Raw genomic sequence first — 105,563 nt, forward strand, 5'->3', positions numbered from 1 at the left:
CCGCAGCGGCGCGGGCGGGCAGGGCTTCGCGATCCCGATCAACCGGGCCGTCGACATCGCGCACCAGATCGTCGCCGGCACGGCGTCGGACAAGGTCCACATCGGCAAGACGGCGTTCATCGGCGTCTCGGTGACGGACGCCCAGGGCCAGGGCGGCGCCCAGGTCCGCGACGTGGTCGCGCGCGGCCCGGCGCAGCAGGCCGGCCTGGCGGCCGGCGACGTGATCACGGCCATCGACGGCAAGGCGATCGACTCCGCGACGACGCTGACCACGGTCATGGACACCCACCACCCGGGCGACCAGCTGACGCTCACGGTGTCGGACGCGTCGGGAGCGCAGCAGCAGATTCAGGTCAAGGCGATCGAAGGCCCGGTCGGCTGACGGACGGGCGCCGGTCGTGAGCGGGAAGACCGCCCACGACCGGCGCCGGGCTCAGTCGGCGAGGGCCAGCAGGTCGCCCTCCGGGACCGGCTCCGCGACGGTCCGCTTCCGCGCGACCAGGCCGCTGATCGCGATCAGCAGGCCCAGCACCGCGATGCCGGTCACGACGCTCAGCGCCGGGGTCAAGCCGGTGAGCAGCGCGGCGGGCGAGGCTTCACGGCCACCGTTGGCGGTCAGGACCGCCGTCACCACCGCGAGCCCGATCGCGCCGCCGACCTGCAGCGACGTGTTCAGCAAACCACCCGCGAGGCCCTGCTCGTTGTCCGAGATCCCGGCCGTGGCCTGGATGTTGAGCGACGAGAACGCCAGCATGAAGCCGATGCCGAGCAGGATCATGCTGGGCAGCACGTACCCCGCGTAGCCCGAGTGCTCGTCGATCCGCAGGAACAGCGCGTAGCCGATGACGTGCGCGACGACGCCCGCGAAGATCGTGCGCGGTGTGCCGACGCGGTCGATCAGCGGCTCGATGCGCGGCGAACCGAACGCCACGATCAGCGCCGCCGGCAGGAAGCCGAGCGCGGTCTGCAGCGCCGACCAGCCGAGCACCCGCTGCAGGTAGAGCATCACGACGAACTGGAACCCGATGTACGCGCCGAAGAACAGCGCGCCGCCGAGGTTCGCCCGGGCGAGCGGGCCCGACCGCAGGATGCCCAGCCGCAGCAACGGGTGGCTGCTGCGCTTCTCGATGACCACGAACGTCACCAGCAGGGCGAGCGCGACGACGAACGTGATCAGCGTGCGCGGCGCGGCCCAGCCGACCTCCGGCGCCTCGACGACGCCGAAGACCAGCAGCAGCGAGCCGGCGGCGCCGGTGACGGCTCCCGGGAAGTCGTAGCCGCGGCCCTCTTCCCGCGCGTACGACGGGATCAGCTTCCACGCGGCGACCAGGGCGACGAGCGCGATCGGCGCGGGCAGCAGGAACGTCCAGCGCCAGCCGACCTCGGTCAGCAGGCCGGAGAACACGAGCCCGGCGGAGTAGCCGCTCGCGCCGAACACGGCGAAGATGCTGATCGCCTTGTTGCGGGCCGGGCCCTCCTGGAACGTCGTGGTGATGATGGACAGCGCGGCCGGCGCGGTGAAGGCGGCGGCCAGGCCCTTGACGAAGCGGCTCGCGATGAGCAGCGCGCCGTCGTCGACGAGGCCGCCGAGCAGGGAGGCCAGCGCGAACACGGCGACGGCGACGAGGAACACGCGCCGCCGCCCGAGCAGGTCGGCGGTGCGCCCGCCGAGCAGCAGCAGCCCGCCGTAGCCGAGGACGTAGCCGCTGACGACCCATTGCAGTGCGCTGGTGGACAGGCCGAGGTCGGCCTGGATCGCGGGGAGCGCGACCCCGACCATCGACACGTCGAGCGCGTCGAGGCCGATGACGATCGAGACGGTGAGCAGGACACCCCAGAGACGTGCGTCCCACCGGGTCGTGGTGGTGGACAAGGACACGGAAGAGCTCATGCCGGCGACAGTACATGCACACGCATCTAATGTCGACGCATTTAATGTGTTTGCATCAGATGCGTGCGCATGCTAAGTTGGTCGCCGTGAGCGACGTCGCTGAGCAAGGTCTGGTGCAGGAGTGGCACGAGCTGCTGGCGCGCTATTCGGCCGTGTTCAGCACGCTCGAGTGCCGCCTCCAGGAACGCCACGGCATCGGCGCGAACGAGTTCGAGGCCCTGGAGCGGGTCGCGACGGGCGATGCGAAGTGCCGGTCGGCCGACCTCACGGAGGCCATCCACCTCAGCCAGAGCGCCACGTCACGCCTGGTCGCCCGCCTCGAGAAGGAAGGCCTGGTCGAGCGCGCGCTCTGCGAAGTCGACCGGCGCGGCATCTTCGTGACCCTCACCGACGCCGGCCGCGAGCGTTATCTCGCGGCGAAGCAGACCCACCGCGAAGTGCTGAACGAGACGCTTCGCTGACCTCGGCCCACGCCTCACCGCTCGTCCGTGCCCGGCACCTTGGCCGTGGTGATCGCGATGCGGTTCCACGTGTTGGTGGTGCAGATCAGCGCGAGCAGCTGGGCGAGTTCCTCGTCGCCGAACTCGCCGGCGGCGCGGGCGTAGACGTCGTCGGGGACGCCGCCCTCGGAAACCAGCGTGACGGCCTCGGTCAGGGCCAGCGCTGCCTGCTCCTTCTCGGTGAAGAAGTGCGTGGCCTCGTGCCACACCTGCACCATGTGCAGGCGCTCTTCGCTCTCGCCGGCCTTGCGGGCGTCCGAGGTGTGCATGTGCAGGCAGTAGGCGCAGCGGTTGAGCTGCGACGCGCGGATCCGGACGAGCTCGACCAGCGCGGGGTCCAGCCCGGCGCGGGCGGCGGCGTCGAAGCCGATCAGGGCCTTGAAGGCCTTCGGGGCGGTCTTGGCGAAGTTCACCCGGGTTGTCATGACCAGAAATCTAGGGCTCGGTTGACCCCTGTGTAGGGTGCATTTCCGTGCCGGAATCGTGGGTCAATTCGGGAGTCGACCTCCACCTGGAGCTGACGGCCACCGGGGGCAAGCGGGCCGCGCTGAGCACGGCGCTGCGCGACGCCGTCCGGGACGGCCGGCTCGCCCCGGGCACGCGGCTGCCGCCGTACCGGGCTTTGGCCGCCGACCTCGGGGTGGCGCGCAACACGGTCGCCGAGGCCTACGCCGAGCTCGTCGCCGAGGGCTGGCTGAGCGCCCAGCAGGGATCGGGCACCCGCGTCGCCGCCCGGGCAGAACCCCTCCCGGCGGCCCGGACGCCGAAGAAGGCGCCGGTTTCCGCGCCGCGGCACAACTTGCGGCAAGGTCAGCCGGACGCGACGTCGTTCCCGCGTCCCGAATGGCTGGCCGCCGCGCGGCGCGCGCTGAACACCGCCCCGCACGACGCGTTCGGCCCCGGCGATCCGCGCGGACGTCGCGAGTTGCGGGAGGCGTTGACCCAGTACCTCGCGCGGGCGCGCGGCGTGCGGACGTCGCCGGACCGGATCGTGGTGTGCTCGGGGTTCGCGCACGCGGTGCGGCTGCTGTTCCCGGCGGTGCTGGGCGGGCCGCTCGCCGTCGAGGCGTACGGCCTGGCGTTCCACCGCGGCCTTCTCGAGGCCGCCGGTGTCGAGACGATTCCCCTTGCCCTGGACGAAAAAGGCGCCCGCATCGACGAGCTGGCCGGGCCGGCGGTGCTGCTGACGCCGGCGCACCAGTTCCCGACCGGCGGCCCGCTGCACCACGAGCGCCGCACGGCGGTGATCGACCACGTCCGCGCGACCGGCGGCCTGCTGGTCGAAGACGACTACGACGGCGAGTTCCGCTACGACCGCAAGCCGGTCGGCGCGGTCCAGGGCCTCGACCCCGAGCACGTCGTGTACGTCGGCTCGGTCAGCAAGAGCCTGTCACCCGCGCTGCGGCTCGGTTGGCTGGTGCTGCCGGAGGCACTGGTCGACGCGGTGCTGGCGGTGAAGGGCGAGCGCGAAGCGTGGGCGAGCGTGCTCGACCAGCTGACCCTGGCCGAGTTCCTGACGTCCGGCGGGTACGACAAGCACATCCGGCGCATGCGCCGGCGTTACCGCCGTCGCCGGGACGTGCTGGTCGCGGCATTGGCGGCCCGCGCACCCCACGTCGAGCCGACGGGCATCGCGGCGGGCCTGCACGCGGTGCTGCGCCTGCCGCCGGGCACGGAACCGTCGGCGCTCGAGGCCGCGGCGGGGCAGGGGCTCGCCCTGGACGGCCTGTCCGCCTTCCGCCACCCGGCCAGCCGGATGTCCACAATGGACGGCTTGGTGGTCGGCTACGCAACCCCGCCGGACCACGCCTACCCGGCGGCGATCGACGCCCTGTGCCGCGCCTTGCCGCCCGCCTGACGGGGCCACGGCTTCCCGCTCGGCGGGCCGATGTGGCGCCGGGGTGGCACCGAACGCCGCGTGGGGGCGCTCGCGCCGAGGCCTACCCGACGATGTCGATCTCGAAGGGTTCCGAAGCGCTGTAGTTGATGTCCGCCCACACCGCGCCCGGAAGGTCGTAGCGGCGGTGGGATGTCAGTTTGTTGTCGTAGCCGGGTGTCTGCGTCGGGTTGTGGCCGATGCCCTGGTGGTCGCTGCCCCAGGCGTAGATATCGCCGACCCACATCGGGTTCGCGAAGCCCTCGCCGTCGAGGCGGGGGCGGACGATGACCGCCGCGCCCGGGCTGCCCGACAGGAAGACCCGTACCGCGTTCTGGTCGCCGTTCGGCGGGGTCACCGTGATGCGTTCCATGATCTCCACTCCGGTCGAGGCGGATCCGTTGCCGTTGCCGTTGCCGTCCACGCCGGGCCAGAAGTCGGCGACGGACGAGATGTCGTAGCCCGGCGCGACGTTCCCGCGGTACTGCTTGGCGATCGCGCCGTCGGGGATGGTGGGATCGCCGTTGTAGTGGGCGATCCAGTAGTGCGGCTCGGCGACACCGGCCGAGGAGAACGCCGAGCGAACCGAGGGCCACGTCGAGAGGCTGCAGTAGACCGTCGGGTCCGCGCCGGCCGCGCGCCGCATCCGGACCCAGCCCGGTGCCTGGCCCGCGGTGGCGTCGCCGGGCTCGACGTCGAGGACGTGACCGTCGTTGGTGGACGCCTTCTTGACGATCGTCACCTTGACCGCGTTCGGGAACCGTGCCCAGTCGGCGGACGACCAGGGTTCGAGCTTGATCCTGTCGATGTACCCCGCGACCATCTGGGCGCCGGCGGGGATGTTCGCTGCTGTGACCGCGTCGTACATCGTGCGCACGGGTTCCGTCTCCGTTCGGTGCCGTTCGCCGGTTCGGGGACGGCGAAATCGTCTCCGCGATCCGCCATCGTGCTGTTACCCCTGTGGGACGAGCGTCAAGCGGAAACGTTACGCGGTTCCGGAAGATCACCGAAACGGCCGCACCCGGCCATTCCTTCACCGCTTTCGCACGCGCCGGTGGTGACTTTCCGCTATCGGGACTGGCTTCCCGCTGCCCCGGCTGGCAAGCTGCCAGGACTTCGACGACGGAAGGTCACGTGCATGGCGGCACACCCGGTGCGGGCCCGGCGCATCGACGCGCGGGTGGTCGTCCTGAGCGTGCTGCTCGTGGTGGCCCTGCTCGCCTGGTTCGGTGTCGACTACCTCCGCGACCGCCTCGCCGCCGGCGGCTGCGACACCACGACGCCGGTGCGCATCACCGCGGCGCCGGACGTCGCGCCGGTGCTCACCGCGCTCGCGCGGACCGTGCCCGGAGGCGACTGCTACACCGTCGAGGTCACGGCGGCCGCGTCGACGGCCACCGCGGCGGCGCTCGAGGCCAACGGCGCGAACGGCCCGGACGTCTGGGTGCCGGAGTCGAGCACCTGGCTGCTGCAGGCCCGCGACGGCGGCGCGTGGAACCTGCCCGAGACCGGCCAGTCGGTGGCGAGTTCGCCCGTCGTGCTGGCCTTGACCGACGACGTGGCGAAGAAGGCGGGCTGGCCCGCGAAGTCCCCGTCCTGGGCGGACGTCCTCGGGGAGAGCCCGGTCGGATTGCCCGACCCGAGCCGCGACCCGGCCGGCATCGCCGCGCTGATCGGCCTGCAGCAGCTGACCAAGGACGCGCCCGACCCGGCCGCCGAGTTCACCCAGGAGATCCGCGCGGTCTCGGCGGTGAAGGAGCCGTTCACCGCGTCGCCGGCGTCCGAGCAGTCCGTGCTGGCCCGCAAGCTCGTCGCGGCGTACCCGGCGGCGGGAGTGCCGAGCTTCGACTACCCGTACGTCGTGCTGCCGCGCGCGTCGGAGGCGTCCCGGTCGGCCGCCGAGCGGTTCCTGCGGCTGCTGCTGGACCAGACCGCGACGAAAGCCTTCGCCGACGCCGGGTTCCGGACGCCGGGCGGGCAGCTGCTCGGCGACCGGCCGGCGGACACCCGCACGAACGCCGCTCCGCGCCCGGCCGGGCCGCCCGCGCCCGACGCGATGTACGGCGTCCTGCAGGCCTGGGCCGGGGCGAACCTCAGCGCCCGCGTCCAGGTGCTGCTCGACGTCTCCGGCTCGATGGCCGCCATCGTCCCCGGCACCGGCCGCAGCCGGATGGCACTCACGCTGGAAGCCGCGACGCAGGGGCTCGGCCTGTTCAAGCCGACGACCGAGATCGGCCTCTGGCTGTTCTCGACGCGGTTGGACGGCGACAAGGACTACAAGGAACTGCTGCCGATGCGGCCCATCTCCCAGCAGCTCGCCGCGGGCGGCGTGGCGACGCTGCAGGCCGTCAAACCCAAGCCCGGCGGCGCGACCGGGCTGTACGACTCGATCCTGGCCGCCTACCAGAACGCCCGCCAGAACTGGCAGCTCGGCCGGATCAACGTCGTGGTCGTGCTCACCGACGGCCGCAACGAGGACAGCGACTCGGTCGGCCTGCCCGGCCTGCTGAGCGAGCTGGGCCGGCTGCAGGACCCGCGGAAACCGTTGCCGGTGATCGGGATCGGCATCGGCCCGGACATCGACGCGAGCGAGCTGAAGCAGGTTTCGGCCGCCACCGGCGGCGAGTCCTTCACGACGCCCGACCCGCGCAAGATCTCCGACGTCTTCTACCAGGCGCTGAGCAAGCTCATGTGCCAGCCACCGGCCTGCAAGAATTGAGGACGCCCCTGTGTTGGTGGAAACCGAAAGACCCGCGACGCGAGTGATCTGGCGGCCATCGGCGGTGGTGCTCGCGGCGTTCGTCGCCGGGGTGGTGCCGTTCGCGTTCCACGCCTGGGCGGCCCTGCACGGGAGTTTCGCCCAAGACGACTTCGTGGTCACCTACCGGGCGGCCGCCGCCGGGCCGTTCGACCTCGGCTACCTCTTCCAGGGCTACCACGGGCACCTGCAGCCCGGAGGGTTCTTCCTCGCCGCGGTCGCGACGTGGTGGGCACCGCTGAACTTCCCCTTGCTGATGGCGCCGCTGCTGCTGATGCGGGCGGTCGCGACGGTGGTGTTCTGGTGCGTGCTCGTGCGCTGTTTCGGCCGCCGGTGGGCGATCCTGGTGCCGTTCACGGTCTTCACGGCCTCGACGCTCCTGCTGGTCCCGACGCTGTGGTGGTCGTTCGGCGTCCAGCTCGTCCCGGTGGTGCTGGCGGCCGTCGGCGCGCTGCACGCGCACGTGCGCTACCTGGCCGCCGGCGGCCGGTGGTGGCTCGGCGTCTTCGCCTGGACGCTCTTCGGGCTCGCGTTCTACGAGAAGGCCGCGGTGATCCCGGTGCTGCTGGCCGGGGTGACCGTCCTGCTCGGACGGTCCTTCCGGGAGCACGTCCGCTACTGGGCGGGGCTCGTCCTGCTGCTGGTGGCGTTCGTGGCCGTCTTCTTCGCGCTGACGTCGAGCCAGGTCGGGTCAGGCGAGCAGCCGGTGTCCGCCGGCACCGTCGCCGACCTGACCGGCCGGATGCTCGGCGACACCCTGTTGCCGGGTCTGGCCGGCGGCCCGTGGTCCGGCGCCGGCGCGGGAGCGACCTGGACGCCGTCGCCGTTCGCGGTCGTCGTCGTCCTGGTGGCGCTCGCGCTCGCCGTGGTGGTCGCCGGGATCCGCGCCGGCGGGCGACGCGCTGGGGGTGCCTGGCTGCTGTTCGCCGCCCTGTTCGCGGTGGACGTCGCGTTGCTCGCGCTGACCCGGCTGCGCGAGGTCGGGCCGTCGGCCGGGGACGACCCCCGGTACGTCGCCGATCTCGCGGTGGCGGCCGCCCTCTGCGGCGCGTTCGCGTTTTTGCCGCCCGGGGGAATTGCGCCGTCCGGTGGAAAGCGGGAACGGCCGATCACGCTAACCGTGTGCGTGCTTTTGCTCGCCGGTTCCGCGGTGGGTTTTTCGGGACTCGCGCCCGCGTTGCGGTTCGGGCATTCGGCGGAGTACCTCGGCAATGTGCGCGACGCCGTCGCGGAAGACCCGGACCTCGTTTTCTACGACACCTTCGTGCCCTCCGATGTGGTCCACGAATGGTTCGGGGCCGACTCGCAGGCGTCCCGGGTGGTCGGGCTGCTGCCCGGCACCCACTTCGACCAGCCGACGAACCGGATGCACCTGCTCGACGCCGCGGGCGAGCCGCACCTGATCACCGGCGTGGCGCCGGTTTCGCGCGGGAAGCCGGGCCCGGTGGCCAACTGCGGGTACGCGATCGGCGAGTCCGAGGTGGACATCCCGCTGGACACGCCCGTGCTCGGCCGGAACCTGGTCAAGCTCGACTACTACACCTCGGACGGCGGCGAAGGCCTGGTGGGCCGGACGCCCGTGTGGTTCCAGGCCGGGCTGCACTCGCTGTACCTGCCGGTGGACGGCCTCTTCGACCACCTCGGCGTGCGGCTGTCCAGCCCGGGCGCGCCGGTGTGCGTCGCGAAGGCCGAGGTCGGGAAACCGGTTGCTCAGTAGGGGTCGTACGGGCTGTCGTGCCCCAGCAGCCGGGCCACCGGCCGCAGCCGCAGGCGCAGCAGCACCTTGATCCCGACGTTGCGGACGAACCACGGCAGCTGCGCCAGCACCCGCACGCGGTCCGCCGTGGACGGTGGCCGGAGCTTGAACCGCGCCAGCGACGTCGCCCGGTCCACGTAGGTGTACCGGCGTCCGAAGAGGACCTTCACGATCGTGCCGAGCGTGACGCCGATCGAGGAAAAGCAGTCGTGGACCAGGATTTCCGCGTCCGGCGGCAAGTGCGCCGACCACCGCAGGTCGTCGGTGTAGGTCCAGTAGTCGTGCTTGCCGTCGATGTAAAGCAGCTGTAAGGGCCGGTCCCAGTCAGGGCGCAGTGCCGTGCTGTAACCGGCGACGAGCTCGACGACGTCGTCCAGCCCGGCCTGGCGGATGTTGCGCTCGAACAGCTGCCGCGTCGGCGATCCGCCGAACAGCCTGCCGTCGACGAACGGGTCGACCGCGATCACCGTGGCGCCGACCGTCCGGGCGGCCGCGCCCAGGACGATCGTGGATCTGCCCTGGTGGCTGCCGATTTCCAGGACGACGTCGCCCTTCTCCAGCCGGCGCGCGGCGTTCCACAGCGCTTCACCCTGCGCGCGCGTCATCCAGCCCTTGACCGGCTCGGCGAGAGCCCAGGCGTCTTCGAAGGAGATGGCGCACCTGCCAGGAGTTCGGGGGACTCAGCAAAATCGTCGGCACATGGTAGCCAGGTTTCCGCCTAGTATCTACCGGATGGTAACCGCCACCCGCGAACGGTCCCGGGACGACGCCCCGCCCTCGAGCGGCGTCCGGAAGTTCTCGGTGGGCGCGCTCTTCCGCCGGCCGAGCACGTGGATCGTGCTGGTGCTGACCACGGTGTCGTTCCTGCAGATGCCGGGGAAGACGACGTTCGACACGAAGCTCGACCTGGCCGTCGACCCGCTCGCGTTCCTGGGCCGCGCGCTGCACCTCTGGAACCCCCAGGCCACCGCCGGGGAGCTGCAGAACCAGGCGTACGGCTACCTCTTCCCGATGGGCCCGTTCTTCGCAGTGTGCCAAGCGGCCGGGATGCCCGCGTGGATCGCGCAGCGGCTGTGGGGCGCGATCCTGCTTTCGGCCGCGTTCGGCGGCGCGCTGCTGCTGGCGCGGGCGATGAAGCTCGGCACCGAGCGCACGCGGCTGATCGGCGCGCTCGGCTACGCGCTGGCGCCGCGCATGCTGACCGAAATCGGCGGTCTGTCCGCGGAAATGCTGCCCGCGGTGCTGCTGCCGTGGGTCCTGGTGCCGCTGGTCCGGGCGGGGACGATCGGCTCGCCGCGCCGCGCGGCCGGGCTGTCCGCGGTGGCCGTGCTGTGCATGGGCGGGGTCAACGGCGCGATGGTCGTGATGGCGCTCGTCCTGCCGGGACTGTGGCTGCTGACGCGCAAGTGGACGCGCCGGCACGTCGAACTGGTGCTGTGGTGGTTCGTCTTCGTCGTCGGCGCGACGCTGTGGTGGATCCTCCCCCTGCTGCTGCTCGGCGAATACAGCCTGCCGTTCCTGGACTACATCGAGTCCGCGACGAACACCACCGCGCCGATGTCGCTGTTCGAGGTGCTGCGCGGGACGAACCAGTGGGTCGCCTACGTCGTGCAGGGCACGCCGTGGTGGCCCGGCGGGTGGTCGCTGATCGACAACCCCGTGCTCATGCTGGCCACCGGGCTCGTCGCCGCGGTCGGGCTGCTCGGGCTCACCCGGCGCGGCCTGCCGGAGCGGCGGTTCCTGGTGCTGGGCGTGGTCACCGGCCTGACGCTGCTGACCATCGGTTACGTCGGCACGCTCGACAGCCCGGTGGCCGAGCAGGTCCGGCACCTGCTCGACGGGCCGCTGGCCCCGCTGCGCAACGTCCACAAGTTCGAGCCGGTGCTGCGGCTGCCGCTGATGCTCGCGTTCGTGCACGGCATCTCCGGCCCGGTCCGGCTGCAGTCCGCGCGCCGGTTCCTGCGCCCGGCGCTGGGGCTCCTGCTGGTCGTGGTGATGGCCGCGCCCGCGTGGCTGCTGAACCTGCGGTCCGGACCGGGCTGGGACGAGGTGCCCGGCTACTGGCACGACGCGATGGGCTACGTCGCCAAGGCCGACCCGAACGCGCGGACGCTGCTGCTGCCCGCCACCGGGTTCGGCGAGTACGACTGGGGCCGCACGGTCGACGAACCCGCGCAGGCGATCGCGAAGAGCCCGTGGGCGGTGCGCAACCAGGTCCCGCTCGGGTCCGAAGGCAACACCCGGCTGATGGACTCGGTCGACGCGGCCCTCGCGGACGGCCGGGGCGACCCCGGGCTGGCGTCGCTGCTGGCGCGGTCCGGGTACCGGTTCCTGCTGCTGCGCAACGACATCGACCGCGAACGAACCAACGCGCCGCCGATCGCGACGCTGCGTGCCGGGCTGGCCGGGTCACCCGGGATCGGCAAGGCGGCGGAGTTCGGGCCGCTGGAGATCTACGAGGTGAAGCAGGCGGTCCCGCTCGCCACGGCGACGTCCACAAAGGACGTCCCGACGGTCAGCGGCGGGCCGGAGAACCTGCTCCCGCTGATCGACTCCGGCCAGCTCGACCCGTCGACGCCGACGGTGCTGACCGGCGACGGCGGTTCGGCCGGCGGGCCGCGGCTGGTCACCGACGGGCTGCGCCGCGCCGAACGGAACGTCGGCGGCGTGCGGGACAACCTCAGCCAGACCCTCACCGCCGGCGAGGCGTTCAGGCAGCAGCGCGCCGCCGGCGACGTGCTGCCGTTCCCGGGCGAGGAACACCAGACCGTCGCCGCCTACCGGGGGATCCGCGCGGTGACGGCGTCGACGGCCGCGTCCTTCGCCGACGCCTTCGGCGGGTCGGACCCCGGGCACCAGCCGTTCGCCGCGATCGACGGCGACCCGCGCACGGCGTGGCAGTCGTCGTCGTTCACCGGCCCGGTCGGGCAGTGGCTCGAGGTGGAGCTCGACACGCCGCGGCTGGTGAACTCGGTGGACCTGCAGCTGGTGGACGACATCCGGGTCGGCTGGCCGGCGACGCGGATCCGGATCACCACCGACAACGGCTCGGTCGACCAGCAGGTGATCCGCGGCGCCGGGGCGCACAGCTACGCCGTGGCCGGCGGGGTCACGCGCAAGGTGCGGATCACGTTGCTGTCGCTGGTGGTCGGGCGGCAGGACGGGAACGTCGGCATCGCGGAGCTGACCATCCCCGGGACGCAGCCGCAGCGCGCCCTGGAAGTGCCCGCGGACCTGCCCGCCGGGCCCGCGCCGGGGTTCGCGTTCACGCGCGGGGCCCAGCCGCGCTTCGCGTGTCTCCCGGCCGGGGGCGCGGTGCGGTGTAACGCGTCCGCGGCCCGGGACGGCGAAGAACCCGACGGCATCCGGCGGTTGTTCAGCACCCCGGCCGAGCAGACGTTCCTCGTCGGCGGCTCGGTGCTGCCCGCGGGCGGCGGCAGGAACCCGGTGACGCTGCCGGGGGTGACGGTGGCGGCGACGTCCGAGCTGGGCGGCGACCCGGCGGCCGGCGGGTTCGCGGCGGTGGACGGCGACCCGGGCACGACGTGGCGCCCCGACGTCACCGACCTGCGGCCGGCGCTCACCCTGAACTGGACCGGGACGAAACGGATTTCGGGGCTGCACATCGGGGTTTCGCCGTCGAGCGGTGCTCGGGCGCCGCGGCAGGTGCAGCTGGTCGGCCGCACCGCGACGCGCACGGTGGAGCTGGACGCGGGCGGGTCGGCGTCGTTCGAGCCGATGGACACCGACCAGCTGCAGATCGTGCTCCCGGGGGACGACGACGATCCCGCGGCCCGCGCGGTCGTCGGCATCGGCAGCCTGGAGCTGGCCGGGACCGACGGCCTGCTGCCCGGGCCGGACCCGGCGTTCACGGTGCCGTGCGGCTCGGGCCCGAACGTCCACCTCGACGGGCTCGACTACCGGACGTCGGTGCAGGGGACGCTGGCCGACATCACCGCGCACCGGCCGCTGGCGCTGCGGATGTGCCGGGACTCCGAAGGCGGCGTCTCGCTGCCGGCGGGCGGCCACGAGCTGCGGACGGACCGGTCGGACTCGTTCGTCGTCCAGGACCTGTGGCTGCGCCCCGCCGTGGACTCCACGCCGGTCGTCCACCGCGCCGTGCAGGTCGGTGACTGGGACGCGGCTTCGCGGTCGGTGACGGTGGCCCCGGGCCCGGAGGCGGTCCTGGCGGTGCCGGAGAACGCGAACGCGGGCTGGGTGGCCACTTTGGACGGCCGCGAGCTGACCCGCACCCGGGTGGACGGCTGGCAGCAGGCATGGATCGTCCCGGCGGGCGCGGGCGGCGTGGTGTCGCTTTCGTTCACCCCCGACCACGCTTACCGGACTTCGCTGCTGATCGGCGCGTTCGCGGTGGTGCTGACGCTGGTGGGCGTTTTCTGGCCGGCGCGAAGGCGGTCGTACGCGGTGGTTTCCGGTGGTTCGCTGGTACCGGTGGTCCTGATCGGGCTGCTGGTCGCGCTGGGCGGGATGCTGCCGGTGGTGCTGCTGATCGCGTGCCTGCTGGCCCGCCAGTTCTGGGAGCGGGCACCGCGGTACCTGGCCTTCGGCGGGATGGTGCTGGCGGCCGGGGTGTCGGTGACGGGCCGGGTGCTGGGCCACGGCCAGGAGTGGGCGTACGGCCCGGTGACGCAGGCGGCGCTGCTGCTGGCGGCGGCCGCGATGGTGGCGACGTGCGTGGACTGGTTCAGCCGTGAAGATGCCGTGCGCGGCAATTAGGGTTCTAACCCGAACTGCCACTCACGACATCCCGGTGACCACGTCGAGCGCGCAGCTCGAGCACCGCTCCGGCCACGGCCAGCCCGCCCGCGCAGCCGGCCGCGACGGTCACCACCTGGGTCGCCGACGCGTGCAGCCACGCCGTGATCAGCAGGGCCTCCACGGCCACCGCCGTCCACATCAGCACGGTGACGCGGCGGTCGCCGTCGGCCAGGCGGGCGTACAGCAGGATCTGCACCAGCGCCAGCATCGACCCGGCGAGCGCGAACGGCCACACCGGCATGGTGCTTCCGGCGTAACGCGATCCGCCGATCAGCGCCAGCAACGACGGCCCCAGCACCAGGGAAACCAGCAGCACGAACGCGTCCAGGAACGCGCACACCGCCAGCGCCACCGGCAACGCCCGGCGGCGGCCCGACGAAGCCGCGAAGCGGGGGAGGACCAGGACGCCCACCGCCTGCGGCAGCCAGTACGCGATCTTCGTGACGATCGCCCCCAGCGCGTACTCGCCCGCGGCGTCGGACGGCAGGGTGTGCCGCGCCAGCACCAGGTCCAGGTTCACCAGCAGCACCAGCGCCAGCATCGCCTGCGCCGTGTGGAGCACCTCGCCGCCGTGGCGATCGGCCCAGCGGGGACGCGGGCGGCCGCACACCTGCCAGCCCGCCACGACCACGGCCAGCGATCCGATCGCGGTGCCGGCCAGCGCGCCCGTGGGGGAGCCCGAAACCAGCAGGCCCGCCAGGGACCCGCCGACCTTGCCCAGGCCCTCCAGGGCGATCAGCCCGGCCAGCGTCGCGAACCGGTGGCCGCCCTGCAGCATTCCGTGGAACACCCCCAGCAGCGTCAACGGCCCGAGTGCGGCCGTCACCAGCAGCGCCGGCGCCAGCGAACCCAGGTGCAGCAGGAGGACCAGCAACGGGCTGAGCGTCAACGCCGCCGTCGCGACGATCCCGCTCGTCAGCAACCCCAGTGCGAACAACGAACCCCGGGAGGTCGACGGCGACCGCGCGACCCGCAGCGCCACCACCGTCTGCAGGCCCATCGCCGGGACGACGCCGACCACGAGCACGGCCAGCAGGGAGCTCAGCTCCCCGAACGCGCCGGGCGCGAGGATCCGCGCGGCGGCGAGGCTCAGCACGTAGCTGCCCGCGTTGTTGCCCGCGAGCGCGAGCGAGACGAGGATCGCCGCGACCCGGTTGCCCGTCCGGGCCGGCACTTCGGTGTCTACGCTCAACGGCGGGCTCCCATTACCGGCGGGTAATGACCAGGGACCCTAACCGCGCGGACAACGGAAAGGAAGGGCCGTGGACGCACCGAGCAGGCGCTTCGCCCTTCCCGTGGGGGCCGCGGTGCTGGCGTTCGCCGTCTGCGCGCCCTTGCTCGGCCGCGGTTTCGTGCTGAGCTACGACATGGTGTTCGCGCCGCGCCAGTACTTCGTGCCGGACGCCTTCGGGATCGGCAGCACGCTGCCCCGCTCGGTCCCGGCCGACGCCGCCGTGGCGCTGGCGACGACCGTCCTGCCCGGGGACATCGTCCAGAAAATCATCCTGCTGCCGGTCATCTTCTTCGCGGCGCTCGGCGCGGGACGGCTCGTCCCGACCGAACGCACCGGCACCCGGCTCGTCGCCGCGACCGCCTACGCGTGGACGCCCTATGTCGCGGAACGGCTCTTCATCGGACACTGGCCGTTGCTCCTGACGTACGCGGCCCTGCCGTGGATCGTCAGCGCCGGGCTCGCCGCGCGGAAGCACGAGCCGAACGCCCTACCGAAGTTGGTGATCGCGTGCGCGCCGGCCGTCCTGACGCCACCCGGCGGCGTAATCGCCGCCGCGGTCGTGGTCGCGGCCGCGGGTTCACGCCGCCTCTGGCAGACGGTCCCCCTCGTGATCGTGCTCAACCTGCCCTGGCTGGTCCCGACGTTCCTCAACGCCGACGGCACGTTCTCCGACCCGGCGGGCGTCACGGCGTTCAGCGCCCGCGCCGAAAGCTGGGGTCCGGCGCTGCTCAGCGTGCTCGGCCTCGGCGGCATCTGGAACGCCGAAACCGTGCCCGGCAGCCGGGCCATGCCGCTCATCCCCGTGCTGACGCTGATCGTCGTCGCCATCGCGGTCGCCGGGCTCGTGCCGCTGGCGAAGCGGTGGGGGAAGGCGCCGGCCCGGTCGTTGTCCGGCCTCGGCGTCGCGGGTGTGCTGCTCGCGTCGCTGGCCACGTTGCCGGGTGGCGCAACGCTCCTCACAGCCGCGATCCGGCACGTGCCCGGCGCGGGACTCCTGCGGGACGCCCAGAAGTGGGTGGCCTGGTGGGCGTTGCCGCTCGCGCTGGGGTTCGCCCTCGCCGTCGAAGTTGCCGCGACGAAGCTGAAAACCGAACGCGGCCGCGTCGCGCTCGTCGCCGCGGCCGCCGTCTTCCCCTTGGTCAGCATGCCGGACCTGGCCTGGGGCGGCTGGGGACGGCTCGGCACCGCGCAGTACCCCGACGACTGGCGCGCGGTGTCCGAAGTGCTCGGTGACCGGCCCGGCGACGTCCTGGCGCTGCCGCTCTCGGCGTTCCGCGGGTTCGCCTGGAACGACGACCGCACCCAGCTCGACCCGGCTCCGCGTGCGCTGCCGAAACCCGTGCTGACGGACGACACCCTGCAGGTGGGCGCGGACCGCATCGCCGGGGAGGACCCGCGCATCGGCGACGTCCGCGCCGCGACGTCCGCGCGTGAGCTCACGGAAGCGGGCATCGGCTGGATCCTGGTCGAACACGGGACGCCCGGTGACGTCGACCCGCGGTTGCTCGCCGACGCGACGAAGGTGTGGTCCGGTGAGTGGCTGACGCTCTACCGGACGCCCGGTGTGCCGGCGGTGAAAGCGATCTCGTGGGCGCCTGCCCTGGTGGCGAACGGAGTAGCGCTCGCGTCGCTGTGCGTCGCACTGTTGTGCCGCATGTTACCGATGCGTACATTGGGGCGCGGCAGGAACTTCCCGCCGCGGAAGGAGTGACACGTGGGCACGGTCATCGGCGTGGTCGCCGCCGTCATCCTCGGGGGCGGCGTGGCGACCGGAGCGGGTTTCGCCCTCATCCAGGGCGCGGACCCCGACAGCTCCGCCCAGGTGCAGGAAAAGCTCAACGCGCAGGTGAAGTACAACCCCGCCGACCACCCGAACAAGATCTACGGGGACCGTTGACGAGGTGACCCGGCTCGCCTCCGACCACGCCCACCGCGTCGTCGGGCTCTACGGCGACCCCACCGTTTCCTGGAGCATCCTCCTCGAAGCGGAACTCGGCGTGGCCGCACCGGAACCGGAAAAGCTCCGGGCCCGGCTGGCGGCCGCCGTCCAGCAGTACCCGCGCCTCGGTGCGGTGCCCGAGATCGAGCGGGCCACGGACCTGGCCGCGGTCCGCGACCGGTTCGCCTCGGCACCTTACGAGCGCTTCGCACCGCTTCTGCGGGTCGCGGCCGGCGAATCGACCCTGCTCGTCGCGGCGCACCACGGCGCTCTTGACGGCCTCGGCCTGCTCTCGCTGCTCGGCATCCTCCTCGACGTCCCGGTTTCCTCGGCGGCGACGGGGATCGGCGAACGCGCCGGCGGCAAACCCTTTGCCCTTTCGGCGCTCCAGCGGCTCGCTGAGGCGCTTTTCGCGCCACCGGGCCGGATCACGCCGGACCGGCGTGGTGAAGCCGCGGGAGACGTCTTCGCGGCCCGGCACGAGGCACGGCTCCGGCTGGGGGCCGCGGGGTTCGTCGCGGCGGCCGCCCGCGCCACCGAACGCTGGAACCACGCGCACGGCACCCGCGCGGCCCGGGTGGTGGCCGCGCTGGGCGCTTCGTGGCGCTCGGGGGCCGCGCCGGAACCGGTGCACGACAGCGCGTTCTTCCGGCTGCGGCTGCGTCCCGGCGCGGACGTCGCCGCGATCCTGGCCGCGCAGGAGCCGGAACCCGACTTCCCCGCGCGCAGCAGCCGGCTCGCCCGGTTGGGCACGCGGCTCCTGGCGAGCCGCCTCGGATCGACGTTCCTGGTGTCGAACCTCGGGCTGGTGTCCACCGGGGACACCGTGCGCTCCCTGGCGTTCTACCCGGCCGCCAGCGGACGCTCAGGCGTGGCGTTCGGCGCGGCGACCACCGGCGAAACCACGACGGTGACCGTCCGGGCGCGCCGCCGGGACTTCGACGCGGCGGCCGCCGGGCGGCTGCTGGACGAGTTCCGCGACGCGGTTCACGACGCCAGCGCTTCGCCGCGCGTCACTTGAGTCAGCACCCGCGGTCGCGGCGCCGGCTTCCCGGCGACGTCCCGCACCAGCGCTTCGAACCGGCCGGCGCTCGTGTCCCAGCTGTACGTCCCGGCCCGCTCGGCGCCGGCCAGGCCCATCTCCGTGCGCCGCAGGCCGTCGGCGAGCAGGCCGTCGACCTGGGCGGTGAAGTGCTCGAAGTCGTCGGCGAGCAGGCCGGTGCGGCCCTCCACAATGGATTCGGCGACGCCGCCCGCGGCGCGGTAGGCGACCGACGGCACGCCGTGCGCGGCGGCCTCCATGATGACGATGCCCCAGCCCTCCTTGACCGACGGGCACAGGTGCAGCCACGAGCGCGCCAGGATCTCGTGCTTGGCCTGTTCGTCGACCCAGCCGTGCAGGACCACGCGGTCGGCGACCCCGCGCGAGGCCGCGTGCGCGCGCAGGACCTCGTCCCACGGCCCCTGCCCGACGACCTCGAGCTTCAGCGCCGGCCAGCGGGGCGCCAACCGCGCGACGACGTCGATGGCGTGCTCGATCCGCTTGTGCGGCACCAGCCTGCTCACCGCGACCAGCGTCGGCGTGGTGTCCCGTCCGGACGCGCACGGCGGCGGCGCGTCGAGGCCGTTCGGGACCACCGCGACGCGCTCGCGCCCGATGCCCAGCCCGGCCAGCTCCGCCTTGGTGACCTCGGAAACCGTGACGTACCGGCACTTGCGGAACAGCCACGGCGCCAGCCGCGACTCGATCCACCAGCCGACCCGGCCGAGCCCTTCGCCGAGCGCGCTGATCCACTGTTCCTTGTGGACGTGGTGCACGAGCACCAGCACCGGACCGCCGGCGACTGCCCTGGCGAAGAACGGCATCCCGTTCTGCACGTCGACCACCAGGTCGGCGCGGGCGCGGCGGATCGCGCGCAGGGCGTGGACGTACACGCCGAACTTGTTGCCACGGCGCCGGTAGCGCACGCCGTCCCGCCATTCGCCCGCGGTCGCGCCCGGGTAGGCGGCGCACTGGATCTCGACCCGGTACCCGGCTCTCGCGAGCCCTTCGGCCATCCGCTCGACGTACCGCTCCGACCCGCCGCCTTCGGGGTGGCCGGTGTCGCGCCAGTTGACGAGGAGCACACGAGGACGTTCCATCGGGATATCCCAACTGTAGCGACGATGCTAGGTTACCGGTGCGTACACAGTAGAGGAACGTATTCGGGAAAGCGACGGTTCAATGGTAGGTAATCCGGTTCTCGACCGACCTCATCGGGCCACGCTGGGCCGTTCCGTGACGCTGTTCCGGACATTCCTCACCGAGCAGACGGACCCGGACGGCTTCTATTCAACGCTCGCCGCGGATTCGGTGCGGCAATTGGCGGCGCACGCTCCGCTGTCCGGGCGCACGGTGCTCGACGTCGGCGGCGGGCCGGGGTACTTCTCCGACGCCTTCCGCGCGGCCGGCGCGGTCTACCTCGGCCTCGACCCGGACGTCGGCGAGCTGTCCGCGCGCGGCGAGCCGGGGGAGAACATGATCCGCGCCAGCGGCACGGAACTGCCCGTGCGCAGCGGTTCCGTCGACGTCTGCTACTCGTCGAACGTGCTCGAGCACGTCTCCGAGCCGTGGGTGATGCTCGACGAGATGTGCCGGGTGACCAAGCCGGGCGGCACGGTCTTCGCGTCGTTCACGCCGTGGTTCTCCCCGTGGGGCGGCCACGAGACGGCGCCGTGGCATTTCCTCGGTGGCCACTACGCGGCGCGGCGGTATTCCCGGAAGCTCGGCAAGCCGCCGAAGAACAAATTCGGGGAAAGCCTGTTCCCGGTTTCGGTCGGCGCCGCCCTTCGCTGGGCGAAGACGACGCCGCTCGCCGATCTGGTGGCCGGGTACCCGCGTTACCACCCGAGCTGGGCGATGTGGATCGTGCGGATTCCCGGCCTCCGGGAAATAGCCTCGTGGAATCTGGTTCTCGTGCTGCGCAGGCGCTAGCGCCCGGCGCCGACCGGCATCCGCTGCCGGTGCTGCGGCGGGGCCGGCGGCTCGGGCTGGCGGCGGCGCAGGAGCAGGACGATCGCGACGACGATCAGCACGCCGCCGCCGATGCCGAGCCACAGCGGCCCGGTGCTCGACAGGAACTCCAGCTTGCCCTTGTTCGCGTTCACCTGGTCCACCATCTGCGAGATGGTCTTGCCGTTGTAGGCGAGCGTGCCGTCGAACACGACCGTCGAGCTGCCGCTGGTGCCGACGCGCAGCTCCTGGTGCTGCTGTTGCTGCTGCTTGACCTCGATCCCGGTGACCGGTTCCACCCACATGGTGGTGACCCCCCGGTAGTAGAGGTCGGCGTCCACGGTGGACTGGTCGGAGCCGACCAGCGAACCGGGGACCTTCTTCGAGTCGAGCTTGGTGTCGGGAATGTCCTGGACGAACTTGTAGGTCTCGATCCCGTTCACCGTCTCGGTGCCGGTGTAGCGGGCGGTGACCGCCGCGCCGGTGTTGTCGTCGTAGACCTTGTAGTCCTTCTGCTCGGTGCCGAAGGGGAACTTGAAGTTCAGGCCGGGCTGCGACTTCTCGATGTTCGTCTCGGGCGGCTTCTGCCCGTCCTTGTCGGCCTTGTCCTTGAGCTCGGTGACGTAGCTGCTCTTGGCGTCGCACTGCGGGTCGGTCGCGCCGCGCGGGTCGTAGCCCTCGCCGGTGCGCCGGTCGAAGCAGACCTGCCGCTTGCTCGCGCTGAGCACGGTGCCGTCGGCGTCGTCGGTGACCTGCACCGCGAGCAGCCAGACCGCGTAGTCGGTGTCCTGGTGCATCTCCGGCGCGGCGAAGTTCGCCTGCACCCGCGCCGTCGCGGTGAGCTTGGCGTTCTCCCGGATGGCCGACACCGGGCCGGATCCGTTGTCGGTCACCGCGAGGACCTTGCTCGCGGTGCCTTCGAGTACCGACGTCGAGTCCTGGTCCAGCGGCACTTTCGCGAGCTTCGGATAGACGTAGGCAGGGAGGAGCACCGCTCCGGCGACCGCGAAAACGCCCAGTGCCAGCAAGATCAGGCCGAAAGCACGTCGCAACGGTCCTCCTGGGTCGTCTTCGTCGACACGCAAATTACCCGGCGGTAATCAGTGGGACGGATAGTGGCCCGCGCCACGCCGCGCGTCAAAGTGTGACGAGCGGTCACACCCGCCCCGTGCGACCGGAAGGTCGCATGTGCGCGGCCGTTCGGACCAAGCGACCAAACATGTTTGTTCCCGGGCACAACGGGCATGGGCCCACCATCGGACGATCCTCACTCCGCCGCGCCGTACCGCAAAGGAGAATTCCCCTTTTGCTCCAGGACCCATCGCTGGTCGCCATCGCGGCCACCGCGAGCTGGCGGGCCCGGATCGTGGCGGCGGCCGCGAGCGCGGGGATCACGCTCACCGACCCGCTGGCGGGCGTGCCCGGCATCCGGCTGCTCGCCTGCACCCCGGGCGACCTCGGCCGGATCGTCCCCCGGCTCGGCGGCGAGCCGTCGCGCGCGGCCATCGGCGCCCATTCGGACTCGATCGCGGACCGCGAACTGCGCGACGCCGTCGCCGACGTCGCGGCGCTGCTTTCGTTGCACGGCAACGTGGTGCTCGACCTCGACGCCGGCGGCCGCCGGCGCCCCACGACCCGGCCGGACGTCGTCGTCTCGGCCGGTGTGGACCGTCCCCAGTGGACGGAGCCGGCGGTGACGCTCCCGGTGGGCACGGACCGGCGCGGGGGTCCGCTCACGGTGGCGCTCACCGCCGGTCCCGGCTTCGAAGGCACGCTGCTGGAACTGGCGAGACTGGTGGAGGCGGACGCGGCCTAGCGGGTCTCCTGGGAGACGAAGCGGGTGAGCAGCTCGTGCAGCCGGTGCTGCTCGGCGCCGTCGAACACCTCCAGCAGGCCGGCCATCGCCTTGCCGAACAGCTCGTCGGCTTCATTCAAGCGACGCTCGCCCTCTTCGGTGATCACGATCTCGTAGGCCCGGCGGTCGCTCGCGGAACGGCGGCGCCGCACCAGGTTCCGGTGCTCGAGGTCGTCCACGATCCGGACCAGGGTGGACTTGTCGACGCCGAGTGCGGCACCAAGTTCGCGCTGGCTGCGGACCCCGCCGCCGCGGACCGTCGCGAGCACGCCGGCGTGCTGCAGCTCGATGCCGGTCGGGCGGGCCGCCTCGTTGGCCTTCGCGCGGGCCAGCCGGTGGGCGCGGTAGAGCAGCATCCCCAGGGCGGTCGGATCGACCGGTTGAGCCTTCATGGCGGGAATGCTAGCATCCGAGACAGTCTCATATGAGACGATCTCACCACGGGGGTAGTTGTGCGAGTACTCGTCAGTGGCGCGGGCCTGGCCGGCCCGTGCCTGGCCCACGGGCTGCGCCGGCACGGCTTCGACGTCCTGCTCTTCGAGCGGGACGCGGCGATCGACGCCCGCGCGCAGGGCTACCGGATCCACATCAACGGCGACGGCGACGCGGCCCTGCGCGAGTGGTTGCCCGCCGAGGCCTACGAACAGGCCACCGCCACGTCGTGCCGGCACGGGCGCGGCGTCAGCGTCGCCGGGCCCGGCCTGGGGACGTTCACCGAGATCCCGCTGCCGCCGGGCGTCGCCGGGCTCACCGTCGACCGGCTCACCCTGCGCCGGATCATGCTGCGCGACCTGGCCGGCTGCACCCGCTTCGGCGCCGGCTTCGCGAGCTACGAACTGCGGGACGACGGCACCGTGCGGGTCCGGTTCACCGACGGCTCGACCGAAGACGGCGACCTGCTCGTCGCGGCCGACGGCGTCGGCTCGGGCATCCGGCGCCAGTTGCTGCCGGACTTCCCGATCACCGTCGACGACGCCCGGCTGATCTACGGCCGCACTCCGCTGACCGACGAGGCGCGGAAGCTGACCCCGGAGGCGGCGCTCGAAGGCTTCCTCGGCGTCGGCGGTCCGGACGGCAGAAGGCTCGCGCTGGCCGCACAGCGCTTCCGGCGCGACCCGGCCGAGTTCGGCTTCCCGCCGGGCGAGGACTACGTCATGTGGGGCGCGACCGCGCCGTCGGAACGATACGGAGACGACTTCTTCCGGCTCGGACCGGCGGACCTGATCGAACTCGCGGCGGAGACGTACGCCGACTGGCACCCGTCGGTGAGCGCGCTGATGCGCCTCGGCGACCCCGCCTACACCGTGCCCGCGAGCATCTACACGTCCGAGCGGCCCGAACCGTGGTCGCCGGTCCCGGTGACGCTCGTCGGCGACGCGGCGCACCCGATGCCGCCGGCGGGGGTCAGCGCGGGCGTGGCGTTGTTCGACGCGGGCCTGCTCGCCGGCCGGCTGACCTCGGGCGCGCCGCTGCTCGAGGCCGTCGAGGCGTACGAGAAGGAGATGCTCGACAACGGGTTCGCCGCGGCCGCCGTCGCGGCCCGGAACCACCGGGGCGAGCATTAGTCGTCGACCCACTCCAGGAGGTCGCCGGGCTGGCAGCCGAGCACGCGGCACATCGCTTCGAGGGTGCTGAAGCGCACCGCCTTGGCGCGGCCGTTCTTCAGCACCGCGACGTTGGCCGGCGTCAGCCCGACCTTCTCGGCGAACTCCCCGACGCTCATCTTGCGCTTGGCCAGTTCGACGTCGATGCGCACGACGATCGACATCAGATGACCGCTTCCATGTCGGACCGCAGCGCGGTCGCCTGGCGCAGCAGCGCGCGCATGACGACCATGAGCAGCCAGATCACCGTGATCCCGACGGTCACCAGGAACAGCACCATCGGCATCCCCGGGTCGTCCGCGTTGACGCCGACGAACACCAGCATGCCGGCGAAGACCAGCCACGCGGCACCGACGGCCCAGACGATCAGGTCGACCCACTTCAGGGAGGCGCCGGTGAAGATCCGGTCCTTCTTGACCAGCGTCAGCAGCTTCCAGGTCGCGACGAGCACCACCTGGACGCACAGCACCAGGAACACCGCGATGATCGTCAGCGGCCAGCGCAGGTTCGCGTCGTGCGGGTTCTGGCTCGTCGTGTACGCGATCCCGCCCGGCAGCGAGAGCGTCTGGAACACCAGGAGGACGGCGAACAGCACGACGAGGAACACCCGGAGTGCGGCGACGGCGCGTCTTTCGGACAACATGCGCTGACTATCGCTGGAAATCTATCGAAAGTCAATCGATCGCGGCATGTGGGTGCACATCCGAGACCTGTCCGAGGTGGGGCAGCGCCGGACGCACGCGGGGGTCACCCGCCGGGTTCGGGATCCAGGCGCACCGATTCGAGGGCGACGTACAGCTCGCCGATGTCGACGGGGTCGGTCAGGTCGCGCTTGGTCAGGTCCTGCACGCGGCGCAGCCGGTAGCGGACGGTGTTGGGGTGCACGAACAACCGGTCCGCGGCCTCCTTCGCCGAGCCGTGGCCGGCGAACCAGGCGAGCAGCGTGTCGAGCAGGACCTTCCGCTCCGCGCCGGGCAGGGCGAGCACGCCGGTCAGCGCGGACCGCACGACGTCGCGGGCCATCCCCGGCGCGGCGGCGACCAGCGTCGTCACCGGCGAGTCGCCGAACACGACGACGCCCGCGGTCGCCGACGGCAGCGAGCGGCGGGCGATCCGGGCGCGGTGCAGCGCGTCCGGGACGTCGGGGAAGCCCGAGAACGGCTTGCTCATCCCGGCCGCGACCGGCAGGGAACCCAGCACCTCGCGCAGCCGCCGGACGTCCTCGACGCGGTCGATCGCGACCAGGCCCGCCTCGCCGCCCGGCCGCCATGCCGAGCGCCAGCGGCGCGCGCGCAGCAGCGCTTCGACCGAGTCGTGCTCGTCCGGCTCGACGCGCTCGGTGACCACGGCGACGAACATGCCGGCGGTCGGCAGGCCCAGCTCCCGGGCGGCGGCCTCCATGTCGGCCTGCGTCGCCAGCCGGCCGCGGAGCAGGTCGTCCAACAGTCGCACGTTGGCATGCGAGGGTTCGGCCGCGACCTCTTCGTACGCCGTGGTCAGGGCGTCGGAGTAGAGGTCGATCGCCTTCCAGACGTAGGAGTTGATCTCGATCGTCCGGGTGGGGTTCAGGAAGTCCGGGCCGGCGAGCTCGAGGAGGGCTTCGTAGACGAAGGTGCCGCCGATCCGGAACGCGCGCAGCACCGCGGGCAGCGGGATGCCCTGCCGCGCCTGCACGAGCCCGGTCTTGCGGGCGGCGTCGAGCGCGAGGCCCCGGCCTTCGGCCAGCGCGGTCAGCGCGCGTTCGAGGTTGGCGTGGCAGACCTGGCGCAACTCGTCGGGCGCGACGTCGTCGACCTGCCGGTAGAACTCGTCTTCGGTGCTGAGCAGGTGGGCCAGGCGGTCGGCGAACTCCGGCAGTCTGGCCAGCATCTCGCGCACGAGCTCACGGTGCTCGCGAGGTACCGGCCTGGCCAGAGCTTCGATGCCCATTCCTCACTTTAGCTCGGCTCCCCGGCGCGGAACACGCATGAACTTGAGCAAAATTCATGTCCACCGGGTGATCGTCGCCGTGAGGGGTTGACGCCACGATCGACTCACGAAGGCCTGCGCGCGGTGAGGTAGACGTGCGGCTCCGCCCCGGCCCCGGGGTGGTCGGGCACGAACACCGCCTGCTCCTCGCGGACGATCTCCAAGCCGGCCGCGCGCAGTTTCCCGCTCAGCACCTCGGCGGTGAAGCTGCTGGCGCGGACCGCGTGTCCCATGAAGACGATGTCGACACCGTCCACATCGGCCGGCCCGGTCGCGAAGACGAGCAGGCCGCCCGGCTTCAGCCAGGCCGCCGGGCGGCGAGCACTTGGACCCGCGAGCACCATCGCCGCCGACGGGAGCCGTTCGGCCAGGCGTCGGAAAGCGCGCTCGTCGGGTTGCGCAACTTCCGAACTGATCCGTGCAATTTCGGAGTAAGTTCGAGCAAAACCTTGTGGTACGGCCAGTCCGCGACCTAGTCTTCCGCGGCACTCCACTCGAGAATCGAGGTCCGCGATGGCCCGCCGCACCCTCGTCACCGTGCTCGTCGCGGTCGCCGCCCTGTTCCCGGTGGCCGTACCCGCGTCGGCCGCCGGCCGGCCCGTCGTGACGCGGGCCGCGCTCGACCCGGCGCTCGTCGCCGGGCGCGGCGCGAACGTCGGCTTCCTCGAACAAGAAGCGGAGAACGCCCGCACGGACGGCACCGTGATCGGCCCGGACCGCACGGCCTACACGCTGCCCGCCGAGGCGTCCGGGCGCAAAGCCGTCCGGCTGACGTCCGGCCAGTACGTCGAGTTCACGCTGCCGGCCGCGGCCAACGCGATCACCGTCCGGTACAGCATCCCGGACGCGCCGGGCGGCGGCGGGATCACCGCGCCGCTCGACGTGACCGTGAACAGCGCGCACCGGCAGCGGATGACCCTGACGTCGCAGTACTCCTGGCTGTACAACCAGTACCCGTTCACCAACGACCCCCAGGCCGATCTGCTGCACCCGGACTGGTGGATCACCGAGTGCTCGTGCGTGCCCGCGGCGACCACGCCGGCGCCGGTGATCGCGAAACCGTTCCGCCCCAGCCACTTCTACGACGAGCAGCGGCTCCTGCTCGGCGCGTCCTACCCGGCGGGCGCCAAGATCCGGCTCACCGCCTCGGCGGGCGCGGCCTGGACGGTCGTCGACCTGCTCGACTCCGAACTCGTCGCGCCGCCGCGCGTGGTTCCCTTCGCGGCCAACGCGCTCCTCTTCGGCGCCGACCCGACCGGCCGCCGCGACTCGGCCGACGCCCTCGACCGCGCCATCGCCTTCGCCCGGCGAGCGCACTTGAAGGTCTTCCTGCCGCCCGGGACCTACCGGGTCGACCGGCACGTCATCGTCGACGACGTCACGATCGACGGCGCCGGCAGCTGGTACACGATCGTCAAGGGTCACGGCGTCGGCATCTACGGCAAGGAAGCCGCCGACGGGGGCAGCCACGACGTCCACCTGTCCGGCTTCGCGGTCGAAGGCGACGTCCGGGAGCGCGTCGACACCGACCAGGTCAACGCGATCGGCGGCGCGCTCAGCGACTCCACTGTGGACTCGCTGTACCTGCACCACACCAAGGTCGGCCTGTGGTTCGACGGGCCGATGTCCCGCACGCGGATCACGGGCAACGTCATCGCCGACCAGATCGCCGACGGCTTGAACTTCCACACGGGAGTGACGGACTCGGTGGTGTCGGACAACTTCGTGCGCAACACCGGCGACGACGGCTTGGCCATGTGGTCGGAGAAGACGCAGGACGCGCGGAACACGTTCGACCACAACACGATCCAGACGCCGGTGCTGGCCAACGGGATCGCGCTCTACGGCGGCGTCGGCAACGTCGTCTCGGCGAACCTGGTCGCCGACCCGATCCGCGAGGGCAGCGCCATCCAGGTGGGCTCGCGGTTCGGCGCGGAGCCGTTCGGCGGGACGCTGCGGATCACCGGCAACACGACCGTCCGCGCCGGGACCTTCGAGCTGAACTGGAAGATCGGGCTCGGCGCGATCTGGTTCTACGCGCTGGAGAAGGACATCGCCGCGGACATCTCGGTGACCGGCGACCACTTCCTCGACAACACCTACAACGCGATCATGCTCGTCACCGACTTCCCGGTGAAGGACAAGTACTCGATCACCGGGCTGCGGTTCGCGGACCTGCGCGTCGACGGCGCCGGGACGTCCGTGCTGAGCGCCCGCTCGGCGGGGTCGGCGTCGTTCCGGAACGTCGACGCGCGCAACGTCGGCGCGGTCGGCGTCAACAACTGCGGCTCGTTCACCTTCCCGCCGACGGGCTCGGAGTTCTCGCTGACCGACCTCGGCGGCAACGACGGCGGCTGGCTCGCCCCCTGGCTCCTCCCGAACACGATCACCTGCGACGACCGCCCGCCGGTCGTGCCACCCCCGGCCCCATCCCGCTGGTGACGAGCCGCGCCGGTCGTCAGCCGCTAGGGTTCCCGCGTGGCTGGTTTACGGGGTGTCTTCGCGGGGTTCGGCAAGAGCAGGGCGTTCGCGGTGCTCGGGCGGGCGCTCGTGCCCGCCGACCGGGTGCTGCTGCGGGTCAGCGGCGGCCGGGTCGGCGTCGGCGCGGCCGTCGGGCTGCGGACGCTGCTGCTCACGACCCTCGGCCGCAAAAGCGGTGAGCCCCGGCAGGTGCCGCTGCTGTACGTCGAACGCGGCGGCGGGTACGTCGTGATCGGCTCGAACTGGGGTGGCGAGGCGCACCCGGCGTGGTCGGCGAACCTCCTGGCCCAGCCGAAGGCGACGGCCGCGATCGGCGGCCGGGCCGTCGAAGTCACCGGGCGGCTGCTCACCGGCGACGAACGTCAGGAGATGTGGGACGCCGTCGCGTCCTACTGGCCGGCCTACGACCGCTACGCCGTGCGGGCGGGCGACCGCGAGATCCGCGTCTTCCTGCTGGAGCCGGTCAGCCGATGAGGTCGGTGTGCCGGATCCGGTACACCTGCAGCCGCAGGTTGTAGTACTTCTCCGTCTCGCCGACCCACTGCATGCCCAGGCGCTTGGCGACGGCGATCGCGCGGGTGTTGTTCGGCCTTGCGACGGCGAACAGCTCGTCGGTGTCCTGAGTGAACGCCCACTCGATGAGCGCGGTCGCCGCCTCCGACGCGTACCCCTGGCCCCAGACGCCGGGGGCGAGCTGCCAGCTCAGCTCCAGGTCCTCTTCGAACGGCGGCAGCAGCCGGATGCCGAGGCCGCCGATCACCACGCCGTCTTCCTTGCGCTCGACCGCCCACCGCCCGCGCGGCGGCACCAGGTTCGGCTGCACCTCCTGCCACGCCTGCAGTACCGAGCGCATCGCGGCGAGGTCGCCGACGCGGTCCATGGCCGGGGTCAGCCAGTGCGTCACGTCCTCCGCGCCGTAGATCTCGAACGCGGCTTCGGCGTCGTCCACCGTCCAGTCCCGGATCACGAGCCGGTCGGTGCTCAGCGGGGTCTCCATACCAGGACGCTACGCCGGGCGGCCCGCGATTGTTCCCGCTCCGGCGGATGTCACCCCGGCTTAGAGTCGGCACGTGGACGAACTGCGTGACCTCCTGGCCCGGGCCGCCGAACTGGCCGCCGGCCACCGGGAAAGCCTGCCCGCCCGGCCCGTCGCCGGGGACGTCGACCCGGCCGCCCTGCGTGCGGCCTTCGGGCACCTCCCGAAGGACCCGACGCCGCCGTCCGCGGTGCTGGAAGAGCTCGCCCGCGCGGCCGGGCCCGGTCTGGTCGCCACGGCCGGGCCGCGGTTCTTCGGTTTCGTCGTCGGCGGGGCGCTGCCCGCCGCGACGGCCGCCGACGTGCTCGCCACCGGCTGGGACCAGAACGCGTTCAACGCCGTCCTGTCGCCGGCCGCGGCCGCCGCCGAAGACGTCGCCGGGACCTGGCTGAAGGAGCTGCTCGGCATCCCGGCCGGCGCGTCCGCCGGCTTCGTCACCGGCGGGCAGGCGGCGAACACCGTCGGGCTGGCCGCCGCCCGGCACCACGTCCTCGCCGAAGCCGGCTGGGACGTCGAGCGCGACGGGCTCGGCGGCGCCCCGCGCGTCCGTGTCGTCGCGAGCGAGGAGCGGCACGCCACGGTCGACCGCGCGCTGCGGCTGCTGGGCTTCGGCACCCGGGCCGTCGAGCCGGTGCGCGCCCGGCCGGACGGCGCGATCGACGTCGGCGACCTCGGCCGCGTGCTCGCCGCGGGGAGCGGGCCGGCGATCGTCTGCCTCCAGGCGGGGAACGTGAACACCGGCGCGTGCGACGACCTCCGCGCCGCTCGCGAGATCGCCGGCCGCGCCTGGCTCCACGTCGACGGCGCCTTCGGCCTCTGGGCCGCGGCCAGCCCCAGGACCGCCGCGTTGCTGGACGGCGTCGAGCTGGCCGACTCGTGGGCGTGCGACGGCCACAAGTGGCTGAACGTCCCCTACGACTCCGGGTTCGTGTTCTGCGCGCGTCCCGAGGTCCACGCCGAAGCGATCGCCTACCGCGCGGCCTACCTGACCGGCGCCGGCGAGGTGTCCGGAATGGGCGACCTCACGCTCGAGTCGTCACGCCGCGCCCGCGGCTTCGCGGTCTGGGCGGCGCTGCGGGAGCTGGGCCGCGACGGCGTCGCCGAACTCGTCGACCGCTGCTGCCGGCTGGCGCGCCGCTTCGCGCGGACCCTCGCCGAAGGCGGCGCGGAAATCGCCAACGACGTCGTGCTGAACCAGGTGCTCGTGTCCTTCGGGGACGACGACCGGACGGACTCGATCGTCGGGGCGGTCCAGCGCGACGGCACGTGCTGGCTCGGCGGGACCACCTGGCGAGGTCGCCGCTATCTGCGGATTTCGGTGTCGAACTGGACGACCACGGAGGAAGACGTCGACCGCTCGGCCGCGGCGATCCTCCGGCTGGCCGCTCAGTAGCCTTCGCGCACCGAAAGGACGTCCGTCCGCCAGGCGATCCGCTTCTCCTTGCCCGTCGGCCAGCTCGACGAGAGCCGCCGCCGGACGCTGCCGAGCGCGCCCAGCTTCACGAGGTCCACCCGGGATCCCTGCGCCGCCAACGAGGTCACCTCGGCGGCCGTCAGCGGGACGAACTCGAAGTACTGCGCGTCCTCGCCACCGGTTCCGTCGACGAACTCCGTGAAGATGGCGGCGAACGCCTGCCCGCATTCCGGACAGTTCCGCAGCGTGATGCGGAAATGCGACTTTTCGACGAGGCGGTGGGTTTCGCGCAGGCGGGTCGTGCAGAACGCCATCGCGGTCAGGGCGTCCGATCCGGAGCAGCGCCGGCAGCCGAACTCGGTCATCCGCGGATCATCCCACGAGGTGAATCCGCACCCGGCTGCGGGGGTACCGGGAAACCCTTTGACCGCAACGATTCACTCTGGTCCGCAGTGGTCTGGACCTGTTAGCCTCAGCGCGTCCGACCGGCCGCTCGCCGAAGGAGAAGGCTTTGCTCCGCATGAGAAAACGCATCGTCAGCGCTTTTTCGATCGGCGCGCTCGCGCTGGCCGGCGCCGCCGTCGCCGCGCCGGCCGCGGACGCCGGGCAGCACGACCAGGGCAAGGTGATGGCCTACTTCGCCGACTGGGACGTCTACGCCCGCAACTACCACGTCAAGGACATCGAGACGTCCGGTTCGGCCGCGAAGCTGACCCACATCAACTACGCGTTCGGCAACGTGACGGGCGGCGGCTGCGCCGTCGGCGACCCGTGGGCCGACCACGACATGCCCTACGACGCCACCACGAGCGTCAGCGGCCAGGCCGACACCGGCACCCTGCACGGCAGCTTCAACCAGCTCCTCGAGCTGAAGAAGCTGCACCCGAAGCTGAAGGTGCTGTGGTCGTTCGGCGGCTGGACCTGGTCGGCCGGCTTCCCCGAAGCGGCCAAGAACCCCGAGGCGTTCGCGCAGTCCTGCTACGACCTGGTCAACGACCCGCGCTGGGCGGGCGTCTTCGACGGCATCGACATCGACTGGGAGTACCCGAACGCCTGCGGCAACACCTGCGACACCAGCGGGCCCAAGGCGTTCACGGGGCTGGTCAAGGCGCTGCGCGCGAAGTTCGGGCACCAGCTCGTCACCGCCGCGATCACCGCCGACGGCGCGAAGAACGGCAAGATCGACGCCACCGACTACGCCGGGGCGAGCCGCTACCTCGACTGGTACAACGTGATGACGTACGACTACTTCGTCGCGGGCGGCCAGCCGACCGGGCCCACCGCGCCGCACTCGCCGCTGCGGTTCTACCCGGGCATCCCGACCGCCGGGTACTACGCCGACGCGGCGATCCAGAAGCTGCGCCACCAGGGCGTGCCGTCGTCGAAGATGCTGCTGGGCCTCGGGTTCTACGGCCGCGGCTGGGACGGCGTGACGCAGAAGCAGCCCGGCGGCACCGCCACCGGGCCGGCGCCGGGTACCTACGAAGCGGGCGTCGAGGACTACAAGGTCCTCAAGACGACCTGCCCCGCCAACGGCAAGGTAGCCGGTACGGCGTACGCGAAGTGCGGTTCGCAGTGGTGGAGCTACGACACCCCCGAGACGGCGTCGGCCAAGGCCGGCTACGCGAAGTCGCAGGGGCTGGGCGGCGTGTTCGCCTGGGAGCTGTCGGGCGACACCACGAACGCGGAGCTGCTGCGCGCCATCGCCGGCCGCTGCTGACTCTGCTCTTCCCCAGAAGCTGGAGGGCCCGGGCGCGAACCCGTCCGGGCCCTTCGTCCACTCAGGATGCCCGGGGGAACCCGTGCCGCCGCGCGCCGAGCACCACGGCGAGCACCGGCAGCAGGAGCGCCAGGAGCGTCCAGGGGAAGGACTCCGGGCCGGCGGCGTCGAGCAGGACGCCGCCGGCCACCCCGCCCGCGGCCATCGCCGCGTTCCAGAGCGTCACGAGCATGGCCTGCGCGTTGTCCGCCGCCTCTCCGCCCGCGTTGCCGGCCGCGGTCTGCAGCAGCGTCGGGACGCCGCCCCAGCCGAGTCCCCACAGCGCCACGGCGGTGTAGACCAGCACCGGGCTGGTCGCCGCGGTGGCCAAGAGCGTCGCGGCGACGGCGACCAGGACCGTGCTGAGGACGGTCAGCGTGCGCAGCGCCCGGTCGATGCGGGCGCCGACGGCCCAGATCCCGGCCATCGACGCGACGCCGAACACCAGCAGCACGACGTCCACCGCGTCGCCCATCCCGGCGTGCGCCAGGAACGCGGCGACGTAGGTGTAGAGGACCGTGTGCGCCAGGACGAACACGAGCGTCACAGCCAGGACGGGCAGCACACCCGGCACAGCGAGCGTCTTGAGGACCGGCGTGCGGCCGCCCGGCCGCCCCGGGTGGTCGGGGACCTTCGCGGTGATCCAGGCCAGCAGCACGACGGCGATCGCGGACATGACGCCGAACGTCGAACGCCAGCCGAGCAGGCCGCCGAGGAACGTCCCGGCCGGGATGCCGAGCGACAGCGCGAGCGGGATGCCCGCCATCACGACCGCGATGGCCCGGCCCTGGCTTTCCGGCGGCGCGAGGCGCCGCGCGTACCCGGCCAGCAGCGCCCAGACGACGCCCGCGGCCACGCCGGCGACGAACCGGGCCACCATGGTGAGCGCGTAGTCCGCGGACAGCGCCGTCACGGTGTTGGCGACGGCGAACCCGGCCACCCCGGTGAGCAGCAAGCGCTTGCGGCGCCAGGCCGCGGTCGCCGTCGAGAGGGGGATCGCGGTGAGGGCCGTGCCGAGCGCGTAGACCGTCACGGCCTGGCCCGCGGCGGGTTCGCCGACGCCGAGGCCGGCGCTCATGCCGGGCAGCACGCCGGCGGGCAGCGCCTCGGTGAGCACGGTGACGAACGCGGCGGTGGTGAGCGCGAGCAGGGCGGGGGTCGCCGTCCGGGTACTGGAGATCGTCATGGCACTATGCTGAAACCCTCACATACGTGTGAAGGTCTACGTGAGGTGGCGCACATGCGCATCGGGGAGCTCGCGGAGCGCACCGGAACGTCCCGCCGGCTGCTGCGCTACTACGAGGAACAGGGGCTGATCATCGCCGCGCGCGGGGCGAACGGCTACCGCGCGTACGACGAGCCGACGGTCGACCGCGTCCTCCAGGTCCGCGGGCTGCTCGACGCCGGGCTGCCCACGCGGATCATCAAACAGATCCTGCCGTGCCTCGACAAGCCCCGCACGATCCACTTCCCGGACGCGACCCCGGAGATGATCGCGACCCTGGAGGACCAGCGCGACCGCATGACCCGCCGGGCGGAATGCCTGCTGCGCAACCGCGACGCGATTTCCGAGTACCTCGATGCGGTGCGCCGCGGCTAGTCGTGGTGTCCGGGAGGCGGACGTTCAGGCGGGCCGGGCGCGGTCGAGCGCGTGGGGGTCAGGGCGGGACAACCTCACCGCGGTCCGCCGCGGCTGGTCGTCGCCGTCGTCGTCGCGCCGGACCCAGTGGAGCGTGTCGGCCTCGGGCCACCACCCGGCCGGTTCGGGGCGGGGACGGGCGCCCTCCTCGCCCCACCAGCGCGGGGGCACCTCGTCTCCCATGACCCGACGCTAGGGGCGTCCGGGCGGTGGCACACCGGTCGAGGGCGGCCAACGTCCGGTTCCGGCCGGGCGGACGGTGGCCGGAACCGGACAGTGGCCGAACCCGCCCCTGCCGCCGTCCGCGCGGCGGCCCTAGCTTGGGCGGGGAAGATCTTCGGGAGGGGACGAACATGATCAAGCGTGCGCTGGCCGCCCTGCTCGCCGCGGCGGCGATCGTCGCGACCGCGGCCGCCCCGGCGGCGGCCGCCACCGAGCCGACCGGCAAGCCCAAGACGGACTGCGTGTGGATCTGGACCGCGAAGGGGCCGGTCTGCCACTGGCAGTAGCGCGGGGTGCGTGCGCTCACCCCAGCCAGCCGAGCCGCGTGGCCGCGAAGACCGCGGCCACGCGGTTGTCCGCCTGCAACGCCTCCAGCAACCCCTGCACGTGCCGCCGCACGGTGCGTTCGCTCACGTCCAGGTGCCGGGCGATCGCGCCGTCCGTCATGCCCGTCGCCAGCAGGTCCAGGACCTTCGCCTGGGTCGGCGTCAGACCGTGCCGGGGCGTGGCCCCCGCCACCGCCACCGCCTGGCTCCAGACCAGCTCGAACAGCATCCGCAGCGCCGCGACGATCGTCGGGCTGCGGACGAACAGCGCGCCCTCCATGCCGCTCGGGTCCAGCGGGACCAGTGCCGAATGGCGGTCCGCGATCACCATCTTCATCGGCAGTTCCGGCGCCACCCGCATCGTCCACCCCGCCGCCACGCTCGCGTCGACGACCTCCTTCGCGCCGTCGAACTCCAGCGCCGCGCGCTCGTAGACGTTGCGCAGGACGACACCGCGCTCGGTGACCGCGTCGGGCAGCTTCATCACCGTGCCCGCGTCCGGCTTGCGCTTGAAGTGCCGCGTGGTGAACGTGAGGAACTCCTCGCGCGCGGACAGGCACAGCTCCAGCGACAGCGAGCCGATGCGCCGCGGATCGGTCAGCACCTCGACGGCCGAGTCGCCGCCCGAGCCGTTCGCCGCGCGGTACACCGCCTGCAGCGTGTCGAGCTGCTGGCGCGCGGCGACGATCTGCCGCTGCTGCTCCAGCAGCCGTTGCTGCGCGCCCAGGATCGCGTGGTCGACCGCGCGGACCGGCTCCATCGGCGCGAAGACCGGGTCGTCGCGGTAGTCGCGGCGCACGAACCCGCGGTCGAGCAGTTCCCGCATCTCGGCGCTCTCGGCCCGCGGGTCGTCCAGCGGCAGCGGCCCGGTGCGCACCATGGCGTCGTAGAGCGCGCCCGCGCCGGGTGTCAGCAGCCCTTCCAGCATCGGTGTCCCCTTCCGGTAGCGCGGGCGGCCCGGCCGGATCCGGACATGACCGCTCTGCCGCCTACCCCACGCACCGGACGGGCGAAAGGATTAGGCCGGTCGCCGAATCGGGGGCCGGACCCGGCGAGGGGGCGGGTCCGGCCGCCGGGCACCTACCAGCGGCGCGACGGGTCGATCACGTGGACGGCCGCTTCCTCCGCCGAAGCCGCGCCGCCGTCGACACCCGCGTCGGACGCGTACAGCTCTTCGTCGCTGTCTTCGCCGAAGCCTTCGTCGGTGGCCACCAAGCGGCCCGCGCGGACGTCGCCGACCTCGTCGTCGATCAGCTCGCCGTCGGTGTCCTCGCTGTCGCCGAGGCCGTCACCCTCTTCGGACGCCAGGTCCGGGACCTCGCGGGCCAGCCGGCGCTCCCAGCTTTCGCCCTCGGCGGCCTCGCGCGCGGTCGTGCCCCAGTCTTCCGTGCCCCGCGGGCGTTCCGGCGGTGAATAACCCTCCGCCAGCTCGTCGCGGTCGTCCAAAGTGTCCTCGGGGTCGAGGATCCCTTCGTCGGCGTGGTCTTCGATGTCGTCGTCCATGCGCCCATCCTCGCGCAACTCCTTGGCCCCGCGCGGCTCGGGTGATATCACCGTGCAGGCACACCGCACGGGCGGTGTTCCGGTGAAAGGTGATCCCATGCCGATGAGACGCAGGGTGCTGGCCGCGGGGCTGGCGGGGGTGTTCGGCGCCGCGCTGTCCGGGCGGACCGCACAGGCCGCCACGACGGTGCCGCCGGTGCGGCTCGACCAGCTGAACCTGGTCAGCCTCTCGCACGTCAACGACCCCGCCACGACGAACGTGTTCCCCGGTGACCCGGCCTTCTCGCTGGAAACCATCGCCACGATCCCGAACGACGGGTACTACCTGCAGTTCGTCCGCGAAGGCGAGCACACCGGGACGCACTGGGGCGCGCCCGGCCACTTCAACACCGGGCAGCCGCTCGCCGACGAAATGGACCCGGAGGACCTGTTCCGGCCCGCCGTGAAGATCGACGTGCGGGCGAAGGCCGGGAACAACCCGGACTACGGCGTGACGGTCGACGACCTCAAGGCCTGGGAACGCCGCAACGGCCGCATCCCCGACGACGCCGTCGTGGTGCTCTGGACCGGCTGGGACGCCAAGTGGGGCACCCCGGCCTACCCGAACACCGACGCCGACGGCGTGCTGCACCAGCCCGGGTTCTCGATCCCGGCGGTCCAGTGGCTGATCGACACCGGGCGGATCGGCCGCCGCGGCGGGACGGGCACCGACACGTTCAGCCCGGACGTCGGCACGGACGAGACGTACACGGTGTCGAAGCTGGTGTACCAGCGGCACCGGATCAGCCTGGAGATCCTGGCGAACCTCAAGGCCCTCCCGACGACGGGCGCGTGGGTGCTGGCGGGCGGCCCGATCAACCGCAGGGGCGCGGGCTCGACGGCGACGGTCTTCGGCGTCCTCCCACCCGGCGTGCACGCGGACTGACGATGTCGTGAGTGAGAAACGGGGTGCCAGCCCGGTTTCTCACTCACGACAGCTGCGGCAGACCCGTGAGCCGCAACGCCGGGAGCGCGGCCGGGCGGCCGTACAGATAGCCCTGCGCCGTCGTGCACCCCGCCGCGGTGACCAGCGACGCCTGCTCCGGCGTCTCGATCCCTTCGGCGACGACGTCCAGGTCCAGGTCCGCGCACAACCCGACCAGCGACCGGCACAACGCGGCGTCGCGCTCCGGCTGCACCCCGGTCGTCAACGCGCGGTCCAGCTTGATCAAGTCGACCGGCAGGGCGTGCAGCACGGTCAGGGAGCTGTACCCGGCGCCGAAGTCGTCCAATGCGACGCGCACCCCCAGCGCCTGCAGCCGCCGGATCGCCGCGGCGCCCGCGGCCAGGTCCGGCACCGGCACCGTCTCGGTGATTTCGACGACCAGCCGTGCCGCGGGCAGCCGGTAGCGGCCCAGCGCGGCTTCGACGCTCTGCTCCAGGGCCGCGGCCCCGAGCCGGCTCGCGCAGACGTTGACGTGCACGGTCAGGTCCACCCCGGCCGCGGTGATCTCCCGGCAGGCCAGGTCGAGCACGAGCGCGTCCAGCTCGGCGCCGAGCCCCGCGCCTTCGGCCGCGCGGACGAACGTCTCGGGCGACACCGACGTCCCGTCGCGCATGGTCCAGCGGGCCAGGGCCTCGACGGCCACCGGCGTCTCGTCGGCCAGCCGGACGATCGGCTGGAACACCAGCCCGAAGCCCTCCGGAATGCCACCCGAAGCCCGGCGCAGCGCGGACGGGAAGTCGGGCGGGCCGTCCTGGGACGGCCGGTAGACGACCGTCGTGTCCTTGCCGAGCCGCTTGCCCGCGTACATCGACGTGTCCGCGCGGCCCAGCAGCACGTCCGACGTCACCAGCGGCTCGGCCGGGTCCGGCACGACCAGGCCCATGCTCGCGCGCACCGGCACCAGCGTTCCGTGCACGGCGAACGGCCGCCGCAGCACGCCCTGGATGCGGTCGGCGACGGCCTGCGGCGCGTCCAGCTCGCCCTCCAGGAGGATCGCGAACTCGTCACCGCCCAGGCGCGCGACCGTGTCACCCGCGCGCACGCAACTCAGCAGCCGCTGGGCGACCGCGTGCAGCAGGACGTCCCCGCCCGCGTGCCCGAACCGGTCGTTGACCTCCTTGAAGTCGTCGAGGTCGACGAAGATCAGGACGAGCGGGTGGCCGGTGGACTCGACGGCCCGGTCGAGCCGGTCGGCGAACAGCGCGCGGTTGGCCAGCCCGGTGAGCGGGTCGTGGTAGGCCTGGTGCGTCAGCTGCTGCTGTCCTTCGTAGACCCGCCGCAGCAGCAACCTGTTGTCCAGCAAGGAAAGCAGCTGCCGCGCGAGCACGAGGAACACCACGAGCACGCCGACGAACACCTCGACGCCGTCCGGGCCGGCGCCGGCCACCAGCTGCACGGTGATCAGCAGTGCGACGGCGGTGACCGGGACGTACGGCAGCGCGAGCTGCCACCAGTCGACCCCGGCGGCCGAACCGGCGTCGTCGCGGCGCCGCGAGCCGGGCGTCACCAGCAGCGCGAACGCGATGAACATCGGGCCGAGCACGAACCCGCCGTCCGACCACGGCTTCATGCTCTCCGCGCCGATGCTGACGAGGTAGGCGAACACGCTGTCGGAGCAGGCCAGCGCGACGATCCCGACCGCGGCCAGCAGCAGGTTCGCCCGGTACGGCCGGTCCACCCGGTCGAACACGACCAGCAGCACCGCGACGACCACGATCACCAGGTCCGACAGCGGGTAGGAGATGGCGACGGCCCAGGTCAGCTTGTCCGGCGCGGTGGCCCGGACCAGCTGCCCGAGCGCCGCGGTCCAGGTGAGGATGAACAGCGAGCCGGTGACGATCAGTCCGTCGAGGACGACCGCGACACCGAAGTGGGCGGTCCACTGCGCGGGCTGCCAGCGTTCGCGGTCCGGCCGGATCCGCGCCCGGGCCAGCACGAACAGCGCCGCGAGCGCGAACACCGGGAAACTCAGGTAGCCGACGTCGGCCAGCGACGGCGAGGGCAGCCCGCGCCCGTCGATCAGCTGGTACCAGGACCACACGCACTGGCCGAGCGACCAGCCGGCCATCCCGATCGCGACGAGCACGCGCCACCAGCGCTGGTGCCCGCGGACGCGGCGGGCGGAGAGGACGCCGCAGACGACCGCGCCGACCCCCGCGCCGAGCTGCATGGCGTCGTCGATCCAGAGGGCGAAGGTGTCACCCCACCACGCGAAGCCGTTCACCACGACCAGGGCCGCCGTGACGACGACGAGGAGGGCCGCGACTGGGTACCGCCGCACTGTCATGGCACCTCACGTGGGTCACCCGCCGGTCGGACCGGGAAACACTACACCGGACGGACGCCGTGGCCGGCTCACCGCACCGGTGGCCGGCACCCCGCGTCAGGCGATGTCACGGCGGTGCGGCCGAGCACGCCGAACCCGTCCGGGTAAGCGGCCGTCGGCCCGTGTACGGCTCTTGCGTCTACGCCGGTGTGTGTACGCCGCCGTCGACCGGCAGGCCGGCGCCCGTGACGAAGCGGGCCGCGTCGGAAGCCAGGAACACGACGGCGTCGGCCACGCCGGCGACCGGCCCGTCGGCCGTTCCCGCCGGTACCGGATCGGGGTAGACGCAGTTGACGCGCACGCCGTAGCCGAGCTTCTCGGCCTCCGTCGCGGCGACGCGCGTCAGCCGGTCGACCGCCGACTTCGTCGCGGAGTAGGCGGCGATTCCCGGCACCGCGGCAACCGACGCGACGGTGACGACCGCGCCGCCCCGGCCGGCCGGGCCGCCCGGGCGCATCGCGCGGAACGCGTGCTTGAGGCCGAGCGCGGTGCCGAGGACGTTGACGTCGAGCATCCGGCGCACCTCGGCCGGGTCGAGGTCGGCGATCGGGCCGGAGATCTCCACCCCGGCGTTCGTGACCAGGATGTCCAGGCCGCCGAGCTCGCCGATCGTGGCGGAAACGGCCCGCTCCCAGCTCGCGTCGTCGGTGACGTCGAGGTGGACGAACGCGGCGGCGGCACCGGTCTGCTTGAGCGCGTCGGCCGTCTCGCGGCCCAGGGCGTCCTCGATGTCCGCGATCACCACGGCCGCACCGGCTTCGGCCAGCGCCGCCGCCATCCCGGCTCCCTGACCCCGCGCGCCCCCGGCGACCAGGGCCGCGCGCCCGGTCAGGTCGTAACGGGCCATCGGACAGCTCCTCCTCGAGACGGCAGGCGCCCAGCATCGGCCAGTGCTGGACAGGCGTCAAGCGATTCTTGGACACTTGTCCAGTAAAAGCTGGTCAGGTGATCGATAGACTGGGCACGACCCACTGGAGAACCGACGGACGGTGCAGGTGACTGAGGCGAAGGAGCGGACCCGGGACCGCATTTCCCGCCGCCAGGTCGACAAGTTCGACCAGCGGCGGGCGCAGCTGGCGGAGTCCGCGCTGCAGACGCTCGCCGAGCTCGGCTACGCGCGCACCAGCCTGCGGGAGATCGCGCAGAACTCGGACTTCTCCCACGGCGTCCTGCACTACTACTTCGCCGACAAGGTCGACCTGCTGACCCACTGCGTCCGGCAGTTCGAGGAAGTCTGCGTCACCCGCTACGACGAGCTCGTCGCCCGCGCGCAGACGGCCGAGGAGCTCGAGAAGGACTTCGCGTCGGCCATGGCCGCGACGCTGCGCGCGGACGCCAAGATGCACCGGCTCTGGTACGACCTGCGCAACCAGAGCCTGTTCGAAGAGTCCTTCCGCGCCGACGTGCTCGAAATCGACCGGCGGCGCGAAGAGATGATCCACCACGTCGTCGCGCGCTACGCGGACCTGGCCGGCGGCGCGGAGGACGTCCCGCAGCCGGTCGCGTACGCCCTGCTCGACGGCCTTTTCCAGCAGGCACTGCTGCGGCACCTGGCCGGGCAGGAGGACGCCGCGGCCGAGCTCGAACGGGACGTCCCGTCCGTGCTGGCGCGGATCGTCGCGCGCTAGGGGCCCAGGCGCTGGTGCGGCGTCTGCGGCGCCGGCACGACGAACGCGATCGCCGTCGCGGCCAGTCCGGCGAACAAGGACAGGTGGGCCGCGGCCGGCACGGCACTGAGCAGGAACAGCCGCAGCGTCCCCGAGATCAGCAGGCGCCACATCTTCGGGTTCATGATCGACAAGTACCCCCGCCCCGCGCGCGGGGAACCATGATCACCCGCCGGGGTGGCGCACCGGTGCCTGGTGCGCCACGACCACCGGCGTGCTCGCGGGGGCCGGTGCGGTGTCCTCGTGCCCGCCCAGCGCGACGCCGGCCACGAGGGCCACCGCCACCAGCCAGAAAGCCGAGCGCAGGAGCAGCGAAAACGAACAGATGACCTTCATTCCGACTCCTTCGACATGAGCGCGCGAGGGCGGCGCGCGGCCACCCGGGAACACCCCGTGATCTTGTGGATTATCGCCGCGTAATCGATGCGGCCCACCAAGAATGCGGCCGCCGGGAAGAGACCGGCAAGGGGTTTCCCGTTTCCCGTCGCGACGGGAGAGGAAACCGCGGGATAACGATCCGATGGGTGCCGCATGATCGACTGGACATCGGCGTCGGCGCTGACGAACATTGACCCCCGGCGTGGACGGGTGAGGGAGGAACGGTGGACTTCACTGCGGCGGACGTGGTCGGTGAGCTGAAGCTCCTGCGCAAAGGGAGGGGAATTTTCACCACGCCGCTCGCGGACCGCGTCGGACCCGCATTGCGCGCCACATGTGGCATTTTGGAAGATGACGACACCGTGGAGACGAGGCGTAAACTCACGGCCCGATTGCGGCCCCTCGTCGAGTCGCTGCCGGACGATCTGAAGATCGCGCTGCTGGCCGCGTTCGCGCTGGACGAGCGGGCGCGAAAGCCGTTCTACCAGGAACGGGTGCACTGGGCGGCGATCACGCTCGACCGGGACGACCGGACGGTGCGGCGCCGGATCGACGAAGGGATCGAGCACGTCGCGGCAATGGCCGTCGCGGCCGGCGAGCCGGATCTCGGACCGCGCTATCCGAGCCGCAGTTGGCACACCGAAGAACTGCGCGTGTCGCTGGCTCTCGACCAGCCGGTGGCCGAGGCGTTCGAATTCCGCCGGGTCGTCGCCGACGCCGACGAAATCGCCGAGCTGGACCTGGCGCTGACGCTCACCGTGCGCGGCGAATCCGGTGATTCGGTTCGCGAGTCCGATCTCGAGGTCGACGTGTTCCACGGCGGTGTGCTCGCCGGGCGCGCGATGGAGTCGAGTGACCGGATCGGCTTGGCCCTGCGGTTGCCGGGGCCGTTGCGGCGCGGAGAGCGCCACGACGTCGGTCTGCGATTCCGCGCGAACATGCGGGAACCGCATTACATCTGCGTGCCACGGCACCCGTGCGATCTGTTCGACCTGCACGTCCGGTTCGGCGACCGGGTGCCGGACCGGATCGTGCGGCTGGAAAAGGCGTTCCAGAACGACACGCGTTCGCCGCGCGGCGCGGAACTGGCGACCGACGGCGCCGGCGAGGTGCACGTCCGGTTCCGCAACCTCGCGCCGGGCTTCGCGTACGGGATCAGGTGGCAGCCCTCCGGCGCCGGTTGAGGGTCACCGTCCGGGCCAGACCAGCCGTTCGAGCGTGTGGAGCGCCGACACGAACGGCAGGGGCAGCCGCACCACCTGCTGCGCGGCGCGTGCCTTGGCCGCAAGCAGGGGACCGGCGCCGACGGCTTCGCGGGCCGCGTCGTCGACGAGTCTCGTCGCCTCCTCACGCGGGCCGCGGCCGCTGAGGGCGAGCGCGAGCCCGAGGTCGAGGCGGGTTTCGAGGGTCTCCGGGTGCGTCCGGCCCAGCAGCCGGATCTGGGGTCCGAGGAGGGGCTCGAGCAGGTCGGCCTGCCGGTCGAACTCGCGCAGCCGCGCGTGGGCGAGGCCCAGCGCGTGCCGGACCCGGAAGTGCAGCCGGTGGTCGTCGCCGAGCACCCGCCGCACGGTTTCGCCGGCCTTGGTGAGCGCTTCGAGCGCGAGCTGGGGTTGGCCGGCGGCCAGCAAGGCCCGCCCGGCGTGGACGGAGGCGGTCAGGGTGAGCGGGTGCTCGGCACCGTAGTGCTCGGCGTACGTCGTCTGGAGGGCGGCGGGTTCTTCGTCGGCCAGGGCCAGGGTGGCGTCCGCGCGGATCAGTTCGGCTTCGGGTTCTTCGCCGGTGACGACCTGCCGCGCCCGGGCCGGTTGCCCGGTCTGGAGGAGGTTTCGCGCGTATTCGAGGTTCAGCCGGTCGCGGAGGACGTCGGGCAGGTCGGCGAAGGCGGGTTCGAGCAGGGCGATGGCCTGGTCGGGCCGCCCGCGAAGCCGTTGGGCGACGGCCGCGTGGAGGCGTTCTTCGGGGGAGGCGGGAAGGTGACCGAGCCAGAAGGTCCGATCGGCTTCGGCGTAGTCCCCGAGAGCATCGAGAGCCTGGGCGGCGACCAGAGCGGCGGCGCGGTGCCCGCCTTCATCGGCGGCGAGGGCCAGAGCTTCCCGCGCATGCCCGACGGCTTCGGAGTCCAGCCCACAGTCGAGTTCACCACGAGCGGCGGCGACGAGGTCCGCGGAGGTGGCCTGGCCGGTGGCCAGGATCGCGGCATGGATTTCCCCGGCGGTGCCGGAATCCCCGAGGCATTCGTGAGCGGCGGCAAGCGGCCGCAAGAGAGCGACCCGGTGCGCCGGTACCCGATCGGCGAGGGCGCGGGCGTGCTGGAGCAGCAGGTAGACGCGGTTGGCTGTCGGTTCGGCCGAGACCTCGCCCGGGCCGGGCACGTCTCCGCCGGTCCCGCCGGGCCCTGGTTCGTTGGCCGGGCCGGGGGCGGCGCCGCCTGGGCTGGGCATGTCTCCGCCGGTCCCGCCGGGTGCTGGTTCGTTGGCCGGGCCAGGGGCAGCCCCGCCTTGGCCAGGCCCATCCCCGCCGGGTGCTGCCTCGTCAGCCGGTCCGGCGGAAACCTCGCCCGAGCCGCCCGCCGAAGCCGTACCGAAAAGCACACCCCCGAGCACCTCCCGGTCCGGCAAGGCGTCGAGCACCGCCTCCGCCGCCCGATCGGGGCACAACTCACCGAACTCACCAGCCGCCACCTCGACCGCAAGCCCCTGGAGGCGCACTCCGCCGTCCGCAAGGGCAGCGAACCCGTGCGTCACCAGCTCCGCCACCGCTGCCTCGAACTCCGCCGGGGCCGGCGCCCCCAACGCCGCCCGCGCCACCTCCGGCGGGATCGCCGCCGGGGCCAGCGCCGCGCCCAGCCGCAGCAAGTCGCGCGCGAGCCGGCCCGACGAACGCAACACCTCCCGGATCGCCTCCGGGGCCGTGTCCGGCACGGAACCACGCCGGAGGAACGCCGCCGCCCGCAGTGTCATCGGGTGGTCGTCGCAGCGGGCCGCGAACGACGCCGGGAGTGCCGGCCGCGCCGCCTCCGCCGGCGTCAGGCCGGGGACGTCGACCGTGGCCGCGTTCCACCTGGGCTGGGCGAACCGGCTGGTCACGAGCGTGCGGACGGATCCGGCCGGGAGGAGGATCCGGTCGAGGACGCTCGGGGGCAGCCCGGCGGGGACGTCGTCCACCAGCAGCAGCACCTTCGAGCCCGCCGCCTCGATCCGGGCCGCCAGCCGCCTGCGCAACCGCTCGAAGCCCGGCGCCCGCACGCGGGCCACCGTCGCCAGGGCGAGGTGGAACTGGGGCAGGAAGTCGTCCGGGTCGAGGCCGCCGAACGGGCCGGTCCGCAGCACCTGGCCGCCGAACCGGCCGAACAGGTCCGCGTACCGCTCCGCCAGTGTCGTCTTGCCGGTGCCCGGCAGCCCGCGCAGCAGGACCACCCGACGCGCGGTCAGTGCACTGTGGACAGTCCCCAGCACCGACGGCCCGAACGGGCCCGCCGTCTCGGCGACCCTCTCGCGGACCCGGCGCACCAACGCTTCGAGCGGCTCGCCCGGAACGGTCGTCAGCACGCGGTCCGTCCCGCCCGCACAATCGGCCAGCAGGACGCGCGACACCGCGATCATGTCGAAATCGTCGAACGGATTGCCCGGGAAAACGCGCAGGCCGTCGGCGCGCAACGCTTTTTCGATGCGGTCGTCCGGCCCGGGACACAGGAACACGTCGAACCGGTCGGCGGCCGTCATGGGGGCTCCGGTGGTGTTCAATGGGTGATCATGGGTTCGGTTCCCGCAGGTCGAGGTCGGTCACGCGCCAAGGATCGGCGGCCGCGGTGAATTCGCTACCGGAATCGGTGCGGTGGCAGGATCTGTCCAGTATTTGACCCGCCCGGCGGGGATGACCGCCGGGTAACCCCGAATGGCCGTTTCTGGTTAACGGACAATATCTGGACAAGAACCTCGGCTCTGCAACGTTGCTGGTCAGCGCCTCGATTACTCCGGATGTCGGACAGGGAAATCGTGGCCAACCGTCCCAGGACCATTGTGGTCCGCCGCGGACGACGGGACCCGTCCGGTGGACGATGCGAGGAGGGAAAACCCGTGGAAACCATGATGGCGGAGACGGCGGTCGAGGGCTACGTCGTGCTCGACGAGCTGCCGCGGCCCGAGGGCAAGCTGACGAAGGAGCAGCTCGACCCGGTCGTCGCGGCGGCGCGCACCGGTGACCAGAACGCCGTGCAGGCCCTGCTGCGGCTCATCAAGCCGACGGTCGTGCGCTACTGCCGAGCCCGGATCGGCGGCCGCGACCTGTCCTACCTGTCGGCCGACGACGTCGCGCAGGAGGTGTGCCTGGCCGTGCTGAAGGTGCTGCCCGGCTACCAGGACCGCGGCGGCTCGTTCCTGTATCTCGTGCGCGCGATCGCCGCGAACAAGGTCGCCGACGCCTTCCGCTCGGTGGCGCGCGACCGGTCGAAGCCGGTGCCGGAGCTGCCGGACCGGCCGCTGGGCGGCAACGAGCCGGAGAGCCACGTGCTCGGCCTGGACCTCGGCGCCCGGCTCGGCCGGCTGATGGCGTCGCTGCCGCCGCTGCACCAGGAGATCCTGTCGCTGCGGATCGTCGTCGGCCTGTCGGCGAACGAGACGGCGGAGGCGCTGGGCATCTCCGCCGGCAACGTCCGCATCACGCAGTACCGGGCGCTGACGAAGCTGCGCGGCATGATCCCCGCCGGCGGCTTCTGAGCGTCAATCCAGCCACTCGGTGACGAAGTGGTCGTTCTCGTGGATGTGCACGGCCTCGTAGACGCCGGGGCCGAGCACGGCGAACTTGTGCGGGACCCCGGCGGGGACCACCAGCACGTCCCCGGCTGCACCGTCGCGTTCCTCGCCGTCGACGGTGAACCGGGCCCGCCCCCGGATGATGACGAACGTTTCCGCGTAGGGGTGCCGGTGCAGCCGCGGCCCGGACCCGACGACGTCGGTGCTTTCGCGGATGACGGAGATCCCGGACCCGACGTCGCGCCCTTCGAAGTTCTCGCTGTCGCTCACCCGGCCAGGGTAACGCCGGATCAGCCGCCGACGGCCTTGCGCAGCTGGCCGAGGGCCCGGTGCTGGGCGACGCGCACCGCGCCCGGCGTCGACCCGACCACCTCGGCGGTTTCGTCCGCCGAAAGCCCGACGACCACGCGCAGGACCACGATTTCCCGCTGCTTCTCCGGCAGCACCTGCAGCAGCTTGCCCATGCGCTCGCCCAGTTCGCGCTGCAGTGCGTGGTGCTCGGGGTCCATCGAAGGGTCGGCCTCTTCGGGGACCTCGGCGACCGGCTCGTCCCACTGCCGCGCCGCGGCCTTGCGGGCGAGGCCGACGTGCTGCCGCGCGATGCCGCACACGAACGCGGGGAACGATCGCTCCGGTGGTCGCCGCGGCAGCGCCCGCAGCACCGCGATGCACACTTCCTGCGCGACGTCGTCGGCCGATTCGGGATCGAGACGGGCGCGGCAGTAGCGCACGACGAGCGGCCGCGCCGCGGCGAGCAACAGTTCCGGAGCTTCCACTGCGGTGGTCATGAGTCCCCTCCGTGCCGTCCGGCACGGGAACTACCCACTCTGCCGAGCGCTAGACAGGGTCACCGGAATTCCCCGCTATTTCCGGGAATCCGCCGTGGGGATCATCGATCCGTCGATCAGCGCGCGAGATGACCTCCGAAGCGTGGCACCCCGGCTCGTGGCCGTGGCACGCTGGGGTCATGACTTTCGGCCTGCACCACGTCCAGCTGGCCATCGCGCCGGGCAGTGAAGACCGCTGCCGCGAGTTCTACGCCGGGGTGCTCGGCCTGACCGAGGTGCCGAAGCCGGCACCGCTCGCCGGGCGCGGCGGGCTGTGGCTGCGGGGTGGCTCGCTCGAACTGCACCTCGGCGTCGAAGCGGACTTCCGGCCCGCCCGCAAGGCGCACCCGGGCATCCTCGCCGACGACCTCGACGCGCTGGCGGCGCGCCTGGAAGCGCACGGCGCCGCCGTCGAATGGGACGACGGTTTCCCGGGTCACCGCCGGTTTTACACCCACGACTGCCTCGGCAACCGGCTGGAATTCCTGGGCCCGGCGTGAGACGACCGACTCATTTCGCGGTGAATGAGTCGGTCGCGACAAATCAGAAGTCGCGCTGCCGGAACTCGTCGAGCACGCGACGCTCCTTTTTGGTCGGCCGGCCCGCGCCGCGGTCGCGGCGGGCGACCGGGATCGCGCTTTCCGGTGGCGGCTTCGGCGTCCGGTCCAGGTAGCACGTCACGGCGTCCGGTGCGCCCACGCGTTTCTGGATCACCCGTACCACGTCGAGGATCCTGGTCGTCCCGCCGACGCGCAGCCGGACTTCGTCGCCCGGTACCACGGTCGTCGCGGGCTTCGCCGGCTTGTCGTTGACGCGCACGTGTCCGCCCCGGCACGCGGCTGCGGCGTCCGGGCGTGTTTTCGTCAGCCGGACCGCCCAGAGCCAGCGGTCCACTCGGGTCGACTCCACAGTCGTCCATCATGGCCCATTCAGCGGAATCCGTGCGCAACCCCAGGAGGTTACTGGCGGGTATATGTCGACTTGTCTGCACCGCTGAGTTATAACCTGTTCTAATATACCTCAACGGTGAGGATCATCACATGAGTGACGAACCCGTGTGGACAACAACTTCTGGGACTCTTTCCCGTCGGCTATTCATCGCTGGAACTGGTTCTATCCTGGCGGCCGCCGCGGTGGCCGGCCGTGCCGCCGCCGCAACGCCGCGGACCACCGTCATCGCCGACGCCGCCCGCGTGCCCGCCCTGGTGGTCGGCTCGGGCTACGGCGGTTCGGTCGCCGCCCTGCGGCTGGCCCAGGCCGGCATCGACGTGCAGCTCGTCGAAATGGGCATGGCCTGGGACACGCCCGGCTCCGACGGCAAGATCTTCGCCAACACGACCAGCCCGGACCAGCGCTCGTTCTGGTTGCGCACCAGGACGAAGCAGCCGCTGTCCAACTTCCTCGGGTTCCCCATCGACAAGGACATCCCGAAGTACACTGGCATCCTCGACGCGGAGGAGTTCGGCGGGATCATCGTGTATCAGGGCCGCGGCGTCGGCGGCGGCTCGCTCGTCAACGGCGGCATGGCCGTCACGCCGAAGCGGGAGAACTTCGGCGCGATCCTCCCGACCGTCGACGCCGACGAGATGTACGGCACCTACTACCCGCGCGCGAACGCCGGCCTCGGCGTCGGGCTCGTCGACCCGGCGTGGTTCGACTCGGCCGAGTGCTACCAGTACGCGCGGGTCGGCCGGAAACAGGCGCAGCGGTCCGGGTTCCCGTTCGTGTTCGTCCCGGACGTCTACGACTGGAACTACATGCAGCAGGAGCAGGCCAACACCGTGCCGCGCTCGGCGCTGGCCGGGGAAATCCTGTACGGCAACAACTACGGCAAGAAATCGCTGCAGAAGACCTACCTGCCGCAGATCAGGGCGACCGGCCGCGTCACCATTTCGCCGCTGCACCGGGTGTCTTCGGTGACGCCGGCGTCCGGCGGCGGGTACGCGGTGACGCTGGAGCAGCTGGACACCACGGGCACGGTGATCGCCACGAAGAGCGTCACCGCGGACAAGGTGTTCTTCGCCGCGGGCAGCGTCGGCACGAGCAAGCTGCTGGTGAAGCTGAAGGCGACCGGCGCGCTGCCGAACCTGAACGGCGAGGTCGGCCGGAACTGGGGCGACAACGGCAACGTGATGGTCGGGCGCGCCAACCAGATCTGGGACCCGACGGGCAGCCTCCAGTCGTCGATTCCCTGCGGTGGCATCGACAACTGGGCCGCCGGCGGCGCGTTCGCCGAAGTGGCGCCGCTGCCGACCGGGATCGAGACGTGGGCGTCGTTCTACCTGTCCATCACGAAGAACCCGAACCGCGCGCAGTTCTCGTGGAACCCCGCGACGCAGAAGGTCGACCTGAACTGGCAGACGGCCTGGAAGCAGCCGGGGATCGACATGGCCAAGACCATCTTCGACAAGATCAACGCCAAGGAAGGGACGATCTACCGCACCGACCTCTTCGGCGTGTACAAGATCTGGGGCGACCACCTGACGTACCACCCGCTCGGCGGCGCGGTGCTCGGCAAGGCGACCGACAACTACGGCCGGCTGGCCGGGTACCAGGGCCTGTACGCGATCGACGGTTCCCTGATCCCGGGCAACACCAGCGTCAACCCGTTCGTGACGATCACGGCTCTGGCCGAGCGCAACATCGAGAAGATCATCGCCACGGACTTCTGACCCGCGGTCCGTGAGGGGCGGCTCCCGCCCCTCACGGCCGGTGGGACGGCAGCACGCAGACGGTGTCCAGGCCCAGGACGTGGTTCAACCGTCCGAAAGCGAGCCACGAACCCAAGCTCATGCTCAGCTCGACGATCTCCTTTTGGCTGTACTGCGAAGACATCCGCTTCCAGAACTCGTCGTCCAGGTTGTGGTGGTCGGTCGCGTACCGCTCGGCGTACTCCGCCGCGAGCCGCGTGCGCTCGTCGAAGAGGTCCGTCGTGCGCCACTCGGAAACCGCGTCCGCGAACTCCTCTTCGACCTTGACGCCGTCGCGCTCGGTGCGCCAGTCCAGGCAGAAGACGCACCCGTTGATCTGCGCGATCCGCAGCCGCGCGGCCTCGAACTCCCGCAGCCCCAACGTGGTGTGCGAGTACACGGCCAGCGAGAACTGCGACGCGGCGATGCCGATGCCGGGCACCATCTCGCCCCAGACGTACCCGATCGGGTCCTTGCCCTCGGGGATGTCGATGTTCACGGACGCCTCCTTCCGAGCTTGCCGGCTGCCGGGCGCAGCGGGACGTCGAGTGCGTCGTACAGACCGGGCTCCGCGGCGGCCAGCCAGTCGATTGCGCCGACGAGCCGGCCGACCGCGGTCGCATTGCCGCCCGCGGACCGGTTTTCGCCTTCGTCGGAAGCTTCGACGCTGACCTCGATGCGCGGCCGGCCTTCGATGATCACGCGGTGCGCGCCGTCGCCGCTGGGCGGTGTCGGCCAGTCCGGCGCGCACGACGGGTGGATGCGCGTGACGTGCTCGATGACGATCCGCGGCTCGCCGTCGACGATGCCCTGCACCTCGAACCGCACCGCGCCCTGCGTGCCCTTCTGGAACTCACCCATCGTCCGCGTGGTCACGGTCTCCTCGAGCGGACGCCGGTGCAGCGTCTCGCGCAGTTCGCCGACTTCGACGCCGAGGCCGCGCGCGATCAGCCGGACCTGCCCGCCCCAGACCATCGACGGCACGCCGGTCATCAGCATCGGCGGTGCGTAGTCCATCGGCTGGCCCATGCCGACCAGGTACCGCACGGAGTCGGGCTGCTCGTAGGTCGAGTAGTCGAAGATCTCCTGGCAGCGGATGACGTCGACGTCGGTGCCGAGCCCGCTGATCAGCAGCGGCAGCACGTCGTTGCCCCAGCCCGGGTCGACGCCGGAGACGAACAGCGAGCCGCCGCCGTCCGCGATCGCCTTCAGCACCGGCTCGCGCAGCTCAGGCGGCGCGTTGCGCTGGTCGTAGAGCGGGTAGAGCGCCGGCGTCACGACGATCGCGCCCGCGCCGATCGCCCGCACGATGTCGGCGAGGGCGTCGTCGAACCGGACGTCGCCGGAGGCGGCGTAGACGACGGCCTGCGGGCTCGCGGCCAGCACGGTGCCGACGTCGTCGGTGGCGGCGACGCCCAGCGGGCCGACTCCGGCCAGTTCGCCGGCGTCCTTGCCGACCTTCGCCGGGTCGTGGACGAGCACCGCGGTCAGCTTCAGCGCCGGATGCGCGTCGACGGCCCGGATCGCCGCCCGGCCGACGTTGCCCGTGCCCCACACCACTGTGGCGATCATCTACCCGAGTTTTCGCGGTCCGCGCAGGCCCCGAAAGGGAATCGTTCCGGCCAGCGGACCGCGCGGACGCGGGTAGCATGCAGTGCGTCCGAACGTCGTACCGGAGGGCCCCGCGATGACGATCGATCCGAAACCCCGCAGCCGCACGGTGACCGACGGGATCGAGGCCGCGCCCGCCCGCGGCATGCTGCGTGCCGTCGGGATGGGGGACGGCGACTGGCGCAAGCCGATCATCGGCGTCGCCAGTTCGTGGAACGAGATCACCCCGTGCAACCTGTCGCTCGACAGGCTGGCCCAGGCGGCCAAGGAAGGCGTGCACGCGGCCGGCGGCTACCCGCTGCAGTTCGGCACCATCTCGGTGTCCGACGGCATCTCCATGGGCCACGACGGCATGCACTTCTCGCTGGTGTCCCGCGAGGTCATCGCGGACTCGGTCGAGACGGTGATGCAGGCCGAGCGGCTCGACGGCTCGATCCTGCTGGCGGGCTGCGACAAGTCCCTGCCGGGCATGCTGATGGCCGCCGCCCGCCTCGACCTGGCGTCGGTGTTCCTCTACGCGGGCACGATCGCCCCCGGCTGGGTGAAACTGACCGACGGCACCGAGAAGGACGTCACGCTGATCGACGCCTTCGAGGCGGTCGGCGCGTGCCGGGCGGGTCGTCTCGGCGAGGCCGACCTCGACCGCATCGAACGCGCCATCTGCCCGGGTGAAGGCGCCTGCGGCGGCATGTACACCGCGAACACGATGGCGTCGGCGGCCGAAGCGATGGGCATGAGCATGCCGGGGTCGGCCGCGCCGCCGTCCGCGGACCGCCGCCGCGACCACTACGCCCACCTTTCGGGGGAAGCGGTCGTCGGACTGCTCGAAAAGGGCATCACCGCGCGGGACATCCTGACGCGCGAAGCGTTCGAGAACGCGATCACCGTCATCATGGCGCTCGGCGGCTCGACGAACGCCGTGCTGCACCTGCTGGCCATCGCGCACGAAGCCAAGGTCGAGCTGACCCTGGACGACTTCAACCGCGTCGGCGACCGCGTCCCGCACCTGGGCGACCTCAAGCCGTTCGGCAAGTACGTCATGAACGACATCGACCGCCACGGCGGGATCCCAGTGCTGATGAAGGCGCTGCTCGACGAAGGCCTGATCCACGGCGACGCGCTGACCGTCACCGGTCGGACCGTCGCGGAGAACCTGGCCGAGCTGGACCCCGACCCGATCGACGGCGAAGTCCTGCGCACGTTCGCCAACCCGCTGCACCCGACCGGCGGTATCACCATCCTGCGCGGCTCGTTCGCCCCGGAGGGCGCCGTCGTGAAGTCCGCGGGCTTCGACACGGCCAACTTCGAAGGCCCGGCGCGCGTGTTCGAGCGCGAGCAGGAAGCGATGACGGCCCTCAACGAAGGCCGCATCGAAGCCGGAGACGTCGTCGTCATCCGCTACGAAGGCCCCAAGGGCGGCCCGGGCATGCGCGAGATGCTGGCGATCACCGCCGCGATCAAGGGCGCCGGGCTGGGCAAGGACGTCCTGCTGATCACCGACGGCCGGTTCTCGGGCGGCACCACCGGTCTGTGCATCGGCCACGTCGCGCCGGAGGCGGTCGACGGCGGGCCGATCGCGTTCGTCCGCACCGGCGACCGGATCGCCGTCGACATCAAGGCCCGCAGCATCGACCTGCTGGTGGACGCGGCCGAGCTGGCGTCGCGCCGGCAGGGCTGGGAGCCGCTGCCGAACAAGTTCCCGGAGGGCGTGCTCGGGAAGTACGCGAAGCTGGTGCGGTCGTCGTCCTACGGCGCCGTCACGAGCTGAGCGCGCGGCGCCACTGCTCCGCGACCTCCCGCGCGAGGCGCTCGGTGTCGATCGCGGCCGGGGTGAGCATGCCCTGCAGGCCGATGCCCCGCAGCTGGCCCAGCACCGACACCGCCACCTGCGCGGGGTCGGCGTCGCCCCGGATCGTGCCGTCGCCGATCCCGGCGGCGACGTCCTCGCGAAGGTCCGCCCGGAACGCCTCGTCGCGCTCGCGGAAGAGCGCGGCGAGGTGGGGATCGGTGACCGATTCCGCCCACAGCACCAGGAAAGAGCGCGCGGGCACGTCTTCGCGGCCCAGCTCGCGGACGTACCCCGCGACGAGCCGCAGCAGCCGGTCGAGGCCGGGCGGCACGTCCGTGAGGCCGGGCACGAACCCGCTCTGGCTGGCTTTCGCCAGCGATTCGAGGAGCGCCTGCCGGGAGCCGAAGTGGTGGGTCACGATGCCGCGGCTGTAGCCGGCGCGCTCGCCGACGAGGGCGAGCGTCACCGCGCGCACGCCCGCTTCGACCACCAGATCCGCGGCCGCGACGAGCAGAGCGGAGCGGGCGGTGGCGCGGCGTTGTTCCTGAGTGGGCATGGCGACAGCCTAACAAACTTGCGTGTTGCCCAACAAGTATGTGAGAGTGGCGGCATGCCTGTCGTCCTCGTGAACGGAAACCCCGAGACCGCCGCGGTCTGGGACCCGCTGTGCGACGAACTGGACCGCGCCGACGTGCTGCGCCTGTCGCCGCCGGGGTTCGGCGCACCGGTGCCGCCCGGCTTCGCCTGCACGGTGACCGGCTACCGCGACTGGCTCGTCGCGGAGCTGGCCGCGCTCGGCGAGCCGGTCGACCTGGTCGGCCACGACATCGGCGGCAGCACCGTCGTCTCGGTCGCGATGACCCGGCCGGACCTGCTGCGCACCTGGGTCAGCGACTCCCTCGGCGTCTTCGACCCGGACTACGTCTGGCACGACCTCGCCCGGCGGTGGCAGACGCCCGGGGACGGCGAGCGGTCGGTCGCGGAGCTGCTCGGCGGCACGGTCGCCACGCGCACGGCACGCATGGCCGGCCGCGGCATCGCCGAACCGGTCGCGGCCCGGCTGGCCGCCGCCCAAGGACCCGAGATGGGCCGGGCGATCCTCACCTTCTACCGCTCGGCCGTCCAGCCGGTGATGGCCGAACTGGGGCGTGACCTGCCCGCCGCCGCGGCTCGTCCCGGCCTCGCGGTCCTCGGTGCCGACGACCACCTCGTCGGCTCCGAGGCCCTGCGTCGCCGGTCGGCCGAGCGGGCCGGGGCGCGGGTACTGGCGCTGCCCGGCGTCGGGCACTGGTGGATGGTGCAGGACCCCCGCGGCGCCGCGCGGGCGCTCACGGAGTTCTGGTCGTCATGAGGGCGCGCTTGTCGACCTTGCCGACGTCGGTGAGCGGCAGGGCGTCGACGAAGTCGACGCTCGCCGGGACGTAGTGCTCCTGGCCGAACACGGCCCTGGCGTGCGCCTTCAGGTCGTCTTCGGTGACGTCTCCGGCCACGACGACGGCGTGCAGCAGCTGCCCGTCGACGCCCGGGACGCCGAAGACGGCCGCGCTCTCGACGGCCGGGTGCGCGGCGAGCGCGTGTTCGACGACGGTCGTGGGGACCTTCGTGCCGTGCTCGCCGACCACGACGACGTCGTCCGCGCGGTCGAGCAGGTAGAGGTAGCCGTCGTCGTCGAACCGGCCGAGGTCGCCGGTGCGCAGCCAGCCGTCGCCGATCGGCCCGGCGCCGAGATAACCGTCCATCATGGACAGTCCGCGGACCAGGACCTCGCCGTCTTCGATGCGGGCCTCCATGCCGGGGACGATCCGCCCGACCGAAGTGCGCAGCTCGGGACGCGCGATCAGCTCGGCGGCGGAGATGCTCGCGATCATCGGGGCTTCGGTGAGGCCGTAGCCCTGGCCGACGACCGGGCCGAAGACGTCGAGGGCCTGGGCGAGCCGGTGCGGCGGCAGCGGTGCGGCGCCGAGGGAGAGGGAGCGGACGCTGCTGAGGTCGGTCGTCGCTCTCGCCGGGTGGTCGAGCACGGCGGCGAGCCGCGGCGGCGTCAGGGAGAGCGTGTCGATGCGGTGCTCTTGAATCGCGCCAAGCACAGCGCCCGCGTCGAAACCGTCGTGGAGGACGACGGTGTCGCGCCGCAGGAGCGCGCCGAGCACGGTGGCGTTGCCGGTCATGTGCGTCATCGGTGCGACGAGCAGCGTCCGGCCCGGGCCGTCGGGGTTCGGCGCGAAGATGTGGGCCATGCCGTCGTAGATGCCGCTGTGGCGGATGAGCTTCGGCGTGCCGGTGGTGCCGCCGGTGGGGAACAGCAGGCTGACTTTCCCGGGGAGGTCCAGCGGTTCGGGGTCGCCGTCGAGGTCGTCGAGGGTCCGGACGTCGTACCCGGGCCAGGCGCGCGGCCGGTCGGTGACGACGGTGGCGCCTTCCGCGGCGGCCAGCCGGGCCTGGTGCGGCGCCGAGGCGGGGACCAGCAGCACGGTCGCGCCGCGCAGCAGGGCCGCGAGCTGGACCAGGATCGTCTCGGGCCGGTTGGGCAGGTCGACGGCGATCTTGCCGACCTCGCCGAGGCCCGCGTGCAGCCGGCGCAGGCAGTCGCGGGCTTGGTGGTAGGTCGTGACCCCGCCCGAGTGGAACAGGACGCGGTCACCACCGTCGTCGAGCGCGGCGAGGACCTTGGTCAGGAAGAAGCTCACGCCCGGGGACGGTACTCAGTCCTGGTACGAGAGCTTCGCGAGTTCCTCGTCGAAGTCGAACCAGTCCGTCTCACTCCCGGCCGGGATCACGTCGTAGGTGCGGTCGAGGAAGGCGGCGATCTCCTTCGCCGGCGCTTCGAGCACCGCGGCGCCGTCGGGCGAGGTCAGCTCCACGACGACGAGGGCGGGGTCCGCGGCGGGCCCGACGCGGACGTCGCCGTCGCCGCAGCGGGCGAGCAGGCCGTCGGCGAGCAGGTCGCGCCCGAAGAGCCACCTGACGGCGCTCGTACCGGCGTGCAGCACCACGGCGACCGCGTAGGGGTCACGGGTGTCGTACTCCAGCTCGGCCGGCACCGGCCGCGGCCCCGCGCCGAAGGTGCGCAGGGCGAAGTCGATGCGGGCGCTGGTGACGCTGTCGGCCATAGCGGCTGCCTTTGCTACTCGTCGGTTAACTTCGTCTTGTTCCAGGGATAACCCATAGTGAGTTCAACGCCCAGCGTTCCGAAAAACTTTCACACTCTGGGGTGATCAAGAAGTGGCCGACGTCACCGTCGGCGTGGCCGAACGGGCAACTTTCTCACGCACGGTGACATGACGTTCCGAGCATTCGGAGCCCCGCCCCGGCCGGATGGGTCCCGGTGCCGGAGTTGCACCGTCCGGGTGGGAAGGGTCACCGGAGACCAGTCCGCGGCGCCCGCCGGCCGCGAACGCCTCGCAGAAGCAAGGGTGAGGTGGAGGGTGCTGGGCATGGGTGAGCGTGGGCGGCTACGGCTGCATCCGGACGAGGCTCCGGTGCCCGCGGCGAGCGCCGAAGAGCTCTTGCGGCGGGTCGCGGCGGGGGACGAGACGGCGTTCTCGGCGCTGTACGACCTCGTCGCCGGGCCGGTGCTGGGCCTGGCGACGCGCGTGCTGCGCAACCACGCCCAGGCCGAGGAAGTGGCGCAGGAGGTCCTGGTGGAGGTGTGGCGCAAGGCCACCCGGTACGTCCCGGAACGCGGGAGCGCGCTGTCGTGGGTGCTCACGATCGCGCACCGCCGGGCCGTCGACCGCGTGCGCTCGCACCAGGCCGGGGTCGAGCGCGAGGAGCGTGCCGGCCGCATGGACGTCCGGCGGCCGTTCGACGAGGTCACCGAGTCCACATTGGCCGCTCTCGACCAGCAGCGGGTCCGGCAGTGCCTCGACTCGCTCACGGATCTGCAGCGCGAATCGATCGTGCTGGCCTACTACAACGGCTACACGTACCCCGAGGTCGCCGAGGTGCTGAAGGTCGCGCCGGGAACGGTCAAGACCCGCATCCGCGACGGCCTGATCCGGCTGCGTGACTGCCTGGGGGTGGATCGATGACCGCCGAGCTGCACACGTTGACCGGGGCGTACGCGCTGGACGCGGTGTCTCCCCTGGAACGCGCCGACTTCGAGCGTCACCTGGGGGAGTGCGAAGCGTGCCGCCAGGAGGTGGCCGAGCTGCGCGCGACGGGCTCCCGCCTGGCCCTGGCCGCGACGGTCGTCCCGCCGCCGGAGCTGCGGGTGGTGGTGCTCGCCGACGTGGCCCGCACCCGCCAGCTGCCGCCCGTGGTCCCGGCGCCCCGCGCGGCCGAGGGGTCCGTGCGGGGCACCCGGAAGTCCCGCCGTGACAAGGGGTTCCGGCTCCGCGTCACGCTGCTCGGCGCCGCCGCGGCCGCGATCGTCGCGGTCGGCGTCGGCGTCACGACCGCCACCCCGGTGGCTCCCGTCGACTCGGTGCTGTCCGCGCCCGACGCCTCCGCGGTCCAGGGCGTCGGCGAAGGCCAGGCCACGTTGGTCGTGTCGCGCAGCCGGAACCAGGCCGTCCTGCTCGCCTCGGACCTGCCCACCCTCGACGCCGGCCACGTCTACCAGGTGTGGCTCATCCGCGCCGGCGAGGCGCGCTCGGCCGGGCTCCTGCGGCCGCGGATGCTGATGGCCGACCTCCCGCCGGGCACCGACCGGATCGGCATCACCGTCGAACCCGCGGGCGGTTCCCCCGGCCCGACGACGCCGGCCGTCAGCCGGATCGCCCTCCACTGACCGGAAAGTTACCCGAATGGGTACCAATCCGCTGAGAAGACAGTTCCGAATAACCCGCAAGAAGCAGTTTTCAGCCGCATAATGGAGTGATTTTCGTGTCCAAGCTTCGTGTCGCCGGAATCGGTATCACCGCCGTGGCCGCCCTGTCGATGACCGCGTGCAGCAGCAGCGACACCGCTTCCTCCGGCAGCTCCAGCAGTTCGATGGCGCCGTCCTCGTCGATGGCCGCGCCGTCGTCGAGCGCGGCCTCCGGTTCGGCGGACGGCGTGACCACCAACGCCGACGTCTTCGGGCCGGCCTGTTCGCAGCTGCCGCAGGGGTCCGCGCCGGGCTCGCTCGACTCGATGGGCCCGCAGCCGGTCGCCTCGGCCGCCTCGACGAACCCGTTGCTCACCAAGCTGGTTGCGGCCGTCAAGGCCACCAACCTGGTCGACACCCTCAACAGCCAGCAGGCCATCACGGTGTTCGCGCCGGCCGACCCGGCGTTCGAAGCCCTCGGTGACGCGAAGTTCAAGGAGCTGGCGGGCAAGCCGGCCGAGCTGGCGCCGATCCTGCAGTACCACGTCGTCGGAAAGCGTTACGACGCCAAGGGTCTCGCCGCCGCCGGTTCGCTGGAGTCGTTGAACACCGCCGGTGGCCCGCTGAAGATCGAGGGCTCGGGCGAGAACATGACGGTCAACGGCGCGAAGATCCTGTGCGGCAACATCCCCACGAAGAACGCCACGGTCTTCGTGATCGACAAGGTGCTGACCCCGGGCACCAACAAGTAGGTCAGCGCCGGCCCAGTTCCGGACCGAGGCGTTCCGCGATGTCGGTGAGGATCTGCACGTAATCTTCGTGGTCGAAGGTGAACGGCAGGGCGAAAGCCACCTCGTCGACCTCGCGGAACGCCGCATGCGCGTGCAATTGTTCCGCGATTTCCGCGGACGTGCCGACGTAGTCGCGGGAAAACAACATCCGTGCCGGCCCTTGCGGTTCCGCGGTGCGCGGCAGCCGCTTTTCGGCATAAGCCTCGTATTTCGCGCGCTGCTCCGGCGTCGCGCTGTCGGTCGGGACGACGACCAGGCCCTGGGAGATCCGGCCCGCCGGGTGGTGCTCGCGGAACGCCCGGATGTGCGAGAGCTGGATTTCGGCGAAGTCCGTGCTCTCGCCTTCGGCCTTGACCACGCTGCTGGTCAGGAAGTTCATCGCGTGCTTGCCGGCCCACTCGGCCGAGCGCAGGCTCGCGCCGCCGTACCAGAGCCGCTCGCCGAGGCCGGGTGCCTGCGGCTGGACGCGGTCGGAGAAGACCTCGAACCCCTCGGTGCCGCTGAAGCCGGTGGCCGGCTCGCCGCGCACGAAGTCCAGCAGCCGGCGGACGCGGTCGTAGCCGAAGTCCTCGGCGCCGGCGGTGTCCGGGTAGAGCGCGTGTTTGACCTCGTCCCAGCGCATCGGCGGGCCGACGCTGATCCCGGGGTTGAGCCGGCCGCCGGAGAGCAGGTCGACGGTGGCGAGGTCCTCGGCGAGCCGCAGCGGGTTTTCCCAGCCGAGCGGGATGACGGCGGTCCCGAGGTCGATCCGGCTGGTCCGCTGGGAGGCGGCGGCCAGCACGGCCACGGGGGACGAGATGCCGTGCTGCAGGTGCCGGTGCCGCACCCAGGCGCTGTCGAACCCGAGCTGTTCACCGAGTTCGATGATCTCGAGGGTCGACTCGTGCCCCCGCCGCGGGTCGGCGGGGTCGAACAGGCCGATGGTCAGGAAGCCGAGCTTGCGCAGTGGTCGCGACACCCCGCCGATTCTGCCCCCGGCCGGGCCGCGGCCCGCGGGAGTTCCACCTGCTGGGCGACCGGTTCAGGCTTTTTCGCGCAGGCGGTCCAAGCCGTCGAGGATCACGTCGAGGCCGAACTCGAACTCCGTCTGGTCGTCGCACCAGCCCAGGGTCGAATGCGGGTCTTCGTGGGCGATCTCGGCCATCATCCCGACCAGGTTCGGCAGCTGCCAGGCCAGGTCCACCGGGACGTCCGCGGGCTGGTCGGCGCCCGGGTCGAACAGCTCCTGGCTGAACCCGAGGGCGCGGCTGCCCAGCGCGTGCAGCGCGTGGTGGACCAGGTCGTAGGAGAACCCGCCGTCGCGCATCAGGCCGACCAGTGCGTCGTAGTAGCGCAGGACCGCGGTGCTCGTCGAGGACCTCGCCTCGAACAGTTCCGGCGCCCAGCGGTGGCGGAGGAACACCCGGCGCGCGGTGAGGATCCGCTGCCGCACCGCCTTCTTCCAGTCCGGGTCCGGCTCGAGCCGGGCGACGGCGTCGTTGATCTCCCCGGCCACAACGTCGACGATCCCGTCGAGCACGTCTTCCTTCTTGGCCACGTGGTAGTAGAGCGACATCGCTTCGGCGCCGAGCTCCTCCGCGAGCCGTCGCATCGTGAGCGCGCGCAGTCCGTGCTGGTCGGCGAGCTCCACCGCGGCGCGCAGCACGCGCTCGCGGCTGAGGGGGATTCGCGCGTCGGTCGTCACCCACAAGATCGTACAACGTAAGTCTCGCTTGACCGCCTTACAGCGTACGGCGTACCTTACGTTGTATGACTTACAGCGTAAGACTCCTGGGAGGCGACGATGAAAGCCCTGGTCCAGCGCGTGTACGGTCCACCGGAGAGCCTGATCTTCGAAGACCTGCCCGACCCGGTGCCCGCCGAGGGCGAGGTGCTGGTCCGGGTGCGCGCGACCTCGGTCAACCCCTATGACTGGCACTTCATGAGGGGTGAGCCCTACGTGGCGAGGTTGATGCCCAACGGCTTCGGGGTGCGGAAACCCGTGCCCGGCATCCTGGGCTGCGACATGGCGGGCCGGGTCGAGACGGCCGGATCGCGCTTCCGGCCGGGTGACGACGTCTACGCGCTGCTGCCCCGCGGCGGCTACGCCGAATACGTCTGCGTGCGTGAGGACCTCCTGGCGCCGAAGCCGGCGAACCTCACCCACGAGCAGGCGGCGGCGATGCCGATGGCGGCCGTCACCGCGCTGGTCGCCCTGCGCGGGGTCGAGGAAGGGCACCGGGTCCTCGTCAACGGTGCCTCCGGCGGCGTCGGCAGCTTCGCCGTCCAACTGGCCAAGGCGCTCGGCGCGCAAGTCGACGCGGTCTGCGGTACGGCCAACGTCGATCTCGTCCGCTCGCTCGGCGCGGGCGAAGTCACCGACTACCGGAAGAGCGACTTCACGCGCAGCGGTCGTCGCTACGACTTCGTCCTGGACATCGCGGGCAGCCGGTCGCTCCCGGCCTGCCGGCGGGTCCTGAACCGGAGCGGCACGTTCGTCGCCGTGGGCGGCCCGGCCGGGCGCTGGGTGCAGCCGGCCGGGCACGCGTTCGGGGCACTGGCCGCCGCGCCGTTCGCACGGCGGCGGGCCGTGCTCGCGGACGCGGTGGCCGCCGGGGACAAGAAAGCGCTCCTGGGCCGGCTGGCCGCGTTCGCGGAGCGCGGCCGGCTGACCCCGGTCATCGACCGGAGCTACCCGTTCGACGACCTGCGCGCGGCGATCGCGTACCAGGAAGCCGGGCACGCCAGGGGAAAGGTGGTCGTGACGCTGTAGCCGTCAGCCGTGGTACGGGCAGGTGCCGCGGTAGTCCGAGATGGTCAAGCCGGTGCTGGGGATCGGGCAGAGGAACTGCTCGTAGCGGGTGTCGTCGTCGATGAAGCGCTTGAGCCAGGAGAGCGTGTACTTCGTGATCGTCGTGTTCGGTGAATTCGGTGCGAAGTGGCTGGCGCCGCGCAGTTCGAGGTACGCCTTGTCCGAAGTGGAGGGGAGGCTGGTGTAGAAGGGGATCGAGTGCGAGGCGACCGGCGCGACGGTGTCGGCCTCCGCCCCGACGACGAGCGTCGGCACGCGGACCGTCGACCAGTTCTTGGTCAGGTCCCAGCCGGTCAGCGGCACTGCGGCCTGCAGGGACGGGCGTGAACGCGCGGCTTCGAGCGTGCCACCGCCACCCATCGAGTGCCCGACGACGCCGAGCCGGCTGCTGTCGATGCGCGAGCGCACCGAGCTCTGCTGGGTCAGGTAGTCCAAAGAGGACAGCAGTTGCCTGCCCCGGCTGTCGGGCTGGTCGCTGGTGGTCAGGGTGTCGATGGTGAACACCACGAAGCCCTGCGACGCGAGCCGTGGGCCCAGCCAGGCGATGCTCGACTGCGTGGCGGTGTAGCCGGGTGCGATCGAAAGGGCGCCGAAGGTGCCGGCGGTGGTGGTCGTGGGGTAGTAGATGGTCCCGCCGCCGAAGCCGGAGACGGCCAGCCGTGACACGGTGACAGTGCTCGTCGCGAACGTACCGCGGTCGGCTTCGATGCTGGCCGTGGTCGGGTCGGGACCGCGTTCGTAGGGATTCGCGGCGGCGGCCGCAGGTGCGACGACGCCGGAGGTGAGGGCCAGGGCAGCCAGCACGACGCCGGCGGCCCGGCCTCGCCGGCCACGGCCGGCGAGATTGCGGACGGAAACTTTCTCACCCAGGCCAGACGACGTCGGTGGGCTGGTGAGCACGGACATGGATCGCTCTCTTTCCCCGGGCAGGCGAAAGCGTGCCCGGACACGGACGGGCGGACCGATGGAACCGTTGCACGGCAACGAAGGAGGTGCCGCGTGCGGGACGCGGGGTAACCGCTTTCCCGTGCTGCCATGAAACACTTCGGCCAAATGTTCCACAACGGCCGAACGGGTGAGTGGTTGACAGACTGTGCGCCTGCTCAGCGAGTCGCGGCGAAGAGCACTCACGCACGTGAGCAGTCCGGCGCTGTGGCCGGTGTCAGCGAGCCGCTGGCTCCAGGGCTCCGCGCACCAGGGTGTCCACCAGTGTGGTCGCGACGGTCAAATCCACTGCCCGCGCGGCCAAAACGTCCGAGTAGAGGAACGACTCACCGAGCCGTACTACCGCGAAGGCAAGATCCGGCAGCCCGACGAGGGGCGTCAGCCTGGCCGTGTCGACGTCGGCCCGGAACAGCTCCACGTGCGCGTCGACGAGTGCGGGCTGGACCGCGCCACGGGGGTCCGTCAGCACGCGCAGCGCGACCGTCGACTCGGCCTCGATCAGCTTGCGCAACCCGTCGTTGTCCGCGACCTCGCGGCGGTACTGCTCCATGACCCACAGGCAGCGCAGCCGTCCCTCGGGCGTCCGGACCGCTTCGCCGTGCTCCTCGCGCCATCGGTCCAGGGCGCGCTGCCACGTCCGGTCGGAGAGGTACCGCAGCCCCGCGCCCATCACGTCGTCGCGGTTGCCGGCGCGGCGGAAGAACGTCGTGCGCGAGATGCCCAGCTCGGCCGCCATCCGGCCGAGGTCGAGGCGGGTGCCGGCGAACAGGAGCCGCGCCGCGTGGCGGACGATGTCGTCGGTCGAGACGGTCACCGGCCCACCCTAGCTTCGGCGGCCCGGAGATCACCGCCGCAGGTCGCCGACGGTTACCTTGAAGTGCGTGCCACCCCCTCGGCTAGCGTGGTGGCGTGCGCGTCGACATCTGGTCCGATCTCGTCTGTCCCTGGTGCTATCTCGGCAAACGCCGCTTCGAAACGGCGGTCGCCGAGCTCGGCGCCGACGTCGAGGTGGTGCACCACTCCTTCCAGCTCGACCCGTCGTTCCCGCGCGGCACTTCGCGGCCGACGCGCGAGGTGCTGTCCGAGAAGTACGGCCGGACCCTCGAAGAAGCCGACGCCATGGAAGCGCAGATGGAGGAGCGCGCGGCCGCCGACGGGCTCGAATACCACCTCGACGGCGTCCACATGGGCAACACCGTCGACGGTCACCGCCTGGTGCACCTGGCCGCCGACCGCGGCCTGGCCGACGCGGTGGTCGACCGGTTCTACCGCGCGCACTTCACCGAACGCCGTTCCCTGTTCGACCGCGACTCCCTGGTGGAGCTGGCCGCCGAAGCGGGCCTCGACGCCGAAGAGGCGCGCAAGGTGCTCGAGTCGGACGCCTACGAAGCCGAAGTCGCCGCGGACGGCGAACAGGCCCGGGCACTCGGCGCGACCGGAGTACCGTTCTTCGTCATCGACAACAAGTTCGGCGTCGCAGGCGCCCAGCCACCCGAGGTGTTCACCCAGGTCCTGCAGCGCGCGGCTACCGACGCCGCCGCCGGCTGAACCGCGACCGATCGGTCGCAACGCCGGCCAGGTGCAACGCAACGCACAACAGCCCGGCGGTGGTGAGCGTCCCGGTGGTGACAACAGAGCCGAGCCCGAACCCGGCCAGCTCCATCAGCAGAGCGAGCCCGAACAACACGGCGGCGAGAATGGCAAGCATGACGCCTCGTTCCTGCGGCGGCAGGACCAAACGGTCCACACCACTGCACCATTAGCGGCACCGGACGACCCGGCTTGGTGGCCAGTAATGCCCCGCCTTCCCCGCACTGAAACGAGAACCTCCAGCCGCGGGGGCGCCCCCCGTTTTCCACGCTACCGGCAGGCACCGACAGTTTCGCCCGCACGGCCGCACGGCCGCACGGCCGCACCGCCACACTCGCCGCACTGCCGCACCGCGATGCCGCCGCACTGCCGCACCCGCCGCACCGCCGCCGCACCCACCGCGATGCTGACGCACTGCCGCGATGCTGCCGCGCCGCCGCGCTGTGATTTGCCGCGCCGCCGGCGTGCCGCGATTCCGCCACCGCACCGCGATCCGCGGCGCCGCACCCCGCCGCCGCGCCGCGATTCCGCCGCCCCGAGATCCTGCCGCGTTCCGCGCCGCGTTCCGCTGCGGCGCGCTGCCGCGCCGCCGGACGTGCCGCCGCGCCGCGATTCCGCGCCGCCGTGATGCTGTTGCGCCGCGCCCCCGTGCCGCGCGACCGCACCACCGAGCCGTGACCGAGAACCGAGCGCCACGTCAAGCAGGCGGCGGCGCCGTGCTGGACCGGACCACCAACTCGGTAGGCACCGTAACCGGCTCCCCAACCTCCGCCCCGGTCTCGATCTCCGCCAGCAACGCCGAAACCGCGTGCCGCCCAACGGCCTCGAACGACTGCCGGATCGTCGTGAGTGGGGGCCAGAAGTGCGCCGACTCCTCCATGTCGTCGAACCCGACGACACTCACGTCAGCGGGAACGCGGCGACCCGACTCGTGCAATGCGCGCAACAACCCCAGCGCCATCTGATCGTTCGCGGCGAACACCGCCGTGACCGCAGGGTCGGCCGCCAAAGCCAGTCCCGCCTCATAACCCGACGACGGAGACCAGTCGCCGACGAACACCGGGGGCACCACCACTCCCGCACGCTCCAATGTGGACTGCCACGACTTGCGACGCCGCTCCGCCGAATACGACTGCGGGGGCCCCGCGATGTGCCACACCGTCGCGTGCCCCAGGGACAGCAGGTGCCGGGTCGCCGTGGCCGCGCCGTCGGCCTGGTCCGTGTCCACCACCGGGTAGTCGTAGCGGGCGCTCGAATCGATCACCACCACCGGGAGGCCGTGCGGTAGCTCGATTTCGCTCTGGTCCAGCTGGTGCTGCTCGATCAGGATGATCACCCCGTCGACGGCCTGCTCGTTCAGCTTGCTGAACGCTCCCGTCACCTCGCCCTGCGTCGGGCGCGTCACGGGCAGCAGGACGATCGAGAACCCCTCCGGGACGACCGCCGCCGCGATGGCGTCCAGTGTCCTGCTGTTGCCGAACGTCGGGAGGGCCGAGATGATCACGCCGATGCTGCGGAACTTGCCGTTGCGCAGCGCGCGGGCCGCGCTGTTGGGGCGGTAGCCGACGCGGCGCATCGCGGCCAGCACACGCTCGCGCGTGGCGTCGTCGACGTTCGTCCTGCCGTTCGCCACCCGGGACACCGTCTGGCCGGACACGCCCGCCTCGCGCGCGACGTCCGCCATCGAAGGTCCACGACGCGGGGTTGCTGCCGGCACGAGTGCTCCCTCAGAGGTTTCCTGGACATGTTTACGTCAACACGTTACCCTTCGGCCGTCCATGTTGACGTAAACATCCACGCGAACCACCGGAGGGACGATGACGTCCACAGCGGCACCGCCCGTCCCGGCGCCGCCCCGCGCGCACCCCACGCGCCGGCCGAAACGGCAGTGGCGCGGGTGGCTTTTCGTCGCTCCCTTCGTGCTGGTGTTCGCGCTCACTTTCCTGGCGCCGATCATTTACGCGTTCGGGCTCAGCCTGTTCCGCGACCAGGCCTTCTTCGGCGGGACGGTGTTCGTCGGCGCCGGCAACTACGCGCAGGTGCTGGCCGACGCGAAGTTCTGGGAGTCGTTCCTGCGCGTCCTGCTCTTCCTCGTCGTGCAGGTGCCGATCATGCTGCTGCTCGCGCTGGTCGCGGCGCTCGCGATCGACAGCGCCCGGCTGCACGCCGCCGGGTTCTTCCGCGTCGTGATCTTCCTGCCGTACGCCGTGCCCGCCGTGGTCGCCGCGCTGATGTGGGGCTTCATGTACGGCGACCACTTCGGGCTCGCCGCCGACCTCAACCACCTCCTCGGCACCGACGCCGTGAAGCCGCTGTCGGAGAACTGGATGCTCACGTCCATCGGCAACGTCGTGACCTGGGAGTTCGTCGGCTACAACATGCTCATCTTCTACTCGGCGCTGAAGGTGGTCCCCAAGGAGCTGTACGAAGCGGCCTCGATCGACGGCGCCGGCGCGTTCCGCACCATCGCCAGCGTCAAGCTGCCCGCGCTGCGCGGCTCGATCGTGATCGCGACGATCTTCTCGATCATCGGCAGCTTCCAGCTGTTCAACGAACCCAACATCATGCGCACGCTGGCGCCGAACGTGATCGGCACCTTCTACACGCCGAACATGTACGCCTACAACCTTTCCTTCGGCGGCCAGCAGTACAACTACTCCGCCACGGTCGCGATCGTGATGGGCGTGATCACCGCCGTCATCGCCTACGTCGTGCAGCTGCGCGGCACCCGGAAGGGGATGTGACGTGGTCCCCCGCAAGTCGCGCGCCCTCACCGCCGTCATGGCGCTGTACCTGATCTACACGCTGGTGCCGCTGGCGTGGCTGGTGATCAACGCGACCAAGACCCAGTCCGCGCTGTTCTCGACGTCCGGCCTGGCCTTCGGCGGCCCGTTCGCGCTGTTCGACAACATCGGCCAGACGTTCACCTACGACGGCGGGATCTTCTTCCGCTGGCTCGGGAACACGCTGCTCTACGTCGTGGTCGGCGCGGGCGGCGCGACGCTCCTCGCCACCGCCGCCGGGTACGGGCTGGCCAAGTACCGCTTCCCGGGCCGGCGCGCGGTCTTCGCCGTCGTCCTCGGCGCGGTGGCCGTGCCCGGCACCGCGCTCGCCGTGCCGACCTTCCTGCTCTTCAGCAAGCTCGGGCTGACGAACACGCCGCTGTCGATCATCATCCCGTCGCTGATCAGCCCGTTCGGCCTCTACCTGATCTGGGTGTACGCCGCCGACGCGATCCCCGACGAGCTCCTGGAGGCGGCGCGGATCGACGGCGCGGGGGAGATCCGGATCTTCCTCACCGTGACGCTGCGCCAGCTCGTGCCGGGGATCGTCACGGTCGCGCTGTTCACCATGGTGCAGACGTGGAACAACTACTTCCTCCCGCTGATCATGCTCAGCGAGCCCAAGTGGTACCCGCTGACCGTCGGGCTCAACCAGTGGAGCGCGCAGGCCAACGGCGCCGGCGCGCGCCCGATCTTCCACCTGGTGCTCACCGGGTCACTGCTCACGATCATCCCGCTCGTCGTCGCTTTCCTGCTCATGCAACGGTTCTGGCAGTCAGGCCTGAGTGCGGGCAGTGTCAAGCAATAGCCGTCACACCGTCGTGAAGGGACATTCGATGTCACGCATCCGCAGTCGCGTCAAGGCGTTCACCGCCGTGGCGCTCGCCGCCGCCCTCGCGGTCGGCTGCTCCTCGGGGACACCCGCGAGCACCGCATCCGGCGGCCAGGACTCCGTCGACGCCGCGCTCAAGGCGGGCGGGACGATCACCTACTGGAGCTGGACGCCCTCGGCCAAGGATCAGGTTGCCGCGTTCGAGAAGGAATACCCGAACGTCAAGGTCGACTACGTCAACGCGGGCACGAACAAGGACGAGTACACCAAGCTGCAGAACGCGATCAAGGCCGGCAGCGGCGGGCCGGACGTCGCGCAGATCGAGTACTACGCGCTCCCGCAGTTCGCCCTGACCGATTCGCTGGTCAACCTCGACCAGTACGGCTTCGGGACGTTCGAAAAGGACTACAGCGCCTCGACCTGGTCGAGTGTTCGCGTGAACAACGGCACCTACGGCCTGCCGCAGGACTCCGGCCCGATGGCCTTGTTCTACAACAAGGAAGTCTTCGACAAGAACGGCATCGCCGTCCCGAAGACGTGGGACGAGTACCTCGCCGCGGCCAAGAAGCTGCACGCGGCGGACCCCACGAAGTACATCACCTCCGACACCGGTGACCCCGGCTTCGCACTCAGCATGATCTGGCAGGCCGGCGGCCGCCCGTTCAGCGCCGACGGCCGGACCGTGAAGATCAACCTGGCCGACCCCGGCACGAAGAAGTGGACGTCCACTTGGGACCAGCTGATCCAGGGCAAGCTGCTCGCCCCGGTCAAGGAGTGGTCCGACGACTGGTTCCGCGCGCTCGGTGACGGCACCATCTCGTCCCTGGTCACCGGCGCCTGGATGCCCGGCAACTTCAAGTCGTCGGTGCCCGGCGGCGCCGGCAAGTGGGCCGTGGCGCCGATGCCGACCTACGACGGCAAGCCGGTGACCGCGGAAAACGGCGGCAGCACCCAGTCCGTGCTCAAGCAGAGCGCCAACCCGGCGCTGGCCGCGGCGTTCGTGCGCTGGCTCAACCACGGCAACGGCGTCAAGCCGTTCATCGAGAGCGGCGGTTTCCCGGCCACCACGGCGGACCTGACGTCGCCGGCGTTCGTCGACGAGGCCGTGCCGTACTTCGGCGGCCAGAAGATCAACCAGGTGCTGACCCAGGCGTCGAAGGACGTCGCGAAGGGCTGGACCTACCTGCCGTACCAGACCTACGCCAACAGCGTCTTCAGCGACACCGTCGGCAAGGCCTACCTCAACGGCACCGGGCTGGACGCCGGGCTCGCGGCCTGGCAGCAGGCGCTCGTCGACTACGGCAACCAGCAGGGCTTCACGGTCAGCGCGGGATGAGCGTCCGGATCGAAGGCGACGCGGGCGAGGTGATCGGCCCGGTCCCGCGTCGCCTCTTCGGCTCGTTCGCCGAGCACATGGGCCGGTCCGTCTACACGGGAATCTTCGAGCCCGGGCACGCCACTTCGGACGCTCGCGGGTTTCGCGGCGACGTCCTGGAGCTGGTCCGGGAGCTCGGGCCGACCGTCGTGCGCTATCCCGGCGGCAACTTCGTCTCCGCGTACCGCTGGGAGGACGGCGTCGGGCCGGACCGGCCCGTCCGGCTCGACCCGGCCTGGCACAGCGTGGAGTCCAACCGCTTCGGCCTGCACGAATTCGCCGCGTGGGCCGAAGCCGCGGGGGCCGAGGTGATGTACGCCGTCAACCTCGGCACCCGCGGCATCCAGGAGGCCGCCGACGTCCTGGAGTACTGCAACCACCCCGGCGGCACGGCGCTGAGCGAGCGGCGCCGGGCGAACGGTGCCGACGAGCCGTTCGGTTTCAAGCTGTGGTGCCTCGGCAACGAGATGGACGGGCCGTGGCAGATCGGCCACAAGACGGCCGACGAGTACGGCCGCCTCGCCGCGGAAACCGCGCGCGTGCTGAAGATGATCGACCCGGACGTCGAACTCGTCGTCGCGGGCAGCTCCCACGCGGACATGCCGACGTTCGGCGAGTGGGAACGCACCGTGCTGCGGCACACCGCGGGCCTGGCCGACCACATCTCCCTGCACGCGTACTACCAGGAACTGCACGGCGACACCGACAGCTACCTCGCCAGCGCGGCCGCGCTGGACGCCTACATCCGCACGACCGCCGCGATCATCGACGAGCTCGGGCTGGACGTCGGGATCAGCGTCGACGAGTGGAACGTCTGGGACCTGCGGCGCTGGAACGAGACCGACCAGGCGCGGCTCGCCGCCGAGGGCTGGCGCGAACACCCGCGGATCATCGAGGACGACTACACCGTCACCGACGCGGTCGTCGTCGGCTCGCTGCTGAGTTCCCTGCTGCGCAACGTCGACCGGGTCACGATGGCGAACCAGGCGCAGCTGGTGAACGTCATCGCGCCGATCCGCACCGAACCCGGCGGCCCGGCGTGGCGGCAGACGACGTTCCACCCGTTCAAGCTCGTCGCGGCGCTGGCCCGCGGGGTGAGCCTGCGGCTGGAGGTCACCGGCGACCGGCTCCGCACCGCGCAACACGGCGAGGTCGACCTGGTCGACGTCGCCGCGACGCTCGAAGAATCCGGGCGTGGCGCGGTGTTCCTCACCAACCGGGCCACGGCGGCACCGACCGAAGTCCACTTGAGACTCCGGGGCGCGAGGTTCGCCTTGTACGGCGCCGAAACCCTCACCGTTCCCGACGGTGAGACGCGCCACGCCGTCAACACCGCCGACGCCCAGCCGGTCCGGCCGGTGCCGTTGCCCGGCGCCGCCGTGACGACCGACCCCGGAGGGACCACCATCACCGTGACGCTGCCGCCCCTGTCCTGGTCCGTGCTCAAGGTGAGCCCCCATGCCTGAGTTCGTCATCGGGGAGACCGACTTCCTGCTCGACGGCCGCCCGTTCCGGATCCTTTCCGGTGCCCTGCACTACTTCCGCGTGCACCCGGACCTGTGGGCCGACCGGATCGACAAGGCCCGCCGGATGGGGCTCAACACCATCGAGACGTACGTGCCGTGGAACGCGCACGCGCCGTCGCCGGACGGGTTCGACCTCAGCGGCGGGCTCGACCTGGACCGGTTCCTGCGGCTGGTCGCCGAGGCCGGGATGTACGCGATCGTGCGGCCCGGCCCGTACATCTGCGCGGAATGGGACAACGGCGGCTTGCCGGCGTGGCTGTTCCGCGACCCGTCGGTCGGCATCCGGCGGTACGAGCCGAAGTACCTCGACGCGGTCCGCGAATACCTCTCGCGGGTCTACGAAGTCGTGGTACCGCACCAGATCGACCGTGGCGGGCCGGTGCTGCTGGTCCAGGTCGAGAACGAGTACGGCGCGTTCGGCGACGACAAGCGGTACCTGCGGGCGCTGGCCGAGCACACGCGCGCGTCCGGCGTCACCGTGCCCCTGACCACAGTGGACCAGCCGGACATGCTGGAGGCGGGCAGCCTGGACGGGGTGCACCGCACGGCGTCGTTCGGCTCCGCCGCCGAGGCCCGGCTGAAGGTCCTGCGGGAGCACCAGCCGACCGGGCCGCTGATGTGCAGCGAGTTCTGGAACGGCTGGTTCGACCACTGGGGCGCCCACCACCACACGACTTCGGCCGCGGACGCGGCGGCCGAGCTGGACGCGCTCCTGGCCGCGGGCGCCTCGGTCAACCTCTACATGTTCCACGGCGGCACCAACTTCGGGCTCACCAGCGGCGCGAACGACAAGGGCGTCTACCAGCCGCTGGTGACCTCGTACGACTACGACGCACCGCTCGACGAAGCCGGCGATCCGACCCCGAAGTACCACGCCTTCCGGGACGTGATCGCGCGCTACCACAAGGTACCCGACAGCGTCCCGCCGCCGGCGCGCCCGGCGCCGGCGTTCGAGACGGCGCTGCGCGACCCCGTCCGGCTGCTCGACGCGCCGGACCGCTTCGGCACCTGGGAGTTCCACGAGGAGCTGCCGGCGTTCGACGACCTGACGCCGATGCCGCGGCTCGCGCTCCTGCGCACCCGCGTCACCGGCGACGGTCCCGGCGTGCTGACCTTCGGCGAGGTCCGCGACCGCGCGACGGTGTTCTTCGACGGCGCGCCGGTGGGCACCCTGCTGCGGGAACACCACGACCGCGCGATCGCGCTGCCGCGGGCGGACGGTGAACTCCTGGTGCTCGTCGAGGACCAGGGCCGGGTCGACTACGGGCCGCGGATCGGCGAGGCCAAGGGGATCATCGGCGGTGCCTCGCTGCACGGCCGGCCGCTGACCGGGTGGGACGTGCTGCCCCTCGACCTCGACGCGCTGCCCGAGCCGCTCGCGGTGTCCACTGTGGAGGGACCGGTGGCCGGGCCGGTGCTGCTGCGCGCCGGGTTCGACGTCGACGCGCCCGCCGACCTGTTCCTCGACACCGGGGCGTGGGGCAAGGGCCTGGCGTGGCTCAACGGGTTCCCGCTCGGCCGGTACTGGCGGCGTGGGCCGCAGCGGACCCTGTACGTGCCGCGCCCGGTGGTCCGGGCGGGGGCCAACGAACTCGTCGTGCTCGAACTGGACACGATGCTCGACCCGGCGGCCCGGTTCGTGCCGCGGCCGTTGCTGGGCCACACGGAGGCCTGAGGAAGTCCCCTACCGAAGGGCAGTTCGACGATGAACCGGATCTTCACCGTCCTTTGTGTACTTCTTGTTGCGGCCGGGTTGGCCGCGGCACCGGCGGCCGCGGCCACCGCGGTGACCGTGCGACCCGACCCGTCCTACCGGCAGCAGCCGTTCGAAGGCTGGGGTTCGAGCCTGGCGTGGATGGCGGAGGCGACCGGCGGCTACCCGGATCCGGTCCGCACCCGGCTGGCGGACATGGTTTTCGGCGCCGACGGGCTGAACCTGAACATCGCCCGGTTCAACGTCGGCGGGGGCAACGCGCCGGACGTCCCGGCGTACCTGCGTCCCGGTGGCGCGGTCCCGGGCTGGTGGAAGGCGCCGGCCGGGACCACCCGCGCGGACAAGGACTGGTGGACGCCCGGGGACCCGGCCGAGTTCGACGCGGCCGCCGACCCGAACCAGCGCTGGTGGGTCGACCGGATCAAGGGGCGCGTCACGAAGTGGGAGGCGTTCAGCAACTCGCCGCCGTACTTCCAGACCGTCTCCGGCTACGTTTCGGGCGGCTTCACCGCGACTGACGAGCAGCTGCGGCCGGACAAGATCGGCGACTTCACCGCGTACCTGGCGCAGGTCGTTCGGACGCTCGAACGCGCGCACGGCATCAAGTTCGCCTCGGTGGACCCGCTGAACGAGCCGGACACGAACTACTGGAAGACGACGCTCGGCGCCGACGGGAACCCGGCCGGCGGGCGGCAGGAGGGTGCGCACATCGGGCCGTCCGTGCAGGCCCAGCTGATCCCGGCGATGGCCGCGGCGCTGCCGGGGACGACGGTGTCCGCCCCCGACGAAACCAACCCGGACCTCTTCGCCGCGGACTGGGCCGGCTGGCCGGCCGCCGCGAGGTCGGCCGCGGGACGGCTGAACGTGCACACCTACGGCACCGGCAACCGGCCCGTCCCGCGCGACATCGCCAAGGGCGCCGCGAAGCCGTTGTGGATGAGCGAGGTCGGCGGCAGCTGGCTCGACCGGCAGGACTTCACGAGCATGGACCCGGGCCTCGGGCTGGCCACGCAGATCACCGACGACCTGCGCCTGCTCGAACCGAGCGCGTGGGTGAGCTGGCAGCCGATCGAGGACTACGACAACATGAAGCCCGGCGGGGAGTCCGCGGCCGGGATGAACTGGGGCGAGATCCAGGTCCCGTTCGGCTGCACCACTTCGGACTGTCCGATCAGGACGAACACGAAGTACGACACCATGCGGAACTTCACCCACTACATCCGGCCGGGCGACCGGCTGATCGCGTCGGACGACGCGGCGTCGACGGCCGCGATGCGCGGGGACGACCTGTCGTCGGTGGTCCACGTCGACTCCGGGACGAGCGAGCAGGACGTCACGCTGGACCTGTCCGGCTTCGGGCGCGTGCGGCCGGGTGCTTCGGTGACGCCGGTCGTCACGGACGTCACGGGCGCGCTGCGCCGCGGCAAGCCGGTCCGGGTCACGGCGGCGCACGCCACGCTGCGGGTCCCGGCGCGGTCGGTGACGACGTTCCTGGTTTCCGGGGTGTCGTCGACCGCGGCGGGCGCGGGGCTGGGGTCGGGCAAGCCGTTCACCTTCACCGGCGTGCAGAGCGGGAAGTCGCTGACGGCGGAGAACGGCTCACTGGTCCAGCGGACGACGGACGCGTCGGCGGCCGCGCAGCGCTGGACGCTCACCGACCGCACGGGCCGCGACGGCAACCGCGACCGGTTCACGGTGACCAACGCCGGGACGGGCCAGGTGCTCGGCAGCGCGGGCGGCGCGGTGGTCCTGGCACCGGCGGGGACCGCGGACCCGGCCGCGCAGTGGACGCTGTCGACCACGGGCGACGGGACGTGGACGTTCGTCAACGCCGCGGACGGGCAGCTGCTGGACGTCACGGGCGAGTGCCGGGAGGACGGCGCCCGGATCGGGCTGTACCGGCCGACGAACGGGCCGAACCAGCGCTGGCAGGCGGTGACCCGCTAGCGCCGGCTCGGCGGGCCCGGCGGCGGAGGTGGCCGCCGGGCCCGGCCGGGACGGGCTCTGGTCAGCACCCGCCCCGGCGGCTGGGGGTCTGGCGTGGACTCGGCGACCGGCCTCAGCCCGGGCCGGACTCAGGCCCACCCGGGCGCACCCTGGTGCGACCCGGCCGCATCGTCCGACAGCGAACCCGGCCGGGCGTCGGCTCAGCCGCGTCCTGCGCAAGGTCGGGCGCGGGCTCGTTCCGGCGCGGCAAGAACCACCCGCACGCCGGCTCAGCCCGGTGGCTTGAGCGGGTCGTGGCCGATGGACATCAGTCTGTGGCGCCAATGGGCCTCGCCCGCGGTCGGCTCCAGGTCGTCGCGGCGCTCGGTGTGGACCCGGGAGATCACCTTGCGCATCACCTCGGCGTCCGTCCGGTCGGTGTCGACGCGGCGTTTGCGCAGAATGGCCAGGACCTCGTGGCCGGTCGGGGGGCCCGCCTCGTCGGGGAGGGGCTCCTCTTCCTCGCCCGCGTCGCGGGTGCGCAGCCAGTCCTCCAGCTCGCGCGACGTCATGTTCACCACCCGGTGGAACTCCGCCCACAGGTCGTCGTCAACAGCGGGGTCGTTCATGCTCTCCGGCTACCCGGCGCGGCCGACGCCAAACCGGAGCGTACGGCCGGTAGAGTTCACCCGGACCCGTTGAAACGCCAGCGGTGGTCTTGGTTGACGCTGCTGGCGAGCTCTTCCCCGTGCTCGCCGCTTGACGCATGGGAGGGGTGGGGCTGTGCCGACCACTGGCGACGGCATGGCGGAGCGGGTCGACGAGCTGAACGCCGTCCTGGCCGATCTCGTCGGGGTGCTCGAATCGGTGTCCGGCACCCCGGGGGTGCTCGACGCGGTCTGCGGCGAAGCGGTCCGGGTGGTGCCCGACGCGGACCTGGCCAGCATCATGGTGGTCCGCGACGGCGTGACGCAGACGGAGGCCTTCACCGACGAGCGGGCCCGGCGCATCGACGACGTCCAGTACGCGGCGGGTGACGGTCCCGGCCTGCTCGCCGCGCTCACGGGCGAGGTCGTGCGGGTGGCCGTCGGCGAGACGGGCGAGAAGTGGCCCGAGTTCGTCGCCGCGGCCAAGGATCTCGGCGTCGGCAGCTACCTGGCGGTGCCGCTGCGCGTGGACGACACGCTCGTCGGCGCGATCACGCTGTTCGGCTTCGGCGCCCACGGCTACCACGAGTTCGACACCAAGGTGCTGCGGCTGTTCACCCTGTGCGTGGAGACCGTGCTGCGGCTGACCCGCCGCTACCGGGAAGCCCGCGCGCTCGCCGACGAACTGCGCAACGCGATGGAGACCCGGGCGGTGATCGAGCAGGCCAAGGGCATGCTCATGCTGATCCACCGGGCGAGCGAGGACTCGGCGATGCAGCGCCTGATCGTCGAGTCCCAGCACACGAACACCAAGCTCCGCGACGTCGCGGCCCGCTTCACGAGGAGGATGAGCTCGGCCGACGGCGGACCGCCGCGCCCCTGAACAGCGTCCCCAGACCCGCTCGTGCCGGCTCGGTGCCCGCCCGGTCCAGTGCGTCCCAGACCGTGACGGCGGTCGCGGTCAGCACGGGCTTGCCGAGCCGGTCCTCCAGCCCGGCGAGCAGCGGCGTCGTGTGCAGTGCGGTTTCCGGGACGAGCACGGCCGCCGCGTCGTCGTGGTCGGCGGCGAGCACCAGGTCGGTGATCTGCCGCGCGTCCCACGCGGCGAGCGCGCGGTCGGACGCCGCGTCGGCCGAGACCGAGTGCACCGTCGTGACGCCCGCGCCGGCGAGGAAGGCGGCGAAGACCGCGGTCAGGTCCGGGTGGTAGACGGAGGCGAGCGCGACGCGGTCGAGGCCCAGCCGGCCGAGGGCGGCGAGGTAGGCCAGTGACGTGCTGCTCGCCGGCACGCCGAGGTGCGCCGAAAGGGCTTCGGCCTGCTCGTGGGTCCCGTCGAGGCCGCGGGTGAAGCTGCAGCTGGAACAGGCCCAGCTGACGACGTCCGGAGTGGCGGCGAACTCGCCGGCGGCCGCCAGCAGGCGCGACGGCGCGCCGATTTCGCGCACGGCCGCCGCCTTGCCCGCGGCGTCGAGCTCGTCGATCCGTCCGACGTCCTCGCCCCACCGCGCGTACGCGAAGTCCAGGGTGAGGGCCGGGTCGAGACGGCGGCACAGCTCGGCGAAGTCGTCTTCACCGCAGTCGCGCGTCGGGTACAGGAGGCCGATGCGGGTGCTCATGACCCCAGCATGGCGTGCGTGAACGTCGGTACCAGCGCCGCGTCGTTGAACGCCGTGATCCGCGCGATCCGGTCGCCGAGCACGGTCAGGACCTGGACGCCGTGGGCTTCGAAGCGGCCGTCGCCCGTGGCCGCGTACTCGAGCAGGGCCGGCTGGCCGTTCGCCCGGGTCGGCGTCAGGCGCCAGGCTCCCGGGCGCAGCACGCGGCGGGACAGGAACCCGACGACCGCGTCGCGGCCGGTGAACCACGTCGGGATCGGCGGCATCTCCAGCTCGACGTCGGCGCGCAGCAACGTCACCAGCGCGGCCGGGTCGGCACGGGCGAACGCGTCGACGTACCGGTCGAGCAGGGCGCCCTGCCCGGCCGGTTCGGCCAGGTCCGCGGCCACCGGGCCCGCCTCGGCGAGCCGGCCGCGGGCCCGGCGCAGGGCATTGTCGACCGCCGCGGGGGTCGTGCCGAGGATCTCGGCGGCCTCGGCGGTGGAGAACGCGAGCACGTCGCGCAGGGTCAGCACCGCCCGCTGCCGGGCGGGCAGCAGCTGCAGCGCGGCGATGAACGCGAGCCGCACGCCGGTGCGCCCGGCCACGACGGCCGCCGGGTCGAAGTCCGGGGCCGGCTGCAGCCACGGCACCGTCGGGTCCGCGGCCGCGACGGCCACCCGGTGGTCGTCGGCCGGCGCGCCCAGCCCCGACGGAAGCGGCCGCCGGGCCCGGGTTTCCAGCGCCGTCAGGCAGGCCGTCGTGGCGATCTTGTACAGCCAGCGCCGCACCGAAGACCGGCCCTCGAACCCGCCGAACGCGCGCCACGCGCGCAGGTACGTCTCCTGCACGAGGTCCTCGGCGTCGTGGATCGAGCCGAGGAGGCGGTAGCAGTGCGCGAGCAGCTCCGGCCGGAACTGCTCAGTGTGTGCGGCGAAGTCGGGCATGACACTCAGAGCGTACGCAGGCCGGTGCCGCTGACCTGGTATTCCGCCGCGTTTCCGGCGGCCACCTCGAGGACGGCCTTCGCGACCTGCTCCGGCGTCAGCACCGACTCCATGTTCTTCACGAAGGTCTCGCGGTCGACGCCGGTGCGCGCGGCGTAGCCGTCGACGCCCGTCGAACCGAGGCCGGTGAGCGGAGTCAGCTGCGGCAGGAGCGTCGCGAACCGCAGGCCGAGGCCGGCGCGATCCGACTCGTCGGCGGCGTACGCGCGCAGGTACCGGATCGCGGCCTTCGCGCTGGCGTACCCGCCGCTCAGCGGTGACCCGCCGATGGCCGCGCCGCTGGACATCGAGACGACGACACCGCCCTTCTCGAGGGGCTGTCGCAGCGCGGCGCGGGTCCAGGCGAAGACGTGCCGGGTGTCGACGTGCCAGTTGCGGCTGAAGGTCTCCCAGGTCTGTTCGTGGACGGGCGCCATGTGCGGCACGGCTCCGGCGTTGAGGACGAGCAGGCCCGGCCGGTGGTCGCGCAGGACGTGCTCGGCGAGGACGTCATCGGTCGCGTCGGCCGCGACGGGGACGAACCTCGCGCCCAGGTCGTCGCGGACGGCTTGGAGTTCGGCGGAGCTGCGCGCGATCCCGACGACGGTGCGGCCCTCGGCGACGAGCGCGGCGGCGATCGCGCGCCCGAAGCCGCGGCCGGCTCCGGTCACGACGGCGGTGGTGGACATGGGTACTCCCCGGGTGGTCGAGGCGGTGCGGACCGGATCAAGACCGGCCGGGGAGCGGAAAACCGTCGTCGAGTGACCCAGGTCACACGGGTTTGGCCGACGGGCGGCGGTGCAGCAGGTCGAAGCGCGTCCACATCGCCTCCGCCGCCTCGATCGACTCGCTCGTGCGCGCCGGGTCGACGGCCGCCAGCTGCGCGACGATCGCCTGGACCAGCGCCATGCCCGCGGTCAGCGACGGGAAGAACGTCACGCCCTCGGCGGGCACCATCAGCACGTGCTCGACCGCGCCCGCCAGCGCCGGGCTGGCCGCGTCCGTGACGGCGAAGACCCGCGCGCCACGGCGTTTCGCCTCGTCCGCGGCCAGGACCGTGCTCTCGTAGAGACGCCAGAAGCTGATCGCCACCAGCACGTCGGCCGAGGTCAGCTTCGCCGTCTGGTTCGCCAGTTCCGCGTCGCCCGCCGTGACCGCGTGGACGTCGTAGCCCGCGAGACGCGCGTTGTGCGCGAAGGCGATGCCGACCGCCGCGTAGCTGCCGTCCGCGATCACCAGGGTCCGGCGGGCCGCCGCGATCGCCTGGGCGACCTCGCGGATGACCTCCTCGTCGAAGCGCCGGTTGAGGAGGGCCAGGCTGTCGAGGTCGCGGCGCAGCGACGCCGATCCCGGCGAACCGACGCCCCGGTGTTCCTCCGCGACCTGCGGCGCGCTCAGCGACGACATGTACCGGGCCCGCAGCTCCTGCTGCAACGCCGGCCAGCCGGCGAAGCCGAGCGCCTGCGCCGTGCGCGTCACGGTCGCGACGTTGACGCCGGCGAGCTGCGCCAGCTCGGCCGTCGAGCCGAACGAGGCCCGTCTCGGCTGGGAGACCAGCACCTCCAGCACGGCGGCGGACTTCGGCCGCAACCCGCGTTCGGGCAGCCGGTCGCGCAGCCAGCCCTCGAAACCGTCGTCGGTCTCCGCCACCCTCGTGCCCTCCCTCGCTCTCGCAGAACCGTAACGCAGGGACATCGACTTGCAATGAACGTTGCAAAACTGCGAAAACGCAGTATACGTTGTCCGCACTCCCCGGCGCCCGAGACGGAAGGCGTTCCCCCATGACCCTGCTGGCACGACTGGACCGGCTCCCGCTGAGCCGGCCCCACTACAAACTGCTGCTCATCGGCGGGCTCGGCTACACCTTCGACGGCATGGACTCGGCGGTCGTCGCCTTCCTGCTGCCCAGCGCCAAAGCGGCGTGGGGGCTCGGCAACGGCCAGCTCGGGCTGATCGGCTCCGCGACGCCGTTCGGCTTCCTCTTCGGCGCGATCGCGGCCGGCCTGCTCGGCGACCGCATCGGCCGCAAGAAGGTCATGATGTACGCGCTGGCGTTCTACGCGCTGTTCTCCGTGATCGCGTCCTTCTCGCCCAACTACGAGATCTTCCTCGGCGCGCGGGTGCTGGCCGGGGCGGGCGCCGGCGCCGAAAGCGCGATCATCGCGCCGTTCCTGGCCGAGTTCGTGCCGGCCAAGCGGCGCGGCTGGTTCGTCGGCGCGCTCGCCGGGTTCTTCTCCTTCGGGTTCGTGGCGGCCGCGCTGATCGGGCGGTTCGTCGTGCCGTCGTTCGACGAAGGCTGGCGGGTCGCACAGCTCGTCACCGCGCTGCCGATCGTGATGCTGTTGTGGTGGCGGCGATCCCTGCCCGAGTCGCCGCGGTTCCTGCTCGCGCGGGGACGGGCGACCGAGGCCGAGAACGTCGTCGTCAAGATGGAACGCGACGTCCAGAAGGCGACCGGCGCGGCCCTCCCGCCGGTGCCCGCCGCCGAGACCGGGCCCGCGACCGAGACGCCGAAGGTCACCCTCTTCAGCGCGCTGAAGTTCCTGTGGAGCCCCGCGATGCGGCGCCGGACGGCCGTGATCTGGACCGTCTGGTTCGTGATCACGTTCTCCTACTACGGCTTCTTCTCGTGGATCCCGACGCTGCTCGTCGAACGCGGCATCACCGTGACGAAGAGCTTCGAGTTCTCGATCATCATCTACCTCGCCCAGGTGCCCGGGTACTTCTCCGCCGCCTGGCTGTCCGAACGGCTCGACCGCAAGCACACCATCGCGTTGTACCTGGCGGGTTCGGCGGTGAGCGCGTTCTGGCTGAGCCAGACGAGCGCGCCGTGGTCGATCACGCTCGCCGGGGCCGTGCTGTCGTTCTTCCTCAACGGCACCTACGCGGGCGTCTACTCCTACACGCCCGAGGTGTTCCCGACCTGGATCCGCGCCAGTGGTACCGGCCTGTCCAGCGCGTTCGGCCGGGTCGGCAGCATCCTCGCGCCGACGATCATCGGCCTGTCCGCGGCGAGCCTCGGCTTCGCCGGCGTCTTCGGCCTGACGACGGCCGTGCTCGCGGCGGGCGTCCTGTGCGTGCTCGTCTTCGGCCTGTCCACCGCGGGCCGCTCCCTGGAAGAACTGACCGAACACGGCGCGCCGGTGGCCGTCGCGAAGGAGATGACGAAGTGAGTCTGTCCACTGTGGAGGAACGGGTGCGCGCCGAGCTGGGCGTGCGGCTGTTCACCGTGCTCGCGTGGGTGCCGGAGCGCAACGCGCTGCGACGGGTGCACAGCAGCCACCCCGCGGAGTACCCGGTGGGCGGGGAGAAGACCGTCGAGGTCGCCGCCGGCTGGCTCGAACGCTGCATCACCGCGCAGGAGCCGTACTTCGGCCCGGACAAGGCGGCGGTGCGGGAGATCTTCGCCGACCACGACCTGATCGAGTCGCTCGGCTGCGGGGCGATCATCAACGTGCCGGTGGTGTCCGGCGGCCGGACGCTCGGGGTGCTCAACATCCTCGACGCGGAAGGCGCGTACGACGAGGATGCGGTCGCGGTGGCCGGATCGCTGGCGCCGCTCGCGGTGCCGGCCCTGCTGGAGGAGGAGAAGTGACCGGATCCCTGGTACTGCGCAACGCGCGGCTGCTCGACCCGCTGTCGGGGGAGTACACCGAGGGCGACCTGCGGGCCGTCGACGGCCGCATCGCCGAGGTGGGGCCGTCGCTGGGCGCGGCCGACGTGCGGACCCTCGACGTCCGGGGCGCGGTCGTGCTGCCGGGGCTCGTCGACGCGCACGTCCACGTCACCGCGTCGACGGCGGACCTGGGGTCGCTGCCGTCGTCGTCACCGTCCTATGTGGCCGCGCACGCGGCGCGCACGATGAGCCGGATGCTCGACCGCGGGTTCACCACGGTCCGCGACGCCTCCGGCGCCGACTTCGGTCTCGCCGACGCGCAGGCGGAAGGGCTGTTCCGGGGGCCGCGGCTGCTGTTCTGCGGCCGGGCCCTGAGCCAGACCGGCGGGCACGGTGACAGCCGGACCCGCGGCGCGCACGCGAAGGACGACCACCCGTGCTGCGCGGGCCTGGGCCGGGTGGCCGACGGCGTGGACGCGGTCCGCGCGGCGGCGCGCGACGAGCTGCGCAAGGGCGCGCACCACATCAAGGTGATGGCGTCCGGCGGCGTCGCGTCCCCGACCGACCGCATCGACTCGACGCAGTACTCGGCCGAAGAGCTGGGCGCGATCGTCGAGGAAGCGACGGCGGCGAACCGGTACGTGGCCGCGCACGCCTACACCGCCCGCGCGGTGAACCGGGCACTGGAGCTGGGCGTCCGGTCGATCGAACACGGCAACCTGCTCGACGACCGGAGCGTCGCCCTGTTCCGGTCCCAGGACGCCTACCTGGTGCCGACGCTGGTGACGTACTGGGCGTTGAAGGAGGAAGGCCGCGAGCACGGCCTGCCGGAGTCGAGCTGGCGCAAGGTCGACGAGGTGCTGGGCGCGGGCCTGGCGGCCCTGGAGCGCGCGGCCCGCGGCGGCGTGAAGCTGGTCTACGGAACGGACCTGCTGGGCGGCATGCACCGCCACCAGAACCACGAGTTCCGCCTGCGCGCCGAAGTCCAGACGCCCCTGGAGATCCTCCGCTCGGCAACATCGACGGCGGCGGACCTGCTGAACCTGACGGGCGAGATCGGCACGGTGGCCCCGGGCGCCCACGCGGACCTGCTGGTGGTCGACGGCGACCCCCTGGAGGACGTGGCGGTACTGGCGGAGCCGAAGAACTTCCGCCACATCATCCAGGGCGGCGAGGTCGTCGCGGGCTAGACCCAGTTCCGCACCGCGGGCGCGTAGCCGTCGGGTTTGTCGCCGACCTTGGTTTGCGGGGTCACGATCCAGTTCTGGTACTCGGGCGTGAACATCCGGTACACCGAGGCCGGCGGCACCGCGCTCGCCTCGTCGAGGCGGGCGCGCAGCTCCGCCGGGATCTCGAAGTCCAGTGCGGCCATGCTCTTGCCCAGCTGCTCCGCGCTGCTCGCGCCGACGATCGCCGACGCGATGCCCGGCTGCGTGGCGACCCAGTTGATCGCCACCTGGGCCATCGTGACGCCCAGCTTGCCCGCGACCTCTTCGAGCGGTTTCAGCAGCTGCCAGTCGCGCTCGGTCCACGGTTGCGCGTCCGGGTCGGCGAAGCGCCCGGTACCGCCGTCGCGGTACTTGCCCGTCAGGAAGCCGCCGGCCAGGGGGCTCCACGCGGTGAGGCCCATGCCCAGGTGCTGTCCCATCGGGACGTGCTCGGTCTCGATCTGCCGCTGCACCAAGGAATACGGGAGCTGCAGGTTGATCATCGGGGTGAGCGAGTGCGCTTCGGCGTAGGTCTGCGCCTTCGCCGCGTACCACGCCGGCACGTCGGACAGGCCGGCGTAGCGGATCTTGCCCGCGCGGACGAGGTCGTCGAGCGTGCGCACGACCTCCTCGGCCGGGGTGAGCCGGTCCCACGTGTGCAGCAGGAAGAGGTCGACGTAGTCGGTGCCCAGCCGCCGCAGGGACGCCTCGAGCGCGCGGACCAGGTGCTTGCGGCCGTTGCCGCCGGCGTTGGGGTCGCCGGGGTCGACGCTGTTGGTGAACTTGGTGGTGAGCACGACGCGGTCGCGCACGCCCGCTTCGGCGACGAGCCGGCCGAGGATGGTCTCGCTCTCGCCCGCGGTGTAGAAGTCCGCGGTGTCGAGGAAGTTGCCGCCCTCGTCGAGGTACTTGCGGAAGATCGGGCGGACCTCGTCCGCCGTCTTGCCGTAGGCGGCGTGGAAGCCGCCGGTGCCGAAGTTCATCGTCCCCAGCGCGAGCCGGCTGACGCGCAGGCCGGAGCGGCCGAGGAGGTAGTACTGATCGAGTGCCATGACTTCAGCGTGCCGAGCACTTTTTGGACCCGCAAGTCCATTCGCCGTGGGTGCCGGAGGGAGGCCGGCACCCACGGCGCGGACTCAGCGGCAGCGGTAGCTCGACGCCACCGCCGGGTCGCCACCCGCGTAGCGCGACACCCGCGGGAGCGGGCACAGGTCGCGCGTCCTGCCGTCCGCGGACGCCGCCGTCAGCGTCGCCGGGGCCTTGCCGTGCTCGACCCAGTCGACGAGCTGGCCCAGCGCGTTGGTCGGCTCCGGACCACCGCCCCCGAAGCAGTGCTCGACGCCCGGCGCCGGGAACAGCCGGTAGAAGTCGTTCACGCCACCCATCGTCCGCTCCACCTGGGCGCGGTAGGAGAGCGTGCCGCCCGGCGGGATCAGCTGGTCGTTCGCGCCGACGAACGTGATGAGCTTGCCGCCGGCGCGGCGGAAGGCCGACAGGTCGGGGTCGGACGTGCCGATGACGTCGTCGTACTCCCGCACCGACTGGCGGAACACGTCGGCGTACTGGGCGTACGTCAGCTTCGAGGTGTCGAAGCCGGCCTGCTTCTCCACGAACGACTGCACCCACTTGACGGCCACCGGGAAGCCCGGCGCGGTCGCCACCAGCCACGTGTAGTCGGCGCCCTTCGGGAGCCCGGCCCACAGCCTGCGCCCGTGCTCGTCGGTCGGGCCGGCCCAGATCTTGCGCATGACCTCGGCGTCCGCCGCGGTCACGGTGAACTCCTGGCCGTCGCACACGACCTTGGTGCCGACCAGGCTGCGCGGGTCGTAGCCGCACTCGTCCGGCCGGTCGACGATGCCGTTGGTGACGCCGTCACGCGCGTCGCACGCCTTGACCGCGGCCGTGCGGAACGCCGAAAGCACGCAGGTGCTCGGGAAGTCGTGGCTCTGGTTCATCACGACCTGCGGCCAGAGCGTCGCGACCGCGAACTGCGTCCAGTCGACGGCCGGGGCGTTCGCGAGGATGCCGTCGAAGTCGCCGGCGTACTTCTGCGCCTCGGAATACCCCTGGCGGCCGCCGGTCGAGCAGCCGGTCCAGTACGAGTACGTCACCGGGCGGTGGTAGTACCGCTGCGTGACGGCCTTGCCGATCAGGGCCTCTTCGTGCACCGAGCGGGTGGCGAAGTTCGTCAGCAGGGTCTGGTCGACCCGGCCGTCGGACTTGAGCGCCCAGGACGTGTCGAGGCCGTCGAGGGACACGCCCGCGTCGGTCGTCACGCCGGCGTAGCCGTCCTTGGCGGCCTGCGCGAGGCCGTCGAAGTTGCCGGCGGCGTAGGCGCTGCCGCCGAGGGCCTGGAGCCGTCCGGTCCAGCCGGTGTCGGGCAGCGCGACGGCGACCTTGACGTGGTCGGTGCCGTCGTGGGTCAGGGTCACGGTGACCTGGCAGTACGCGGTCTTGTGCTCGGCCTGGACCGACTCGGTCTTCGCGCCGGAGGGCGCGGGGACCGACACGGCGGCGCACGCGGGCGTCGCGGCGGCCGCGCTCGGCGCGAGCGGCACCAGGCCGGTCAGCAGGAGCGGCACGGCGGCCGCCAAGAACTGGGGAAGGCGTCTCATCGGTTCCTCTGGTCGCTTTCGTCCGATGTGGACATTGCGCTGGTCAAGGTAGGCGGCCGGGCCGGACGCCCGCGCCCGTCGGGTGACGCTGACCATGTACGTCACTTGGCTGTGAGCTGCGGAAACGTGCTTTCGGTAAGGTCGGGTCCATGGCGCTGCACGGGCGGGAAGCCGAGCTGAAGGAGCTGGGCGAGCTCGTCGACGGGCCCGGCGACCGCGCCGGAGTCCTCATCCGCGGGGAGGCCGGGATCGGCAAGTCGGCGCTGGTCGCCGAGACGGCGGCCGCGGCGTCGGTCGCCGGGCTGCGCGTCCTGCGGACGACCGGGGCGGAGGCCGAGCAGAACCTCGCCTACGCCGGTCTGCACCAGCTGCTGCACCCGGTGCGGGCGGGCTGCGACGAGCTGCCGGCACCGCAGCGGTCCGCGTTGCGGACGGCGCTGGGACTGGCGGAGGGCGCTTCGCCGAGCGCGTACCTGGTCGGGCTGGCGGCGCTGACGCTGCTGGCCGAGGAAGCGGCGGCGAAGCCGTTGCTGCTGGTGGTGGAGGACGCGCACTGGCTGGACCGCGCGAGCGCGGACGTCCTGGCGTTCGTGGCGCGGCGGATCGAGGCCGAGCCGATGGTCCTGGTGGCCACGCTCCGGGACGGCGCGGCGTCCCCGCTGCTCGACGCCGGGCTGGCGCCGATGCTGCTGGGCCGCCTGCCTGCCGAGGAGGCCGCGGAGCTGCTGGACGCGGTCGCGCCCCGGCTGGCCCCGGCGGTCCGGACCCGCCTGCTGACCGAGGCGGCCGGGCATCCGCTGGCGTTGACGGAACTGCCCTTGGCGCTGGCTGATCTCGACGGGCTCGACCCGGTGCTGCCGTTGACGGAGCGGCTGGAGCGCACGTTCACGGCCCGGGTGGCGGGCTTGCCGGCACCGACGCGCACGGCGTTGCTGGCGGCGGCGCTGAACGAGACGACATCGCTGGCCGAGACCTTGACCGCGACGGCTGCCCTTCTGGCGGCGGGAGGGACCGCGCCTGGCGCCGGAGCCTTGCCGGAGCGGGTGGCGGCTGCCTCGCCGGGCGGCGAGGGGTGCGGCCTACCTGATGCTGCCGATGTGCCCGGGGGCGCCGGGTCGGAGCTGGCTGCCGCCGAACCCGAAATCCTCGGGCCCGCCGTCGAGGCTCGGCTGGTCGAACTCTCCGCCGGGACCGTCACCTTCCGGCACCCCCTCATGCGCTCCGCCATTCCCGCCGCGGCCGGCCCGGTCGAGCGGCGGCGGGTCCACCTCGCCCTCGCCGAAGCTCTCCGGGACCAGCCCGACCGCCGTGCGTGGCACCAGGCCGCCGCCACCGCCGGGCCCGACGAAACCGTTGCCGCCGCGCTCGAACGGACCGCCGAACGCGCCCGGTACCGGGGTGGCTCGGCCGCCGCCATCGCTGCTCTCGAGCAGGCCGCGCGGCTGAGTGAACGGCCCGAGCCGCGCGCCGAGCGGCTGCTGAAGGCCGCCGAACTGGCCGTCGAGTCCGGGCGGCGGGAGACCGCCGAACGGCTCGTGCACGCCGCGAACCCCGCCGGTGCGCGGCAGCGGGCCACCGCGAGCCGGCTGCTCAGCGAGTTCGAAGACGGCGTTCGCGAAGACCCCGCCCGCGTCGCCGAACTCGCCGCCACCGCCGAGGCCGTCGCCGCCGAAGGGGAGCACGACGCGGCCATGCGGATCCTCTGGAGCGCCGCCATGCGGTGCTTCTGGACCGAGCCCGGCGAAGCCGCCCGGCGGGCGCTGCTCGGCGTCGCCGACCGGCTGCCCGTGCCGGACGACGACCCGCGCGTCGTGGCCGTCACCGCCTATGTCGCGCCGTTCGAGCGCGGTGAGGTCGTCCTGAAGAACCTGACGAAGCTCGCCGGCGCGACCGGTGCCGATCCCGAGGTCGACCGGTACCTCGGCAGCGCGGCCCTGCAGGTCGGCGCGTTCGACCTGGCCGCGCGGTTCTCCGCCGCCGCCGCGCCGGGCCTGCGTGCGCAAGGCCGGCTCGGGTTGCTGCCGCGGGCGCTGGCGGTCCAGGCGTGGAGCCGCGTCCGGCTCGGGGACCTCGCCGCCGCGGTGCCCGTCGCCGCCGAAGCCGCCCGCTTCGCCCAGGAGACCGGCCAGCCGTTCATGTACGGCTTCGCCACCGCGGTCCAGGCCGAGATCGCGGCCCTGCGCGGCGACCACCGGCAGGCGAAAACCCTGGCCGACGAAGCCGAACGCGCCGGGCTCGCCGCGGGCGCCCGGCCGGTCCTCGCCACCGTCCAGCTCACGCGCGGGCTGATCAACCTGAGCGAGGGCCGGTTCGAGGACGCCTTCGCGGACCTGCGACGACTGCTCGACCCGGCCGACCCCGCCTACCAGCTGGCCCTGCGCGCGTACTGCCTCGCGGAACTCACCGAGGCCGCGGTCCGCGCCGGGCAGACCGACGCCCTGCGCGCCGTCCTCGCCGAGCTGGAGTCCCTGAAGTCGCCGTCGCCCGCGCTGCACATCGGGCTGCGGTACGCGCGAGCCGTGCTCGACGAGCGGTTCGAGGCGGCACTGGACGCCGACCTGACCGGCTGGCCCGCCGAACGCGGCCGCGTCCACTTGGCCTACGGCGAGTGGCTGCGGCGGCAGCGACGCGTCGTCGAGTCGCGGACGCACCTGCGCACGGCCCGGGAGACGTTCGACGCCCTCGGTATGACGGCCTGGGCCGAGCGGGCGCAGCGCGAGCTGCGCGGGGCGGGCGAGTCGAGCCCGAACCGGGGCCCGGACGCGCGCGAGAAGCTCACCCCGCACGAGCTGAGCATCGCCCAGCTCGCCGCCGAGGGCCTGACGAACCGGGAGATCGGGCAGCGGCTGTACCTTTCGCACCGGACCGTCGGGACCCACCTGCACCGGATCTTCCCGAAACTGGGCGTGAGCTCGCGCGCCGACCTCGCCGGGATGCTGAAGACCCTGGACGGGTGACGTACACCGGCTGCGTCACCTGACGGGCGCGAAGATCACTCGAAGCTCCCTAACGTCGTGAAAGTCCCACGGTCTTTCGCGCAGGAGCAGATGATGATCAGCAGGAGAAGGTTCGGGCAGGCGTTCGCGGCGGGGCTGGCGGCGACGTCGCTGGCCGCCTGTTCGTCCGGCGGCGCGCCCGCCGCGCCGGCGAAGACGCCCGACCTGCGTGCCGGGTCCGGCGAGCACACTTCGCTCGGCGAACTCAAGCACGCCGACGCCGGCGTGCTGACCATGGCCTACGCCGAGTTCGGGCCGGCGACCGGGCAGCCGGTCGTGCTGCTGCACGGCTGGCCGTACGACCCGTACAGCTACGTCGACGTCGGCCCGATCCTGGCCGCGGCCGGCTACCGGGTGATCGTCCCGTTCCTGCGCGGCTACGGCCCGACGACGTTCAAGTCCGCGCAGACCGTCCGCAACGGACAGCAGGCGGCGGTCGCGCTGGACGTCGTCGCGCTGATGGACGCGCTCAAGATCGACCAGGCCGTCCTCGGCGGGTACGACTGGGGTGCCCGGACCGTCGACATCATCGCCGCGCTGTTCCCGCAACGGTGCAAGGCGGTCGTCGCGGTGAGCGGCTACATCGTCACGAACCTGGTGGCGAACCGGAAACCCCTGGCGCCGCAGGCGGAACTGGGCTGGTGGTACCAGTACTACTTCGCGACCGAGCGCGGCCGCGCCGGCTACGCGGCCAACCGCCACGACTTCAACAAGCTGATCTGGAAGACGGCGTCCCCGGCCTGGCACTTCGACGACGCGACCTACGACCGCAGCGCGAAGGCGTTCGACAACCCGGACCACGTCGACATCGTCGTCCACAACTACCGCTGGCGCCTGAGCCTCGCGCCGGGCGAGCCGCAGTACGACCAGTACGAGCAGAAGCTCGCGGCCGGCCCGGCGATCACGGTCCCGTCGATCACGATCGGCAGCGACTTCGACGCGGCGGCCAAGGACGGCACGGCCTACCGCGCGAAGTTCACGGGCAAGTACGAGCACCGGATCCTCGACGGCATCGGCCACAACGTGCCGCAGGAAGCGCCGCGCCCGTTCGCCCAGGCGATCATCGACGCCGACCACCTGTGAGTCCGCCGCGACGGGTCAGGCGACGGTGGCGTCCAGGGTGACTTCGACGTTGCCGCGCGTGGCCTTCGAGTACGGGCAGACCTGGTGCGCGCCGGCCACCAGGTCGTCCGCGGTGGCCTGGTCGATGCCGGTCGCCTCCAGGTGGAGCACCGCGCTCAGGTGGAACTCGCTCGCTTCCGTGTCGTGGTGCAGGGTGACTTCGGCGACGACGGCGAGGTCGTTCAGCGGCACCTTCTTCGCGCCCGCGACGCGGCGGACCGCGCCGACGAAGCACGACGCCCAGCCCGCCGCGAACAGCTGCTCCGGGTTGGTGCCGTCGCCCGCGCCGCCGAACGCCTTGGGCACGGCGAGGGTGACGTCGAGCGCCCCGTCGTCGGAGGTCGCGCGGCCGCCGTTGCGGCCCTCCGCGGTGGAGGTGGCGACGGCGGTGTAGGTCACTTCGGACATGTGGTTCCTTTCAGCGGATGACGTCACCACGCTAGGAACCGCGAGCGGGCCGCGGCGACCGTCGCCCGACGTCACCCGTGTACGTCACCGTTTTCCAGCCGCAGCCACCGGTCGACGCCGATGCGTTCGAGGAACCGCTCGTCGTGGCTCACGACGACGAACGCGCCGCGGTACGCCGTCAGCGCGCTCTCCAGCTGTCCCGCGCTGACGAGGTCGAGGTTGTTCGTCGGCTCGTCCAGCAACAGCAGCTGGGGCGCGGGTTCGGCGAACAGGACGCAGGCCAGCGTCGCGCGCAGCCGTTCCCCGCCGGACAGGGCACCGGCCGGCAGGTACACCCGGGGACCGCGGAAGAGGAAGCGCGCCAACAGGTTCATGCGCTGCGCGGGCGGCAGCGCCGGAGCGGCCGCCGCCAGGTTCTCGGCGACCGTGCGGTCGTCGTCCAGGAGGTCGAGACGCTGGGAGAGGAACGCGATCCGCCCGTCGGCCCGCGACACGGCCCCGCTGTCGGGGGCGAGGTCGCCGTGGATCACCCGCAGCAGCGTGGACTTCCCGGCGCCGTTGGACCCGGTGAGCGCGATCCGCTCGGGGCCGCGGATCGTCAGGTCGACGCCGCCGGGGAAGAGGCCGCGCACGCGCAGGCCTTCGCCGGCGAAGAGCGTGCGGCCCGCCGGGACCTCCGTCTGCGGCAGTTCGAGGCTGATCTTCTGCTCGTCGCGGCGCGCCCGTTCGGCCTGGTCGAGCTTGGCCTTCGCGGCGCCGACGCGGGCCGCGTGCGTGCCGTCCGCCTTGGCCGCCGACTCCTGGGCGTTGCGTTTCATGGTGCCGGCGAAGATCTTGGGCAGCCCGGCGTTGCCGAGGGTGCGTGCCGCCGTGCTCGCGCGGCGAGCGGCGCGCTCGCGAGCCTGTTGCATCTCCCGCTTCTCGCGCTTGACTTCCTGTTCGGCGCTGCGGACGTTCTTCTCCGCGACTTCCCGGGCGGACTGGACGGCCTCCTCGTAGGACGTGAAGTTCCCGCCGTGGAACCGGATCTCGCCGCGGTCGAGCTCGGCGATCCGGTCCATCCGGTCGAGCAGCGCGCGGTCGTGGCTGACCACGACGAGGCAGCCGGGCCAGTCGTCGAGCACCGAGTACAGCCGGTGCCGGGCGGCGAGGTCGAGGTTGTTGGTGGGTTCGTCCAGCAGCAGCACGTCCGGTCGTTCGAGCAGCCGCGCGGCCAGTCCCAGCGACACGATCTGGCCGCCGCTGAGGGTGCTCAGCGAACGGTCGAGCGTGACGTCGAGGCCGAGCCGGTCCAGCTGGGCGCGGGTGCGCTCTTCGACGTCCCAGTCGGTGCCGATGGTGGTGAAGTGCGCTTCGTCGGCGTCGCCGGATTCGACGGCCGCGATGGCCGCCAGGACCGGGGCGACCCCGAGGACTTCGGCGACGGACGGCTCGCCGCTCAGCGGCAGGTCCTGCGGCAGGTAGCCCAGGACGCCGTCGACGGCGACGCTGCCCGAGGCCGGCCGGAGCACGCCGGCGACGAGCTTCAGCAGCGTCGTCTTGCCGGACCCGTTGGGCGCGACGAGCCCGGTGCGGCCGTTCGGGAAGGTGGCGGAAAGGTGGTCGAAGACGGGGGTGTCGTCCGGCCAGGAGAAGGACAGGCCGGACAGCACGATTTCGGACACGGCGAAGACCTCGGTGTGGTGCGAAGGGAAAGGGGGACGTCGAAGGCGGCCCGCACCGGCACTGCCGGGGGCCTGCGTACTCCGGGGCTACCCGGAGATGTCGACGTCACCTGCCACGACTGGTCTCCTCGAAAGCGATCTTCACCGCGAAGATAGCAGGGCCGCGCGCACCGCCTCCAGCACCCGGCGCAGCGCGCCGCGTGGTCGCGGCGGGGATCCACCCGCGTGCCTCGCGCGTCCGGCTGCTCGGCACCGGGTTCCGGGGCCGTCGAAGCACGGCCGGGCACAAGTCATTTGCGGCCCGGAACACGTCTGCCGAGGGCCTTTCCCGGCCGTGTCGAGCGTGGGGCTACGCCAGCTCGGCCGAGACGACCGACTCCAGCTCGCGAAGCCGGTCGAGCAGCGGCTCGGTCTCGTCCGCGGCCAGCAGGACGGCGCAGACCATGCTGCTCTCGCGGACGCCGTCCTTGATGTCGACGGACAGCTCGTGGACCAGGTGCCCCGCCAGCGCGTGGACCAGCGCCGGGATCTGCTCGGCACCGCCGGTGAAGTAGGTCGCGATCCGCCGGCGCAGCAGCATGGCCGAGCGGGCGGAGGGAATGGCGAAGGAGGTGGACATGGCTGATCTCCTGCGAAAGAAGGGATGAGATCGGGGCCAGGTCCCGAGAAAATGCGATCGTCGACGCCGCGCGCCGGCGACCTGGGTTCAGCCGGCGCGCCGGGTTACGAGTCGCGAGGACGTCATCGGGCGCTGCACGGCGACAGGCTAACACGATCCCCGCTCACCGGGGCAACACCCGGCCGAGCAGGGCCGTGCCGGTGTCGCCGGGCTCCCGGCGCGCCGCGCTGTCGCGGTCAGCTGGCGCGGAGGACGCCCAGGCCCAGGGGCGTGATCTCGTGGATCTGGGACTTCCCGGACCGGGTGCTCGTGATCAGGCCGCCGGCCCGCAGCACCGACGCGTGCTGGCTGGCCGTCGCCAGGGAGACGCCGGTCAGCTCCGCCAGCTCGCTCGTGTTGCAGCGGGTGATCGCCACCGTCATCAGCACCCGGGCCCGCGTCTGGCCGAGCAGCGCCGCCAGTGACGGGCCCGGCTCGGCGTCGCTGTCGAAGCGCGTGTGGCTGATCGAGTACACCAGCACCGGCGGCAGGCCCGGGTCCTTGTACGTCGTCGGCATGCCGTGGGCGAAGAACGTCGGGATCAGGCGGAGGCCCCGGCCGTCCAGGTGCAGCTCCTGGTCGATCGGGAAGCGGACCTTCAGCACCGGCGGCGACCACGTGACGTCCGGGTGCAACGTCGAAAGCAGCAGCTGGGGGCCGCCGCGGTCCAGGCTCGACTGCAGGCGGCGGCGGTCGCGGCCGACCGCGCGGCGGACTGTCGGCCAGTCCGGGGCCAGGCACCGGGCGTAGTAGTCGTGGAAGGCCGTGCCGAGCCGGTGCAGTTCACGGGACTCGCCGCCGGCCAGGCGGCGCAGCCACGGTGGGACGCGCGTGCCCTGCGCCGCCAGCTCGGCGATGTCGGCGGCCAGCGACGTCGGCGGGGTTTCGAGCAGCGCGGCGACGCCGTCGCCGATCGTGGCGTGCCCGGCCGGGGTGAGGAAGTCCGGGCAGTAGCCGTACGGCGGGACGGCGGACATCAGCAGCCGGCCCGACTCGGGGACCGCGGAGCGTGACCCCTTCCGCCACCGGCCGAAGAACGGCTCGCCCTCGGGACGCCGGATCCGGTAGCTGCTCATCAGCAGCTCCCACATCGGATCGGCGTCCCCGGTGATGGTCACCTTCGCCAGGTCCGCATCCGTGAAGTGGATCTTCAGCATCGACGCACCGCTCCTTCCGCGGCTGAGGATAGCCGCTGGTGACGCGGGGTCCCGCCGCCCTGTGAGCTGTGACGTTTCGAGCACGCGCGAAACGTCACAACGCCGGGTTGACGCCGTTCGCGGGTCGCTGGCACGTTCATCCCCGCACGGCCGCGGACGGATGCCGCGTGCCGGGTGCGGGCCGGCTGGGGGTCGGCCCGGCCACGGGCGGAAATTCACGGACTCCCGCCGGAATCGCGCGTGCTCCTGAGCTGTTCTTCACCCTCCGCGAGGGTAAAAAGCCGCGCTGTCGAATCTCACCCTGTGTAGCTGGTGCGTACGGGGGAAACGACGGGCATTCCTTGACAGCCCGGCCGCCGTCAGAGTTATGTCTCCGGTCTGAATTCCGCGAAAAGGAACCAGAAACACTTCTCGGGTCACCGGTCGAATCGAGTCACGCCACCGATGAAAGAAGATCGTCGTTCCGCTCCGCCCTGGAATCCGGGCACCTGGCGGCTGCGCACCAAGATCTCCGTCGTGCTGTTCCTGCCGGTCCTGGTCGCGCTGCTGCTGGCCGGCGGACGCGTGCAGGGCGAGCTCGCCCAGGCGGGCGCGCTGTCCGGCGTGCGCGACCAAATGCCTGTCGTGCAAGGGATCGCCGAGCTCGGCGGCCTCGTCGACGACGAGCTGGTCCACGACGGCGGGGCCGCGCAGACCGCCGCGGTCGACGCGAAAGCCACCGCGATCCGCCGCGCCGCCGAATTCGCGCAGCTCAGCCCGGAGCTTTCGCGCACACTGGAAGATCAATTGGGGAAATTGACCGGACTGCGGCAGCCGGGTACCGCGAAAACCATCGCCTACCACGACTTCGTCGTCGAACTGAGCGAACTGGTTCCGGCCGTGGTCGGACAGGCCGGGAATACCGGTCTCAACGCTTCGGCCGATATCACGAAGGCATTGATGCAGTTGAGGGCCGCGCTCGCCGGGCAGGAACTGCCGTCCGGCCCCCCGGCCGCCGTCGCCGAAGAAGCCGTCCTCGCCGGGCAGGTCCGCCGCGCGCTGCCCGCCGGTGCGGTGGCCGCGCGGTTCGCCGCCGCGACCATCCCCGGCGCCGGCGGGCCCGCGGCGCGGCGCACGGCCCTCGGGACCGTCCTGTCGGAGCAGGTGAAGACGCTCTCGGACGCGGTCGACGAGCTGACCAACACGGGCCGGTCCGCCGCGCTGCGCGACGCCGCGCTGGTGATCGCGGCGCTGCTCGGGGCCCTCGCCGTCGCGCTCGCCGTCGCCCGCTCGGTGGTCGCCCCGATCCGGCGGCTGCGGGTCGCCGCCCTCGACGCGGCGCGCACCCGGCTCCCCGCCACCCTCGAACGGATCCGGGGCGGCGAGGACGTCGACTGGCAGGCGACCGAGCCGCTCCCGGTCGGCTCCGACGAGGAGATCGGCGAGCTGGCCCGCGCCTTCGACGACATGCACCGGCAGGCGGTGCGGCTGGCCGTCGGCGAGCAGGCCGAGATGCGGATCCAGGTCAGCGAGATGTTCATGACGCTCTCGCGCCGCAGCCAGTCCCTGGTGGAGCTGCAGCTGTCGGTGATCGAAGACCTCGAAACCGACGAGCAGGACCCGCAGCGGCTGGCGGAGCTGTTCCAGATCGACCACATCGCGACCCGGCTGCGGCGCAACGGCGAAAACCTGCAGGTCCTCGCGGGCGGGCGTCCGGTGCGCCGCGACGTCGGGCCGGTCGCGACGGTCGAGCTGCTGCGCGCGGCGACGTCGGAGGTCAAGGACTACCAGCGGATCACGCTCGGCAACGCGCCGCGCGGGTCGGTGAAGTCCGAAGCCGCGGCCGACGTCGTGCACATCCTCGCCGAGCTGCTGGAGAACGCCATCCGGTCGTCGCCGCCGGACGAGCAGGTCGTGCTCACCGCCGACCGCGGCTCCGACGGCGGCGTGCTGGTCGAGGTCGTCGACGTCGGGCTCGGTATGACCCGCGAAGACCTCGAAGCGGCGAACGCGCGGCTGGCCGCGGGCGCCACGGTGAGCCCGGAGACCACCCGCAGGATGGGTTTGTTCGTGGTGAGCAGGCTCGCCGCTTCGCACGGGATCACCGTGCGGCTGCGTCCCACGACCGTGACGGCCGGCGTCACCGCCAGCGTGCACGTCCCGGGCGTGCTGGTGCAGGTCGACCTGCCGCCGCGGCCGCTCGCGCTGCCCCCGGCGGTGAACGGGACGGCCCGGCACGAGCAGGAACCCCGGTGGCCTGTCGAGGAGCCCGGTCCGGTCGTGGTCGAGCAGCCGCCGACACCGATCTTCGACCAGACGCTCTCGCACTGGTTCGCCGGCACCGCCACCGCGAAACCGGCGAAGCCTGGTGCGTGGGCGACTCCGACCGACGAGGTCCGGCAGGCCGCCGAAGCCGCGGTCGGGACCTTGGACGGCATCGAGTTCACCGAATCGGGCCTGCCCGCGCGGCAGCCGGGCGCCCAGCTCGCCCCGGGCTCGGTCACGCCGCGCACGCAGCCGCAGCAGCCCGCCGACCCGTCGTTCCGGGATCCCGCCGCGGTGCGGAACAACCTCGCCCGGCACTACAGCGGGATGCGCGCGGCCCGCCACCGCGTCGCGACCGACCCGAAGGGCCAGTCATGAAGATCCGGCTGGAAGGAGCGGAAGTGGTCGACCAGTCCCGGAACTGGCTGGTGTCGGCGTTCACGCAGGAGGTGCCCGGCGTCGCGCACGCCGCGCTCGTCTCGGCGGACGGCCTGCTCGTGGCGGCGAACGACCTGCTGCCGCGCGATCGGGCCGACCAGCTCTCGGCGATCGCGTCGGGGCTCGCGAGCCTCGCCCTCGGCACCGCCGACCTGTTCACCGCGGGCCGGGTCGTGCAGTCGGTCATCGAGATGGAGCAGGGCTTCCTGCTGCTGATGAACGTCGGCGACGGCTCGAACCTGGTGGTGCTGGCCAACCCGGGCTGCGACATCGGGCTCGTCGGTTACGAGATGACGCTGCTCGTCGACCGCTTCGGCAAGATGGTCGACACGGCCGCCCGGCCCGCGGCCGCGCCGGGGGCGAGCCGGTGACCGAAGGCCGGCGACGCGAGGGCGGGCGGCACGCGGCGTCGTTGGCCCGCCCGTATTCGTGGACCGCCGGCCGCACCCGGCCGCCGGTCGAGCTGGCGGTGGAAGCCCTCGTCGAGACCACGCCCGAGGGCCGGACCGCGACCTACAGCCCGACGAACCCGCTGGCGGCCGTCACGCAGCTGTGCCTGCGGCAGCGCTCGGTGGCGGAGGTCGCGGCGCACCTGGGCGTGCCGCTGGGCGTGGCCAGGGTGCTCATCGGCGATCTGCTGATCGCCGGCCAGGTGGCGATCCGCGAAACCCTCGCCGCGGACGCCTCCCACGACGAACGGAACGACCTGCTCGAAAGGGTCCTCAGTGGACTACGTGCACTCTGACAAGCGGATCACCTCGGCCAAGATCGTGGTGGCCGGCGGGTTCGGGGCCGGCAAGACGACCTTCGTCGGCGCCGTCTCCGAGATCGACCCGCTGCGCACCGAAGCCGTGATGACGGTCGCGGGTGTCGGCATCGACCGGACCGAAGCGGTGCCGGGGAAGTTCGCCACGACGGTCGCGATGGACTTCGGCCGGCTGACCCTGGCCGAGGACCTGGTGCTCTACGTGTTCGGCACGCCGGGCCAGCACCGGTTCTGGTTCATGTGGGACGACCTCGTCTGCGGGGCGGTCGCGGCGATCGTGCTGGTCGACACGCGCCGGCTGGCGGACTGCTTCGCCGCGATCGACTTCTTCGAATCGCGCGGCCTGCCGTTCCTGGTGGCCGTCAACCAGTTCGAGGACAGCCACCAGCACCCCCCGGAGCAGGTGCGCGAAGCCCTCCGGATCCCGGCGGCCGTCCAGGTGATCACCTGCGACGCGCGCTCGCCGGAATCGACGAAACGGACCCTCATCGCCGCCGCCGAGCACGCGCTCGCGGAGCTGCACTCGCCGCGGCGGCGGAACGCCTAGGAGCACCGGATGCGGATGGATCACGACGACTTCGCCATGGGCCACTGGCTCGTGGTGCTCGCTTACCTGACCTCGGCGGTGGGCTGCGCCCTCGGGCTCGCCTGCACGCTGCAGGCCCGCTCCACCGACCACGCGCGGAAGCGGCTGGGCTGGCTCGCGCTCGCGGCCCTGTCGATCGGCGGCGTCGGCATCTGGGTCATGCACTTCATCGCGATGCTCGGGTTTTCGACGCCGGGGCTGCCGGTGCGCTACGACGTCCTGCGCACGGCGCTGTCCGCGGCGCTTTCGGTGGTGGCGGTGTTCTGCGGCCTGCTGGTGTTCGGCGTGCGCAACCGGTTCGCCTGGAAGCGGCTGCTGCTGGGCGGGCTGCTGACCGGGCTGGCCGTGAACGTCATGCACTACACGGGGATGTGGGCGGTGCAGGTCAAGGGCACGATCGGCTACGACCCGGGGCTGGTGGTGCTGTCGGTGGTGATCGCGGTGGTCGCGGCGACGGCGGCGCTGTGGTTCACCGTCGGGCTGGACAAGCTCCTGCCCCGCCTGGCGGCGGGCCTGGTGATGGCGGCGGCGGTCACGGGCATGCACTACACGGGCATGGCGGCGGTCCGCCTGCACCTGGACCCGGCGGCCCCGGACCCGTCGGGCACGGAGGTGTTCTCGTTCCTGTTCCCGGTGTTCGTGCTGGCGGCACTGGCACTGGCGGTGCCGATCTGCGCGGTGCTGATGGTGTCCTCGGGCGCGGAGGCCCCGCGGCGCACGACGGTGTCGTCCTGATCAGTCCGAAGTGGACACCGGGAACCGGTCGGCGCCGAAGTGCACCAGGATCGCCTTCGCCGTCGCGCAGACCTCGTCGCCCGCCTTGAGCACCCCGGTCGCGTGGAGCTTCCGGCCGTCCCGGCGTTCGAGCCGGGCCTCGGCGGTCAGCGGCACGGCGTACGGCGTGCCGCGGAGGTAGTCGACGGTCAGGGACGCCGTCATGCCCGGGAAGCCGGCCGCGGCGGTCGCGCGTCCCAGGACGTGGTCCAGCACGGCCGCCACCCAGCCGCCGTGCACCCGGCCCGGCGGACCCTCGTGCGCCGGGCCGAGGAGCACTTCGGCGCGGACCACGGCCGGCCCGACGTGCACCCACGACAACGGCGGTGCCAGCGGGTTCCCGGGCCCTTCCAGGGGGTTGTTGATGCTCAGGTGACCACCGCCCTCGAGCGCGGCCAGCAGCAGCGGCGGCGAGCCGCCCTCGGCGCGCAGGGCCTTGGTGACGTCCTCGATCCGCTGCGCCGCGGCGATCAGGTCGGCGTCGCCGGTCACGCACACCGAAGCGTCGATCAGCTCCCGGATCCGCTGCCCGAGCAGGGCGCGTCCGGGCGGCACGCCGTCGACGACCGGGAACGCCTGGGTTTCGGACATCGCGCTCCCCGGGGCCGCGGAACTAGAACGTGTTCCACTCTAGCAGTGACCGGCCGCCTCCCACCGCCCGTGCGCCGGTGCCGTGGGGGCATCACACGTGATTGAGCAGGCATCAGCCGTGATTGGCGGGGCATCACGCGTGATGGAGCGGGCATCGACGTGATGCCCCGCCCGTCACGGCTGATGCCCTGCGGCGCACGTGTGATGCCCCGCGGCGCACGCCGCGTCCGTCACCAGGTCGGGCGTGCCGTGACTCCGCCGTCGACCACCAGGTCGTGCCCGGTGACCCAGGAAGCCAGCGGCGAGGCCAGGAACACGCACGCGTTGCCGACGTCGGCGGGCGTCCCCAGCCGGCGCAGCGGGGCCGCGCGCTGCCAGCGTTCGACGCCCTCGGGCCACTGGCCGGCGATGCCGGGACGCTCGATCAGCCCGGGCGACACGGTGTTCACGCGGATGCCGCGCGGCCCGTACTCCTGCGCGGCGCCCCGCGCGTGCATCACCAGCGCCGCCTTGGCCGCGCTGTAGTGCGCGTGCCCGGGCGCGGGGTGCCGGGCCTCGATCGACGCGATGTGCGTGACGCTGCCGCCGTCGCCCATCAGCCCGGCCGCCGCCTGGGTGCAGGAGAACGCGCTGGTCAGCGTGGCGTCCAGCATCGCCCGCCAGCGGTCGACGGGCAGGTCCGCGAGGGCTTCGGCCGGCTGGGCGCCGGCGTTGTTGACCAGCGCGTCGAGCCGGCCGCCCCAGTCCGCGACGGCGGCCAGCAGCGCGTGGCAGGCGGTGTCGTCGGTCAGTTCGGCGGCGAACGCGCGGGCCCGGCCGCCCGTGGCTTCGAGCGCCGCGACGAGGTCGTCGGCGGCGCCGGGGCGGCGGTGGTGGACGGCGACCGCGCTGCCCGCTTCGGCGAACCGCAGCGCGATCCCGCGGCCGATCGTGCCGGCGGCGCCGGTGACGCAGACGACCGTGCCGGACAGGTCGGGCAGGGCCGTTCGGGGACTCGTCACGCGCCGATCGTAGATCGCGTGGCCGCCCACGTCGTAGGTTGTGGGCATGGCCGACACCCAGCGTTCGAAGTTCGCCGAGCTCCTGCAGGCGCAGATCCGGCACGAGTTCACCGCCGCGCAGCAGTACATCGCCCTCGCCGCCTGGTTCGACGCGCGCGACCTGCCGAGGCTGGCGAAACGCTTCTACCGGCAGTCGGTCGAAGAGCGCAACCACGCGCTGGCGATGGTCCGGTACCTGCTCGACCGGAGCCAGCCGGTGGCCATCCCGGGCAGCGGCGACGTCCGGAACGACTTCTCGAGCGTGCACGAAGCGATCGCGCTGGCCCTGGAGCAGGAGCGGTCCGTCACGGCCGACATCGAGGCGATGGCCAAGGCCGCGCGCGCCGAAGAGGACTACCTCGGCGAGCAGTTCGTGGCCTGGTTCCTCCGCGAGCAGGTGGAGGAGGTCGCCCAGATGACGACCCTGCTGACGGTCGTCGAGCGGGCCGCGGACAACCTCTTCGAGGTCGAGAGCCACCTGTACCGCGAGGCCGCCACGGCCGTCGAGGACGCGCCGGACATGCCCCCGGTCGCGGGCGGCAAGCTCTGACGGCTGCCGCGCCCGGAACCCGAGCGTGACGGCGGGCTCACGGCCACGAACCGGAGCCCGTCCGGCGGCGGCGGATCTCCTTGCCCGTGCCGCGGGGGAAGCCGTGCTTGGTCAGGCGGACTTCGGCCAGCTCGTCCGCGCTGGTCAGCGTGAAGAACAGGCTGAGGCCGAGGCTCAGCACCAGCGCCGCGATGACCGCGCTCGTCGGGAGTGGCGTGAAGAGCGTCGCCAGCACGAACGCCGCGATCAGCCACGGCAAAGCCTCCACGACGATCCGGAAGGCGAACCGGAGCACCCACGTCTTCGCGGTCGCGTCGTGCAGCACCCATTCCCGGTAGGCGTCCGGCAGCCGGCGGCCGTAGACGTAACCGAGCCACTGCATCGGGTTGGGCCGAAGCATGCTTGACGGGTACCCACGCCGGAGCGGGGTCATGCGGGCGGAAGCGGCAACCCCCAGCACTGCCGCTTCCGCCACGCTCAGGGGCGGAACGAGACTTCCGGGTACGCCGGCTCGTCGAGCACCGGCCGTGGCTCGCCCCGCAGGTGCCGGTCGAAGAACGCGGTCACGTACGTCCGCGTGATCTCCTGCGTCCGCACGGCGGACGTCGTGGCGCCGAAGCCGACGCCCAGTTCGTCGCCGGCCAGGCCCACGTCCGTGAACGACGCGTGCCGCGCGCCCGCCACCTCGGCCCAGCGCTTCCAGCCCGTCAGTTGTGCCCAGTCCCGTTCCCACGACTCGTCCGGCGCGCCCGCGAGCTGGTGGCCCAGGAACATGAACGGCCGCGCCAGCCCGGGCGGGGTCAGGCCGACGTGGGTCGTGCCGTCGATGTCCGTCCCGGCCTTGATCCGCGCGTCGGCGACCATGCTCGGCAGTGTGCTCGCGCCGCCGACCGAATGCCCCGCCATGCCGATCCGCGACGCGTCGACCAGCGGCGACCGCGTCAGCGCGTCCAGCACGAACGACACGTCGGCGGACCGGCCCCGCTCCAGCTTCCGCCAGAACGCCAGGTCGTGCGGCACCTCGCGGGACGCGCACCCCGCGAACCGCCCGTCGGGGAAGCTCTGGCCGGCGTTCTCGTAGGTGTGCCCGACGGCCGCGACGGCGTACCCGTGGCTCGCCAGGTCCTCGGCCAGCGCGGTGAGCGTCGCGCGCGGCTTGGTGTAGCCGGGCGACAGCACCACGAGCGGCAGGTGCGACCCCGCCGGCCGCGCGCCGGCCACGGAGTTCGTCACCGTCCGCGTGAGCAGGTCCGGCGCCACGTCCAGGCCGCTGTCCTGCAGCAGCGCGGCCGATTCGGCCGCGGTCAGGTACTGCGTCTTCGGCCCGCGCGAAGACTCCGCCGGGTAGAACAGCGACACCATCAGCTCGCGGCAGGGCACCGACGGCACCCACGGGTCGGGTCGCGAGGGGTCCTTCAGGTGCACCGGCGTGCTGCCCACCGGGTGGTCCCCGGTCGGCGCGGGCAGGGAGGGCGCCGACGTCGTCATCAGATGAACGTCACTTCCGGGTAGGCGGGCGAGGGTGCGGCGAGCAGCGGTTGCGGGCGGCAGCGCAGGTTCTGGTCGAAGAAAGCGCCTACGTAGTTCCGCGTGACGGCCAGCGCGCGGTAGGCGCCGATGTCGACGCCCAGCTGAGCCACGAGCACGCCGAGGTCGGTGAACGAGCTGTGCACCGTGCCCGAAACCATGAGCCGGCGCTTCCACCCGGTCAGGTGCGTCCAGTCGGTTTCCCAGTCGCCGTAAGGGCCGGGCTGCCCGGGCGTGCAGTTGGCCATGCTGCCCAGGAACAGGAACGGCCGCGCCGGCCCGGACGCCGGGAGCGGGACGTGGATGCTGCCGTCGATGTCGGCGCTCGCGCGGATCCGGCGGTCGGCCGGCATGGCCTGCGTGGTGATCGCGCCGCCCGCGGAGTGCCCGGTCACGCCGATGCGCCGCGGGTCGATCAGCGTGCCCCACCTGCTGTGCTCCAGCGAGTCGAGCACGAACGACGTGTCCTTCGAGCGGACCTGCGCGAGCTTCTCCCCGAACCCGGGCTGGTCGTCGAGCGGGGTCATGTACTGCTTGGCCGGCCCGTGCGCCGAGGTCGCCGGGCAGAAGACGGAGACCATCAGCTCCCGGTAGGGCACCGTCGGCACCCAGGGATCGGGCCGCGAAGTGTCCTTGAGGGACAGTGCGGTGACGCCGACGGGCTCGTGGCCGGTCGGGCGGGGCAGGGATGGCGTCGTGCTCGCCGAAGCGGGCGACGCGGTCAGCGTGAGGGGCAAGGCGGTGGCTACCGCGAGAGTGCGCATGATTCCCCCAGTGGAATCGGGTCAGGACAGGTGGCGGACGCGCCGGAAGCAGAACCAGGTGAGCAGGGCCGTCATGGCGAGGTAGAGCGCGAGTTCGAGCGACTGCAGCGGCCAGAACCGCGAGCCGGGCTGGTAGGTCAGGCGCTGCTGGTAGCCGTGGGCGCTCAGCTGCGCGATGCACCGTTCGGCGGGGCCGCGCTCCGGCATGGGACCGCCCGGCGGCGGCACGCAGTTCCGCACGAAGTCCGGCAGCGGGTCGGCCACGTTCCCGGCGGGGTCGACGGTTTCGTTCGCCAGCACCCACGCGCCGGCCGGGGTGCGCACGCCGATCTCCTGCACGCCGGACGGGTTGCCGGTGATGTTCGTGATGTTGTCGCCGATCGCCACCGTCAGCCGCTGCGGCGGCAGCAGGTACGGCCGCACGAAGTTCGGCACGACGAGCAGCACGGCGACGAGCGCGACGAGCGTGACGGCCATCGCGGCCACCGTCCGCTTCAGCAGCATCCCGACCGCGACGCCGAGGACGAGCGCGAAGGCCGCGTAGCCGATCGGGACGATGCCGCGCGCACCGAACACCACCGGCGCGATGCGCGAGAGCATCCCGCGGTCGGTCTGCCGCGCCGCGAGCGCGTCGATCGGGCTCGCCCACCACGACACCGCGATGCTCAGCAGCGCGCCCGCGACCATCGCGACGAGCAGGCCGAACCCGAGCTTGGTGGTGAGCCACCGCTTGCGCGTGACGGTCTGGTTCCAGACGAGGCTGTGCGTGCCGGACTCCAGCTCGCGGGTGATCATCGGGACGCCCCAGAACACGCCGATCACCGCGGGCAGCAGGTACAGCACCAGGATCGTCCCGCTGAAGAGGACGTCCTGGTCGGAGAAGCTGGTGCGCCCGACCAGTTCCGGCCCGGTGATCGCGAGGACGACGCCGATCACGATCAGCGCCGCGAACACGGACAACGCGGGAATGCGGAACTGGCGCCAGGTGAGCCAGGTCATCTCAGAACCTCCAGGGCGGGACGGGCGGCGGGGTTGCTCATGTACTCGAGGACCAGGTCTTCCAGGCCGATCCGCCCGACGGTCCAGGCGGGGTCGAGGATCGGCGCCTCGGTGCGGACGAACACGGTGGTCTGGCGGTCGGTGTGCTTCGCCGACACGACGTGCTGGTCCGCCGGCAGCGAGTCGAGGTCACGGCGCGCGCCGGTCAGCCGGTGGTGCGTGGCGAGCAGGTCTTCGACGTCGCCGAGCACGCGGACCTGCGAGTCGACCAGCACGACGAGGTGGTCGCAGACGCGCTCGAGGTCGTTGACCAGGTGCGACGACATCACGACGGACAGCCCGTGCTCGGCGACGGCCGCCATCAGGTCCTGGAGGAACTCCCGGCGTGCCAACGGGTCCAGCGCGGCGACCGGCTCGTCGAGCAGCAGCAGCTCGGGCCGCTTGGCGATGCCGAGGGTGAGCGCGAGCTGCGCGCGCTGCCCGCCGGACAGCTTCCCGGCGTGCTGCTTCGGGTCGAGCCCGAGCCGTTCGATCCGCTTCTCGGCGAGCGCGCTGTCCCAGCGCGGGTTGAGGTGTGCGCCGAGCCGCAAGTGCTCCTCGATGGACAGTCCGGAGTAGACGGGCGTGCTCTGCGCGACGTACCCGACCTTCGCGAGCTGCTCCGGGCCACTGCCGGGAATCCCGCCGCAGACCTCGATGCTGCCGGTCGTCGGCTCCAGCATGCCGGAGGCGATGTCGAGCAGGGTCGACTTGCCGGCGCCGTTGGGGCCGACGAGCCCGGTGACGTGGCCGGCTTCGATCTCCAGGGTGCAGCCGGTCAACGCCCACTTGCGCCGGTACTTCCTGCCCAGTCCCCGGGCACGCAGGACGGTCACGCTATGTCCTCTCTGGCGGCGTCGCGAAACGTGGACATCAGCAGGGCCTCGATGCTCTCCTCGTCGAGACCGGCCTTGCGGGCCTTCGCCAACCAGCGGTGCAGGTCCTGGCGCAGCGGCCCGAGCACGGCGAACGACGCCGCGCCGTTGAGCGTCGCGGTCACGAACGTGCCGACGCCGGGGCGGGCCGAGACGAGCCCGTCGTGCTCCAGCTCGCGATAGGCCTTCAGCACGGTGTTCGGGTTGATCGCGAGGTCCGCGACCACGTCCTTGACCTTCGGGAGCTGGTCTCCCACTTCGAGCAGGCCCAGCCGGAGGGTGTGCCGCACCTGCTGCACCAGCTGCTGGTACGGCGACAGCCCGGACCGGGCGTCGAGCGTGAACTCGATCATCGGCAACTCCGTTTAACTAGTTGCCTAGTACTATAGCTAAGTGGCGCAAGTGGGCGCCAGTGGGAACCGTCCCGGGACTGTTCGCGAACAGCCGGTGGAACCTCGGCGGCCGTCCGGCGTCTGCCGGGGTGATCGTTTTCCTTCGTCGAAAGGACTGTTCGTGCGTCGTCTTACTGGGGGAGTGCGTGCGCTGGTCGTCGCACTCGGGGCGTCGACGGCCGTCGTGGCCGGGCCGGCCGTCGCGTCGGCTTCGGCCGACAGCGTCCCGGCACCCGAACTGAGCTGGTCCGACTGCCAGGACGGCTTCCGGTGCGCCACCGCGGCCGTGCCGCTGGACTACGGCCGGCCCGCCGGCGCGAAGATCGCCCTCGCGCTCATCAAGCTGCCGGCCACCGATCCCGCGCACAGGATCGGCACCCTGTTCGTCAACTTCGGCGGGCCCGGCGCGTCCGGCCTGCAGCGGCTGCGTGAGCGCGGCAAGTGGCCGTGGCTGTTCTCCGACCAGTTGCGCGCCCGGTTCGACGTCGTCTCGTGGGACCCGCGCGGGATCGGGAACAGCACCGCCGTCCGGTGCTTCGACTCGCTCGCGGAGCAGGAGTCGTTCTTCGGCTCGTTCCCGGAGATGCCCGGCGACCCGAGCGGCAACGCGGCTTTCTACGCCAAGTCGAAGGAGCTCGCCGACCGCTGCTCGGCCGAGGCCGGTCCGATCCTCGAGCACGTCTCGACGGCCGACACCGCGCGGGACCTCGAACTCCTGCGCCGCGCGGTCGGTGACGCGAAGCTGACCTACCACGGCATTTCCTACGGGACACAGCTCGGCGCGACCTACGCCAACCTGTTCCCGGACCGCATCCGCGCGATGGTCTTCGACGGCACCATGGACTTCGCCGGCAACGCCACCGGCCACGACGGCACCGGCAAGACCGTCCCGCTCGACACCCGCCAGGACGTCGCCACCGGCATCTCGCAGACGTTCGGCCAGTTCCTGCGCCTGTGCGCGGAAGCCGGCCCGAAGTGCGCCTTCTCCTCCGGCGACCCGAAGGCGAAGTGGGCCGCGATCACCGCCCGCGCCAAGCAGGCGCCGATCACCGTCGACGGCGAGACCTGGACGTACTCGGGCATCATCAACGCGGCGGGCGACCTGTCCGACTCGCGCGGCTGGCCGGACATCGCGTCGCTGCTGCAGCGCCTGTACGACGCGCCCCGCACCGCGGCGGCGTCCAAGGCGGGCGAGCCGTACACCTCGAACCGCACCGAGGCGTTCAACGCGATCCAGTGCAGTGACAGCGATGTCCCGGCCGACCCGGCCATCTACAGCCGCTACGCCGAGTCGGAAGACCGGCGCGTGCCGTACTTCGGCCGGATCGCGGTGCTGGACATGATGAGCTGCGCATTCTGGCAGGCCAAGGACACCGACCGCTACACCGGCCCGTGGAACCGCCCGACGTCGGCGGAGATCCTGGTGCTGAACAACCGCTACGACCCGTCGACGCCGCTGCCCGGCGCCCGCGACGGCGCCGCGGAACTGGCGCGGGCGCGCGTGTTCGTGACCGAAGGCTACGGACACTCGTCGATGTACGTGCCGAGCACGTGCACCGAGCAGGTCAAGCGGGACTACCTGATCTCGGGGACGTTCCCGGCCGCCGGCAAGACCTGCGCGATCGACGCGAGCCCGTTCGCGTGAAGCCGGGGGCGGGGGGGTGGCGGGGGGGGGGCGCCCCCCCGGGGGGCCCCGGCAGCCCGGGGGGCGGTTTGGGGGCCCCCCG

General features: G+C 72.1%; 106 protein-coding genes (1 of these 106 only partly in view). 50 read left to right on the plus strand and 56 right to left on the minus strand.

Annotated elements, in window-relative coordinates; genetic code table 11:
- Window positions 1–382: the end of a S1C family serine protease gene (locus ACWEN0_RS36890; protein WP_451984265.1), read on the plus strand. The gene continues 962 nt to the left of window position 1, outside the view; the window shows 382 of its 1,344 coding nt (coding positions 963–1,344); its start codon lies off the left edge, out of view; it ends in the stop codon at window positions 380–382.
- Window positions 383–433: 51 nt separating this feature from the next.
- Here the strand turns inward: ACWEN0_RS36890 and ACWEN0_RS36895 are convergent, their stop codons facing one another.
- Entirely contained in the window at window positions 434–1,891 is a 1,458-nt protein-coding gene (locus tag ACWEN0_RS36895; RefSeq protein WP_451984267.1) for an MFS transporter, read from the minus strand.
- Window positions 1,892–1,977: 86 nt separating this feature from the next.
- On the opposite strand from ACWEN0_RS36895, the gene ACWEN0_RS36900 reads away from it, so the two are divergent.
- Entirely contained in the window at window positions 1,978–2,352 is a 375-nt protein-coding gene (locus tag ACWEN0_RS36900) for a MarR family winged helix-turn-helix transcriptional regulator (RefSeq protein WP_451984269.1), read from the plus strand.
- A gap of 14 nt (window positions 2,353–2,366) precedes the next feature.
- On the opposite strand, the gene ACWEN0_RS36905 is transcribed toward ACWEN0_RS36900, so the two are convergent.
- Window positions 2,367–2,816: a carboxymuconolactone decarboxylase family protein gene (locus ACWEN0_RS36905; RefSeq protein ID WP_451984271.1), complete on the minus strand. Its 450-nt coding sequence runs from the start codon at window positions 2,814–2,816 to the stop codon at window positions 2,367–2,369.
- Window positions 2,817–2,863: 47 nt separating this feature from the next.
- On the opposite strand from ACWEN0_RS36905, the gene pdxR reads away from it, so the two are divergent.
- Window positions 2,864–4,249: a MocR-like pyridoxine biosynthesis transcription factor PdxR gene (gene pdxR, locus ACWEN0_RS36910; RefSeq protein ID WP_451984273.1), complete on the plus strand. Its 1,386-nt coding sequence runs from the start codon at window positions 2,864–2,866 to the stop codon at window positions 4,247–4,249.
- An 82-nt stretch (window positions 4,250–4,331) separates the two neighbouring features.
- On the opposite strand, the gene ACWEN0_RS36915 is transcribed toward pdxR, so the two are convergent.
- Window positions 4,332–5,144, minus strand: a complete 813-nt coding sequence (locus ACWEN0_RS36915) for a hypothetical protein (protein WP_451984275.1) — start codon at window positions 5,142–5,144, stop codon at window positions 4,332–4,334.
- 261 nt (window positions 5,145–5,405) lie between these two features.
- Between ACWEN0_RS36915 and ACWEN0_RS36920 the strand changes: the two genes are divergently transcribed.
- Complete coding sequence (locus ACWEN0_RS36920; RefSeq protein WP_451984277.1) at window positions 5,406–6,986, plus strand: substrate-binding domain-containing protein; 1,581 nt, start codon at window positions 5,406–5,408, stop codon at window positions 6,984–6,986.
- 43 nt (window positions 6,987–7,029) lie between these two features.
- Window positions 7,030–8,742 carry a hypothetical protein gene (locus tag ACWEN0_RS36925; RefSeq protein ID WP_451984279.1) on the plus strand — a complete coding sequence of 571 codons (1,713 nt, stop codon included), beginning with the start codon at window positions 7,030–7,032 and terminating at the stop codon, window positions 8,740–8,742.
- Here the strand turns inward: ACWEN0_RS36925 and ACWEN0_RS36930 are convergent.
- Window positions 8,736–9,386: a class I SAM-dependent methyltransferase gene (locus tag ACWEN0_RS36930; protein ID WP_451984281.1), complete on the minus strand. Its 651-nt coding sequence runs from the start codon at window positions 9,384–9,386 to the stop codon at window positions 8,736–8,738. The two genes, ACWEN0_RS36925 and ACWEN0_RS36930, sit on opposite strands and share 7 nt — an antisense overlap.
- 127 nt (window positions 9,387–9,513) lie before the next feature.
- Here ACWEN0_RS36930 and ACWEN0_RS36935 point away from each other — a divergent pair, with 127 nt between their 5' ends.
- Window positions 9,514–13,518: an alpha-(1->3)-arabinofuranosyltransferase domain-containing protein gene (locus tag ACWEN0_RS36935; RefSeq protein ID WP_451984283.1), complete on the plus strand. Its 4,005-nt coding sequence runs from the start codon at window positions 9,514–9,516 to the stop codon at window positions 13,516–13,518.
- Between the two features lie 4 nt (window positions 13,519–13,522).
- On the opposite strand, the gene ACWEN0_RS36940 is transcribed toward ACWEN0_RS36935, so the two are convergent.
- On the minus strand, window positions 13,523–14,752 hold the full coding sequence (locus ACWEN0_RS36940; RefSeq protein ID WP_451984285.1) for a lipopolysaccharide biosynthesis protein: 1,230 nt from the start codon (window positions 14,750–14,752) through the stop codon (window positions 13,523–13,525).
- Between the two features lie 70 nt (window positions 14,753–14,822).
- Here ACWEN0_RS36940 and ACWEN0_RS36945 point away from each other — a divergent pair, with 70 nt between their 5' ends.
- The 3 genes from ACWEN0_RS36945 to ACWEN0_RS36955 are packed head-to-tail and all read left to right on the plus strand — an operon-like array spanning window position 14,823 to window position 17,754.
- Window positions 14,823–16,505 carry a hypothetical protein gene (locus tag ACWEN0_RS36945; RefSeq protein WP_451984287.1) on the plus strand — a complete coding sequence of 561 codons (1,683 nt, stop codon included), beginning with the start codon at window positions 14,823–14,825 and terminating at the stop codon, window positions 16,503–16,505.
- A 3-nt stretch (window positions 16,506–16,508) separates the two neighbouring features.
- Complete coding sequence (locus ACWEN0_RS36950; RefSeq protein WP_451984289.1) at window positions 16,509–16,691, plus strand: hypothetical protein; 183 nt, start codon at window positions 16,509–16,511, stop codon at window positions 16,689–16,691.
- A 4-nt stretch (window positions 16,692–16,695) separates the two neighbouring features.
- Complete coding sequence (locus ACWEN0_RS36955) at window positions 16,696–17,754, plus strand: hypothetical protein (RefSeq protein WP_451984291.1); 1,059 nt, start codon at window positions 16,696–16,698, stop codon at window positions 17,752–17,754.
- Here ACWEN0_RS36955 and ACWEN0_RS36960 read toward each other — a convergent pair.
- Entirely contained in the window at window positions 17,721–18,860 is a 1,140-nt protein-coding gene (locus tag ACWEN0_RS36960) for a glycosyltransferase family 4 protein (protein ID WP_451984569.1), read from the minus strand. The genes ACWEN0_RS36955 and ACWEN0_RS36960 overlap by 34 nt on opposite strands.
- A 151-nt stretch (window positions 18,861–19,011) precedes the next feature.
- Between ACWEN0_RS36960 and ACWEN0_RS36965 the strand changes: the two genes are divergently transcribed.
- The gene (locus ACWEN0_RS36965; protein WP_451984293.1) at window positions 19,012–19,707 is read left to right on the plus strand and encodes a class I SAM-dependent methyltransferase; all 696 of its coding nucleotides are present in this window, start codon (window positions 19,012–19,014) and stop codon (window positions 19,705–19,707) included.
- On the opposite strand, the gene ACWEN0_RS36970 is transcribed toward ACWEN0_RS36965, so the two are convergent.
- Complete coding sequence (locus ACWEN0_RS36970) at window positions 19,704–20,777, minus strand: DUF3068 domain-containing protein (RefSeq protein ID WP_451984295.1); 1,074 nt, start codon at window positions 20,775–20,777, stop codon at window positions 19,704–19,706. The genes ACWEN0_RS36965 and ACWEN0_RS36970 overlap by 4 nt on opposite strands.
- Before the next feature lie 254 nt (window positions 20,778–21,031).
- Here ACWEN0_RS36970 and ACWEN0_RS36975 point away from each other — a divergent pair, with 254 nt between their 5' ends.
- On the plus strand, window positions 21,032–21,541 hold the full coding sequence (locus tag ACWEN0_RS36975) for a hypothetical protein (protein WP_451984297.1): 510 nt from the start codon (window positions 21,032–21,034) through the stop codon (window positions 21,539–21,541).
- Here ACWEN0_RS36975 and ACWEN0_RS36980 read toward each other — a convergent pair.
- A complete protein-coding gene (locus tag ACWEN0_RS36980) occupies window positions 21,538–21,972 on the minus strand; it encodes a MarR family winged helix-turn-helix transcriptional regulator (protein ID WP_451984299.1) in 435 nt (144 codons plus the stop codon). The two genes, ACWEN0_RS36975 and ACWEN0_RS36980, sit on opposite strands and share 4 nt — an antisense overlap.
- A gap of 60 nt (window positions 21,973–22,032) precedes the next feature.
- Between ACWEN0_RS36980 and ACWEN0_RS36985 the strand changes: the two genes are divergently transcribed.
- Window positions 22,033–23,145, plus strand: a complete 1,113-nt coding sequence (locus ACWEN0_RS36985) for an FAD-dependent oxidoreductase (RefSeq protein WP_451984301.1) — start codon at window positions 22,033–22,035, stop codon at window positions 23,143–23,145.
- On the opposite strand, the gene ACWEN0_RS36990 is transcribed toward ACWEN0_RS36985, so the two are convergent.
- From ACWEN0_RS36990 to ACWEN0_RS37005, 4 genes are all read right to left on the minus strand, one after another.
- Window positions 23,142–23,348: a helix-turn-helix domain-containing protein gene (locus tag ACWEN0_RS36990; protein WP_451984303.1), complete on the minus strand. Its 207-nt coding sequence runs from the start codon at window positions 23,346–23,348 to the stop codon at window positions 23,142–23,144. The genes ACWEN0_RS36985 and ACWEN0_RS36990 overlap by 4 nt on opposite strands.
- The gene (locus tag ACWEN0_RS36995; protein ID WP_451984305.1) at window positions 23,348–23,827 is read right to left on the minus strand and encodes a DUF2975 domain-containing protein; all 480 of its coding nucleotides are present in this window, start codon (window positions 23,825–23,827) and stop codon (window positions 23,348–23,350) included. Before ACWEN0_RS36995 ends, ACWEN0_RS36990 begins: the two co-directional genes overlap by 1 nt.
- Window positions 23,828–23,931: 104 nt before the next feature.
- Entirely contained in the window at window positions 23,932–25,113 is a 1,182-nt protein-coding gene (locus ACWEN0_RS37000) for a PucR family transcriptional regulator (RefSeq protein WP_451984307.1), read from the minus strand.
- 104 nt (window positions 25,114–25,217) lie between these two features.
- Window positions 25,218–25,496 carry a hypothetical protein gene (locus ACWEN0_RS37005; protein WP_451984309.1) on the minus strand — a complete coding sequence of 93 codons (279 nt, stop codon included), beginning with the start codon at window positions 25,494–25,496 and terminating at the stop codon, window positions 25,218–25,220.
- 169 nt (window positions 25,497–25,665) lie between these two features.
- Here ACWEN0_RS37005 and ACWEN0_RS37010 point away from each other — a divergent pair, with 169 nt between their 5' ends.
- Together ACWEN0_RS37010 and ACWEN0_RS37015 are read left to right on the plus strand one after the other, a co-directional pair.
- Window positions 25,666–27,594, plus strand: a complete 1,929-nt coding sequence (locus tag ACWEN0_RS37010; protein WP_451984311.1) for a glycosyl hydrolase family 28-related protein — start codon at window positions 25,666–25,668, stop codon at window positions 27,592–27,594.
- Window positions 27,595–27,630: 36 nt separating this feature from the next.
- On the plus strand, window positions 27,631–28,107 hold the full coding sequence (locus ACWEN0_RS37015; protein ID WP_451984313.1) for a nitroreductase family deazaflavin-dependent oxidoreductase: 477 nt from the start codon (window positions 27,631–27,633) through the stop codon (window positions 28,105–28,107).
- Here ACWEN0_RS37015 and ACWEN0_RS37020 read toward each other — a convergent pair.
- Entirely contained in the window at window positions 28,097–28,630 is a 534-nt protein-coding gene (locus ACWEN0_RS37020; protein WP_451984315.1) for a GNAT family N-acetyltransferase, read from the minus strand. The two genes, ACWEN0_RS37015 and ACWEN0_RS37020, sit on opposite strands and share 11 nt — an antisense overlap.
- Before the next feature lie 82 nt (window positions 28,631–28,712).
- On the opposite strand from ACWEN0_RS37020, the gene ACWEN0_RS37025 reads away from it, so the two are divergent.
- Window positions 28,713–30,062 carry a pyridoxal phosphate-dependent decarboxylase family protein gene (locus ACWEN0_RS37025; protein ID WP_451984571.1) on the plus strand — a complete coding sequence of 450 codons (1,350 nt, stop codon included), beginning with the start codon at window positions 28,713–28,715 and terminating at the stop codon, window positions 30,060–30,062.
- Here ACWEN0_RS37025 and ACWEN0_RS37030 read toward each other — a convergent pair.
- Window positions 30,056–30,448: a hypothetical protein gene (locus tag ACWEN0_RS37030; protein ID WP_451984317.1), complete on the minus strand. Its 393-nt coding sequence runs from the start codon at window positions 30,446–30,448 to the stop codon at window positions 30,056–30,058. The two genes, ACWEN0_RS37025 and ACWEN0_RS37030, sit on opposite strands and share 7 nt — an antisense overlap.
- A gap of 146 nt (window positions 30,449–30,594) precedes the next feature.
- On the opposite strand from ACWEN0_RS37030, the gene ACWEN0_RS37035 reads away from it, so the two are divergent.
- Window positions 30,595–31,803 (plus strand): glycoside hydrolase family 18 protein, encoded by a 1,209-nt coding sequence (locus ACWEN0_RS37035; RefSeq protein WP_451984319.1) that lies wholly within the window; start codon window positions 30,595–30,597, stop codon window positions 31,801–31,803.
- A gap of 61 nt (window positions 31,804–31,864) precedes the next feature.
- Here the strand turns inward: ACWEN0_RS37035 and ACWEN0_RS37040 are convergent, their stop codons facing one another.
- Complete coding sequence (locus tag ACWEN0_RS37040) at window positions 31,865–33,028, minus strand: MFS transporter (RefSeq protein WP_451984321.1); 1,164 nt, start codon at window positions 33,026–33,028, stop codon at window positions 31,865–31,867.
- 54 nt (window positions 33,029–33,082) lie between these two features.
- Between ACWEN0_RS37040 and ACWEN0_RS37045 the strand changes: the two genes are divergently transcribed.
- Window positions 33,083–33,442 carry a MerR family transcriptional regulator gene (locus tag ACWEN0_RS37045; protein WP_451984323.1) on the plus strand — a complete coding sequence of 120 codons (360 nt, stop codon included), beginning with the start codon at window positions 33,083–33,085 and terminating at the stop codon, window positions 33,440–33,442.
- Between the two features lie 24 nt (window positions 33,443–33,466).
- Here ACWEN0_RS37045 and ACWEN0_RS37050 read toward each other — a convergent pair whose 3' ends face one another.
- Window positions 33,467–33,664 (minus strand): hypothetical protein, encoded by a 198-nt coding sequence (locus ACWEN0_RS37050; protein ID WP_451984325.1) that lies wholly within the window; start codon window positions 33,662–33,664, stop codon window positions 33,467–33,469.
- Window positions 33,665–33,834: 170 nt separating this feature from the next.
- On the opposite strand from ACWEN0_RS37050, the gene ACWEN0_RS37055 reads away from it, so the two are divergent.
- The gene (locus ACWEN0_RS37055; RefSeq protein WP_451984327.1) at window positions 33,835–33,990 is read left to right on the plus strand and encodes a hypothetical protein; all 156 of its coding nucleotides are present in this window, start codon (window positions 33,835–33,837) and stop codon (window positions 33,988–33,990) included.
- Between the two features lie 16 nt (window positions 33,991–34,006).
- Here ACWEN0_RS37055 and ACWEN0_RS37060 read toward each other — a convergent pair whose 3' ends face one another.
- Window positions 34,007–34,957 carry a LuxR C-terminal-related transcriptional regulator gene (locus ACWEN0_RS37060; protein ID WP_451984329.1) on the minus strand — a complete coding sequence of 317 codons (951 nt, stop codon included), beginning with the start codon at window positions 34,955–34,957 and terminating at the stop codon, window positions 34,007–34,009.
- Between the two features lie 152 nt (window positions 34,958–35,109).
- Window positions 35,110–35,532, minus strand: a complete 423-nt coding sequence (locus tag ACWEN0_RS37065; RefSeq protein ID WP_451984331.1) for a DUF5709 domain-containing protein — start codon at window positions 35,530–35,532, stop codon at window positions 35,110–35,112.
- A gap of 97 nt (window positions 35,533–35,629) precedes the next feature.
- On the opposite strand from ACWEN0_RS37065, the gene ACWEN0_RS37070 reads away from it, so the two are divergent.
- On the plus strand, window positions 35,630–36,457 hold the full coding sequence (locus ACWEN0_RS37070; RefSeq protein WP_451984333.1) for a cyclase family protein: 828 nt from the start codon (window positions 35,630–35,632) through the stop codon (window positions 36,455–36,457).
- 43 nt (window positions 36,458–36,500) lie between these two features.
- Here ACWEN0_RS37070 and ACWEN0_RS37075 read toward each other — a convergent pair whose 3' ends face one another.
- Together ACWEN0_RS37075 and ACWEN0_RS37080 are read right to left on the minus strand one after the other, a co-directional pair.
- Window positions 36,501–38,798, minus strand: a complete 2,298-nt coding sequence (locus ACWEN0_RS37075; protein WP_451984335.1) for a putative bifunctional diguanylate cyclase/phosphodiesterase — start codon at window positions 38,796–38,798, stop codon at window positions 36,501–36,503.
- Window positions 38,799–38,982: 184 nt separating this feature from the next.
- A complete protein-coding gene (locus ACWEN0_RS37080; protein WP_451984337.1) occupies window positions 38,983–39,690 on the minus strand; it encodes an SDR family NAD(P)-dependent oxidoreductase in 708 nt (235 codons plus the stop codon).
- 148 nt (window positions 39,691–39,838) lie between these two features.
- Between ACWEN0_RS37080 and ACWEN0_RS37085 the strand changes: the two genes are divergently transcribed.
- Window positions 39,839–40,471, plus strand: a complete 633-nt coding sequence (locus ACWEN0_RS37085; RefSeq protein ID WP_451984339.1) for a TetR/AcrR family transcriptional regulator — start codon at window positions 39,839–39,841, stop codon at window positions 40,469–40,471.
- Here the strand turns inward: ACWEN0_RS37085 and ACWEN0_RS37090 are convergent.
- Window positions 40,468–40,635, minus strand: a complete 168-nt coding sequence (locus tag ACWEN0_RS37090; protein WP_451984341.1) for a hypothetical protein — start codon at window positions 40,633–40,635, stop codon at window positions 40,468–40,470. The two genes, ACWEN0_RS37085 and ACWEN0_RS37090, sit on opposite strands and share 4 nt — an antisense overlap.
- 40 nt (window positions 40,636–40,675) lie before the next feature.
- Window positions 40,676–40,846: a hypothetical protein gene (locus ACWEN0_RS37095; protein WP_451984343.1), complete on the minus strand. Its 171-nt coding sequence runs from the start codon at window positions 40,844–40,846 to the stop codon at window positions 40,676–40,678.
- 287 nt (window positions 40,847–41,133) lie between these two features.
- Here ACWEN0_RS37095 and ACWEN0_RS37100 point away from each other — a divergent pair, with 287 nt between their 5' ends.
- Window positions 41,134–42,072 carry a hypothetical protein gene (locus tag ACWEN0_RS37100; protein ID WP_451984345.1) on the plus strand — a complete coding sequence of 313 codons (939 nt, stop codon included), beginning with the start codon at window positions 41,134–41,136 and terminating at the stop codon, window positions 42,070–42,072.
- Between the two features lie 3 nt (window positions 42,073–42,075).
- On the opposite strand, the gene ACWEN0_RS37105 is transcribed toward ACWEN0_RS37100, so the two are convergent.
- Window positions 42,076–44,610: a hypothetical protein gene (locus ACWEN0_RS37105; RefSeq protein WP_451984347.1), complete on the minus strand. Its 2,535-nt coding sequence runs from the start codon at window positions 44,608–44,610 to the stop codon at window positions 42,076–42,078.
- Between the two features lie 363 nt (window positions 44,611–44,973).
- Between ACWEN0_RS37105 and shbA the strand changes: the two genes are divergently transcribed.
- The gene (shbA, locus tag ACWEN0_RS37110; RefSeq protein ID WP_451984573.1) at window positions 44,974–45,603 is read left to right on the plus strand and encodes an RNA polymerase sigma factor ShbA; all 630 of its coding nucleotides are present in this window, start codon (window positions 44,974–44,976) and stop codon (window positions 45,601–45,603) included.
- Between the two features lie 3 nt (window positions 45,604–45,606).
- On the opposite strand, the gene ACWEN0_RS37115 is transcribed toward shbA, so the two are convergent.
- A complete protein-coding gene (locus ACWEN0_RS37115) occupies window positions 45,607–45,909 on the minus strand; it encodes a cupin domain-containing protein (protein WP_451984349.1) in 303 nt (100 codons plus the stop codon).
- A 20-nt stretch (window positions 45,910–45,929) separates the two neighbouring features.
- The gene (locus ACWEN0_RS37120) at window positions 45,930–46,427 is read right to left on the minus strand and encodes a sigma-70 family RNA polymerase sigma factor (RefSeq protein ID WP_451984351.1); all 498 of its coding nucleotides are present in this window, start codon (window positions 46,425–46,427) and stop codon (window positions 45,930–45,932) included.
- A 179-nt stretch (window positions 46,428–46,606) separates the two neighbouring features.
- Here ACWEN0_RS37120 and ACWEN0_RS37125 point away from each other — a divergent pair, with 179 nt between their 5' ends.
- The gene (locus ACWEN0_RS37125) at window positions 46,607–46,966 is read left to right on the plus strand and encodes a VOC family protein (protein WP_451984353.1); all 360 of its coding nucleotides are present in this window, start codon (window positions 46,607–46,609) and stop codon (window positions 46,964–46,966) included.
- A 43-nt stretch (window positions 46,967–47,009) separates the two neighbouring features.
- Here ACWEN0_RS37125 and ACWEN0_RS37130 read toward each other — a convergent pair whose 3' ends face one another.
- Window positions 47,010–47,375, minus strand: coding sequence for an RNA-binding S4 domain-containing protein (locus ACWEN0_RS37130; RefSeq protein ID WP_451984355.1), 366 nt, complete (start codon window positions 47,373–47,375; stop codon window positions 47,010–47,012).
- A 224-nt stretch (window positions 47,376–47,599) separates the two neighbouring features.
- Here ACWEN0_RS37130 and ACWEN0_RS37135 point away from each other — a divergent pair, with 224 nt between their 5' ends.
- A complete protein-coding gene (locus ACWEN0_RS37135) occupies window positions 47,600–49,138 on the plus strand; it encodes a GMC oxidoreductase (protein WP_451984357.1) in 1,539 nt (512 codons plus the stop codon).
- Between the two features lie 31 nt (window positions 49,139–49,169).
- Here ACWEN0_RS37135 and ACWEN0_RS37140 read toward each other — a convergent pair whose 3' ends face one another.
- A complete protein-coding gene (locus ACWEN0_RS37140; protein WP_451984359.1) occupies window positions 49,170–49,655 on the minus strand; it encodes a carboxymuconolactone decarboxylase family protein in 486 nt (161 codons plus the stop codon).
- Window positions 49,652–50,728, minus strand: coding sequence for an NAD(P)H-dependent amine dehydrogenase family protein (locus ACWEN0_RS37145; RefSeq protein ID WP_451984361.1), 1,077 nt, complete (start codon window positions 50,726–50,728; stop codon window positions 49,652–49,654). Before ACWEN0_RS37145 ends, ACWEN0_RS37140 begins: the two co-directional genes overlap by 4 nt.
- 115 nt (window positions 50,729–50,843) lie before the next feature.
- Here ACWEN0_RS37145 and ilvD point away from each other — a divergent pair, with 115 nt between their 5' ends.
- Window positions 50,844–52,535, plus strand: a complete 1,692-nt coding sequence (gene ilvD, locus ACWEN0_RS37150; protein WP_451984363.1) for a dihydroxy-acid dehydratase — start codon at window positions 50,844–50,846, stop codon at window positions 52,533–52,535.
- On the opposite strand, the gene ACWEN0_RS37155 is transcribed toward ilvD, so the two are convergent.
- Complete coding sequence (locus ACWEN0_RS37155; RefSeq protein ID WP_451984365.1) at window positions 52,525–53,112, minus strand: TetR/AcrR family transcriptional regulator; 588 nt, start codon at window positions 53,110–53,112, stop codon at window positions 52,525–52,527. The genes ilvD and ACWEN0_RS37155 overlap by 11 nt on opposite strands.
- A gap of 54 nt (window positions 53,113–53,166) precedes the next feature.
- Here ACWEN0_RS37155 and ACWEN0_RS37160 point away from each other — a divergent pair, with 54 nt between their 5' ends.
- Window positions 53,167–53,907, plus strand: coding sequence for an alpha/beta fold hydrolase (locus ACWEN0_RS37160; protein WP_451984367.1), 741 nt, complete (start codon window positions 53,167–53,169; stop codon window positions 53,905–53,907).
- Here the strand turns inward: ACWEN0_RS37160 and ACWEN0_RS37165 are convergent.
- Window positions 53,885–55,243 carry a class I adenylate-forming enzyme family protein gene (locus ACWEN0_RS37165; protein WP_451984369.1) on the minus strand — a complete coding sequence of 453 codons (1,359 nt, stop codon included), beginning with the start codon at window positions 55,241–55,243 and terminating at the stop codon, window positions 53,885–53,887. The genes ACWEN0_RS37160 and ACWEN0_RS37165 overlap by 23 nt on opposite strands.
- Before the next feature lie 15 nt (window positions 55,244–55,258).
- Window positions 55,259–55,666 carry an SsgA family sporulation/cell division regulator gene (locus ACWEN0_RS37170; protein ID WP_451984371.1) on the minus strand — a complete coding sequence of 136 codons (408 nt, stop codon included), beginning with the start codon at window positions 55,664–55,666 and terminating at the stop codon, window positions 55,259–55,261.
- Window positions 55,667–55,990: 324 nt separating this feature from the next.
- On the opposite strand from ACWEN0_RS37170, the gene sigK reads away from it, so the two are divergent.
- The 3 genes from sigK to ACWEN0_RS37185 all read left to right on the plus strand — a co-directional run bounded on the left by sigK (window position 55,991) and on the right by ACWEN0_RS37185 (window position 58,058).
- A complete protein-coding gene (gene sigK / locus ACWEN0_RS37175) occupies window positions 55,991–56,587 on the plus strand; it encodes an ECF RNA polymerase sigma factor SigK (RefSeq protein ID WP_451984373.1) in 597 nt (198 codons plus the stop codon).
- Entirely contained in the window at window positions 56,584–57,288 is a 705-nt protein-coding gene (locus tag ACWEN0_RS37180; RefSeq protein ID WP_451984375.1) for an anti-sigma factor, read from the plus strand. The genes sigK and ACWEN0_RS37180 overlap by 4 nt, the downstream gene beginning before the upstream one ends.
- 95 nt (window positions 57,289–57,383) lie before the next feature.
- Window positions 57,384–58,058, plus strand: coding sequence for a fasciclin domain-containing protein (locus ACWEN0_RS37185; RefSeq protein ID WP_451984377.1), 675 nt, complete (start codon window positions 57,384–57,386; stop codon window positions 58,056–58,058).
- A gap of 1 nt (window position 58,059) precedes the next feature.
- Here ACWEN0_RS37185 and ACWEN0_RS37190 read toward each other — a convergent pair whose 3' ends face one another.
- Window positions 58,060–59,055, minus strand: coding sequence for an LLM class flavin-dependent oxidoreductase (locus ACWEN0_RS37190; protein ID WP_451984379.1), 996 nt, complete (start codon window positions 59,053–59,055; stop codon window positions 58,060–58,062).
- 63 nt (window positions 59,056–59,118) lie between these two features.
- Entirely contained in the window at window positions 59,119–59,781 is a 663-nt protein-coding gene (locus ACWEN0_RS37195) for a TetR/AcrR family transcriptional regulator C-terminal domain-containing protein (protein ID WP_451984381.1), read from the minus strand.
- A 99-nt stretch (window positions 59,782–59,880) separates the two neighbouring features.
- Between ACWEN0_RS37195 and ACWEN0_RS37200 the strand changes: the two genes are divergently transcribed.
- The gene (locus ACWEN0_RS37200) at window positions 59,881–60,849 is read left to right on the plus strand and encodes an NAD(P)-dependent alcohol dehydrogenase (protein ID WP_451984383.1); all 969 of its coding nucleotides are present in this window, start codon (window positions 59,881–59,883) and stop codon (window positions 60,847–60,849) included.
- A 3-nt stretch (window positions 60,850–60,852) separates the two neighbouring features.
- On the opposite strand, the gene bdeA is transcribed toward ACWEN0_RS37200, so the two are convergent.
- Together bdeA and ACWEN0_RS37210 are read right to left on the minus strand one after the other, a co-directional pair.
- Window positions 60,853–61,794: a bis(hydroxyethyl) terephthalate hydrolase gene (bdeA, locus tag ACWEN0_RS37205; RefSeq protein ID WP_451984385.1), complete on the minus strand. Its 942-nt coding sequence runs from the start codon at window positions 61,792–61,794 to the stop codon at window positions 60,853–60,855.
- 256 nt (window positions 61,795–62,050) lie between these two features.
- On the minus strand, window positions 62,051–62,647 hold the full coding sequence (locus ACWEN0_RS37210) for a QsdR family transcriptional regulator (RefSeq protein WP_451984387.1): 597 nt from the start codon (window positions 62,645–62,647) through the stop codon (window positions 62,051–62,053).
- Between the two features lie 95 nt (window positions 62,648–62,742).
- On the opposite strand from ACWEN0_RS37210, the gene ACWEN0_RS37215 reads away from it, so the two are divergent.
- Entirely contained in the window at window positions 62,743–63,381 is a 639-nt protein-coding gene (locus ACWEN0_RS37215) for a DsbA family oxidoreductase (RefSeq protein WP_451984389.1), read from the plus strand.
- On the opposite strand, the gene ACWEN0_RS37220 is transcribed toward ACWEN0_RS37215, so the two are convergent.
- Window positions 63,359–63,541, minus strand: coding sequence for a hypothetical protein (locus ACWEN0_RS37220; RefSeq protein ID WP_257922243.1), 183 nt, complete (start codon window positions 63,539–63,541; stop codon window positions 63,359–63,361). The two genes, ACWEN0_RS37215 and ACWEN0_RS37220, sit on opposite strands and share 23 nt — an antisense overlap.
- 579 nt (window positions 63,542–64,120) lie before the next feature.
- A complete protein-coding gene (locus ACWEN0_RS37225) occupies window positions 64,121–65,107 on the minus strand; it encodes a LacI family DNA-binding transcriptional regulator (protein WP_451984391.1) in 987 nt (328 codons plus the stop codon).
- Between the two features lie 133 nt (window positions 65,108–65,240).
- On the opposite strand from ACWEN0_RS37225, the gene ACWEN0_RS37230 reads away from it, so the two are divergent.
- Genes ACWEN0_RS37230 through ACWEN0_RS37255 form a run of 6 tightly spaced genes read left to right on the plus strand, consistent with a single transcriptional unit; the run spans window position 65,241 to window position 73,600 of the window.
- Window positions 65,241–66,167 carry a carbohydrate ABC transporter permease gene (locus tag ACWEN0_RS37230; RefSeq protein WP_451984393.1) on the plus strand — a complete coding sequence of 309 codons (927 nt, stop codon included), beginning with the start codon at window positions 65,241–65,243 and terminating at the stop codon, window positions 66,165–66,167.
- Window positions 66,168–66,204: 37 nt separating this feature from the next.
- Window positions 66,205–67,014 (plus strand): carbohydrate ABC transporter permease, encoded by an 810-nt coding sequence (locus tag ACWEN0_RS37235; protein ID WP_451984575.1) that lies wholly within the window; start codon window positions 66,205–66,207, stop codon window positions 67,012–67,014.
- Between the two features lie 28 nt (window positions 67,015–67,042).
- The gene (locus ACWEN0_RS37240) at window positions 67,043–68,374 is read left to right on the plus strand and encodes an ABC transporter substrate-binding protein (protein WP_451984395.1); all 1,332 of its coding nucleotides are present in this window, start codon (window positions 67,043–67,045) and stop codon (window positions 68,372–68,374) included.
- Window positions 68,371–69,879 (plus strand): alpha-N-arabinofuranosidase, encoded by a 1,509-nt coding sequence (locus ACWEN0_RS37245; protein WP_451984397.1) that lies wholly within the window; start codon window positions 68,371–68,373, stop codon window positions 69,877–69,879. The genes ACWEN0_RS37240 and ACWEN0_RS37245 overlap by 4 nt, the downstream gene beginning before the upstream one ends.
- Window positions 69,872–71,614, plus strand: a complete 1,743-nt coding sequence (locus ACWEN0_RS37250; RefSeq protein ID WP_451984399.1) for a beta-galactosidase — start codon at window positions 69,872–69,874, stop codon at window positions 71,612–71,614. The genes ACWEN0_RS37245 and ACWEN0_RS37250 overlap by 8 nt, the downstream gene beginning before the upstream one ends.
- Window positions 71,615–71,644: 30 nt before the next feature.
- Window positions 71,645–73,600 carry an RICIN domain-containing protein gene (locus tag ACWEN0_RS37255; protein WP_451984401.1) on the plus strand — a complete coding sequence of 652 codons (1,956 nt, stop codon included), beginning with the start codon at window positions 71,645–71,647 and terminating at the stop codon, window positions 73,598–73,600.
- Between the two features lie 269 nt (window positions 73,601–73,869).
- On the opposite strand, the gene ACWEN0_RS37260 is transcribed toward ACWEN0_RS37255, so the two are convergent.
- The gene (locus ACWEN0_RS37260; RefSeq protein WP_451984403.1) at window positions 73,870–74,208 is read right to left on the minus strand and encodes a DUF3140 domain-containing protein; all 339 of its coding nucleotides are present in this window, start codon (window positions 74,206–74,208) and stop codon (window positions 73,870–73,872) included.
- A 175-nt stretch (window positions 74,209–74,383) separates the two neighbouring features.
- Here ACWEN0_RS37260 and ACWEN0_RS37265 point away from each other — a divergent pair, with 175 nt between their 5' ends.
- Window positions 74,384–75,109, plus strand: a complete 726-nt coding sequence (locus tag ACWEN0_RS37265; protein WP_451984577.1) for an ANTAR domain-containing response regulator — start codon at window positions 74,384–74,386, stop codon at window positions 75,107–75,109.
- On the opposite strand, the gene ACWEN0_RS37270 is transcribed toward ACWEN0_RS37265, so the two are convergent.
- From ACWEN0_RS37270 to ACWEN0_RS37285, 4 genes are all read right to left on the minus strand, one after another.
- Window positions 75,063–75,842, minus strand: coding sequence for a maleate cis-trans isomerase family protein (locus ACWEN0_RS37270; protein ID WP_451984405.1), 780 nt, complete (start codon window positions 75,840–75,842; stop codon window positions 75,063–75,065). The genes ACWEN0_RS37265 and ACWEN0_RS37270 overlap by 47 nt on opposite strands.
- Window positions 75,839–76,768, minus strand: coding sequence for an RNA polymerase subunit sigma-70 (locus tag ACWEN0_RS37275; RefSeq protein WP_451984407.1), 930 nt, complete (start codon window positions 76,766–76,768; stop codon window positions 75,839–75,841). The genes ACWEN0_RS37270 and ACWEN0_RS37275 overlap by 4 nt, the downstream gene beginning before the upstream one ends.
- Before the next feature lie 5 nt (window positions 76,769–76,773).
- On the minus strand, window positions 76,774–77,496 hold the full coding sequence (locus ACWEN0_RS37280; RefSeq protein ID WP_451984409.1) for an SDR family oxidoreductase: 723 nt from the start codon (window positions 77,494–77,496) through the stop codon (window positions 76,774–76,776).
- A gap of 82 nt (window positions 77,497–77,578) precedes the next feature.
- Complete coding sequence (locus ACWEN0_RS37285; RefSeq protein ID WP_451984411.1) at window positions 77,579–78,457, minus strand: MurR/RpiR family transcriptional regulator; 879 nt, start codon at window positions 78,455–78,457, stop codon at window positions 77,579–77,581.
- A gap of 131 nt (window positions 78,458–78,588) precedes the next feature.
- Between ACWEN0_RS37285 and ACWEN0_RS37290 the strand changes: the two genes are divergently transcribed.
- Genes ACWEN0_RS37290 through ACWEN0_RS37300 form a run of 3 tightly spaced genes read left to right on the plus strand, consistent with a single transcriptional unit; the run spans window position 78,589 to window position 81,613 of the window.
- A complete protein-coding gene (locus tag ACWEN0_RS37290) occupies window positions 78,589–79,980 on the plus strand; it encodes an MFS transporter (protein ID WP_451984413.1) in 1,392 nt (463 codons plus the stop codon).
- A complete protein-coding gene (locus ACWEN0_RS37295) occupies window positions 79,977–80,402 on the plus strand; it encodes a GAF domain-containing protein (protein WP_451984415.1) in 426 nt (141 codons plus the stop codon). The genes ACWEN0_RS37290 and ACWEN0_RS37295 overlap by 4 nt, the downstream gene beginning before the upstream one ends.
- Window positions 80,399–81,613 carry an amidohydrolase family protein gene (locus ACWEN0_RS37300; RefSeq protein ID WP_451984417.1) on the plus strand — a complete coding sequence of 405 codons (1,215 nt, stop codon included), beginning with the start codon at window positions 80,399–80,401 and terminating at the stop codon, window positions 81,611–81,613. Before ACWEN0_RS37295 ends, ACWEN0_RS37300 begins: the two co-directional genes overlap by 4 nt.
- On the opposite strand, the gene ACWEN0_RS37305 is transcribed toward ACWEN0_RS37300, so the two are convergent.
- Both ACWEN0_RS37305 and ACWEN0_RS37310 read right to left on the minus strand, forming a co-directional pair.
- Complete coding sequence (locus tag ACWEN0_RS37305; protein WP_451984419.1) at window positions 81,610–82,683, minus strand: aldo/keto reductase; 1,074 nt, start codon at window positions 82,681–82,683, stop codon at window positions 81,610–81,612. The two genes, ACWEN0_RS37300 and ACWEN0_RS37305, sit on opposite strands and share 4 nt — an antisense overlap.
- An 84-nt stretch (window positions 82,684–82,767) precedes the next feature.
- Complete coding sequence (locus tag ACWEN0_RS37310) at window positions 82,768–84,246, minus strand: tannase/feruloyl esterase family alpha/beta hydrolase (RefSeq protein ID WP_451984421.1); 1,479 nt, start codon at window positions 84,244–84,246, stop codon at window positions 82,768–82,770.
- Window positions 84,247–84,395: 149 nt separating this feature from the next.
- Between ACWEN0_RS37310 and ACWEN0_RS37315 the strand changes: the two genes are divergently transcribed.
- Window positions 84,396–87,203 (plus strand): AAA family ATPase, encoded by a 2,808-nt coding sequence (locus ACWEN0_RS37315; RefSeq protein WP_451984423.1) that lies wholly within the window; start codon window positions 84,396–84,398, stop codon window positions 87,201–87,203.
- 93 nt (window positions 87,204–87,296) lie between these two features.
- A complete protein-coding gene (locus ACWEN0_RS37320; RefSeq protein WP_451984425.1) occupies window positions 87,297–88,325 on the plus strand; it encodes an alpha/beta fold hydrolase in 1,029 nt (342 codons plus the stop codon).
- A gap of 15 nt (window positions 88,326–88,340) precedes the next feature.
- Here the strand turns inward: ACWEN0_RS37320 and ACWEN0_RS37325 are convergent, their stop codons facing one another.
- From ACWEN0_RS37325 to ACWEN0_RS37340, 4 genes are all read right to left on the minus strand, one after another.
- Window positions 88,341–88,772: an organic hydroperoxide resistance protein gene (locus tag ACWEN0_RS37325; protein WP_451984427.1), complete on the minus strand. Its 432-nt coding sequence runs from the start codon at window positions 88,770–88,772 to the stop codon at window positions 88,341–88,343.
- A gap of 71 nt (window positions 88,773–88,843) precedes the next feature.
- Entirely contained in the window at window positions 88,844–90,436 is a 1,593-nt protein-coding gene (locus tag ACWEN0_RS37330; RefSeq protein ID WP_451984429.1) for an ABC-F family ATP-binding cassette domain-containing protein, read from the minus strand.
- Between the two features lie 349 nt (window positions 90,437–90,785).
- The gene (locus tag ACWEN0_RS37335; RefSeq protein ID WP_451984431.1) at window positions 90,786–91,055 is read right to left on the minus strand and encodes a hypothetical protein; all 270 of its coding nucleotides are present in this window, start codon (window positions 91,053–91,055) and stop codon (window positions 90,786–90,788) included.
- 236 nt (window positions 91,056–91,291) lie between these two features.
- Window positions 91,292–92,251, minus strand: coding sequence for an ArsR/SmtB family transcription factor (locus tag ACWEN0_RS37340; RefSeq protein WP_451984433.1), 960 nt, complete (start codon window positions 92,249–92,251; stop codon window positions 91,292–91,294).
- 444 nt (window positions 92,252–92,695) lie between these two features.
- On the opposite strand from ACWEN0_RS37340, the gene ACWEN0_RS37345 reads away from it, so the two are divergent.
- From ACWEN0_RS37345 to ACWEN0_RS37365, 5 genes are read left to right on the plus strand one after another with little or no spacing between them, the layout of a single operon-like run.
- The gene (locus ACWEN0_RS37345; protein ID WP_451984435.1) at window positions 92,696–94,873 is read left to right on the plus strand and encodes a HAMP domain-containing sensor histidine kinase; all 2,178 of its coding nucleotides are present in this window, start codon (window positions 92,696–92,698) and stop codon (window positions 94,871–94,873) included.
- Window positions 94,870–95,304: a roadblock/LC7 domain-containing protein gene (locus ACWEN0_RS37350; protein WP_451984437.1), complete on the plus strand. Its 435-nt coding sequence runs from the start codon at window positions 94,870–94,872 to the stop codon at window positions 95,302–95,304. Before ACWEN0_RS37345 ends, ACWEN0_RS37350 begins: the two co-directional genes overlap by 4 nt.
- Window positions 95,301–95,678: a DUF742 domain-containing protein gene (locus ACWEN0_RS37355; protein ID WP_451984439.1), complete on the plus strand. Its 378-nt coding sequence runs from the start codon at window positions 95,301–95,303 to the stop codon at window positions 95,676–95,678. The genes ACWEN0_RS37350 and ACWEN0_RS37355 overlap by 4 nt, the downstream gene beginning before the upstream one ends.
- Entirely contained in the window at window positions 95,659–96,246 is a 588-nt protein-coding gene (locus ACWEN0_RS37360; RefSeq protein ID WP_451984441.1) for a GTP-binding protein, read from the plus strand. Before ACWEN0_RS37355 ends, ACWEN0_RS37360 begins: the two co-directional genes overlap by 20 nt.
- A 15-nt stretch (window positions 96,247–96,261) precedes the next feature.
- Window positions 96,262–97,020, plus strand: a complete 759-nt coding sequence (locus ACWEN0_RS37365) for an MHYT domain-containing protein (RefSeq protein ID WP_451984579.1) — start codon at window positions 96,262–96,264, stop codon at window positions 97,018–97,020.
- Here the strand turns inward: ACWEN0_RS37365 and ACWEN0_RS37370 are convergent, their stop codons facing one another.
- Both ACWEN0_RS37370 and ACWEN0_RS37375 read right to left on the minus strand, forming a co-directional pair.
- Entirely contained in the window at window positions 97,021–97,650 is a 630-nt protein-coding gene (locus ACWEN0_RS37370; protein ID WP_451984443.1) for a PaaI family thioesterase, read from the minus strand.
- Window positions 97,651–97,880: 230 nt separating this feature from the next.
- Window positions 97,881–98,630, minus strand: coding sequence for an SDR family NAD(P)-dependent oxidoreductase (locus ACWEN0_RS37375; protein WP_451984581.1), 750 nt, complete (start codon window positions 98,628–98,630; stop codon window positions 97,881–97,883).
- 67 nt (window positions 98,631–98,697) lie between these two features.
- Here ACWEN0_RS37375 and ACWEN0_RS37380 point away from each other — a divergent pair, with 67 nt between their 5' ends.
- On the plus strand, window positions 98,698–99,240 hold the full coding sequence (locus tag ACWEN0_RS37380) for a ferritin (RefSeq protein ID WP_451984445.1): 543 nt from the start codon (window positions 98,698–98,700) through the stop codon (window positions 99,238–99,240).
- A gap of 37 nt (window positions 99,241–99,277) precedes the next feature.
- Here ACWEN0_RS37380 and ACWEN0_RS37385 read toward each other — a convergent pair whose 3' ends face one another.
- The 6 genes from ACWEN0_RS37385 to ACWEN0_RS37410 all read right to left on the minus strand — a co-directional run bounded on the left by ACWEN0_RS37385 (window position 99,278) and on the right by ACWEN0_RS37410 (window position 103,797).
- Complete coding sequence (locus ACWEN0_RS37385) at window positions 99,278–99,640, minus strand: DUF5313 family protein (RefSeq protein ID WP_451984447.1); 363 nt, start codon at window positions 99,638–99,640, stop codon at window positions 99,278–99,280.
- A 77-nt stretch (window positions 99,641–99,717) separates the two neighbouring features.
- Window positions 99,718–100,728 carry an alpha/beta hydrolase family protein gene (locus tag ACWEN0_RS37390; protein ID WP_451984449.1) on the minus strand — a complete coding sequence of 337 codons (1,011 nt, stop codon included), beginning with the start codon at window positions 100,726–100,728 and terminating at the stop codon, window positions 99,718–99,720.
- Window positions 100,728–101,531, minus strand: coding sequence for a hypothetical protein (locus tag ACWEN0_RS37395; RefSeq protein ID WP_451984451.1), 804 nt, complete (start codon window positions 101,529–101,531; stop codon window positions 100,728–100,730). Before ACWEN0_RS37395 ends, ACWEN0_RS37390 begins: the two co-directional genes overlap by 1 nt.
- Before the next feature lie 21 nt (window positions 101,532–101,552).
- Window positions 101,553–102,530, minus strand: coding sequence for a transporter (locus ACWEN0_RS37400; RefSeq protein ID WP_451984453.1), 978 nt, complete (start codon window positions 102,528–102,530; stop codon window positions 101,553–101,555).
- Entirely contained in the window at window positions 102,527–103,405 is an 879-nt protein-coding gene (locus ACWEN0_RS37405) for an ABC transporter ATP-binding protein (protein WP_451984455.1), read from the minus strand. Before ACWEN0_RS37405 ends, ACWEN0_RS37400 begins: the two co-directional genes overlap by 4 nt.
- Window positions 103,402–103,797, minus strand: coding sequence for a GntR family transcriptional regulator (locus tag ACWEN0_RS37410; protein WP_451984457.1), 396 nt, complete (start codon window positions 103,795–103,797; stop codon window positions 103,402–103,404). The genes ACWEN0_RS37405 and ACWEN0_RS37410 overlap by 4 nt, the downstream gene beginning before the upstream one ends.
- A 181-nt stretch (window positions 103,798–103,978) precedes the next feature.
- Between ACWEN0_RS37410 and ACWEN0_RS37415 the strand changes: the two genes are divergently transcribed.
- Window positions 103,979–105,481, plus strand: coding sequence for an alpha/beta hydrolase (locus ACWEN0_RS37415; RefSeq protein WP_451984459.1), 1,503 nt, complete (start codon window positions 103,979–103,981; stop codon window positions 105,479–105,481).
- The last annotated feature ends 82 nt before the right edge of the window (window positions 105,482–105,563 follow it).

It is taken from the genome of Amycolatopsis sp. NPDC004378, assembly GCF_053602455.1.

Coding starts and splice junctions, on each gene's coding strand:
- ACWEN0_RS36905 (WP_451984271.1), bottom strand. CDS start 2,816: ATGACAACCCGGGTGAACTTCGCCAAGACCGCCCCGAAGGCCTTCAAG.
- ACWEN0_RS37080 (WP_451984337.1), bottom strand. CDS start 39,690: ATGGCCCGTTACGACCTGACCGGGCGCGCGGCCCTGGTCGCCGGGGGC.
- ACWEN0_RS37365 (WP_451984579.1), top strand. CDS start 96,262: ATGGATCACGACGACTTCGCCATGGGCCACTGGCTCGTGGTGCTCGCT.
- ACWEN0_RS37120 (WP_451984351.1), bottom strand. CDS start 46,427: ATGACCACCGCAGTGGAAGCTCCGGAACTGTTGCTCGCCGCGGCGCGG.
- ACWEN0_RS37370 (WP_451984443.1), bottom strand. CDS start 97,650: ATGTCCGAAACCCAGGCGTTCCCGGTCGTCGACGGCGTGCCGCCCGGA.
- ACWEN0_RS37275 (WP_451984407.1), bottom strand. CDS start 76,768: ATGCCCGACTTCGCCGCACACACTGAGCAGTTCCGGCCGGAGCTGCTC.
- ACWEN0_RS37315 (WP_451984423.1), top strand. CDS start 84,396: ATGGCGCTGCACGGGCGGGAAGCCGAGCTGAAGGAGCTGGGCGAGCTC.
- ACWEN0_RS37410 (WP_451984457.1), bottom strand. CDS start 103,797: ATGATCGAGTTCACGCTCGACGCCCGGTCCGGGCTGTCGCCGTACCAG.
- ACWEN0_RS37105 (WP_451984347.1), bottom strand. CDS start 44,610: ATGACGGCCGCCGACCGGTTCGACGTGTTCCTGTGTCCCGGGCCGGAC.
- ACWEN0_RS37090 (WP_451984341.1), bottom strand. CDS start 40,635: ATGAACCCGAAGATGTGGCGCCTGCTGATCTCGGGGACGCTGCGGCTG.
- ACWEN0_RS37010 (WP_451984311.1), top strand. CDS start 25,666: ATGGCCCGCCGCACCCTCGTCACCGTGCTCGTCGCGGTCGCCGCCCTG.
- ACWEN0_RS37020 (WP_451984315.1), bottom strand. CDS start 28,630: ATGGAGACCCCGCTGAGCACCGACCGGCTCGTGATCCGGGACTGGACG.
- ACWEN0_RS37065 (WP_451984331.1), bottom strand. CDS start 35,532: ATGGACGACGACATCGAAGACCACGCCGACGAAGGGATCCTCGACCCC.
- ACWEN0_RS37030 (WP_451984317.1), bottom strand. CDS start 30,448: ATGACCGAGTTCGGCTGCCGGCGCTGCTCCGGATCGGACGCCCTGACC.
- ACWEN0_RS37200 (WP_451984383.1), top strand. CDS start 59,881: ATGAAAGCCCTGGTCCAGCGCGTGTACGGTCCACCGGAGAGCCTGATC.
- ACWEN0_RS36935 (WP_451984283.1), top strand. CDS start 9,514: ATGGTAACCGCCACCCGCGAACGGTCCCGGGACGACGCCCCGCCCTCG.
- ACWEN0_RS37060 (WP_451984329.1), bottom strand. CDS start 34,957: ATGCTGGAAGGGCTGCTGACACCCGGCGCGGGCGCGCTCTACGACGCC.
- ACWEN0_RS36990 (WP_451984303.1), bottom strand. CDS start 23,348: ATGTCGATCGTCGTGCGCATCGACGTCGAACTGGCCAAGCGCAAGATG.
- ACWEN0_RS37095 (WP_451984343.1), bottom strand. CDS start 40,846: ATGAAGGTCATCTGTTCGTTTTCGCTGCTCCTGCGCTCGGCTTTCTGG.
- ACWEN0_RS37265 (WP_451984577.1), top strand. CDS start 74,384: ATGGCGGAGCGGGTCGACGAGCTGAACGCCGTCCTGGCCGATCTCGTC.
- ACWEN0_RS37145 (WP_451984361.1), bottom strand. CDS start 50,728: ATGATCGCCACAGTGGTGTGGGGCACGGGCAACGTCGGCCGGGCGGCG.
- ACWEN0_RS37395 (WP_451984451.1), bottom strand. CDS start 101,531: ATGCGCACTCTCGCGGTAGCCACCGCCTTGCCCCTCACGCTGACCGCG.
- ACWEN0_RS36895 (WP_451984267.1), bottom strand. CDS start 1,891: ATGAGCTCTTCCGTGTCCTTGTCCACCACCACGACCCGGTGGGACGCA.
- ACWEN0_RS36980 (WP_451984299.1), bottom strand. CDS start 21,972: ATGAAGGCTCAACCGGTCGATCCGACCGCCCTGGGGATGCTGCTCTAC.
- ACWEN0_RS37225 (WP_451984391.1), bottom strand. CDS start 65,107: ATGGCGGACGTCGCGCGCGAGGCGGGCGTGTCCGGCCAGACGGTGTCC.
- ACWEN0_RS37290 (WP_451984413.1), top strand. CDS start 78,589: ATGACCCTGCTGGCACGACTGGACCGGCTCCCGCTGAGCCGGCCCCAC.
- ACWEN0_RS37070 (WP_451984333.1), top strand. CDS start 35,630: ATGCCGATGAGACGCAGGGTGCTGGCCGCGGGGCTGGCGGGGGTGTTC.
- ACWEN0_RS37305 (WP_451984419.1), bottom strand. CDS start 82,683: ATGGCACTCGATCAGTACTACCTCCTCGGCCGCTCCGGCCTGCGCGTC.
- ACWEN0_RS37385 (WP_451984447.1), bottom strand. CDS start 99,640: ATGCTTCGGCCCAACCCGATGCAGTGGCTCGGTTACGTCTACGGCCGC.
- ACWEN0_RS37235 (WP_451984575.1), top strand. CDS start 66,205: ATGGCGCTGTACCTGATCTACACGCTGGTGCCGCTGGCGTGGCTGGTG.
- ACWEN0_RS37245 (WP_451984397.1), top strand. CDS start 68,371: ATGAGCGTCCGGATCGAAGGCGACGCGGGCGAGGTGATCGGCCCGGTC.
- ACWEN0_RS37160 (WP_451984367.1), top strand. CDS start 53,167: ATGCCTGTCGTCCTCGTGAACGGAAACCCCGAGACCGCCGCGGTCTGG.
- ACWEN0_RS37390 (WP_451984449.1), bottom strand. CDS start 100,728: ATGACGACGTCGGCGCCCTCCCTGCCCGCGCCGACCGGGGACCACCCG.
- ACWEN0_RS36995 (WP_451984305.1), bottom strand. CDS start 23,827: ATGTTGTCCGAAAGACGCGCCGTCGCCGCACTCCGGGTGTTCCTCGTC.
- ACWEN0_RS37350 (WP_451984437.1), top strand. CDS start 94,870: ATGAAGATCCGGCTGGAAGGAGCGGAAGTGGTCGACCAGTCCCGGAAC.
- ACWEN0_RS37380 (WP_451984445.1), top strand. CDS start 98,698: ATGGCCGACACCCAGCGTTCGAAGTTCGCCGAGCTCCTGCAGGCGCAG.
- ACWEN0_RS37250 (WP_451984399.1), top strand. CDS start 69,872: ATGCCTGAGTTCGTCATCGGGGAGACCGACTTCCTGCTCGACGGCCGC.
- ACWEN0_RS37040 (WP_451984321.1), bottom strand. CDS start 33,028: ATGACGATCTCCAGTACCCGGACGGCGACCCCCGCCCTGCTCGCGCTC.
- ACWEN0_RS37050 (WP_451984325.1), bottom strand. CDS start 33,664: ATGGGAGACGAGGTGCCCCCGCGCTGGTGGGGCGAGGAGGGCGCCCGT.
- ACWEN0_RS37045 (WP_451984323.1), top strand. CDS start 33,083: ATGCGCATCGGGGAGCTCGCGGAGCGCACCGGAACGTCCCGCCGGCTG.
- ACWEN0_RS36920 (WP_451984277.1), top strand. CDS start 5,406: ATGGCGGCACACCCGGTGCGGGCCCGGCGCATCGACGCGCGGGTGGTC.
- ACWEN0_RS37000 (WP_451984307.1), bottom strand. CDS start 25,113: ATGGGCATCGAAGCTCTGGCCAGGCCGGTACCTCGCGAGCACCGTGAG.
- ACWEN0_RS37230 (WP_451984393.1), top strand. CDS start 65,241: ATGACGTCCACAGCGGCACCGCCCGTCCCGGCGCCGCCCCGCGCGCAC.
- ACWEN0_RS37400 (WP_451984453.1), bottom strand. CDS start 102,530: ATGACCTGGCTCACCTGGCGCCAGTTCCGCATTCCCGCGTTGTCCGTG.
- ACWEN0_RS36930 (WP_451984281.1), bottom strand. CDS start 9,386: ATGACGCGCGCGCAGGGTGAAGCGCTGTGGAACGCCGCGCGCCGGCTG.
- ACWEN0_RS37260 (WP_451984403.1), bottom strand. CDS start 74,208: ATGAACGACCCCGCTGTTGACGACGACCTGTGGGCGGAGTTCCACCGG.
- bdeA (WP_451984385.1), bottom strand. CDS start 61,794: ATGTCCGTGCTCACCAGCCCACCGACGTCGTCTGGCCTGGGTGAGAAA.
- ACWEN0_RS37240 (WP_451984395.1), top strand. CDS start 67,043: ATGTCACGCATCCGCAGTCGCGTCAAGGCGTTCACCGCCGTGGCGCTC.
- ACWEN0_RS37270 (WP_451984405.1), bottom strand. CDS start 75,842: ATGAGCACCCGCATCGGCCTCCTGTACCCGACGCGCGACTGCGGTGAA.
- ACWEN0_RS37005 (WP_451984309.1), bottom strand. CDS start 25,496: ATGGTGCTCGCGGGTCCAAGTGCTCGCCGCCCGGCGGCCTGGCTGAAG.
- ACWEN0_RS37155 (WP_451984365.1), bottom strand. CDS start 53,112: ATGCCCACTCAGGAACAACGCCGCGCCACCGCCCGCTCCGCTCTGCTC.
- ACWEN0_RS37325 (WP_451984427.1), bottom strand. CDS start 88,772: ATGTCCGAAGTGACCTACACCGCCGTCGCCACCTCCACCGCGGAGGGC.
- ACWEN0_RS37170 (WP_451984371.1), bottom strand. CDS start 55,666: ATGGCCGACAGCGTCACCAGCGCCCGCATCGACTTCGCCCTGCGCACC.
- ACWEN0_RS37280 (WP_451984409.1), bottom strand. CDS start 77,496: ATGTCCACCACCGCCGTCGTGACCGGAGCCGGCCGCGGCTTCGGGCGC.
- ACWEN0_RS37340 (WP_451984433.1), bottom strand. CDS start 92,251: ATGCTGAAGATCCACTTCACGGATGCGGACCTGGCGAAGGTGACCATC.
- ACWEN0_RS37255 (WP_451984401.1), top strand. CDS start 71,645: ATGAACCGGATCTTCACCGTCCTTTGTGTACTTCTTGTTGCGGCCGGG.
- ilvD (WP_451984363.1), top strand. CDS start 50,844: ATGACGATCGATCCGAAACCCCGCAGCCGCACGGTGACCGACGGGATC.
- shbA (WP_451984573.1), top strand. CDS start 44,974: ATGATGGCGGAGACGGCGGTCGAGGGCTACGTCGTGCTCGACGAGCTG.
- ACWEN0_RS37180 (WP_451984375.1), top strand. CDS start 56,584: ATGACCGCCGAGCTGCACACGTTGACCGGGGCGTACGCGCTGGACGCG.
- ACWEN0_RS37125 (WP_451984353.1), top strand. CDS start 46,607: ATGACTTTCGGCCTGCACCACGTCCAGCTGGCCATCGCGCCGGGCAGT.
- ACWEN0_RS37320 (WP_451984425.1), top strand. CDS start 87,297: ATGATCAGCAGGAGAAGGTTCGGGCAGGCGTTCGCGGCGGGGCTGGCG.
- ACWEN0_RS37055 (WP_451984327.1), top strand. CDS start 33,835: ATGATCAAGCGTGCGCTGGCCGCCCTGCTCGCCGCGGCGGCGATCGTC.
- ACWEN0_RS37310 (WP_451984421.1), bottom strand. CDS start 84,246: ATGAGACGCCTTCCCCAGTTCTTGGCGGCCGCCGTGCCGCTCCTGCTG.
- ACWEN0_RS37335 (WP_451984431.1), bottom strand. CDS start 91,055: ATGTCCACCTCCTTCGCCATTCCCTCCGCCCGCTCGGCCATGCTGCTG.
- sigK (WP_451984373.1), top strand. CDS start 55,991: ATGGGTGAGCGTGGGCGGCTACGGCTGCATCCGGACGAGGCTCCGGTG.
- ACWEN0_RS37220 (WP_257922243.1), bottom strand. CDS start 63,541: ATGCTTGCCATTCTCGCCGCCGTGTTGTTCGGGCTCGCTCTGCTGATG.
- ACWEN0_RS37345 (WP_451984435.1), top strand. CDS start 92,696: ATGAAAGAAGATCGTCGTTCCGCTCCGCCCTGGAATCCGGGCACCTGG.